We start from the raw sequence: 111,517 nt of genomic DNA, 5'->3' as shown, positions 1-111,517 counted from the left end.
GACCGCGACCCGTTCGACGGGCCCGCCGACGAGATCGGTGCGACGCGCGTGCTGCAGACCTTCGTCGAGGGTCGTCGCGTCTACGCCGCGCCCGACGCCTGACAGGGCGTCCGGCACCCGACGGGGATTGCGACAGGGCGGGGGTCGCGTCGGCCTGCGGCGACCGCGAGGATCGAAGCAGACCCCGACCGAACAGGGAGTGATACCCGTGGGCACGACCGTCTTCGAACGACAGCGGCCGGCAGCATCCGTTATCTCGCACAGCCTCGCGGGCGCGCGTCAGAGCGTGTTCTGGCTCGACGACCTTCCCGGGGCCCCCGCGCGGCCGCGGGTGTCGGCCGAGTCGACGGCAGACCTGGTGGTCGTCGGCGCGGGCTACACCGGCCTGTGGACGGCGCTGCAGGCCAAGCGCCGCGATCCCGACCGCAGGGTCGTCGTCGTCGAGGCGCGGACGGTCGGCTGGGCGGCGTCCGGTCGCAACGGCGGCTTCTGCGAGGCGAGTCTCACGCACGGCCGCGACAACGGCCTGAGCCGCTGGCCGGACGAGATCGATCGCCTCGACGAGCTCGGGCTCGAGAACCTCGACGCGATGGGCGAGGACATCGCCCGCTACGGCATCGACGCCGACTGGGAGCGCGTCGGCTCGCTGGGCGTGGCGACCGAAGCGCACCAGCTCGAGTGGCTCGACGAATGGGCAGCGGATGCCGCGGCCCGCGGTGAAGAGGGAGTGGTGCGTCTCAGCGAGGCCGAGGTGCAGGCATCCGTCGCCTCACCCACCTACCTCGGGGCCGTGTGGGAGCAGCGCTCGACCGCGATCGTGCACCCGGGCAAACTCGCGGCGGGCCTGGCCCGCGCCGCCGAGGAGGCCGGGGTCGAGATCTTCGAGGGCTCGCCCGTGCACGCGATCGACGATTCGGGCGAGGCGGTGAAGGTGGTGACGACCCACGGCCGCATCACCACGCCCCGCGTCGCACTCGCGACGAACGTCTTCCCGTCGCTGCTCAAGCGCAACCGGCTGATGACGGTCCCCGTGTACGACTACGCCCTCATGACCGAGCCGCTCTCGGACGACCAGCTCGACGACATCGGGTGGGGCGACCGGCAGGGCATCAGCGATCTGGCGAACCAGTTCCACTACTACCGCCTGAGCCGCGACAACCGGATCCTGTTCGGCGGCTACGACGCCGTCTACCACTACGGCCGCCGCGTGCGGTCGCAGTACGAGAGCCGTCCCGGGACGTTCGAGAAGCTCGCGAGCCACTTCTTCACGACCTTCCCGCAGCTCGACGGCCTGCGCTTCACGCACCGGTGGGCCGGGGCGATCGACACGTCCACGCAGTTCTGCGCCTTCTTCGGCACCGCGCGGCAGGAACGCGTGGCCTACGCCGCGGGCTTCACCGGCCTCGGCGTCGCCGCAACCCGCTTCGCCGCGGACGTGATGCTCGACCTCCTCGCGGGCGAGCGCACGGAGCGCACCGAGCTCGAGATGGTGCGCAAGCGCCCGCTGCCCTTCCCTCCGGAGCCGGCCGCGGCGATCGGCATCAACGCGACCCGGTGGTCGCTCGACCGCGCCGACCACGACCGCGGGCGCCGCAACCTGCTGCTGAAGACCCTCGACGCCCTCGGATTGGGGTTCGACTCATGACCGAACTGGACGCCGGCGTCCTCGTCACCGCGACCGAGGTCGACGTGCCGCTCACCGCCGTGCCCGCGGGGCAGGTCGTCGCAGGGTCGCCCGCGACCGGCTCGGTCGACCTCGACGAGGACATGGGCATCGGGGTGTGGGAGATGACCCCCGGCGCGATGTCCGACACCGAGATCGACGAGGTCTTCGTCGTCGTGGCCGGGCGGGCGACCGTGAAGTTCACCGACCCCTCCCTGCCCGCTATCGACCTGCAGCCCGGCTCGATCGTGCGCCTCGAGGCGGGCATGCGCACGGTCTGGACCGTGCGCGAGACCCTGCGCAAGGTCTACCTGGCGTAACCCGGCGCCGCGCCCGCGGGCGAGCTCAGCGTCCGGCGGAGCGGCGCACCAGCAGCGCAAGGTGCAGAGCGGTCTGCGTCTCGCCGTCGTCGAGATCGACGCCGAGCAGCTCCTCGATGAGCGCGATGCGCTGGTAGAACACCGAGCGCGAGAGATGCGAAGCGGATGCCGCGGCCGTGCGGTTGCCCGGATGCGCGAGCATCGCCTCGAGGACGTCCAGCAGGTCGCCGGTGCGCGTCAGGTCGTGCACGATCAGGGGGGCCAGCATCCGCTCGCCGTGCTCGATCACGCGATGGTCGTCGCGCAGCGCCGTCACCAGCTGCACGAGCGGCCGGTTCTCGGCCCGCCGCAGGTGCGGGCCCTTGCCGGGCCGCCGGCGCCGTCCGCGGGCCAGGTCCACCGCGTCGTGGAGCGAGGCGAGGGCTGGGTCCAGCCCCTCGGCCAGCCTTCCCACCGACAGTGTCATCCGGTCGACGTCGGCCGGTTCGGCGAGCGCCGCCGCGAACGCGAGCGCCGCGGCGTCGTCGAACGCGGTGGCGGCGGGCACCGAGAGCAGCAGCGCGGTCGCCGGCGCCGGGACGCCGTCGGGCGCCGACCCGGCGAGGGCCCTCCCGCGGAGGGCGCGGGCCGCGGCATCCGCTCGCTCTGCCGGAACGGCGACCCCCGAGACGACGATGCCGTAGAGGTGCGCGCCGCGCAGCGGCAGCCCGGCGGCCTCGAGGCGCGCCGCGGCGCCGCCCGCGCCGGCGAAGCGGCCCGCGAGGAGGCCGTCGATGAGCCGGCGGCGGCCGATGCGACCCCATTCGTCGGACTCGCCGTCGGCGAGGCGGCCGACCGCGAGTGCGATCGCACCCTGCTCGAGCACGGCGGTGCGCCCGGCGGGATGATCGGGTCCGGGGAGGGCGATGAGCGTACCCCAGCGGACTCCTCGCGCCTCGACGGGAACGATGAGCCAGTCCTCCGGCCCGGGCGCCGCTCCCCTCTCGCGGCGCTGCTCGGCCCGGCGATGCGCAGACCGCGAGCGGAGCTCCCACTCGGTGAAGAGCTCCTCCTCGAGCGCGAGCGGGACTTCGGCGGCGACGATCTCGTGGCCCCGGTTCTCGAGGATCACCGGCGCGCCGAGGGTCTGCGCCATCTGGTGGACGATGAAGTCGGCGGGCGAGCCCCGCAGGACGAGCGCCGTGAACCGCTCGCGCACCTCGTCCCTCGATCGCAGCGCGTCGCTCTGCCCGGTGATGATGCGGCCGTGCACGGCCTCGGTGATGGTGATGAACTTCAGCTCGCGGTGCAGGATGATGAGCGCGAGTCCCCGCTCACGCGCGGCGTCGACGATGACGGCGGGCACGTAGCGGTAGTGGGTTCCGAGTTCGAGGATGAGGCCCGCGAGACCGGCGTCGTCGAGCTCGCCGATGAACCGGCGCAGGTCGGCGGGGTCCTCCGGCCACGACGAGCCGGTCGACAGCAGCAGCTCACCGCCGTCGAGCAGCCGGGCGACCCCGGCGTTGTCGGACACGTGCAGCCACCGCACGCGGCGATCCAGCGCCTCGTCCCCGACGAGCACCTCGGGCACTCCCTGGGCGACGGCGTCCAGCGAGATCACCTCCCGCACCGTGGGGAGGGTCTCGAGGGCTGATCCGGCGACCAGACGTTCCGTATGGATCGATCGATCTTCGCGACGGTCGGGCACCGTTGCACCAACTTCTACTCTGACAAACTGGGCCCGCTCAGCCTAAACCATGTCCGGTCGATCTGTCCGGACGGCCTCTGGGAGTCTCCTCTGATGACCGAAACGCTGTCTCGCGAAGCCGCCTACGTCGACCGCGTCGGCGCGGCCCGGACCCTGCCCGATCTCGAGGCCGACGCGCGCGTGCGCGCCGACGACCGCGGGCACGTCTTCCACTCGTGGAGCGCGCAGGCGGTCATCGATCCGCTGCCCGTGGCCACCGGCGAGGGGGCGACGTTCTGGGATTACGCGGGCAATGCGTACCTAGACTTCAGCTCGCAGCTGGTGAACCTGAACCTCGGGCACGGACATCCGGATCTCGTCGATGCGATCCAGCGGCAGGCGGGCCGTCTCGCGACGATCCAGCCCTCGATGGCGAACGACGTGCGCGGCGAGCTCGCGCGGCGCATCGCCGGCGTGGCGCCCGAGGGCATGGAGAAGGTGTTCTTCACCAACGGCGGCGCGGACGCGAACGAGAATGCCGTACGCATGGCGCGGCTGGTCACGGGCCGCCGCAAGGTGCTGTCGATGTACCGCAGCTATCACGGCAACACGTCGACGGCGATCGCGCTCACCGGAGACCCGCGGCGCTGGCCCAACGAGCCCGCCGACGGGTCGGTCGCCAAGTTCTTCGGCCCGTACCCCTACCGCTCCGCTTTCCACGCGACGTCGCCGGAGGAAGAGGCGCAGCGGGCGCTCGAGCATCTCGAGCAGACGATCGTGCTCGAGGGAGCCTCGACCATCGCGGCGATCGTGATCGAGACGATCGTCGGCACGAACGGCGTGCTGGTGCCGCCTCCCGGCTACCTCGCCGGCGTCCGTGCACTGTGCGACCGCTACGGCATCGTCTACATCGCCGACGAGGTCATGGTGGGCTTCGGCCGCGTCGGAGAGTGGTTCGCCTTCCAGGCGTTCGACGTCGTGCCCGACCTCATCACGTTCGCGAAGGGCGTGAACTCGGGCTACGTGCCGCTCGGCGGTGTCGTGATCTCGGATCGCATCGCCGCCCACTTCGACACGATGGCGTTCCCCGGCGGACTCACGTACTCGGGCCACCCGCTCGCGTGTGCGGCCGGCGTCGCGACCTTCGACGTGTTCGAGCGCGACGGCATCCTCGAGCGCGTCCGCGACCTCGGCTCGCGCGTCGTCGAACCGCGCCTGCGCGACCTCGCGACGCGGCATCCGTCGGTCGGCGACGTCCGGGGCATGGGGCTGTTCTGGGCGATCGAACTGGTGCGCGACCGCGTCACGCGCGAGCCGCTCGTCCCGTTCAACGCGAGCGGAGCGGATGCCGCACCCGTCGCCGCGGTCGCCGCGGCGTGCAAGCGCGACGGCGTCTGGCCGTTCACGCACTTCAACCGGGTGCACGTGGCGCCGCCGCTCGTCATCGCGGAGGACGAGCTCGTGCGGGGCCTCGACGTCATCGACCGGGCGCTGTCGCACGCCGACCGGTTCGCCGGCTGACGTCAGCGGCGCGCGGCGCTGCTGCGTCAGCCGGGCACGACCGCGTCGCCCACGCGGATCTCCGGCGGATCCGACGCACCGGCGAGGTCGGGCACGAGCCAGATGCCGAACCACGTCTTGCCGTCCCAGCGGCGGTGCTTCGCGAGCGTGCGGATGGGCTCCTTGCCGCGCTCGAGCGTCACGGGGTCGATCGTGGTCATGACGCACCGGTCGCAGACACCGCTCACCCGGAACCGCACCTCTCCGAGCGTCACTGAGCGCCAGTCGTCTTCCGCGAACGGAGCCGCGGGGTCGCCGTCGACCACCACGTTCGGGCGGAAGCGGACGATGTCGAGCTCGGGTGCCTCATCGGACGTCCACCGGTTGAGCTGCGCCATCGATGCTTCGCTGGTGAGCAGGAGCGGACCCACATCGGCGAGGGTGACGTGGTCGCCGGGCCGGCGAAGGACTTCACGGGATGCACACGGAGCCGGGTCACCTGCATCGAAGAACGCTACCGCGGGTCAGGCGCGCTGCCGCCGGGACATCACGTGAAGCCGGCTCAGGAGCGCGAGCAGTCGGACGACGACCACAATCGCCGAAAAAGCAAGAGGGAGGTGCCGGCGGCTCTCATGCGATGGAATCCGAACAGGACGGGGTGACGAACAACCGGTGCATCCAGGGAGACGGATGCACGGGAATGAATAGTCAGGGAATGTCGTTATTCCTGTACTCAGCACTATCCGGTGCTGCAGGAGGGGACTGTGGGCAAGAACTACGTCGACATCGAGAACGACCGTGGCGAGACGCTGCGCTACCGCAAGCACGTCAACGGTCGAGGCCTCATCGCGCACGGCGCCAAGGTGCATCCGAGCGCCATCGTCGAAGCGGGGGCGTATGTCGAGCCGGGCGTGCAGATCGCCGCGGGCGCGCACGTCGGCCGCGGCGCGTGGGTCGAGTCGGATGCCGTGATCGGCCCTGACGCAGACATCGCGCCGCACGCGCACATCGGTCCTCGCGCCGCCATCGGCGCAGGCGCGAAGATCGGCGTCCGCACTCACGTCGGCAGCGAGGCACGCGTGGCCGTCGGGTCGCTCATCGGCGACGACGAGACCATCGCCGACGGCGAGCGCGTCGCGACCGACCAGCGCGGGCTGCGCCTCGCGGCGTAGACCCGCCGTCAGGCGAGGTCGCGCAGCCGCGCGGCGATGCCGCTCTCCTCGCCCGCGCGACGCTCGTATGTCACCGCGATGATGAGGAGCACGGCTCCGACCACGGCGAGCGTCACCCACCACGGCATCGACTCGATGCCGCGGCCGATCTGCACCGCGAAGGCGAGGACGTTCTCCACCGGCAGAACAACGATGCCGATGAGGAACGGCGCCGCCAGCCGGCGGCTCGCCCCGACGAGGATCGCCGCCAGCGCGAGCACGATCACCAGGATCGCCCGCCACGTGAGCGGGTCGGTGAACGTCGCGGCGATCGAGGCGCTCAGCGTCACGACGATGCCGGGCGCGAGGAGCGCCCACGACCCCGTCCACCCCGCCGACCAGTCGGAGAGCCTCCCCGGCCGGATCGCGCGGGGTGCGGCATCCGTCGCCTCCGGCTTCATGGCGAGCGCCCCGGCGACGAGCAGCGCCGCACCGAGGGGCAGCGAGAACCACTCCACCCGCAGGTCGCGCGGGCTCCAGGCGACGACGGCCGTCACGAACGCGAGTCCGAACACGAACCACACGGGCGGCAGCCCCGTGGGGCGGCGAAGACCGACGCGCGCGACCGCGACGAGGAACGCCAGCAGGCACATCATGAGGGCCCACAGCGTCCAGATCGTAGTCCAATCCCGCTCGATCGCCGGCCACGCCGCGACCGAGACGTAGGCGAGCGCGGGCGCGAGGAGCCACCTCGAATCGTGCACGCGTGAGCCGTCCACCGCACCCGAGCGGATGCCTCGCGCGGCGAGCGCCGCCGGAACGGCGCCGGCGATGCCCAGCGCGAGGCACGCGAAGACGAGGAGCACGCCCTCCGGCGCCGGATCCCGGCCGAGGCCGAGCCGCACCGCCTCGACGGCACCGGCGGCACCCGCCGCGATCGCCATCGCGAAGGTCACCGAGCGGAGCGGGCGCAGCGCGCTCGCGACGACGCCGGATCCACGGCCGAGCACCGCACCGACCAGGACGAGAACCCAGGACGCGGCCACGAACGCGACGGCGCGGACGGGCGATCCCGACACCGCGAGCAGCACCACCAGCGGCACGACCGCCGCCAGCAGACCCGCGGTATAGAGGCGCACCCCGGGCAGGCCCCGGGCCGTCAGGGCCGCCCCCACGACCGCGGCCCCGAGCGCCGGCGGCAGGAGGTAGGGCTCGACCGCGACGACGCCCGCGATTCCCCAGGCGCACCAGAGCGCGCCGGTGAACGAGGCTGCGGCCAGCCACCAGCCGTATCGGCGACCGCCGCGCAGCGCGGTCGCCACGCCACCGACCCCGAGGATCACCAGGACGGTCAGCGCCGTCGAGAGACCGGCGGCGTCGCGCACCAGCGACAGCATCACGGCGATGCCGGAGGTGACCAGCGTCGACGCCTCGATGGCGATGCGGACGAGCGCGGCATCCCGCTCGCCGATCCGCGGCGCGAGCGCGGCGCGCACGAGCGGACCGCACGGCAGCACGACGGCGACGATCAGCGCGATGAGGGGCAGCACCACGGGCGAGCCGCTCGCGACCAGCAGCTGGGCGCCCAGACACACCACCACGACCGCGAGCGACGGCACGAGGATCGCCGCCGCTGCGAGCCGCACAGGCAGAACGAGCCCGGCACGCTTCGTGTGCACGAGCGTCAGAGCGAGCAGGAAGATCAGCGCCGTCGAGAGCGCAGTCCAGCCGCTGCGCTCGAAGACGACCTGCGCGACGCCGACCACGAACGGCACCGACGTCACGACGAGGATCGCCTGCCATGCCTGCGCGGACACGCGCGGCACGAAGGTCGCGACGACCGCCGCGACGGCGCCGGCCGAGGTCGTCAGGCAGACCAGCGCCACACCCTCGACACCCTGAAGGAAGAGGAGGGCGGCGAGGACGACGAGGGCGTAGGCGTACCCGACCGCGACATGCAGGAAGCGCGCACGAGCCGGAACCGACCGCGCCAGGACGGCCACGGCGGCCACGACCGCCGGGCCGGCGAGCGCGGCGAGCTCGAGCCCCCCGTGCCACGACAGGACGGTCGAGAGCACCGCGAGAAGGTGGGCGCCGATGACGAACGGCACGCGGACCGAGATCGATGACCTACGCACGCGGGGCGTGAAGGATACAGCGAGCGCCGCGGCAGAGCCGAGCACGAGACCCAGCGCCACACGGGCCCACAGCGCGAGCCCGGGGATGCACGGCAGGGTGAGGGTCGACAGCACGCCGAACCACAGGCCCAGGTGGCCGACCCACAGAGTGCCGAGCGGTGCGGGTCGATCGGCCTCGACGCGGATCGGGTGGAGGCGCTCGCGCAGCAGCGCGAACGCCGGCAGCCCGATCGCGACGCTCGCAAGGCCCAGGGTCGTGGCGACAGCGGTGTCGGTGGACGCGAGTGCGGCGCCGGTGAGCAACGTGGCTGCGCCGATCAGCATCGCCGACGCGACCGGAGCGATCGCCGTGACTCCCACCACCGCGAGCGCCCCCGCGCACAGCAGGCCGCGGCGCACCGCGCCCGGCGCGGGGACGAGCAGCGCCCAGAAGATCGCGCCCGCCATCGCAGCGGCCGGGACGACCGCGACCGCCCCGTCGCCGAGGTCGGCATCGGGCACGAGCAGGGCCGGTACGACGGCAGCGGCCGCGGTGCCCGCCGCCCCGGCGAGGAAGCTCCACAGGCCGCCTGCCGGGTGACGAGTCGACACGAGCGACAGCGCGGCCGACACGACGAGGCAGATGCACAGCGCCATGAGGGCGTACGGGGGCGGGAACGCGCCGAAGACCCAGCCCTGGATCAGCGCGACCCCGACTGCGACGAGCTGCACCACGGTGAGCGTGGCACGCTCGGCCCGCAGCGGCTCACCCCACCACCGGTCGAGGAGTCCCGTCGTGGCGATGAGCCCGAAGGCGGCGAGGGCGACGCCGAGGTGGCCGACGACCGGGAGCCCGATCGCATACCCCGCCATCGCCGGGACGAGCGCCAGCGCCACCAGCGCACCCCACAGCCACACCCGGATGCGGCGGCGCAGCGCCCACACCCCCAGGAGCGCCGCCACGCCGAAGGTGGCCCCGGCGGCGACGGCCCACGGCTCCCGCGGGCTGATCCCGGTGAGCGCCTGGATGTCTAGCCCGAGGAAGACCAGGCCCAGTGCGCCGACGGCTTCCGCCGAGAACTGCAGCCCCCGCCGCGCAAGCGCGGCGGCACCCACCAGGAACACGGCGGTCACGGCGCCGACGAGCAGTCCGCGGATCGTCCCGTCCGTGAGGTCGGGGTTGAAGAACGTGAACACGACGGCCGCGACCGCGACCAGACCCGCGCCGGCCACCGCGAGCACCGACTGCACCGTCGCACTCGCCCGCGGGGCGGCGGCGGGCGCCGGGACCGGTCCGATCGACGCCGGCGGGACCGGCGCGGTGGGCGGCAGTGCGTCCGCCGGCGCCGGGCGCTGCGCCACCCGGTCGAGCACGCCCTGACGAGCCTCGAGCGCCTCGATGGCGGCGTGCGAGGCATCCCACAGCTCGCCGCCGATCTCGCGGTAGTCGGCCCCGCACCGCTCGCACGTCTGACCGCCGAGCGCCGCCCCGCAAAGGGGGCACGACGCCGTGTCGCGCAGTCCTGCGAGCGCCGCCCTGCTCCACGCGGGCACGCGGGTCGTCGCGAGCGCGTTCACGAGAGGCCCTCCGCGCTCGTACCGGCGACCCCGGCGCCGTCGCCGTCGCCTTCGATGCGCTCATCTCCCTCGACCCACACGAGGATGTCACCGGGCTGGCAGTCGAGCACGCGGCAGATGGCGTCGAGCGTCGTGAAGCGGATCGCCTTGGCACGGCCGTTCTTGAGCACGGACACGTTCGCCGGGGTGATGTCGATCGCCGCCGCGAAGTCGGCCACCGACATCTTCTTCTTGGCGAGCTCGACGTCGAGGTTGATGACGATCGGCATCACACCACCTCCGACAGGTCGTGCTCGAGCTGCGACGCCTTCTTCAGCAGTCCGCGGAGCACGACGATGAGGAGCGACAGGCCGGCCCCGACGACGATGCCGAGCACGCACAGGAGGAGGATCGAAGGGGTCATCACGCCCGATGCGAACAGCGTGACGAGGGTGATCGCGACGAGGAGCGTCGCGCCGGCGACCGCGCCCAGACTCACGTCGACCGACGGGTACGCGCTCTCGCTGAAGATGCCGTCCGCGCTCACGAGCGACAGCAGCCGCCATACGCACAGCAGGACGACCTGCACGCAGACCAGGAACAGGATGCCGATGACGATGCCCGGCACCTGCAGATAGGCGATCTCGTGGTAGCGCCACGCCGACTGGGCCGCGACCGCGGGAATCACGAACAGCTGGCACGCGAGGAGCAGCAGCAGAAGGAGCGCGATCAGCGCCTTGAGCACCAGGATGGTTCGACGTTGCATGGGTCACCTATCGACACTCGGCATGGATCTATCGATAAACAATAGCTTTCCATCGACTTTCGAGACAACCCTGTCGGTGCGCGGGCGTGCGCGAAGACGCCGCCGGATCGGCGGAGCTCGCGTCCGAGCCGTCAGGCGAAGAGGAACAGCACGAAGCCGATGAGCGGCAGCGTTCCCTGCGTGAGCGCGGCGCGCAGGTACTTCATGCCGGTCGTGAGCAGCACGAGTGACGCGGCGACCATCGACCCGAGGCTGAACAGCACGAGCGCGAGCCCGGCGGCTCGCAGCGCCGAGTCCTCGGCGCCCGACAGGAACAGCACGAGGCCGATGGCGGTGCCGATCGCGAGGAACAGGTTGTAGAAGCCCTGGTTGTAGGCCATCGGCTTCGTGATCTCGGCGGCCGTCTGGTCGGCGACGCCGAACCTCTTCCAGATCTTGGGCTGTGTCCACTGCACGCTCTCCATCACGAAGATGTAGACGTGCAGGAGGGCAGCCAGTGCGGCGAAGACCGTGGCGAGGATCGCGACCATGAGCGAACGATAGCGCCCGGCTACGCTGAACGACATGGCCAAGAGCGGTGGTTCGCAGCCCCGGAGGGGCAGATCGGGGCGGGATGCCTCGTCCCGCCGCACCGCCCGCGGCGGCGCCTCCGGCGGCCGGGCGCCCGCGCGGAAGCCCGCTGCGAAGCCGAGGCCGGCGTCCGCGGCTCCCGCCGAGCCCGCGTACGAGGGACCCTTCGTGCTCGGCGCGATCCCGGGCGCGACGCCGGGCAAGTGGATCGACGCGTGGCACGAGCGCATGCCGGGCATCGACCTCGACCTGGTGCCGCTGGCCGTCCCCGACCAGCGCGCGGAGCTCCTGTCCGGGGCCGTGGATGCAGCGCTCGTGCGTCTGCCGATCGACCGGGACGGCCTGCACGTCATCCCCCTCTACGACGAGGTGCCCGTGGTCGTCATGGGAGCCGACTCGCACCTCACGGCCGCCGATGAGCTGACCCTCGAAGACCTCACGGGCGAGGTCGTCATCGCGCCGGGCGACGACGTGCTCGGCCTGCGCGTGCCCGGCGCGGTCATCCCTGCCTTCGCTCCCCCGGCCGACACCGCCGCGGCGATCGCGACGGTCGCCGCGGGCGTAGGCGTGGTCATCGTGCCGATGTCGCTCGCACGCCTGCACCATCGCAAGGACGTGGAGCACCGGCCGCTGAAGGACGGGCCGATGTCGACCGTGGCCCTCGCATGGGTCGCCGAGCGCACGACCGTGGGCGTCGAGACCTTCGTCGGCGTCGTGCGTGGACGCACCGCGAACTCGTCGCGCAGCTGAGCTCGCTCCGGAGGCGAAGATCGGGGGATGTCGCCGACCTGGGTCTCTGCGACATCCCCCGACGGATCCGCTCCGTGGACCGCACGTCCCCAGACGCTCTCCCCAAGAGGCGGCCCCCCGCTCCCAGCGACGACACCCCAGATGCCATCGCGCGTGAGCAGATCCGATGACCAAGAGCGGCCGCCCCGCCCCGTGATACATCTCCGCCGAAGAATTCTCCGGATGCTGCTAGAAACCTGAGCCGTGCACCTGGAACGGCGCGACGATCCCGGTCCGCTCGGCGGCCCCGGCGAGCGCCTCCGACGGCGGTCTCCCGCCCGCGAGACCTTCGTGCATCGCCCCCAGCAGCTCGCACGCCGCGTCGTCGGCGACGATGACGGGGGCCGCGATCACACTTTGCGTGCCGGCGTGCAGCCAGATGCGCGTCATCCCGATCGCCTCCTCGCCCCACCGCACCGATGAGCGGCCGACCTCGCACGCGGACAGCACGACCGTGTCGGGAACCTCGGGCATGAGGTCGATGTCGTAGCCGAACAGGGTGCCGTCGGCGAGCTCGAGTCCGGAGAACAGGGGGTTGTCGACGGCGTGGCGCCCGTGGGCGGCGACGTGGAGCACGTCGACCTGCGACGCGAGGGCGGTGACGCGATCGACGGATGCCTCGCTCCCCCGCAGCACCGTGGCGCCGGGCCACCATGCGGCCGCCGTCTCGGCCTCCTCGTCGCCGCGCGCGACGCGCGGGCCCACGGCGAAGCCCGCGCGCACGGCGACGCGCGGCGTCTCGCGCGAGCGCAGCCAGCGCGATGCGGAGGCGGCCATCGTGAAGGCGTGGCCGCGCATGGCGGGGAGCATGCCCCACGGGACACCGCCGAGGATACCCGGCACGGTGACGACGAGCTTGCGGCGGCCCGCACGTGCGATGGGCTCGTCGAGCAGGACGTGGGACAACTCGGCGAGACGGGCATCCAGGGAGCGTCGCACGACGTCGGCCATCGGACCCGACCGCACGGACGCCGCCATGTCGAGGTCGGCGCGGAGTCCCCTGAGGGTGCGGTCGCGGTCCCAGTCGGGGAGCGGCACGACGTGGGCGCCCACGTCGGTCACCACGAGTGCGATGAGCTTCGGTCGCGCGTAGACATAGCCGATGTGCGCGGTGTCGGGGGGCAGTGCCGAGCGCAGCTCGTCCAGGCTCACCGGCTGCTCGAGTGCCGCGGCACCGGTCGCCGACCACTGGCGCTCGCGAGCGCGCTCCCGCAGCGCCGCCGCGCGCGGCTGCGCGAGCCACTCCTCACCCGGGTCGTCGGCGCGGATCATCCGCAGCTCCGCCAGCTCTTCGGCGAGGTGCGGGTCGGGAGGAGGGCGCAGCGGCACCACCTGCTGGCTCAGATGGCGCGCGCGCTCGGACCACTCGAACACGACGTCGGGGCGTCCGGAGTCCACGGCCGAAACAAGGCCCGCGAACATCAGTCCCGTGGCGTGCATGGTGACCGAGGTCTGCAGGTCGAGGCTGCCGAAGGACTGCTGCCAGTCCGTGAGCATCGCCAGCCCATCGCCCGCGTGCTGTCGCACGAGAGCGGGCCTCCCCGCCGCGCGAGCACGAGCCGCGCGAGCCTCCTGCGCGAGCAGCCTCACCTCGATCGACGCTGACGCCGGGGGACGGATGCGACGAGCCGGCGACTCTCGATCGCCCGCACGCCGGAGATCCTCCGTCAGCCGCAGCGCCGCCGCCTCGTTGCGGAACCGGTGACGGTCGAGCCGCGCCGCGACCTCGGCGATCTCCCCGGGCGACGGCTTCGCCTCGTCCGGCCCGGCGGTGAGGAGAGCCCGGAACCGGACGCCCTCCGCCCGGACGAGCCACGCGTCGTTGCCGAGTGCACGGAAACCGTCGGCCGCCTCGCCGGCGACGACAGCCGCGCGCTCGGGAGCGTGATGCAGTAGTGAGCGCGCGAGATTCAGCCGCGACTGGGCTGAATCGAGGGGCATGTCCAGTTCGCCGAACGTCGTTGCGACCCGCGCCAGGATCGTCTCGGCCTCGGTGGCGAGGCCCGCGTCCCGCAGCACCTCGGCGCGATCGAGGTCGACCACGGCGGCGCTCACGGGCCCGTCCCCGCCCACGATGGCGGCCGCACTGACCATGATCTGGAGCGCTCCGACCAGATCGCCGGACAGCATCGCGACGTACCCGAGATTGTGCCTGGCCTGGGCCTCGGCGACCGGCATGCCTGCCGCGGCGAAGGCCTCCATCGCGGCTCGCAGGTCGTCCTCCGCCGCGTCGAGGCGTCGGTGCTGCATGCGCACGAGGCTGCGGTTGACGCGCGTGTTCGCCTGAGCGACCGCATCGTCTGCGAGCGCGTCGATCGCGCGGGTGAGCCAGCGCTCGGCCTCGGAGAGCCGCCCGCCCTCGTGCGCGAGCGCGCCCAGCTGCCCGGCGAGGATCGCCACGGTGTGTTCGGTCAGTCCGTCGAGCGCGAGCGCCTCGCGGCAGGTCTGCTCGGCATCGGCGACGTGCCCGGTCCGTGCCATCACATACGCCTGCGTGCCGGCGATTCGGGCGCGCAGGTTGGCTTCCTCGGCCGCGCGGGCGGCATGCGACAGGGTCTCCGCCGCCGCGTCGAACCGGCCGCGGTTCACGAGGTCCACGGCCTCGCGATGGAGCTCCTCCGCCGTGCGGGTCATCCCCCTATCTTGGCGGCTACAGCTTCGGCGTGAACTCCAGCTTCTTCGCCGCCTCGCGCAGCGCCTTCTTGACCTGGTCGGGTGTCTTCACGCTCCCGTGCATCAGCTCGGGCGCGATCGCCTGTGCGAGCTTGCCCGCGATGTAGGGGGCGGCGAACGACGTGCCGCTCCAGATCGCGAAACCGCCGCGCCAGTCGTCGGGATCGAGGCTCTGCCGTGGAAGTGGTGCCGAGACGCCGGGAACGTCGTACAGGTCGTCGCGCGTTCCCGCCTGAACTCCCCCGAGGAAGCCGGGCGAGGTGCTGAACACCGACACCCCGGGCGCGTAGGTGCGCACCCAGTCGCCGACATTGCTGAACAGCGCGATCGACCGGTCATTGGGATTCAGCGCCCCCACCGACATGTGAGGAGCCGCGCTCTCTAGAGCCTTGAGGGCTTCGGCGTCACCGGGGTCGCTCGGATACTGCCACAGCGCAGCCGGGAAGGCTGGGCGTTCGGTCGAGTCGTTGCCGGCGGAACAGACGACGGCGCACCCCATCGTTCGCGCCTCCTCGAGGAGCGACCCGAGCGTGGCGTCGAAATACTCGTCGTCGGGCGTCTCGTGGTAGTACCCCAGCGAGATGTTCATGACGTCGATCGCGGTGCCCTGACGCATCAGCTCGACCAGCAGACGGACCGCTTCGAGGAACTCGCCCTCGAGCACCGTTCCCTGGCTGTTCGCCACGCGCACCGCGATGATCTCGGCATCCGGGCACAATTGGTGCACGACCCCGGCTACGAACGTCCCGTGGCCGGCCGCTTCGTCGAGGAATCCGTCCAGCGGTCCTGACTGATCCGGATACAGCTCCGGGTTGGTGTCGGGATCGTGATCGCCGATCGGCCCCTCCGGGGACATCGGGTCGCGCGTCACGACGTCGCTGCCCAGCCACGCGTGCTCGCCGCAGCCTGTGTCGAAGACGGCGACGATGGGCCGGCGACCCTTCACGCGGGCGTCGGGAGTGCGTGCCGGCCTCGGCCCGACGTAGGTCACGATCTCACGGCCGCCGCTGCCCGGATCGGCATAGCCGTCGGGGCCGGGAGCGTTCGTCCTGCCGAACGGGTTCGTGCGCCCGAACGGGTTGGTCCGCCCGAAGGGATTCGTCCTGCCGAACGGGTTCGTCCGTCCGAACGGTCCGAGAGCGAGAACGTGGTCGAGACCGACGCCGCGCGGGAGCTTCCCGCTCTCCGCCGGCTGATCGCCCTCGCGCGCCTCCGTGCTCCGCGCGGAAACGTCCGGGCGCGGGAACTTCTGACGGGCCGCCTTGAGCAGTCGCCACGCATCGACCGGGGGCACCGGCTGATCGTCGACGTCGACCTTGGGGTCCTGCGAGATATCGGCGCGATACAGACGGGGCATGCGGCCCTCGTCACTGTCTGCGCGGGCCTGCTCTTCGGCCCTCTCGAGATCCTGCTCTCCGTCATCGCGAAGCGGACGGACACGCACCGACCAGCCGAACGCGCGGGCGGCCGTGTTCAGATCGGTCTCGATGCGCCGGAGCTCCTCACCCGCGCTGACCAGCAGGTGGGTGGGCGCGTACTCGGTCGGGTAGGCCGGAACCCCGGGTTCCGGCTCGACCGACGGGTCGAGTCCGACGCCGAGCGGCTTGGTCGCCTCGTACCGCTTGCGCCATGTCTCGTGCGGCGGCCTGCGGGGCGGGTCGTCTTCGGCCATCGATCAGTCCTCTCCGGACGCGCGGCCCCACGCCGCAGCATCCGCTCCCTGCCTCACGCCTCGAACTGCGGCGTCTGGAACTCGCGCAACTCCCCCGTCGCATCTTTCACGACCAGACGCAGTCGCGCCACTCCCGGGGGAATTTCATCGAACGCGAACCGGCCGTGCTCGCCCGGCTCCGCCGTCCATTCGCGCTCACCCTGCGAGAGCCGGATCGCCAGGGCCGTGGCATCCACCCATCCATCGACACGGCGTCCGCCGCCGTCGGTCGCGCTCACGTGCAGCAGCACGCTCGTCGTCCCGTCGCTGAACTGCAGCGTCGCGGTGTCGGCCTCGCCGCGCACAGCGGCGAGCGAGCCCTCGACGAGGGTCAGCAGCGCGTACTCGCGCGTGAGGTCCTCGACCGCGACGGCTGCCACCATGCGGTCCACGAGGTCCGCGGGCACCGGGTCGACCTCCTGCCACACCGCGCGCAGTCGTGCGAAAAGCGCCGCGTCCGCGGCGAAGTCCTCAGTCTCCATCGTCATCTCCTCCCCATCCGGTGCCCTCGAGTTCGGCCCGGAGCTTGGCGAGACAGCGCTGGCGGGTCGGTCCGATGGATCCGATGGGCATCGCGAGGTCCTGGGCGATGCGCGCATAGTCGGGTCGATCCTCGAACGCGACGATCCGCAGCAGGCGCTGGCATCGTTCGTTGAGCGTCGAGACCGCACTCCACAGGCGACGCGCCGCGTCGTCGGTGGTGGCGGTCTGCTCGGCGGATTCGTGGACCGGCAGATGGGGTTCGAGAGATTCGGCCTCGGTCGGGTCGGCTCGCCGCTGCTGCTTGCCGACGCGCCACGCCTCGCGGCGTGCGCACATCGTCAGCCACCCCGACACGGCCTGCGCGTCGAGGATCGTCTCGTGACGTCGCACCAGCGTCATCCACGTCGTCTGCACGACGTCCTGAGCCAGTGCGTGGTCGAGTCCGTACGCGCGCACGACATGCCACAGCGGCGGCGTCATGAGCCGGACGAGCTCGTCCATCGCGCGGCTGTCGCCTTCGCGCCAGCGCACGAACAGCGCCGCGGCGCGCTCCCACCGCGGTGGCTCGGCAGAGTCCACCGCGGCCCCAGCGTCCGCGTGCGTCATGACGCCCATTGTGTCCACACCTGAGTGGAGAGCGGTAGGCCGCCCCTGATACAGGTTTCTTGCGATTTCTCCCAGATCGCGAGAGCGGATGCCTCGACCTAGAATTCACGGCATGACGTCCGCGCCGCTGCTCTATGTCTGCGTGCGGCCGCAGCAGGGCGCCGCGGCGGCCGAATACGAGTCCTTCCGCGTCGCGACGAAGCTCGATGAGAGCACGCTCGGCCACCTCGACCTCGTGCGCGAGCCGCTGCCCGACGACGTCTTCGAGCGCTACAGAGGCTTCGTCGTGGGAGGCAGCCCCTTCAACGTCGCAGACCCGGAGTCGACGAAGACCGACGTCCAGCGTCGCCTCGAGTCCGACCTCGAGCGCATAGCGGCGCGAGCGGCGCAGGCCGACGGACCGGCCGCGCTCTTCACCTGCTACGGGATCGGCGTGGTCACGCGCATGCTCGGCGGCCAGGTGAGCCGCGGGTTCCCGGAAGACACCGGCCCGGTCACGGTCGAGCTGACCGACGCCGGGCGGGGCGATGCGCTGTTCGGCGGGCTCGCGACGCGGTTCACCGCCCTCACCGCGCATAAGGAGGGCGCCGCCGAGCCGCCCCCCGGGGCGACGCTGCTCGCCGTGAACCAGGCATGCCCCGTGCAGGCCTATGTCGTGGGCGACCGCCTGTACGCGACGCAGTTCCATCCCGAGCCCACCACGAAGGCGTTCACTGAGCGCATGGCGGTCTATCGCGACGACGGCTACTTCGAGGCCGACGCGTACGAGTCGATCGCCGGACGCGTGCTCGCGGCATCCGTCACCGAGCCCGCGCGACTGCTGCGCGCCTTCGCACGGCGGTTCGGCCCGGCCTGAGCCGATGCCGGTCCGTCGCCTGTCGGGGCCGGCTCCGGGGCGTCAGACCTCGGCGTTGCGCACGTCGGCCGCACGGTGCAGCACCGTGCCGACCACCGGCACGACGATGACGATCGCCGCGACGATCAGCGCGGTGACACCGATGGCGGTGCTCTCCGGCTCGAACGCCAGGCGGCCCACGCCGATCCACGTCAGACCCCACGCCATCGCGAGTCCCGGCGCGATGCGCCAGCCGCTCGCCCACGCGATGCCGACGCCGATCACGGCGACGACCGCGAGGACCGCGATGCCCCAGACGCTCGCCATCTCGGCCGCGTCGTCGGGCACGATCGTCGTCAGCCATGCCGCCGTGTTGGCGACCGTCGCCAGCGTGACCCATCCGAGGTGCAGGCCGGTGACGCCGTCGATCAGGAGGGCGTCGATCCAGCCGCGGCCCGGCTCGACGGCCGCGCGGCGGAACGTCACGCACAGCAGCGCGAGCAGCAGCACGATCGCCAGCACCGTGAGAGGCAGCGTCAGGAACTGGGCGGTGACGAGCCACAGCCCGTTGAGCACCATCGTCCCGGCGATGAGCCACCCCAGCGCCCGTTGACGCGAACGCTCGCGCTGCCGCGGGAACGCCTGCCAGACCGTGTAGGCGAAGAGGCCGGCGTAGATGACCGTCCAGATCGAGAAGGCGGTCGTGGCGGGGGCCAGGTACGACCCGTCCGCGTCGAGCGCCCCGTCCTGAAGGTCCTGCACCGGGGTCCCCCCGAACAGCCCGGTGCCGACCATCGCGGCGATGATCATGAAGCAGAAGGCGCTGATGACGACGATCTGGCGAGTGAGATCCTTGGCGGCCATGCCTCCACGGTAGGAAAGCGCCCTCCGCAGCGCACCCGGTTGACAGGTTCCCGGTGGTCCCGTACGTGCGTCAGGCGCCCGTCGGCGGGTCGAGGAGCAGGCCCACCCGCTCGTCGAGGTACCGGCGCAGCGGCATGTACCCACCCGCGGCGCTCCACCGGATGCTCGGGACCCCGTCGACGAGAGCCAGGGGGCCGGATGCCTCGCCCCGGTCGACCGCGTCGGGATCCAGCATCCGCCACCCGATGTGCACCGTCTCGCCCTCATCGAACCCGCCGCGGCGGGCGGCCGCCGCAAGGTCTGCGCGGCGGCGCTGCGACTCGGCGGTGTATCCGCGGATCGCCTCGGCGCGCGCCCGCACGATCTCACCCGTCGCGAGCACGGCGTCGTCGGTGAGCAGCAGCGCTCCGAGGTGCCACGCGGTGCCGGTGCGGACGATCCGGGGCGCGCGGGCGATCCCGAGGATGCGCCGCGGCGCGAGGAGTTCGCCCAGCGCCTCGCGCGGAGCGCCGGCCAGGCGCTCGCGCGCCTCGTCGAACAGGTCGGCGGTGCTCACGCCAGATCGTCCTCGAGCGGCTCGGACGCCCTGACCCGGCGCTCACCGCGGACGCTCATCGCCACGAGGGGGAACAGCAGCACCGAGAGCATCCCCGCACCCACGAGGAGAGCGGATGCCGCGGGCGACAGGACACCCTCGTCGACCCCGATCGCCGTGACCGCGACGATGATCGGCAGCGCCGTCGCGCCGAGGAGTGCGACAGACAGCCGGTCGCGGCGGGTCGAGCCCTCCGGCGCGGCGAGCACCGACGGCAGGCCGCGCACGATGAGGAGCACGACGAGCACGACGGGCAGCAGCAGGAACAGGACCGGCTGGGCGAACAGCGCCTCGAGGTCGAACGTCACGCCGGTGTAGATGAAGAAGACCGGCACGAGGAACCCGAAGGCGACCGCCTCGACCTTGCTCTCGACCGCTTCACGGTCGGCTTCGTCGGCGTCGCGCATGAGGAGGCGCCACACGATGCCCGCGGCGAACGCCCCGAGGAGGATGTCGAGATCGAGCACGACGCTCAGCGCGATGAGCGCCGCGAGGATGAGCAGCACCACGCGGATCGCGAACTGCCCCGACGTGTGGAGCGTCGAGTTCACGAACTCGTGCATCGCCCCGCGCGGCACCCGCAGCGCGAGCCAGATCGCGAAGCCGGCAAGCAGCCCGAACAGCAGCAGCACGATCGTCGAGAGCAGCGTCGTACGGCTGCCGAGGAAGATCGAGATCGCGATCAGGGGGCCGAACTCTCCGACGGCTCCGATCGCACCGATGGCTTTGCCGAACGGGGTCTTGAGCTCACCGGCGTCGCGGAGGATCGGGAGGATGGTGCCGAGAGCCGTCGAGCACAGCGCGATGCCGATGATCACGGCCTCCTCGCCCGGCACGAAGATCCACGCGAGGCCGACGCCGAGGGCGAGACTCAGCAGCCACCCGAGTGACGCCCGGCGCCCGGTGCGGCCTCGGAAGGCGGCGAACTCGATCTCGGAACCCGCGACGAAGAACAGCATCGCCAGGCCGAACTCCGCCAGCACGTCGAGGAAGGCATCCGGCTGCGCCCACCCGAGCACACTCGGCCCGACCAGGATGCCGAGGAGCAGCTCGAACACGACGATGGGCACGCGCACCCAGCGCCCGAGCCCGCGGGCGACGAGCGGTGCGAGGACGGCGAGGATCGGGATGATCAGCATCGTCGGCTCGAGGTCGTCCACGGACTCACCCTAGCCAGGGGCAGCCGCGGCCGATCCATCCCCTCCGGGTGATGCTGGACCGCCGTCCGGCGTGCGCCGAGGGGCTCGGGGTGGGTCAGTGGGACAGGACGGGCTCCGGGGTGGCGGCGTCGGGCGCCTCGAGCCGCCCGGCCGATGGAGTGAGCTCGGCGGCCTCGCGGTGGTGCCCGACGAGCGCCAGGACGACGCCGCCGACGAGCCAGGTGGCGAGGACGATCCACTGGGTCGCGGTCGCGGCATCGGGGAAGTACATCACCGACCGCAGCAGAGTCGCCGACGCACCCGGCACGAAGAACTGACCCACCGCGCCCCACGGTTCAGGCAGGAACTGCATCGGCTGCGCCGCACTCGCGATGGGATTTGCGATGAACATCGTCAAGACGGCGCCGACGGCGATCCCCGGAGGTCCCATCACTGCGGCGAGACCGATGATCAGCGCCGCGGTCGCGCTCACGCCGAGGCCGATCACCGCCGCGTTCAGCAGCCAGTCGCCGGTCAGCACGCCGAACCACGTCTGCATCACGAGCGTGATCAGAGCCCCGGCCGCGATGCCGAACACGACCAGTCCGAGCAGCCGGCGCACGACGCCCTGCACCAGCAGGGTGACGAGGATCCCGCCGAGCATCCCGCCGAGGACGAGCGGGAACACCGATGCCGCCACCCCCGCTCCTGTGAGGTCGCCGTCCGCGAGCGGAACGACGTCGGTGACGGTCACCGTCGGGATCTCGGGTGTGCCCGCCGCGCCGTCGGGAAGCTGTGGGCGCTGACCGGACTTCAGCGCGCCGATGATCGTGCTCAGCTGGTCGGTGAGTGCGGACTTGGCGGCGGTGTCGATCTGCGACTGCAGCTGCGTTGCGACGCCTCTCAGCGCGGCGGCGGCCACCGGGCTCGCCGCCGTGGCGATCAGCACCTCGGGCTGGTCGCCGAGGAGGATCGCACCGTAGATCCCACGGGTCTCGATGAGGGAGACGGCTTCGTCGCGCGACCCCACCGACTGCAGTGCGAACGGTACGGGGTCCTGCTCGGCGAGCTTATCCTCGACGACGGCGACCGCCTCGACGGGGCCGGAGATGCCGACGGGGAGGTTCTGCGGCTGGGACGTCGCCGCGGGCCAGACGAACGCCATGACGATGATCGCCACGACGGCGGCGCCCGCGAGTCCGAGGAGCGAGGCGACCGTCCAGGTCGTGCGAGGCAGCGGCCCCGCGCTCGAGCTGTTCATGGCAGCTCCTTTCTAAAGAGAATGAGGATTCTGTTTGTGAGAATAACAGAACCGGTATTCTCTTTCCATGCCCAAGGTGAGCCACGAGTACCGCGAGGCCCGCCGCGACGAGATCGCCCGCGCCGCCGTGCGCTGCCTCGAGCGCAACGGAGTGCGCGACACCTCGATCGCCGACATCGTCGTGGAGTCCGGCCTGTCGATCGGCGCGATCTACTCGCACTTCACGAACAAGGCGGAACTCGCGCGGTACATCGTCGGGCGGTTCCTCATCCCCCGCATCGACGAGCTGGAGGCGGCCGGATCCCGCGGCGACGCGCTCACTCCCCGGGAGATCCTGTCGGAGATGCTCCGCGTCTTCAGCGACGGAGGGCTACCCGCGCCCCTGGTCGTCCAGTTCTGGGCGGAGGCGATGGTCGACGCCGAACTGCACGCAGAGATGACCCGCACCGCGGGGCGACTGGGCGCCTCGCTCACCACCGCCGTCACGCCGTGGGTCCGCGAGCGCGCGGGGGACGCAGCATCCGCTCCGCTCATCGCCCAGCAGTCGGCGCAGACCGCCCGGACCATCGCGTCGCTTGCGCAGGGCTACATCGCCAACAAGGCGGTCTTCGGCCCGCGCGACGTCGCGGAGTACGTCGACTCCGTCGCCGACGCCTTCGGCGCCTGAGGTCAGGCCTCGATCGCGCGCTCTGCCGAGGAACGGGGCAGGGGCGCGACCGCCCCCATAACGGCGTTTCGCGGGCCGCGGATCTCACGGTGCAGCCGCTCCATGCGCGCATCGAGCTCGGCGGCCGTGTCGGCGGCATCCTTCAAACTGTCGAGCAGCTCGGCCGGGACGTTGGTGTCGTACTTGTAGTAGATCTTGTGCTCGAGGCTCGCCCAGAAGTCCATCGCAATCGTGCGGAACTGCACCTCGACCGGCACCTCGACGCGCCCGCTCGAGAGGAATACGGGAACCTCGACGATGGCGTGCAGGCTCTTGTAGCCGTTCTCCTTGGGCTGGGCGATGTAGTCCTTCACCGTCAGGACCCGGATGTCGTCCTGCGCGGTGAGGAGGTCGAACAGGCGGTAGGCGTCCGACACGAAGCTGCACGTCACGCGCACGCCGGCGATGTCGGTCACCTGCTCGCGGATCGACGCGAAATCGGGCTCGATGCCCTTGCGCTGCACCTTCTCGACGAGGCTGTCGGGCGACTTCACCCGGCTCGAGACGTGCTCGATCGGGTTGTAGTCGTGCACCAGCTGGAACTCGTCGCGCAGGATGCCCAGCTTCGTCTCGACCTCCTGCATGCCGAAGCGGTACTCCATCAGGAAGCGCTCGAACTCGTCGCGCAGCTCCCGGAGCTCGGCCGCCGAGACGGTGATCGACGTGTCATCCGGACTCGCTGCGTGCGCCAGAGGCGCCGGGGTGGCCATGACCCCCACGCTAGGGACGGCGTCTACGAGACTCCTGTGAGATCAGCCGTGTTCGCCCAGGGCGTCGTTGGCCCGTTCGGCCTCCTTGGCTGCTGCCTTGGCGCGGGATGCCGCCGCCCCGCGCTCCTCTTCGACCTCGGCAAGCGCCGATCGGGCCTTCGAGCGCTCCTCCTCGAGCCGCTCGAGGTCGCGGCGCAGATCGTCGATCCGCTCCGAGACGTGATCGACCCGCTCCTGCAGCTTCTCGCGCTGGGCGTCGATGCGCGCGAGCTCGCGCTCGGCCTCGTTCGCGAGGCGCTCCGCTTCGCGGGCGGCTTTCTCGGCGGCCTTGCGCGCACGGCGCTCGGCGAGGTCGTCGCGCGCCGGGGCCTCAGCGACGCCGGGAAGAGAACCGCCCACCGCGTCGACGAGGTCGGCCTGTTCGAAGGAACCGGCCTCGAGCGGTGCGACGAGGCGCGCCGTCATCACGGCGGCCGCGGCTGCGGCATCCATCACTGCCGCATTGATGGTCTTCTCGACGTCTTCGCGCGCGGCCGCGCTGACTGCGACGCCGGCGTCCTTCGCCAGCCCCACCGCCTGTGTCGCGAGCGCGGTGACGAGCGCCCGGCGCTGGCGCCCGAGGCGCGAGAGCTCGGCGGCGTCGAGGTCGTCCTGCGCCTCGCGCAGCGCCGCCGACAGCTCGAGCGCCTCACCCAGCTGACCGCCGCGCGCGAGCAGGTTGACCGTCCACGCGGCGACCGTCGGCTTGCGCAGCGCCTTCACCTGCGCGGCGATGGAGCGGTCGGCCATGCCGGCGCGGGCGTTGCGGGCGGCGGTGAACTCGGCTGGCGGGAGGGCATAGAGCAGGGCAGCGATCGCGTCGAGGTCGCTGCGCTCCGCCATGGTGCCATCGTGCCCGACGAGCCGCCGAGGCGGGAGACCAACGCGACGATGCACGGAAATCGGGAGGCACGCCGCGGCGGGGCGGCGCGCGGCGTGTCTCCTTCGATTTCGACGCGGGGCGTCAAACCGCCGGGAGATTCTGGGCCGCCCGCGCAGCCGCAGGGTCAGGAGGCGCCGAGCACCGACGCGGCAGCCGGGTCAGGCGGCGCCGAGCACCGCCGCGGCCTGACGCGCGGCGCCCAGGGCGACGTACTCCCCCGGCGCCGGCACCTCGACCGGGAGGCCGAGCACCAGCGGGGCGATCGCGCGCACGGCCTCGGACTGGGCGCCGCCACCGACGAGCAGAGCCCGCTCGAGCGGAACGCCCAGCCCGCGCAGCGCCTCGAGGCCCGCGGCGAGCCCGGAGAGCATGCCCTCGACGGCAGCGCGCGCGAGGTTCTCGCGCGTGGTCGAGGCGAGGGTCATGCCGGTCAGCGACGCCGTCGCATCGGGGAGGTTCGGCGTGCGCTCCCCCTCGAAGTACGGCACGAGCGACAGCCCCGCGGCACCCGGCGACGCGGCGAGGGCGAGCCGCGAGAGCTCGGCGTGGTCGACGCCGAGCACGCTCGCGATGGCGTCGAGCACACGGGCGGCGTTCAGCGTCGCGACGAGCGGCAGGAAGCGCCCCGTGCAGTCGGCGAAACCGGCCACCGTGCCCGTCGGGTCGATGGTGCGGTCGTCGCTCACGGCGAAGACCGTGCCACTGGTGCCGATCGACACGACGACGTCGCCCGGACCAGCGCCGAGGCCGAGCGCGGCGCCGGCGTTGTCGCCCGCACCGCCGCCGACCCGGCGTCCGTCGGCGTCGGTGACCCACTCATCCGGCCCGAGCACGCGCGGCAGCACCGCATCGTGGCCCAGCGCCGCTTCGAGCAGCTCGCGGTCGTAGCCGCCGGTCTCCGGGTTCCAGTAGCCGGTGCCCGAGGCATCCGATCGATCGGTCACGAGCTCGTCGAGGACCGGACCCCGCGTGGACTCGCCGGCCGGGCCGAAGCCGCGCAGGCGCCACGTGAGCCAGTCGTGGGGCAGCGCGACGGCGGCCACGCGCGCGGCGTTGGCGGGCTCGGCGTCGCGCAGCCAGCGCAGCTTCGTGATGGTGAAGGATGCCACGGGCACGAGTCCCGTGCGCCGGGCGAGCTCGTCGGCGCCGAACTCGGCGATGAGGTCGGCGGCGGCCCGGGCCGAGCGCGTGTCGTTCCACAGCAGGGCGTTCCGGATCACCCGGCCTTCGGCGTCGAGCGCCACCATGCCGTGCTGCTGCCCGCCGATCGCCCAGGCCTCGACGGCATCGGTGCCTGCGGCGCCGGCCTGGAGCCCGCCGGCATCGGCGATCGCCGCCTGCAGCGCGGTCCACCATGCTTCCGGGTCGACCGACGTGCCGTCGGGGTGCGACGCGCGCCCCTGCCGGACGACCGCTCCGGTGGCAGCATCCGTGATCACGACCTTGCACGACTGCGTCGACGAGTCGACCCCCATGACGAGGCTCATTGCTTCCGACCTTCTCTCATGTCCCGGTTTCTGGTCCCCGTGTCCCGATTTCCGCCTCTGGAGGCGCCCCTGCCAGCGGAAAGTGGGACATGCTCCGCCGGGAACGGGAGGAAGACGGATGCGGCGGCCGACCTCGTCGGTCGGCCGCCGCCTCCTCGGATCAGGTCAGCCGCGGGCGCCGAGCAGGTGCTCGGTCGCGAGCTGCTGCAGGCGGACGAACCCGCCGCCCTTGCCGCCCAGGTACGCGTCGGCGTCGAAGTCCTCGTAGGCCGAGCGGTCGGCGAGGAAGTCGTCGTACGACTCGCCCGGGTTGAGGGTCGGGGTCGAGAGCTCGTCGACCTTGGCGGCGGCGAGCGCCTCCTGCACCTCGGGGTCGGCGCGGAAGGCCGCGGCGCGCTCCTTGAGCAGCAGGTACGTGCGCATGTTCGCGGCGGCGGACTCCCACACGCCGACCTCGTCCTCGGTGCGCGAGGGCTTGTAGTCGAAGTGGCGCGGGCCGTCGTACGCCGGAACGCCGCCGGGGCCGCCGTTCTCGAGCAGGTCGACGAGAGCGAACGCGTTGTGCAGGTCGCCGTGGCCGAACACGAGGTCCTGGTCGTACTTGATGCCGCGCTGGCCGTTGAGGTCGATGTGGAAGAGCTTGCCGTGGAACAGCGCCTGCGCGATGCCGGCGGCGAAGTTCAGGCCCGCCATCTGCTCGTGGCCGACCTCGGGGTTGAGGCCGACGAGCTCGGGGCGCTCGAGCGAGTCGATGAACGCGATCGCGTGGCCGAGGGTCGGCAGGAGGATGTCGCCGCGGGGCTCGTTGGGCTTCGGCTCGATCGCGAAGCGGATGTCGTAGCCCTTGTCGGTGACGTAGTCGCCGAGGAGGTTCACGGCCTCGCGGTAGCGCTCGAGCGCCTGGCGGATGTCCTTGGCGGAGTCGTACTCGGCGCCTTCGCGGCCGCCCCACATGACGAACGTCTTCGCGCCGAGCTCGGCGCCGAGGTCGAGCTGGCGGAACACCTTGCGCAGCGCGAAACGGCGCACGTCGCGGTCGTTGGCGGTGAAGCCGCCGTCCTTGAAGACGGGGGCCGAGAAGAGGTTCGTGGTGACCATCGGCACGATGAGGCCGGTGTCGGCGAGCGCCCCCTTGAGGCGGTCGATCTGGGTCTGGCGCTCGGCGTCGGTCGAGCCGAACGCGAACAGGTCGTCGTCGTGGAAGGTGAGGCCGTAGGCGCCGAGCTCGGCGAGCTTCTCGACGACGTGCACGACATCGAGCGCGTGACGGGTCGGTCCGCCGAAGGGGTCGGTGCCGTTGTAGCCGACGGTCCAGAGACCGAAGGAGAACTTGTCGGCGGGAGTGGGAGTGGGCATGACGCTCCTGGATTCGGCGACGAACCGGGTTCGACGGTGAACGAAATGTTGTCTAAGACAACCTATAGCATGACGGATGCCGCGTCCAGACGGGATGTCGAGAATTGCGCTTCCGCGTTCCGATACTTTCGACCGCTAGCATCGACGCATGCCCGAGACCCCGCGCGTGACGCTGGCCGAGATCGCCGCCGAGGCGGGGGTCTCGCTCGCCACGATGTCGAAGGTGCTCAACGGGCGCACCGACGTCTCTCCGGCCACGCGGGCGCGGCTCGAGGAGCATCTCGCCCGCCACGGCTACCAGCGGCGCACGTCCGCGCAGCGCAGCGAGTTCGTCGAGCTCGTCTTCCACGAGCTCGAGCCGAGCTGGTCGATGGAGGTCATCGAAGGCGTCGAGGACGTCGCGCACGCGGCCGGACTCTCGGTGGTCCTCACCGTCAGCGGCGACCGGCACGCGCCGTCCGCCGATTGGATCGACGGCGTCCTGCGCCGGCGTCCGGTGGGCGTCATCCTGGTGTTCAGCGACATCGAGGCCCGCTACCGCGAGAAGCTGCGGTCGCGCGGCATCCCGTTCGTGATCGTCGACCCTGCCGGGGACCCTTCGCCGGACGTGCCGTCGGTCGGCTCGGCGAACTGGTCGGGCGGGCTCATGGCGACGCGTCATCTCATCGAGCTCGGCCACCGGCGCATCGCCGCCATCACCGGCCCGGAGGACATGATGTGCTCCCTCGCGCGCGTGGACGGCTACCGCTCGGCGATGAACGCCGCCGGCCTGCCGATCGACCCGGAGCTCATCCGCTTCGGCGACTTCCACCCGGGCGGCGGCGAACGCCACGGCCGCGAGCTGCTCGCGCTCGCCGATCCCCCGACCGCGGTGTTCGCCGGCAGCGACCTGCAGGCGCTCGGCGTGATCGCCGCGGGATCGGCGGCGGGCCTGAGCGTTCCCGGCGACCTGTCCGTGGTGGGCTACGACGACATCGCGCTCTCGCGCTGGATGAGCCCGCAGCTCACGACCGTCCATCAGCCGCTGCGGCGCATGGGGGAAGAGGCGACGAGGCTCGCCCTGCGCCTCGCCGACGGCGCGACCGCCGACACCCTGCGCATGGACCTCGCGACGCACCTCGTGGTGCGCGGCAGCACCGCGGCGTACACGGGCTGAGCACGACCGAAGGACGCGCGGGGGAATCTCGCCGGACGGCATCCGCCGCTCCGCTGAACCCCAAGCGCGCAGCTGTCGCCCCGCTGCGCTAAGCCCACTTCCCCCTCGGCGTCAACCCCCGTGCCACGCCGTCTCCGTGCGGCCAGGATCGATCCACGACGAGAGGAGACGTGCGATGGTCCTGGAGATCCCCGCCCCGTCCGCGCGACGCGGCGCTCTTCGTTCCCGCGGCATCCGCACCCTCCGCGAGCTGCCGCCGCGCCGGCCGCAGCCGCCCGCGCCCGAGGACTCGCCCGTGCGCTGGGAGCGGATGGACCTAGACCGCTACGAGGTCATCCTCGAGGGTGCGACCGTCGGCTACATCGACGTCGTGGGCGCGGTCTTCGTGGCCCTCGAGGGAACGCGGTACGCCCGGGCGGTCGAGGTGCTCCAGACCCTCGACTTCGCCTCGGCCGTCCGCGCGATCAGCCCTCGCTCCCACTGACGAGCTCCTCCACCCGGACCCCCGCGTGCAGGCGCCGCCCGCGGCCCGGGTGGTGCGCGGGGCCGGTGATCCGCACCGTGCGCGTTGCGACGATGTCGGCGCTCGACCGCCCGAAGCCGAGCACGACGTCTCCCGGCTCGACCACGCGCCGGCCGTCCGCGCCGGTGAACGACACGAGCTCCGCCGGCACCTCGAACGACACCGCTGCCCGCGCCCCCGCGGCGAGCGGAACGCGTGCGTAGGCGATGAGTCGCTGCACCGGACGCACGACCGACGCCACGGGGTCGTGCACGTACAGCTGCACGACCTCGACGCCGTCGCGGTGACCCGCATTGCCGATGTGGAGCGACACGGTGACGGTGCCGTCGGCCGTGATCTCGGAGGCGGAGGATGCGGCATCCGACCACACGAACGGCGAGTACCCGAGGCCGTGCCCGAACGCGAACGCGGCCGTGGGATCGATGTTCGACACCTCGCTGCGGCGAGCGAGCGTCGCCGCGAGGTACGTGGAGGGCTGGGCTCCCGGGTCGCGCGGGACGCTCACCGGCAGCCGGCCACTGGGATTCACGCGTCCGCTCAGCACGCCGGCGATCGCTCCGGTGCCCTCCTCGCCGGCGAAGAACGTCTGCACGATCGCCGAGGCCCGCTCCGGCGCGGAGCCGAGGGCGTACGGGCGTCCGGCGAGCAGTGTCACGATCACGGGGGTGCCGGTGTCGAGCACGGCGTCGAGCAGCGCCTGCTGGGCACCCGGCAGCGACAGGTCGGCCGCGTCGCAGCCCTCACCGCTGGTTCCGCGGCCGAAGAGCCCCGCACGGTCACCGAGGGCGAGCACGACGACATCGGCAGCGGATGCCGCGGCCACGGCCTCGGCGAATCCGTCGGTCTCACCGCCGTCGACGGTCGTGCCGCCCGCGTGGACGAACTCCGTCTCGGGGAACTCGGCGGCGAGCGCGTCGCGCAGCGTGGGCAGGGCGATGCCGAGCGGCACTTCCGGATGCCTCACCCCGACGTGCGCCGGGAACGAGTAGCAGCCGAGCACGGCGTAGGGGTCGTCGGCGGTCGGCCCGATCACTGCGATGCGATGCGGCGCCGCGAGGGGCAGCGTGCCGTCGTTGGACAGCAGCACGACCGCCTCCTCGGCCAGGCGCCGTGCGAGGTCGCGGTTAGCGGGCGGGTCGAGGTCGACGGCCCCGCGAACCCCGCCGGCCGGCTCGCCGGCACCGCGCACCGCGCCCGCCCCGGCCGACGCGAGCGCCGAGGGCTCCGGCGACCAGCCGGCGTCGAGCATGCCGAGCTCGGCCTTCTGACGCAGCACGCGCCGCAGCGCCCGGTCGATCAGCGCCTCGTCGACCTCGCCCGCCTCGACGGCGCGCACGAGGTCGGCGCCGAACGTCTTGACCGTGGGCAGCTCGACGTCGATGCCGGCCGCGAGGGCGTCGCGCGCGGCATCCGTCCACCCCTCGCTGTAGCCGTGCAGCTCCTTCAGGAAGGCGATCGAGAAGTAGTCCGCGACGACGGTGCCCTCGAAGCCCCACTCGTCGCGGAGCAGCCCCGTCAGCAGCGACGCGTCGGCCGCCGTCGGGATGCCGTCGAGGTCGGTGTACGAGTTCATGACCGACCGCACGCCGCTCTCGCGGATCGCCATCTCGAAGGGCGGGAGCAGCACGTCGGCGAGCTCGCGCGGTCCGACCGACACCGGCGCGAGATTTCGTCCGCCCTTCGAGGCGGAGTAGCCGACGAAGTGCTTGAGCGTCGCGACGACGCCCGCCGACTCGACACCCTGGATGTACGCCGTGGCCACGGTGCCGACGAGGTACGGGTCTTCGCCGATCGTCTCCTCGACGCGGCCCCAGCGGGCGTCGCGCACGACGTCGAGCACCGGCGCGAGCCCCTGGTGCACGCCGACCGAGCGCATGTCGTCGCCGATCCGCGCGCCCATCTCGCGCACCAGGTCGGGGTCGAACGACGCGCCCCAGCTGAGCGGCACCGGGTACGCCGTCGCACCCCACGTCGCGAAGCCGGCGAGGCATTCCTCGTGCGCGAGCGCGGGAATGCCGAACCGGTTCGCCGCCATGATCTTCCGCTGCGCGCGCAGGAGCGAGAGCGCACCCGTCGCAGGGTCGACCGGTGCGGTGCCGAACGGCCGGGTGAGCTGTCCGAGCCCCGCGGGCAGGATCGCCTCGAGGTCGACGTGGTCGTCCATGTCGTGCTGGTGCGGCGCGACATCTTCGCCGTCGTCGGATGCCCCGACCCAGACCCCGTAGAGCTGGGCGACCTTCTCGGCCACGGTCATCTCCTCGACGAGGGCGTCCACACGCTGGTCGATGGGGAGCGAGGCATCCCGCCACGGCCCGGCGACGGGTGCGGCGACGGGTGGGGCGGTGCGATCCAGGGTCATCCCTTCACCGCCCCGGTGAGGCCGCCGACGATCTGCTTCTGCATCGCGAGGAAGAAGACGAGCGCCGGGATCATCGCGAGCGACGTGTACGCGAGCACGGCGCCGGTGTCTTGGGAGTACTGCGACGAGAACTGCGTCACGCCGAGGGGCAACGGCCACAGCTCCTGCGGGAGGGTGCCGGTGCTGATGACGAGGAGCGGCAGCAGGTAGCCGTTCCAGCTTCCGACGAACGCCAGGATGCCCACCGTCACGAGTCCCGGCTTGGACAGCGGGAGAAGGATCCGCCAGAAGAACCCGAGGCGTGTGGCGCCGTCGATCATCGCGGCCTCCTCGAGCTCGTCGGGGATGGCGCGCAGGAACGGGACCAGGATGATGATGGTCGTCGGCAGCGCGAAGGCGATGCCCGGAATGATCACGCCGAGGTAGGTGCCGTGCAGTCCCATCGTGCGCAGCAGCAGGGTGAGCGGCAGTGCGGCCACCGTCAGCGGGAACATGAGGCCCGCCGCGAAGAGCGTGTACAGGCCCTCGCGACCGCGGAAGCTGTACCGCGCGATGACGAACGCGGCCATGATGCCGGTCACGACGACGCCGACGGTGGTGGCGACGGCGAGCACCGTGCTCGCGAAGACGTTGCCCCAGAAGCGCGGCGCGCCGAGCACGGCGAGCCAGTTCTGCAAGGTCCATGGGTCGGGCATGCCGGCCGGGTCCGCGTTGAGGTCGGCGGTCGTGCGGAACCCGCCGATGAAGACGTAGAGCACGGGGCCGACCGCGACGGCGGCGATCACGAGGGCGACGAGGTAGACGAAGGGCTGACCCCAGTCGAACCGGCGGCCTGCGGGTTCGGCGGCGCGAGGCGCACCGGTGACGATCGTGGTGGTCGCCGCGCTCATCAGCGGATCCCCTTTCTGATGTCGCGGACGCCAGGGTTCGTGAGGGCGCCCTTGAGGTCGCGGTGCAGCGCGAAGCGCTGGTACACGAGCGCGACGACGAGCGAGATGACGAAGAGGATGACGGCGATCGCACTTCCGTAGCCGGGCTGTCCGGCGAACTGGCCCTGCTGCACCATGTACGTCGCCATGGTCTCGGTGGCCATGCCGCGCACCGTCGGTGCGACGGTGACCCACACCATGTCGAAGACCTGCAGCGAGCCGATGATCGACAGGAACGCCCAGATGCGGATCGTCGGGCCGAGCAGCGGGATCGTGATGTGCCGCTGGATCTGCCACCACGAGGCACCGTCGAGCTGCGCCGCCTCGGCGAGCTCGTCGGGCACGCCCTGGAGACCGGCGAGGAACAGCAGGATCGCGAAGCCGATGTACTTCCACGTCAGGATGAAGAAGATCGTCCACAGCGCGATCCCGGGGTCGGCGAGCCAGTTCTGCGTGAAGGCGCCGAGGCCGACCGCCTCGAGGATCGCGTTGACGGCGCCGTTGGGCTGCAGCAGCAGCTTCCATGACAGGCCCGCGATCACCTCGGCGAGCACGTACGGGACGAAGATCAGGAGGCGCAGCGCGCCCCGGCCGCGCAGCGGACGGTTGAGCAGCAGCGCGATGCCGATCGCGATGGGCCCCTGGATGAGCAGCGACATCACGAGGATGAAGAAGTTGTTGCCGATCGCCTTCAGGAACTCGGGCGTCGTGAGCGCGCGGACGTAGTTGTCGAAGCCGACGAAGCGCTCGGGGTCGGCGAGGTCGTCCCACTGGAACGCCGGCGGCAGGTTGTAGAAGCTGTAGACCGCCGCGAGGATCACGGGCAGGATCACGAAGCCGAGGAAGAGCACGAGCGCCGGCGCGACGAGGATCGCGATCTCGAGACGCTTGCGCCCTTCGCGGCGCCGCGGGCGGCGGGAGTCGGGGAGGGGGCCCGGGCCCGCGGAGACCGCGGGCCCGGGGGTGAGAAGAGCCGTCATGTCAGAGCGTCGCCGCGGCGTCTTCCATCTTGGTGACGACGTCCTGCGGGGTTCCGGCGCCTCCGAAGAGGTTGACGATGCCCTCGTTCATGGCATTGCCGACCGTCGTGCCGTAGGCGGTGTCGAGCCACAGCTGCACGAACGACGAGGCCGCGAGGCCCTCGGCGACCATCTTGAGGTTCGGGTCCTCGAGGGATTCCTGCGCCTCGGCGACCGTTGGGATGCCCGAGCCGCTCGCCGCGAACTTCGCCTGCACCTCGGAGCTCATGATGTAGGCCAGCAGCTCGGCGCACTCGGGCGGCGCCTCGGCGGAGCATCCGAATCCGTCGCCGCCGCCGAGCGAGGCGGTCGGGTCGCCGTCCGAGCCTTCGATGGCCGGGAACGGGAACCAGCCGAGGTACTCGGGCACCTGCTGGTCGGGGGTGAGGCCTCCGATGGTGCCGGCGTTCCAGTGGCCCATGAGCTCCATCGCCGCCTGGCCGTTGGCGACGAGTCCAGCCGAGCTGCCGGCGCCGGTCTGCGCGGGCGTGCCGAGGAAGCCCTCCTGGAACGGCTCGATGCCGAGGAACTCCTCGAGCTGCTCACCCGCCTCGACGAAGCACGGGTCGGAGAAGTCGAAGTCGGTCTCGGCCGCCTGCAGCGTCTCGGGCGAGCACGAGTGGAGCGCGAACTGGTACCACCAGTGCGCGGCCGGCCACTTGTCGCCCGCGCCGACGGCGATGGGCGTGAGCCCCTCATCGCGCAGGGCGCCGACCGCGTCGACGAGGTCGTCGAGGGTCGCCGGCGGCTCGTCGATGCCGGCCTGCTCGAACATCTCGGTGTTGTACCAGAAGCCCTCGATGCCGAATGTGAAGGGGATGCCGTACGTCTCGCCGTCCACCTGCCACGGGTTGACCGTCGCTCCGACGCTCGAGATGGTGTCGGCGATCGCGTCGTCCAGCGGCATGAGGTAGCCGTTCTCGACCTGGTCACGCAGCTCGCCACCGGGCCACACCTGGAAGAGGTCCGGCGGGTCGCCCGCGGCCAGCGCGTTGGGGATGAGCGTGCGCTGCAGCTCCTCGTTCTGGTAGCCGGTCTGCTCGACGGTGACGCCCGGGTGCTCGGCCTCGAACTCGGCGGCGACCTCTTCCCAGACCGCGGGGAGCGGTCCGGACGTGGCGTTGTGCCACCACGTGAGCGTGACGTCGTCGCCGCCGTCGCCGCCGTCCGCGTCGCCGCTCGAGCCGGCGCAGCCGGCGAGGGCACCCATGGCGAGTCCGGTCGCGGCGAGCCCGGCGGCCAGCCGCATCCTGCTGCGTGTGTTCATCTTCGAACCTCTCGAAAGTTTCGACTGCGGTGTCGAAAGTGTGTGTGGACGAGGTCAGCGTACGTGTCCCCGGATTTGGAGTCAAGAGCAACAAATGCGGAGCGGATGCTGCGCCGCCCCCTACAGTGAGGGGGATGAGCGATTCGACCCCGACCGCCGAGGGCGTACGGCAGCGCAACCTCGCGCGACTGCTGCGACTCGTGCATCTGGAGGGGCCGCTGTCGCGCGCGAACCTCACCGAGGCGACCGGGCTCAACCGCTCGACGATCGCCGACCTCGTCTCCGAGCTCGCCCGCGAAGGCCTCGTCGAAGAGCGCGCGCCCGATCCCTCGCGGCGCGTCGGGCGCCCGTCGCCGGTCGTCGCGGTGAGCCCGCGCATCCTCACCGTCGCCGCGAACCCCGAGGTCGACGCCCTCACGATCGCCGCCGTGGGCCTCGACCGCCGGATCGTCCTCCGCGAGCGCATCGATCTCGACCATCTCCTCAGCCCGGACGAGACGGCCGCCCTGATCGCCGCCCGTACAGCCGACTGGCGCTCCGGCGACCTCGCCGACGCGCGCATCGTCGCCGTCGGCCTCGCCGTGCCCGGCCTCGTGCGCGCCGCCGATGGGCTCGTGCGCGATGCGCCCCACCTGCACTGGACGGACGAGCCCGTGCGCGACCTCGTCGCCGACGCCACCGGGCTGCCGACGGTCGTCGGCAACGACGCGAGCCTCGGCGCGCTCGCCGAGCACCTGTACGGCGCCGCGCGGGGCATCGACCACGTGGTGTACCTCAACGGCGGCGCGAGCGGCATCGGCGGCGGCCTCATCGTGCACGGGATGCCGGTGGCCGGCGCCGGCGGCTACGCCGGCGAGTTCGGGCAGAACCGCCCGGGCATCGCCGCCGAGGCCGACCGTCGCGCCCGCGGCGGCGTGCTCGAGGACGAGGTCAGCCGGACCCTCCTGCTCGACGCCGTGGGGCTCGCCGCCGCCGACGAGCCGACTCTCGCGGCAGCGCTCGCGGCGTCGGACGACCCGGCCGTCGCCGCCGAGGTGGCGCGGCAGCGCGGCATCCTGTCAACCGCCCTCGCCAACGCCGTCAACGTGCTCAACCCCTCCGTCGTGGTGCTGGGCGGGTTCCTCGCGACGCTCGCCTCGATCGATCTCGACGGCCTCACCGACGCCGTCGGCGCGCAGGCGATGCCCGCCAACATGGAGGGGCTCGACATCCGCGTCGCCTCCCTCGCCGAGGACCGCCTGCTCATCGGGGCGGCGGAGGGCGCGTTCGAAAGACTCCTCTCGGACCCGGCCGGCGCCTTGGCCTGACGGCGTCCGCTGCGGTACACCGCTCCCGCGACCCGGTCAATGGGGGTGAACGATGCCGCGCCCCGCCGCAGGCTGGAGTCAGGAGGTCATTCCCATGAGCGATCCGAGCTTCCCCGACGAGCCGACGGTGCCGACGCCCGACGAGCCGCTGGCCCCGCACCCCCAGGAGCCGACATTCCCGGCGCCCTCCGAGCCGACGTTCCCGCCGCCGACCACGCCCGCGCCCTCGCCCGGCGAGATCCCTACGCCGCAGCCGACGGACCCGTCGACGCCCCCGCCGTCGAGCCCCGTTCCGGAGGCCGGCGCCGGCTCGTGACCGCCTCACGACGGCGGGCGGACGGTCCGCCGCATCCATCGCCTGAACCGGACGAACCGTCATAGCAGGCGCGCGGACGCGCGGGTATCGTCGGGGAAAAGCCCGACGGAAGGCACACCCATGTCCACCACCGCGCAGCCCGTGACACAACGGCCCACCCGCTCCGACGCCGAGCTCCAGCAGATGGCGAAGGACCACCTCTGGATGCACTTCGCCCGTCAGTCCGTGATGACCGACGGCCCCGGCGTGCCCATCATCGTCAAGGGCGAGGGCCACCACATCTGGGACTCGCAGGGCAAGAAGTACATCGACGGCCTCGCCGGCCTGTTCGTCGTCGCCGCCGGCCACGGCCGCAAGCGCCTCGCCGAGGTCGCGGCGAAGCAGGCCGAAGAGCTCGCGTTCTTCCCGATCTGGTCCTACGCGCACCCGGCGGCGATCGAGCTCGCCGACCGCATCGCCCACTACGCCCCCGGCGACCTCAACAAGGTCTTCTTCTCGACGGGAGGCGGCGAGGCGGTCGAGACCGCGTTCAAGCTCGCGAAGTACTACTGGAAGCTCAAGGGCCAGCCCACCAAGCACAAGGTCATCTCGCGCGCGGTCGCGTACCACGGCACACCGCAGGGAGCCCTCGCGATCACCGGGATCCCGGCGATGAAGGCGATGTTCGAGCCGCTCACCCCCGGCGGGTTCCGGGTGCCGAACACGAACTTCTATCGCGCGTCCGACATGGGCGCGCCGACGGGCAGCCTCGAGGAGTTCGGCGTGTGGGCGGCCGACCGCATCGAGGAGATGATCCAGTTCGAGGGCCCCGAGACCGTCGCGGCGGTGTTCCTCGAGCCGGTGCAGAACGCGGGCGGATGCTTCCCCCCGCCTCCCGGGTACTTCCAGCGGGTCCGCGAGATCTGCGACAAGTACGACGTGCTGCTGGTGTCCGACGAGGTCATCTGCGCCTTCGGCCGCATCGGTCACATGTTCGCGTGCGACGCGTACGGCTACAAGCCCGACATGATCACGTTCGCCAAGGCCGTCACGAGCGGCTACTCGCCCCTCGGCGGCACCGTCGTCAGCGACAGGATCTACGAGCCCTTCGCGCACGGCGACACGGCGTTCTACCACGGCTACACGTTCGGCGGGCACCCGGTGTCGTCGGCGGTCGCGCTCGAGAACCTCGACATCTTCGAGGAGGAGGGCCTGCTCGAGAACGTCCGCGAGAACTCGCCGCTCTTCCGCTCCACGCTCGAGAAGCTCACCGACCTGCCCATCGTGGGCGATGTGCGCGGCGACGGGTACTTCTTCGGCATCGAGCTCGTGAAGGACAAGGCGACGAAGGAGACCTTCGACGACGACGAGTCGGAGCGCCTGCTGCGCGGCTTCCTCTCGAAGGCCCTCTTCGCCGCCGGCCTCTACTGCCGCGCCGACGACCGCGGTGACCCCGTGATCCAGCTCGCTCCGCCGCTCACGATCGGGCCGAGCGAGTTCACCGAGATCGAGCAGATCCTCCGCTCGGTGCTGACGGAGGCCTGGACGCGCCTCTGACGCTCTCGCGACGTCGCGCGACGCCCGGTGGGAATTCCCCCCGGGCGTCCGTGCGTTGTGCCCCGGCATGACCACTGTGGGAATCATCGGAGCAGGACACATCGGATCGACCCTCGCGCGCGGCCTCGCCGACCGCGGCTACGACGTCGTGATCAGCAACTCGCGCGGGCCCGAGACCCTCACGGCGCTGGCGGACGACCTGGGCGCGAACGTGAAAGCCGGGACGGTGACGGATGCCGCGGCCGCCGGCGACATCGTGATCGTGACGGTGCCGCTCAAGGCCTATCAGGCGGTGCCGGCCGAGCCGCTCGCGGGCAAGATCGTCCTTGACACGAACAACTACTACTGGGAGCGCGACGGTCGCATCGCCGAGCTCGACGAGAAGCGCGCGACGACCACAGGACTGCTTCAGGAGCACCTGCCGGACTCGAAGGTCGCGAAGGCGTTCAACCACATCATGTCCGGGGACATCCTCACGACGGGGACGCCTGCGGGATCGGCCGACCGGCGCGCGCTGGCGACGGCGAGCGACCACCCCGAGGCCGCGGCCTTCGTGACCGCGCTGTACGACGAGTTCGGCTTCGACACCGTCGACATCGGCTCGGTCGCCGAGAGCTGGCGGGTCGAGCGCGACCAGCCCGCCTACGTCACGCGGCAGACGAAGCCCGAGCTCGAGGCGAACCTGGCGCGCGCGACCCGCTGACCCGGCGCTCGCCCGCCGCCGCTGCTGCGCGCGCGGCCGCGCACGACTCCTGCACTTCCGGGCCAGTCCGGTGCCGCGGCCGCGGGACGCCGCGACCTGGCGGCGGCGCGGCCGGCAGAGTGCAGGACTTATGCGCCGGCCGCGCCGGCCGCCGCTCAGAGCGTGGCGGCGAAGGGGTCGAAGTCGGCCGGGAGCGAGCCGACCTCGTCGACCGTGGACTCGACCGACACGAAGGAGCCCGACTCGACGGACTCCTCGATCGAGAGCAGCGTGTCGAGCACGTGGTAGCCGAAGCGGCCGGTGGCCACGTGCGGCCGGCCCGCGCGGATGGAGCGCACCATGTCCAGCAGGCCGAGGCCGCGGCCGGCGAGCACGCCGTCCTGCGGCACGTCGAGCACTTCCTGCACGATGGGCGCCGGCGGGACGACCATCTCGGCGAGGGGGCGTGTGATCGTGATCGCGCCACCGAAGGTGTTGGGGTCGGGGATGACGAGGGTGCCCTCGGTGCCCGTGATCTCGACGATTCCGTGCCGCAGGAGGGGCGAGTCGGTGCTGTAGAGGCTCTGCGCATGCCCGCCCTCTTCGAACTGGATGAGCGCCGAGACGGTCGAGGGGATTTCGACCGGGAACTCCTCGCCGGCAAGCGGCCCGACCTGCACGGCGCGCGATTCGGAGCCCTTGAGCCCCAGCGCGGCGACCGCCGCCACGGGGCCGAAGACATGGATGAGCGCCGAGACGTAGTACGGGCCCATGTCGAGCAGCGGGCCGCCGCCGACGGCGTAGAGGAACGCGGGGTTCGGGTGGAAGATCTCCGGCCCCTGCCACTGGAAGGTGGTCTGCGCGAACAGCGGGCGGCCGATGTCGCCGCGCGCGATCGCGCGCTTGGCGGTCTGCACGCCGGGGCCGAGGACCGTGTCCGGCGCGACGCCCACACGCAGGCCCGCGGCATCCGCCTTCTCGAGCATCGCCAGCGACGACGCCCGGTCGACGCCGATCGGCTTCTCGGTCCAGACGTGCTTGCCTGCCGCGAGGATCGCCTCGGACACCTCGACGTGCACGGCCGGAATCGTGAGGTTCACGACGATCTCGATGTCGGGGTCGCCGAGGACGACGTCGACGCCGCCGGCCCTCGGCACACCGTACTTCGCCGCCTGGTCGCGCGCGCGGTCCTCGAGCAGGTCGCCGATCGCGAGGACCTTCACATCGGGGAAGCGCGTGAGGCTCGTGAGGTACTGGTCGCTGATGTTCCCCGCGCCGATGATCCCGACGCCGACGGGCGCCGCCATCAGCGGGCCGCCCGCTCGTCGAGGAAGACCCGGCTCTGCTCGATGCCGTCGAAGAGATCGCCCGAGTAGGCGTCGAACTCCACGATGGCGAATTCGAGGGCGGATGCCGCGTCCAGCGCGGCGGCGAGCGGCACTGCGCCCGTGCCCGCGGGCACCTGGTCTGCCGGCGGGTAGGCCTTGATCGCCTCGGCGTCGAGCGTGCCGTCCTTGACGTGGACGGCCACCACGCGGTCGCCGAGCTTCGTCAGCAGCGCCGCCGGGTCGACCCCGGCGCGCGCGGCCCAGTAGAGGTCGACCTCCAGCACCACGCGCGGGTCGAGGAGGTCGGCGAGCAGTTCGAGGCCGCTCTGCCCGTCGATCTGCGCCTCGAGCTCGTGGGCGTGGTTGTGATAGCCGACGCGAAGCCCGCGGGCTGCGGCGATCTCGGCGGCCGCGTTCAGCAGCCGCGCCGTCTCCTCGACCTGCGCGCGGGTCTCCCAGCGTGCGGGCTCGGTGTACGGGTCGATGACCGTGCCCATGCCGAGCACCTCGGCCGCGTCGAACACCTGGTCGGGGGTGGGTACGGGAAGGGTGGTGCCGCTGCCGTCGGGGTTCACGAACGACGTCGACGCGAGGAAGGCGTGACCGGTGGGCGCCGCGAGCCCCTGAGCGGTGAGGGATGCCGCGAGCTCGGGTGCCCGGCGCACGAAGTCGTACGGCTCGACCGCGGTGAAGCCGCGACGGGCGACCTCGGCGAGGGTGCCGTCGAGGTCGGACTCGAGGGCGTCCTTCACGGTGAACAGCTGAACGGATGTGAGTGCCGTCATGGAACCTCTCCTTGCGGTCGACGTCGACGGGCGCCGGTCCAGCGCCTTCCCCAGCACGGTAGCACAAAACCTCCACATGGAGGTTTTGAATCGAATAGGCTTCCTGCATGGCATCAGAGCCCCCAGAGCACGCTGATCCCGGCGGCGACAGCGCCGCCAGGTCGCGCGGCCCCTACGCGAAGGGCCTCGCCCGGCGGCAGCAGATCCTCGACCGCGCGATCGAGGTCTTCGCGCGACGGGGTTCGGCGGGCACGAGCCTCCGGTCGATCGCGCAGGAGATCGGCGTCTCCCACGCCGCCCTCACCCACTACTTCAGCTCGCGCGAGCAGCTCCTGGTCGAGGTCTACCGCGAAGCCGAGCGACAGGCCGACGAGGTCGAGCCGCACTCGGCGGACGCCTCCCCCGTCGACATCATGACGGAGTCCGCCCGCCGCAACCACGCGGTCCCGGGCCTCGTCCAGCTGTACTCCACGCTCGTCGCCACTGCGCTCGAGCCGGGCCACCCCGATGCCGCCGGCTTCGCCACGACCCGCTTCGCCACCGTGCGGGCGGATCTGGCCGAACGCGTGCGCCGGAATCAGGCATCCGGTCGCATGCGATCCGATGTCGATCCCGACGCCGTCGCATCCCTCGTGATCGCCGCGTCCGACGGCCTGCAGACGCAGTGGATGCTCGACGAATCGGTGCCGCAGTCCGAAGCCCTCGACCTGCTCGCGCGCCTCCTCACCCCGCATCGCCCGGAATCCTCCGGCGGGGCCTAAGATCTGACCGTGGGGACCATTTACTACGGAGGATCGGCAACACCGATCCATATCGAGGACCGCGCGCTGGCGCACCTCAAAGTCGTCATCGCGACAAAGCTTCGTCGCGACGAGAGCTTCACGGTCTCCTGGCGCCACCCCGACGATCAGCCTCGCGGACGCAGCACGCTGTGGCTGCACCCCTCCATCCCGCTCCGCTTCGTCTTCGACGAGCCGGAGCCCACCGAGCTCAGCCGCGACTGGATCGAGGAGCTCGCCAACTCGGCGAACTCCTCGGGCGGGATCACCCTCGTCGCAGAGCACTTCGACACCGGTCCGGTGCCCGTGGTCGACGCCGAGGGCGTCGACGTCTCGCTCGGCAGCGTGGAGGTCGACAGCCTCGACGTCGGCTCGCTGACCGTCGCCGGCACCGAGGTGACCGGGGGCGACGTCAGGCCGGACTGACCGTTCAGCCCTGTTCGGGCGCGGACTCCTCTTCGGGTTCCGGAACGATCGAGAGGCCGGCCGGACCGCTGGCCGACTGCATGAGCTCTTCGATCCATGAACGGTTGATGCGCGGCTGCCTGCTGCCGAAGAAGTGGAACTGCAGCGGCACCGACGGGTGGATCCAGAAGCTGCGGCGCCCGCTGCCGTCGCCGACCTCGACGTCGAACATGAACGGCTCGGATCGCCGGAGCTTGTTCATCATCACGATGCGCAGATGCGCCAGGGTGCGGTCGTCGATGTCGACCGCGTTGGCCGTGGTGTCGTAGATGAACCTGCCCATGCGAGGATCTTAGGCGCGGAGTCAGCGCGGCGCGAACGCCGCCCGGAACAATGCCCGCGCGCGGTCGGCGACGGCCGGGCGCAGCGCCGGGTCGGCGCGGGCCAGCTCGGTCGCCAGCATCCCGACGGCCATGGTCACGTCTTCGGTCTCGATGTGCGCTCCGAGCCTGCCGGCGGCCCGCTCGCGCGCGACGAGTCGGGCGACGACGGCGGCGAACCGCTCGCCCAGCGGCCGGACGCGCGTGTCGTGGAGGTCGGCGGTGATCAGCTCGATGAGCGCTGTCGAGACGACGGCCTGATCGACGACGCGGTCGAGCAGGTCGTCGATCGTGCGATCGGACGAGGACATGTACTCCTCGAGATCGGCGACGTTCTCCTCGAAGACCGCCACGGCGAGCGCCGTGCGGTCGGGGAAATGTCGGTAGAGGCTGCCCTGCCCCACGCCGGCGCGTTTGGCGACGGCGCTGAAGGGCGCGGCGAGGCCGCCGTCGGCGTATACCTCGCGGGCAGCGGCGATGAGGGCTTTTCGGTTCTCGGCGGCGGCGGCGGGACCACGGTTCGCACGGGGGGATGCGGTGCTATGCACGGGTGTAGCCTAATACCGGACATTGATGTCCGGTTGAAAGGAACTCACATGGGCAACCCGAAGCCGCTCACGGGCGACTCCTCCATCGCCGACTGGCTGGCCGATCCGGCCGGGAACGCGATCCTCGCCGACATGCTCGCGCAGGGCGGGCAGACGCCGGACGTCTTCAAGCCGGTCCGCCGCCTGGCGATCAAACGGCTCGTGAAGATGAGCCGTGGCGCGTTCACGCAGGAGATGCTGGACGACCTCATCCGCCGCGCCGCCTCCGGCGAGGTGCCGGCAGGCGCCGCCGCCGCGCAGCCCGCCGCTTCCGACAGCGACGCGGAGCCCGCCGTGGCGCTGCGCGAGTGGACCGAGCGTCTCGATGCGGGTCGGTTCACGGGCCGCACTGTCATCGTGACCGGTGCCGGCTCCGGCATCGGCCGGGCGACGGCATCCCGCATCGCCCGCGAAGGCGGCCGCGTGGTTGCGGTCGACGTCAGCCAGGAGCGTCTCGACGAGTTCGTCGACGAGCACCCCGGCACCGACGTCGTGCCGCTCGTGGCCGACATCACCGACGACGCCGGGGTCTCGCGCATCGTCGAAGCCGCCGGCGACACGATCGACGGGCTCGCCAACATCGCCGGGATCATGGACGACATGACCCCCGTCGGCGACGTGACGGATGCCGTGTGGCAGCGCGTCTTCCGCGTGAACGTCGAGGGCACCATGAAACTCATGCGCGCCGTCGTCCCCACGATGCTCGCCCAGGGCGGCGGCTCGATCGTGAACACGGCGTCGGAGGCCGCCCTACGCGGCTCGGCCGCCGGTGTCGCCTACACGGCGTCCAAGCACGCCGTCGCCGGCCTGACCAAGTCGAGCGCCTTCATGTACGGACCCAGCGGCATCCGCGTGAACGCGGTCGCGCCCGGGCCGACGATCACCAACATCGAGGCGACCTTCGGCTCTCCGCTGGGGGCCTCGCGCATCGAGGTGGGCATGTCGGTCATGCCCGACCCGGTCGAGGCCGACGCGCTCGCGGCATCCATCACCTTCCTGCTGTCCGACGACGGCGTGAACATCAACGGCGTCGTGCTCGCGAGCGACGGCGGGTGGTCGGCGGCCTGACTCAGAAAGGCCAGATGAGCGGTACGTAGAGCACCGCGACGGCGACGAAGAGGAGCACGAGCGGGAGCCCGAGCTTCCAGTAGTCGCCGAAGCGGTAACCCGCCGGCTCGAGCACCATCATGTTGGCCGGGGTGGCGATGGGCGTGAGGAACGCCGCCGCCCCGGCCACCGTGAGCGCCATCATGAACGGCTGTACAGACACCTCGAGCGCGGCGGCGACCGAGATGGCGATAGGGGCGATGATGAGCACCGTCGCGGTGTTGCTGATGAGCTGGCCGAGCCCCACGGTCAGGAGGCACAGCGCGAGCAGCGCGAGGTGAGGGCCTGCGTCTCCGAGCAGCCGCAGGAGGCCGTCGGCGACCAGTTCCGCCGTACCCGTCTGCAGGAACGCGGTCGACAGCGGGATCATGCCGGCGACGAGCACGACCGTCGTCCACGAGATCGAGTGGTACGCCTGCGTGGGCGTCACCGCGCGGCTGAGCACGAGGGCGCACGCCGCGAGGAGGGCCGCGACGGCGGGCGGCACGACGCCGGTCGCCAGGAGCAGCACCATCCCAGCCAGCACGATGAGCGACCGCTTCGCCCCGGTGCCCAGCGGCACCGACCGGCGCAGACGCTCGGGATGGTCGACGACGAGGACTCCCGGCTCGTCGGAGTGACGCGACAGGTCGTCCCACGATCCCTGCAGCAGCAGCGCGTCGCCGGCCTGGACGACGAACTCCTGCCCCTTGAGCAGGTCGTCGCCGCGGCGCGCGGCGAGCACCACGAGGTCGCCGTCGGGCGTCGACATGCCGGCGCACACGCGCGTGCCGATGAGCGCCGACCGCGGCGGGATGACCACCTCCGTGACCCCGGTGCTCGGCCCGAGCAGCATGCCCGTATCGAGGGTCAGCGAGTACTGCTGCCGCAGCAGTCGCGCATGGCGAACGAGGTCGACCGGCATCATCGCGCCCCGGCGGACGGGCAGCAGGTTCCTGCCCAGAACAAGGATCACTACCGTGCCGGCGAGGATCGGCACGCCCACGAGCGCGAACTCGAAGAACCCGAAGGGCCGGCCGCCGCTCGTCGCGGCGAAGTCCGACACGATGATGTTGACCGGCGTGCCGGTCAGCAGCAGCAGCGAACCGGCCGACGCGGCGAACGCCAGCGGCATGAGCAGCTTCGAAGCGGCGAGGCCGGCGCGGGCGGCGACGACCACGACGAGCGGCAGCAGCGCGGCCGTCGCACCGTTGACGCTGATGAGAGCGGATGCAGCGGCCACGAGCAGCGTGATGACGACGAGCAGCGCGACCGGTCGTGTGCCTGCCCGGGCGATGACCTTCTGGCCCGCCCAGGCTGTCACCCCCGAGGCATCCAGTGACTCGCTCACGACGAACAGCGCCGCGATGAACAGCACCGTCGGGTCGCCGAATCCCGCGAGAGCCTCGGGCAGAGTGAGCACCCCGGTGAAGAAGAGCGCGAGCGAGACGCCGATCGCCACCACCCCGAGCGGTACGCGATTGCTCACGAAGGCGATGATGGCCAGCGCCAGGATGATCAGCGTCGCCGCGACGGGGTCCACGCCGCCCACCCTAGCCAGCGCGCACGGCGGGCATCAGGCCGGCATGGGCGCCCGGGTCTCGGCACCCGGGCTCGCGGATCTCGGAGGATCGCACGGTTTTCGGAGGATTGCCGCGGAATGCTCCGAGATTCGGCGAGTCCTCCGAGAATGCGGGCCGCCGCCCGGGCCGCCGTCGGAGGCGCGGTCTCACGGCCTGAGGACCGCCATGCCCGCGACGTCGTAGGCGAGCTCGACCGCCTCGAAGACGGCCGCGTCGATCGTGCGTGGCGCATAGGCGTCGCCGATCGTGACGACGCGGGGCGCGGCATCCGCTCCCCCGTCGAGAGCGACCGACGCGCGCGGCTCGATCGCGACGACGGCGTCGAGCCCGCCGATCGTCTCGGAGGCGCCCGTGAGCGTGTCGACGAGGTCGACGCCGTCCGCCCGCACCGCGACGACCGACTGGGCCGTGCGCCGCCGGAAGCCGCCGTGCGCGCGGAGCCGCTCGAGCAGCAGGGGGCGGTCGTAGCCCGCGCCGATGTGCGGGAAGACCGTCTCGAACGGCGTCACGAGCTCGAGCTCGTCGACGTGCGGGAGGAGGGTGAGCACGACGCCGGCCGCATAGGCGGTGCCGTCGGCATCGACGACGGCGACCCGGCGGCCGAGGCGGGAGGGATCGGATGCCGCGGCGAACGCGTCGATCGTGCCGTCGAGCGGGACTCCCCCGGCGTACGCGCCGCCGAGCGCCAGCGAGGTGCCGCGCGGCGCGACCGCCCCGGTCGCCAGCACGACGCCGTTCGCCCCTTCCGCGCGGAGGTCGGCGGCCGTCGCACGAACCCCGAGGCGCACGCGCACCCCCGCGGCGGCCAGATCCCGCACGAGGTCCTCGACGAGCAGGCCGACGCTCTCGCGTCCGCGCACCCGCCGCGCGAGGCGCAGCTGCCCGCCGAGTTCACCGTCGGCCTCGAACAGCGTCACGTCGTGCCCGTCGGTCGCGAGCTCGACGGCGGCGCGCATGCCCGCCGGACCGCCGCCGACGACCGCCCACCTCTGCGGCGCGGCCGCGCGGGGGCGTTCGCCTCGCTCGGCCTCGCGCCCGGCCAGCGGGTTGACGGTGCACGACATCGCCAGTCCGCGGCTGCCGCGGCCGAGGCATCCCTGATTCAGCCGGATGCAGTGGCGGATGCCGCGCCCCGCCGCCTCGTCGACCCGGTCGTCGCCGCGCCCCGCGCCACCGGCGCGCAGGAGCTTCAGGCCCAGGTCGGGATCGGCGATCTGGGCGCGCGTGAGGGCGACCATGTCGGCGATGCCGGACGCGAGCACCTCTTCGGCATCCTCGACCGAGTGCGCCGCGCCGACGCCGAAGACCGGCACGTCGGGGTTCGCCGCCTTGACGGCGGCGACGTCGTCGCGCAGCCACGCGTACGGCATCGGCGACGACGGGAAGACGTAGTGCACGTTGTGGTAGCCGCCGGCGGCGAGGTCGAGGAAGTCGATCCGGGCGTCCTCGCGCAGCCGCGCGATGACGTCGCGCATGGCCGCCCCGTCGAGTCCGTCAGGGTGGAACTCGTTGGCGACGATCCGCACGCCGACCGTGAAGTCGTCGCCGACCCGGGCCCGCACCGCGCGGAGCACCTCCCGCGCGAACCGCGTGCGTCCGTCGAGGTCGCCGCCGTAGCCGTCGGTGCGGGCGTTGTAGAGAGGCGACAGGAACTGGTGCAGGAGGTAGCCGTGCGCCATGTGGATCTCGACGCCGTCGAAGCCCGCGTCGCGCGCGTACGCCGCCGACGTCGCCCAGCCCCGGACCACCGACCGGATGTCGTCGTGGTCCATCGCCCGTGTGGCGTGCGAGGTGGACGGCGACAATATGCGCGAAGGCGCATACACCGTGCGCGGGCCATCCGGCCCATCGGGCTGTGCCTGCGCGCCATGGTGGTTGAGCTGCACGAACACCCGTGAGCCGGCGTCGTGGACGGCATCCGTCATCCGTCGCCCCGCGGCGACCGATTCGGGTCGGAAGGCGTCCTGAAACCCTCGGATCGAGCCCGACGGGTGCACGAAGTGATTTCCGGCGACGAAAAGCCCGCATCCGCCGCGGGCGCGACGGACGTAGTACGCCGTCTCCCGGTCGGACTCCACCCGGTCGGAGTACTGCTTCGAGTGGGCCGTCTGCATGAGCCGGTTCGGCACCGTGGCGGCGCCGATGCGCAGCGGATCCGACAGCCGGGGCGTGCTCATGCCACGAGCCTACGACCGCGCCGCTCAGAGCTTCGCGAGCGCCGCCTCGAGATCGGCGATGAGGTCGTCGGCGCTCTCGATCCCGACCGAGAGGCGCACGAGCTCCTCCGGGACGGCCAGCTCGGTGCCCCGCACCGACGCGTGGGTCATCTCGTCGGGGTAGTTCATCAGCGACTCCACGCCGCCCAGCGACTCCGCGAGCTGGAACAGCCTCGTCGACTCGGCGAAGCGGCGAGCGGATGCCGCGTCCGCGAGCTCCGCCGACACGATGCCTCCGAACCCCGTCATCTGGCGGGCGGCGAGGTCGTGGCCGGGGTGCGCCGGCAGACCCGGGTAGTACACGCGGGCGACCTTCGGGTGCGCATCGAGGAACTCGGCGACGGCCTGAGCGTTCTCGCTGTGGCGCTGCATCCGCAGCGCGAGCGTCTTGATGCCCCGCGTCGTGAGCCACGCGTCCATCGGGCCCGAGACGGCGCCGACGGCGAACTGGAGGAACTTGGCCTGCTCGTAGAGCGCGTCGTCATTGAGCACGAGCGCGCCGCCGACCACGTCGGAGTGGCCGCCGAGGTACTTCGTGGTCGAGTGCACGACCACGTCGGCGCCGAGCGCGAGCGGCTGCTGCAGCGCCGGCGAGGCGAACGTGTTGTCGACGACGACGAGCGCGCCGGCGTCGTGCCCGAGGCGCGCGAGGCCGGCGACGTCGGTGATGTGCAGCATGGGGTTGCTCGGGGTCTCTACCCACAGGATGCGCGCGGGGCGCTCCGCGAGCGCCGCGCCGACCGCGGCGAGGTCGCGCATGTCGACCACGCGCAGCTTCACACCCCACGGGCCGAGCACGCGGGCGAGCAGGCGGTAGGTGCCGCCGTACACGTCGCTGCCGAGCAGCACTTCGTCGCCCGGCTGCAGCACCGCGCGCAGGAGGGTGTCCTCGGCGGCCAGGCCCGACGCGAACGAGAGGCCGTGCGCGCCGCCCTCGAGAGCGGCCAGCTGCGCCTCGAGCGCCGTGCGCGTCGGGTTGCCGCTGCGGCCGTACTCGTACCCCTGGCGAAGACCTCCGATGCCGTCCTGGGCGAAGGTGGTCGAGAAGTGCACCGGTGGGATGACCGCACCTGTCGTGGGGTCGAACGCCTGGCCGGCGTGCACGGCGCGGGTCTCGAAGCCGCGGGGGTCGATCGAGTCGGTCATGCGTCTGTTCCTTCGGGTCGGTCGTTCGGGAGCGGCGAGCGAACCGTGGCCACATCGAAGCCGCGCGCGCTCATCCACTCGTCGTCGTAGATCTTGCTGAGGTAGCCGCGGCCGTGGTCGGGCAGCAGCACCACCACCACGTCGTCGGCCGGCAGGTCGCGCGCGACGCGGAGCGCGCCGACCACGGCCATGCCGCTCGACCCGCCGACGAGCAGCCCCTCCTCGCGGGCGAGGCGCCGGGTCATCGCGAAGGCCTCGGCGTCGCTCACCCGCTGCACCTCGTGCGGCACGGACGGGTCGTAGCTCTCCGGCCAGAAGTCCTCGCCGACGCCCTCGACGAGGTAGCCGTGGACGGGGCCGCCCGAGTACAGCGACCCCTCGGGGTCGACGCCCACCACGCGCACGGCGTCGCCGGAGACCTCGCGGAGGTAGCGGCCCGTGCCCGTGATCGTGCCTCCGGTGCCGATGCCCGCGACGAAGTGCGTCACTCGGCCGTCGGTGTCGCGCCAGACCTCGGGGCCCGTCGTCTCGTAGTGGGCGCGGGGGCCGTTCTGGTTGGCGAACTGGTTCGGCTTGAACGCGCCGGGGATCTCACGTGCGAGGCGGTCGGAGACGCTGTAGTACGACCCCGGGTCCTCGGGGGGAACGCTCGTCTCGGTGATCACCACCTCGGCGCCGTACGCCTTCAGCACGGCGACCTTCTCGCCGGCGAACTTGTCGGGCACGACGAAGATCATGCGGTAGCCGCGCTCGAGGGCCACGAGCGCCAGGCCGACGCCGGTGTTGCCGCTCGTCGGCTCGACGATCGTCCCGCCGGGCTTCAGGAGACCGTCGCGCTCCGCGGCATCGATGATGTTGCGGGCGATGCGGTCCTTGGCGGAGCTGCCTGGATTGAAGTACTCGACCTTCGCGAGCACCGTGGCGGACATGCCTTCGGTGACGCGGGTCAGCTGGACGAGAGGGGTGTTGCCGACGAGGTCGGCCACGCTCTTGGCGTAACGCACAGATGTGTCCTCGGTGTCGCCGCGCGGAGCGCGGATGGGTGTCGGGGTCGCTGAAGGGTGCCCGGGGCACTCAGCGACAACAGCGACAGGTCAACACGCGGTCAGTCTAGCCCGACGGGCCTCACCCGCGACGGATGATCTCGCGGAGAATCCCTTTCCGGCGCCGTTCCGGGGGTCTACCATCGTGGGCACATGTCTGGGGCATGCGTCTGCACACGGGAATCGCGAAGGAGCGAAGCATGGAACCCCAGCCTGACATGACGCCTGTCGTCGCACGCCGCACCCCGTCGGACCGCCGCCGCATGGTCGCCGCCATCCTCGCGGCGGGCGTCGTCCTCGGGGTCGGCTCCGCCGTGACCCTGGCGGTGTGGAACGACTCCGAGTTCGCGACGGGCACGTTCTCGTCGGGGCAGTTCGATCTGCAGGGCAGCACCGACGGCACCGCCTTCAGCAGCTCGCCGACCTCACCCGGCAAGACGCTCACGTTCGCGCTCGATGCGGGCCTGCTCTCTCCGGGCGACACCGTGTACGCCCCGTTCGCGGTGCAGCTCTCGGGCGACTCCGACTACGCCGCAGACGTCACACTCGCGAACACCGTCGGGGGCACGATCGGCCAGAACCTGACGTACGCCCTCTACGACGTCGGCACGTTCGGCGCCACGTGCTCGGAGGCGGCCCCTCCCGGCGGCGCGCCGATCGTCGCGAGCCGCGCGGCCACCGCGACCGGCACGGTTCCGGTGTTCGATCTGACAGCGGCCGCCGCCCCGGTCAATCTGTGCTTCGTCGTCACCGCTGGAGCCGGCCTGCCGCAGGGGGCGACGGGCACCGTCACGTGGGAGTTCGCGGGCGCGTCGACCGACCCGCTGCCGTAGTCGTGGGGGGTCCGGGCAGGCGCGCCGCTCGGCGTCGCCTTCGAGGTCGACGGGTGCGGGTGATCCTCGCGGCCGGGCTGGTGTTCGGCGCGGGCGCCGCCGTCACGCTCGCGGCGTGGACCGACACCGAGAACGCGACCGGCAGCTTCGGCGCAAGCGTGTTCGACACCCAGTCCGCGAGCGCCGGGTCACCGACGTACACGAGCCAGACGGCGGCTCCGGGGGCGTCGCTCACGTTCAACGCGACCGCCATGTCGCCGAGCACGTCCTTCTACGCGTGGCTGAACGTGCGCACCACGCCGACGACGAACGTCGCCGGCTCGGTCGCTCTCAGTGCGATCACGAACAACAGCGGCGGCCTCGTCGCCGCCCTGCAGTACCGCGCGGTGCGCACGACATCGGTCAACCCCACGTCGCCCTGCGACGCCACGGCATTCTCGGGGACGCCGGTGTTCATCGCGGGCGCCGCGGGCACGTACCTGCCGGTGACGCAGCTGCCGGCATCCGCCGTCTCGAGTCCGATAGGGGCCGCCGGCGCCGCGATCGGCTACTGCTTCGAGGTGCGCATCTCGCCGACGGCCGCGAGCACCTTCCAGGGCACGACCGCCACGGTCACGTGGACGTTCACGTCGACATCGGCCGGCTGAGAGGAGGGCGGATGCGGGCATCCCGGCGCCGCTCGTGGGCGTCGACCGCCGGCGACATTCCTCTGACGGTCGCCGCGGTCCTCGGCGCACTGTGCATCACGCTCGTCATCGCCGCGGTGTTCTTCGACGTGCGGATCATCCTCTTCAGCACCGGCTCGATGTCGCCGGCGATTCCTGCGGGGTCGGCGGCGATCGTGCGCAGCATTCCTGCCGCCGACGTGCGCCCCGGCGACGTGATCACGGTCGAGCGCCCCGGCCGGCTGCCGATCACCCACCGTGCGACGAGCGTCGAGCCGGTCGAGGATGCCGGCCCGGACCTGCGCCGCATCACGATGCGCGGCGACGCGAACGCGGTCGAGGACCCGTTCCCGTACGACGTGACGACGGTGCGCCTCGTCGTCCTCTCCGTCCCTGGCATCGCTCCGGCGATCGCGACGCTGGGCGAGCCGTGGGTGCTCGGCGGCCTCACCGTCGCCGCCACCCTCCTGGTGCTGTGGGTCTTCTGGCCGCGCCGTCACGAGGCGCGTGCGGCCGCGGGTGCCGGCCGCCGTAGCGGTGCGGCCCTCGGCGTGGTCGGCCTCGCTGCCGCCGCCGGCGTGGCCGGCGCCGTCGCGCCGTGGGCGCCGGCCCACGCGGCGGCCGAGGAGCGCGTGATCCAGGGCGAGGTGATCCGCCTCGTCTCGATCGAGGGACCCCGCATGAGCGATCTCGCGCCGGGCACGTCGGCCGTGTGGCAGGTGGGGGTGAGTGCGCATGCCCCGACCCCGGGCGTCATCGCCGTGCTGCTCTCGTCGACCGGCGACGCCGGACTGGGCCTGCGCTACGACGTACAGGAGTGCCCGACCCGCTGGAACGACGACGGATGCCCGCAAGCGAGGACTCTCGTCGGCGAGGAGCGCGTGCCCCTCGACGGCGTCGAGCGCGAGGTCCTCTCGCTGCCGAGCGACGACGCGGCCTGGCTGCGGATCGTCGTCACCCGGCCCGGGAACGCGGACGCCGCGGCATCCGGCGCCGTCGACATGGTCGTGCGCGCCGTGGGTGCCGGCGACGACGTCTCGACCTCTCCCGAGGGATTGCCTGCCACGGGCGCCGGGCTCCCGTGGGTGCTCGGCGGCGTCGCTCTGCTCCTGCTCGCGGCCGGCGCCGGGGTCGCGGTGCAGGCGCGGAGGTCGTCATGAGGCGCGTACGGGGAGCGGTGGCCGCGGGGGCGCTGGCTGCGCTGGTGCTCGCCGGCGTGATGGCCCCGGCGCTGCCGACCACTGCCGCCTGGACCGACCGCGAGACCGCCACCACCTCGACGCTCACCGCGGGCCGCGTGCAGCCGGCGAATCAGCTCGCGTGCACGGCGGGCATCGCCTCGCCGATCACCTTCACGTGGTCCGCGCCGAACGGCGGCCTCACCCGCACCGGCTACCGCTGGGCAGTGACTGGCGGGCTCACCGCGTCGGGCACGCTCGCCGCGAATGCGACGACCCTCCAGCTCACGAGCGGCCTCCTGGGCATCGGCTCGGGCATGTTCTCCCTCTACGCGGTCGGCCCGGGCGGGTGGGAGTCCACGGCGCGCACCGCGACCGTCTCGTTCACCACCGGTCTGCTATCGGCCTGCACCGTCACGTGACGTCGCACCGCGTTCGTCCCATCCTCAGCCTCACCAGGTCGTGACGTAGTCCGATGCCGGCACGAGGGCCGCCCGCTCGACGATCGGGAGCGATCGGTCCACCGCCTGCGCGACGCGGCGACGCACGTCGGCCGACGAGATCTCGTACGCGTCGAAGTCGGCGTCCGACGCGTAGACGCCGATCGGCAGCGTGAGCGCCTGGAAGAACCCGAACAGCGGCCGCAGCTGGTGCTCGAGGATCAGCGCGTGACGCTCGCCGCCGCCGGTCGCGGCGAGCAGCACCGGTGTGCCGACGAGCTCGTACTGCCCGACGAAATCGAACAGGTGCTTGAACAGTCCCGTGAACGATGCCCGGTACACCGGGCTCGCGACGACGAGCAGGTCCGCCGCCTCGATCCGCTGGAGCGCGCGCTCGACCTCCGGTGCGACGTCGTCGCGCCGCAGGGCGCCGGCGAACGACGGCCCGAGGGCCGCGACCTCGACGAGCGCCGTCGCTGCCCCTGTTCGTCCGGCCACCTCGTCGAGGATCGCGCGCACGAGCGCCGTCGTCCGGCTCGGCTCGTGCAGCGAACCCGAGACGCCGACGACGCGAAGCGACCGGGCCTGGTCGTCGGTCACGGAGCCGATTCCCCGGCGGGTGCGACCGCACGGCCGATGGACAGCATGAGGCGGTTCGCCCAGTTGAAGAACGCGGCGCCGTGGATGACATCGGAGATCTCGAGGTCGTCGAGGCCGGCATCGCGCAACCTGGCCACATGGGTGGTGTCGAAGGCGAGCGGTGTCGCGGTGAGCGCTGCGGCCGCGGCGACGATCGCGTTCCACCGCTCACCCAGGTCGGCCGAGATGCCCTCGTCGAGCAGTGCGTCGACGCGCTCCGGGTCCTTCGAATAGTGCGCCGCGAAGCGGGCGTGCACCGACGCGCAGAACACGCAGCCGTTGACGCGCGACGCCGCGGCCGCCGCGAGCTCGCGTTCGGCGCGGGGAAGACCCTCGGCGGTGTTGTAGAAGATGTCCTTGTCGACGAGCGTGCGAGCACGGAGGATCTCGGGGTCGCGCACGAGGAGACGGAAGTAGTCGCTCGACGCGCGCGGACGGTCGACGAGCCCGTTGTAGTGACGCTCGGTGAGCTCGTCCTCGGGGAACGGCTCGAGCCACGGCACCCAGCCGACCTCCGCGCGGGTGAAGGCGTGCGGATGCGCCGCGTCGTAGACGTAGGTTCGGGCGTCGGTCGTGGTGCCGGTCATGCGGAGACCTCCTCGGAGGCGGGGAAGGGACGGGGGTCGGATGTCGCGGTCAGCACGCGGAGCCCTGCCGCGACGCGCTGCTGGAAGGCGAGGAAGGCGACGAGCTGCGACAGCGTCACGATCGCGTCGACGCTCCAACCCGCATCGAGCAGGCGGTCGAGGTCCTCCCCGCTCGACTCGCGGGGACGGGAGGTCAGCAGGTGCGCGTGGGCCAAGGCCGCGGTGAGCCGCTCGCCCAGCACGTCGCGCGCGGCGATCGACGGCTCGTAGCGGCGCCCGTCGGTGTTCTCGTCCTGCAGTCCGTCCTCGGCGTAGCGGCCGAAGGGTCCGGCCGTGGCGGCGGCGGATGCCTCGCCCAGCACGGCCTCGGCGCGGTCGGGGTCGGCCGACCGGGCCCGAGCGGCATAGAACGCCGCCGTCCGGTCGTCCGCCGTCGACCGCGTCGCGAACGCCGCGACGAGCTCGCGCTCGGCGAGCGGGAACGCGCCGTCGTCGACAGGCAGGAACAGCGCGTCGAAGCTCGCCTGCAGCTGCTCGCGCGTCACGGGCCGGCGGCGACGCAGGGCGTCGGCGGCGTCTTCGGGCGCGATGCCCGCGAGCTCGTCGACCACGTCGATCGTGGGGGTGGTCATGGGGTCTCCTTTCCGAGAGGACTGAGGGCGAGGTCGCGCGTCGCCCACCCGAGGGCGGGCGCGACCTCGGTGGCGAACAGCTCGATGGACCGCAGCACGTGGTCATGCGGGGCGTCGACCGAGTGGACCTGGAACGCGACCTCGGTGGCGCGGCGCAGCGTGGCGTCCGCCGCGAGCGACTCCGCCACCTCCTCCGGCGTGCCGAGGTGGGTGTCCAGCGTGACGATGAGCTCATCGAGCGTCTCGCCGGGGATCGTCTGGCCCCCGCGACGGAAGCCTTCCGCGGCGCGGCGCAGGCCGACCTCCGCGAACCGGAGGGCGTCGGCGCGGTCGTCCGCGACGAAGACCGTGCGGGACGCGGTCACACGCGGCGTCGCGCCCGCGGGCAGCGCCTCGAGATACGCGTCGACGATCGGGTCCTGCAGCGCCGAGAGCGACGCATCCAGCGCGTGGGCCGGTCGCGGCTGAGTGCGCGAGAGCAGCAGACCGTGACCGTGGACGCCCGCGCGCGTGCCGCCCGGAGCCGAGAACGTCGCCTGCCACACGCGATCGGCGAGGGTCCCGGCATCCGGATACAGCCTGTTGCCGCCGCCGATCTCGCGCCCGCCCAGCGCCTCGAGCAGCACCCCGAGCTTGCGGTCGTACACCTCGGCCTTCGTCGCAACGTCCAGCCCGAAGGGGAGGAACGAAGACGGCGTGCCGCCGCTGCCGAGCCCGAGGTCGACGCGGCCGCCCGACAGCAGGTCCGCGACAACGGCGTCCTCCGCGACGCGGACGGGATCCTCCAGCGGCAGCGTGACGACCCCCGTGCCCAGGCGGATCTCGCTCGTGGCCGCTGCGGCGTGCGCGAGGAACACGAACGGCGAGGGCAAGCCCCCCTCCGCCGCGCGGAAATGGTGCTGCGCCACCCAGGCGCGCTCGACGCCGAACCGCTCGGCGTGACGGATCTGGTCGGTCGCGAGCCGGTACCGCTCAGCCGGCGGCGCCTCATCGAGCAGGCGGGTGAAGAAGGCGAGAGTCGGCGCGGTCATGCCGCGACCTCCGTTCGTCCGGGCACGGCGGCGAGCAGCTCGCGCGTGTAGTCGTGGGTGGGGGTGCGGAAGATGTTCTCGGTGCTGCCGGTCTCGACGACGCGACCGCGGCGCATCACCGACACCGAGTGGCTGATCCGTCGGACGACCGCGAGGTCGTGCGAGATGAACAGGTACGTGAGCCCGAGCTCCTGCTGCAGCGACTCGAGCAGCTCGAGGATGCGCGCCTGCACGGTGACGTCGAGCGCCGAGACCGCCTCGTCGAGCACGACCACCTCGGGATCGATCGCGAGCGCGCGGGCGATGGCGACCCGCTGCCGTTGACCACCGGAGAGCTCGCGCGGCGAGCGCTCCAGCACGTCGGCGGGCAGCGCGACGCGGTCGATGAGCTCGGCCGCGCGTTCGCGGCGCGTGACCCGGGTGCCCTCGCGGAAGTTCTGCAGCGGCTCGGCCACGATCTGCGCGACGCTCTGCCGCGGATCGAGCGACGAGAAGGGGTTCTGGTAGACGAGCTGGATCCGGCGGCGCAGCCGGCGGAGGTCGCCGCCGCGCAGTGCCCCGATATCGGTGCCGTCGAGTTCGATGCGCCCCGCGTCGGCGTGGAGGAAGCGCGTCACCAGGCGTGCCGTCGTGGTCTTGCCCGACCCGGACTCGCCGACCAGTGCGTGCGTGGTGCCGCGGCGCACCCGGAACGACACGTCGTCCACCGCGCGGAACGGCGTGCTCCCCCGCACCGCGAACTCCTTCACCAGACCTTCGGCCGTGATCGCGTACGGGTTCTCGCCGGCGGCGGCCGCGGCATCCCGCAGGAACAGGGGCGGGGCCGGCCGACGGAAGTCGTCCGAGGCGAGCGCCGGCGCGTCGGCGATCAGCTGCCGCGTGTAGCCGTCGGCCGGCGCGGACAGGATGCCCGACGTCGGGCCCTGCTCGACGACGGCGCCGTTCCTCAGCACCACGACGCGCTGCGCACGGTCCGCGGCGACGCCCAGGTCGTGCGTGACGAGCAGCACCGACGTGCCTTCCTCGCGGCGGAGGTCGTCGATGAGATCGAGGATGCGCCGCTGCACTGTCGCGTCGAGGGCGCTGGTGGGCTCGTCGGCGATGATCAGCCGCGGCCGCAGCGCGATGGCCGTCGCGATCAGCACGCGCTGCCGCATCCCGCCGGAGAGCTCGTGCGGGTACTGCCGCGCCCGCAGCTCGGGGTCGTCGAGCCCGACCCGCTCGAGCAGTTCGATCACGCGTCGCCGCACGCCGGCGCGATCGCGCTCGCCCGCCGCCGCGCCGCGGTGCAGGTGAAGGATCTCGCCCACCTGCACCCCGATCGGCCTGACCGGGTCGAGCGACGCCACCGGGTCCTGCGGGATGAGCCCCACCTGCGTGCCGCGCACGCTCTGCAGCCGCCTGGGCGACCAGCCCGAGATGTCGACACCGCCGACCGTGATGGCGCCCGCGTCGACGCGCCCGCCTTCGGCGAGCAGGCCCAGCACGGCGTGTGCGGTCGTGGACTTGCCCGACCCCGACTCGCCGACGAGTGCGACCACCTCTCCCTCTCCGACCTCGAACGAGACGTCATGGACGACCTCGCGGCGTCCGGTGCGGGCGGCGTACGAGACGCGCAGGCCCTCGATGCCGAGCACGCTCATCGCGTCCCCTTTCCGATCGATTGGCTGATGCGGTTGGCACTGAGCACGACGAGAACGACCACGAGGCCGGGCAGAGTCGTGAGCCACCACGCCGTGGCGACGTAGTTGCGGCCTTCCGCAATGAGCAGGCCCCACTCGGGCGTAGGAGGCGGTGCGCCGTACCCCAGGAAGCCGAGGGTGGAGATGGCGAGGATGGCCGCGCCGAACTGCAGCGCGGCGAGCCCGACGACCGCGGTGAGCGAATTCGGGAGAACATGTCGGCCGAGCACCGACGCGAACGTGCCGCCGCTGCCGAACGCCGCCTCGACGAAGTCGCTGCGCCGCACTCGCACGACCTCCGACCGCGAGAGACGGGCGAACGACGCGACGCTTCCGATGCCCACGGCGATCGCCGCGTTCACCGTGCCGAAGCCGAGCAGGATGATGATCGAGAGCGACAGCAGCAGTCCGGGGATCGACAGCAGAACATCGACGACGCGCATGAGGATGTCGTCGAGCAGGCCGCCCACGGAGCCGGCGACCACGCCGATGAGCGTGCCCGCGGCGAGTCCGACTGTGACGGCGATCAGTGCTCCGGAAAGCGAGTGGATCGCGCCGTAGACCACCCGGGAGTAGAGGTCCCGCCCGATCGCGTCGGTGCCGAACCAGTGCGCGGCGCTCGGCGGAAGGAGCTTGTCGGCCGGCACCCCGTCGATGGGGTTCTGTCCGGTGAACAGCCCGGGAACGAGCGCCCACAGCACGGCGACGGCGACGACTGCGATGGCGAGGACGAGCGTCCACGAGGGCCGTCGCCCGACGGCGAAGAGCCGCGCGGCGGTCGCCCTGCGAGCAGGCTGATCGAGGGTGGCTCCGGCGTCGCGCGCGAGCGGGTCGACGACGGTTCGGGATGCCTCGTCCCGCGCGGCGGCGGCCTCGGCCGCAGCATCCTGCACGGTGATCTGCGTGCTCATGCGGAGACCTCCACAGCGGTCGGCGCCGACTCGGACTTGGAGCGGCGTGCTCCGTCGCGCAGCCGTGGATCGAGTACGGGGTAGACCAGATCGACGGCGAGATTGACCACGACGAACGTGAATGCGGCGAGCACGACGATCGCCTGCAGGACCGGGATGTCCTGGTTCGCGACCGCCTGCTCGGTGACCCGGCCGATCCCGGTGCGGCCGAAGACCGTCTCGGTGACGACCGCTCCGCCGATGAGCTCGCCGAACAGCACGCCGGCGATCGTCAGTGTCGGCAGCAGAGCGTTGCGCGCGACCGACCGCCACAGCACCCACGACGGCGAAGCGCCCTTGGCCCGCACGACGGTGACGAAGGGCTGGAGCTGCACCTCGTCGATGCCGCGCACGAGGATCTGCGCGAGCGGAGCCGAGATCGGCACGGCGAGCGTGATCACCGGGAGCACGAGACCCGCGACGGGATCCGCGCCGACGATCGGCACCCAGCCGAGTCCGAACGAGAAGACCTGGATGAGCAGGATGCCGAGCCAGAACACCGGCACCGAGACGAACACCCCCGGCAGCGCTCGAAGAGCGTCCCGCAGCCACGCGAAGGGCGTGAGAGTCGAGACGAAGGCGATGACGCCGGCGATCACCGCGGCGAGGAGGAAACCGAGCGCCGCGAGCGCCGCGGTGGCCGGCAGGGCCTCGCCGATCAGCTCCAGCACGGGCGTGCCGTATTGCGTCGAGTACCCGAAGTCGCCCCGGACGTAGCCCCCGAGCGTCGCCGCGTACTGCTCCCACCATGTCGAGTCGACGCCGTAGGCGACGCGGATCTGCTCGACCTGGTCGGCCGTGAGCCCGAGCGACGGGTCGTCGTACTTGATCAGGATCGCGTCGCCGGGCAGCAGCTGCAGCAGGATGAAGGTGGCCGTGAAGGCCGCGATCAGGACGATCGCGGCCTGCCCGGCGCGTCTCAGCGCGTAGCGCATGGCATCAGCTCCAGCGCCTACTGCTTGTCGAGCCACACGTCGTAGAAGAGCGGCCGTGCGACCGACTCGAACTCGACGCCGTGGACGTATGGGGCGGTGCCGTAGACCTGCGGCTCCTCGAACAGCGGGATGAGGTACGCCTCCTCGGCGAGGTAGTCCTGCACGGCCTGCGAGGCGGCGATCCGCTCGTCGGGGTCGGGCGTCGACGCGACGGCCTCGAGCAGACGGTCGAGCTCGGCGTCGTCCGACAGCAGCGTGTTGCGGTTCTTCGTGTAGTACTGGCTCTTGATCACGTCGAGGTCCGCGCGGCCGACCATCGAGTGGTACAGCGGGGTCTTGAGCGGGTCCTTGATGTCCTCGGCGTAGGTGCCGGCATCCGCCGCTTTCACGTTCAGCTCGACGCCGACCTCGTTCAGCTGCTGCGCGACCAGCTCGAGCGTCTGCTTCGAGAGCGGCTGCGGGGCCGCCTCGTAGACCGTGAGCGATAGGCGCTCGCCGTCCTTCTCGCGGATCCCGTCCTCGCCGACCGTCCAGCCGGCCTCGTCGAGCAGCTCCGCGGACTTCTCGGGGTCGTACGCGTAGAACTCCGACTCGTCCTTGTAGCCGACGGCCTGCGAGCTCAGCGCGGAGGTGGCGACGGGGTAGTTCTCGGTGAAGATCGTGTCGACGACCTCCTGCGCGTCGACGCCGGCGACCAGCGCCTGCCGCACGCGGATGTCGCTCAGCAGGGGGTTCGTGAACCGCAGGCTCAGGGCGTTGTTCACGCCGCGGGTCTGCGGGGCGTGCACGTCGAAGCCGGCCGACGCGACGCGCTCCTCGTCGAAGGCCTGCACGTAGCGGATGTAGTCCGCTTGACCGGCGAGCAGCGACCCGATGCGCACGCTGTCCTCGGGCGTGACGATCAGGTGGATCTCGTCGAGGTACGCGCGACCCTGGTGCGCGAAGCTCGGCGGCGCCCAGTCGTAGTCCTCGCGCGCCTCGAGCGTCAGCTCGGTGCCGAGCTTCTCGTCGGTGATGACGAACGGCCCGGAGCCGACGATCTCGGTCGCGTTGCCCGCGCCGAACTCCTCGAGCGTGAGGTCGAGGGTCTCGGGCGAGAGGAGGCCCGAGTTGATCGTGGACGTGGCCTGGAGGAAGCCGGGGGCCGGCGCCGAGAAGCGGAACGTGACGGTGTCGTCGTCGACGACCTCGCTCGAGGCGTAGTTGTTGATCGCCTCGGAGACCGTGAGCCCGAGGCTCTCGTCGCCGAGGCCGTACGTGTCGAAGTTCTTGGCGACCGCGGCGGCGTCGAGCGGGGTGCCGTCCGAGAAGGTCACGCCACCGCGGAGGTCGAAGGTGTACTCCGTCGCGTCGGCGTTCACCGTCCACTCCGTGGCGATCCAGGGCTCGATCTCGAGCGTCTCGGGGTTCTGCCACGTCAGCCGCGCCGCGATGTTGTTCACGAGGCCGCCGTTCGGGTAGAAGCCGGCCTGCGGCGGATAGAGGTTGGTGTACGTCTGGTGCTCGAGGTAGGTGAGCGTTCCGCCGGTGACGGGGTCGCCGGCGGCGGCCTGGGGGTCGCCGGTCGCAGCGCCGGAGGCGCAGGCGGCGAGCGAGAAGGCCGTGGCGACAGCGAGGGCGCCGGCGAGGGAGCGTGCTGCGGGACGGGACATGGGATCTCCTGTGGTTCGGGATGCGGGTTTCGCCTGGTGCGGCGGAAGGTGATGGCCACGCTACGAACCCGCCGGGGTCGTCCGCGCGGCCCGATGTCACCGCTCGTCACCGGGTGCACCGGGGCGTCACGCCGCTTCACGCGGCGTAACACGGGATGCACAGGATCGGAGATCTTCGGCGACACGCCGGGTGACGGATGCTGCGCGGCGGCGTGTCGGCCGAGATCTCTGATTCTGTGGTCGGCCCCGCACGCGGAAGCGCCCGGCCCTGGTCGAGGGGCGGGGCGCGAGGTCGGGCTCAGCCGACGGGGGCCGCCGCACGGGCGAGACGCGGGGCGGCGAGCCCGAGCCGGTCGCGGAGGGTCTCTCCGCTGCTGCCCAGCAGCCCGCGACGTTTCAGCTCGGGCGCGGCGAGACGAGTGAACGCCTCGAACTGCGCCGGCTGGAACGCCGAGAGCACGTTGAATCCGTCGGCCGCGCCCGCGTCGCGCCACGCCTCGAAGTGGTCGGCGATCGCGGTGGGGCCGCCCACCACGAAGGCCGCGGGAACGGCGTGCGCGGCGATCAGCAGCCGCCAGGTCACAGGGTGCGGCCCGCCGAGGTCTCGACCTGTCTGCCGGCGGACCAGTTCGAGCGTGCGTGCGGCCGGCTCGTCGAACGTGCCCGCCACCGCCGCCGAGACTGGGTCGTCGACCGACGCGCGGCGCACGACGTGGTCCGCCGCGACGCCCGCGATATCGAGAAACGACGCCAGCGACCGGTTCGCCGGGAACCCCTCGCGTCCGGCATGGCCGGAACCGTCGTCGATCGGGACGAGCAGCAGCAAGTGGTCGACGATGGCGCGGGCCGCGGCATCCGTCTCCGCCACCACCGGCAGGACGGGGACGACCACCTTCACATCGCCGGGTTCGCGACCGGATGCCGCGGCCAGCGCCCGCAACTCCGCACGGGTGGCGGCGGCCGACGCCGGGTCGGCGGCGGCGATGAGCGCGAGGTCCGCCTCGGCCGCGGCGAGCGCGCGGGACCGCGCGGAGGTTCCCGCGTGGACGAGCGGCAGGTGGCTCTGGGGCGGCCGGGCGACGTTGAGCGGCCCGTCGACGCGCACGTGGGCCCCATCGAAGGCGGCGCCGCGCAGCCCGTCGGAGTCGATGAGCACGCCGGACGCGGCATCCGCTCGCCATGCGTCCTCGTCCCAGGACTCCCACAGCAGCCGCAGCGCCCGCACGAACTCCTCGGCGCGGTCGTAGCGCGCGGCGTTGTCGGCGTGGGCGTCGCGTCCGTGGTTCGCCGCAGCGCGGGGTTCGGCGCCGGTGACGAGGTTCACGCCGGCACGGCCGCCGGTGAGGACGTCGAGGGATGCCGTCGCCCGCGCGGTCGCGTAGGGGTCGGCGTACGTCGAGTTCACGGTGGCGATGAGCCCGATGCGCTCGGTCACGCCCGCGAGGTACAGCACCGCGCTCAGCGGGTCGATGCGCGCGAGCAGATATGGGTCACGGAACTCGAGATCGGGTCCGGTGGCGAGCCAGTCGCCGAAGAAGAGGTAGTCCAGACCCGCGTCCTCGCCGAGGCGGGCGATCCGGCGGAGCACCGCGGCATCGCCGAGCGGGTCGGCGTGGGCGCCCGGGTGCCTCCACCCCGACGGATACGCGCCGAGCGTGCGCACCATCGCACCGATGATGAGCGGCTCGCTCACAGCCGGCTCACTTCGGCGGAGGGCGTCTGCCCCACGGCGACGAGGCGCCCGCGCGTGTGCGACCACTGGCTCCACGAGCCGGGGTAGACCGAGACGTCGATGCCTGCGATCGCGCCCGCGAGCGCGGTGTGCGAGGCCGCGATTCCCGAACCGCAGTAGGCGGCCACGGGTACGCCGTCGACGGCTCCCGCCGCGGCGAACTCGGCCCGGATCTCGTCCGGCGATCGGAACCGCCCGGCGACGAGATGGACGGTCGTGGGCAGGTTCACCGCCCCGGGGATGTGGCCGGCCACCGGATCGAGCGGCTCGGAGTCGCCGCGGTACCTCTCGGGCGCGCGTACGTCGAGGAGCACGCCCTTCCATGGCCAGTCTTCGACCTCGTCGATGCCGGCCACACCGTGCCGGATCTCGTGCAGCACGACGTCGCCGCGACGCGGCAGAACGTCGCCCGTGTCGAGCGGCAGCCGCTCGGTGAGCCAGCCGCGCAGACCGCCGTCGAGCACCCGCACGTCGGCCAGCCCCGAACGCGTCAGCACCCACCAGGCGCGGGCGGCCGCGACGGAGTGGAGGTCGTCGTAGGCCACGATCGTGTCGCCGTCGTTGATTCCCCACCGGCGGGCGGCCTCCTGCAGCTGTTCGAGCGGAGGGAGCGGATGCCTCCCCTGGCGCGGGTCGTCGCGGCGGGCGAGCTCGCGATCGAGGTCGACGTAGACGGCGCCGGGGAGGTGCCCGTCGAGGTAGGCCGGGCGCCCCTCCGGCGCGTCGAGGCGCCAGCGCACATCCAACAGCCGGACGGTGCGGTGCTCGCGGAGCAGGTGCGCGAGCTCGAGGGGCGCGATGAGTGGGGAGGCCATGCCCTCATGCTCACGCCGCGCGCACCGATGCGGAACGCGCGCCTGACACACGGCGCGACGCCGCGTCACACGGCGGAACGCAGCGCAACACGGCGTCACGCGAACGCGTCACGCCGTGGCGGTCCCGGGCCCTGCGGATGCCTCGAGCAGCGCCTTGACCTCCGAGAGGTTCGCCTCGGATCGGGCGAGCAGCTCGCGAAGGTCGTCGAGCGTGGCGGCTGCGGCGGCGCCGGGGGCGACCGGCGCCGTCTGCGCGGGGTCGGACGGGACGGATGCCGGGGTCTCTGCCGGGGCGGCGGCATCCGTCCCCTTGTCGTCGGCCGACGACGCGTCGCCCTTCCGCGGGGCGAGGAACAGGTTCGCGAGGTAGCCCGTGAACGTGCCGAAGATGCCGACCCCGACCACGATGATGAACGTGCCGATGAAGCGTCCCGCGTTGGTCACCGGGAACCGATCGCCGTATCCGACGGTCGAGATCGTCTCGATCGTGTACCAGAGGGCGTCGGACGCGGTGGTGATGTTGGCGCCGTCGGCGTACTGCTCGACGCGCAGGATGAGGAGGCTGCCGAACTCGAGGACGAGGATGCCCATGAACAGCAGCACCAGCAGGGCGCTGCCCGCGCGATCCCGCGTGATGGAGCGCCACACCGCCCGCGGGCCCACCTCGCGCAGCAGTCGGGTCACGCGCACCAGGCGGAACACGCGCAGGATCTTCGCCTGCGGGAAGGGCAGGCTCGCGAGCAGGTCGGCCCAGCCGAAGTGCTGGAAGAAGTAGGCGATTCCCGACGGCGCCGTCTTGAGCCGGTAGAGGAAGTCGCCCAGGAAGATCGCGCTGAACAACACGTTCATGACCGTGAGGATCTGCTGCAGGGCCGGATCCTTCACGAACGCGTAGACGAGGACCAGATTGACGATCGAGACCACGGACAGCAGTCCGATGAAGATCTCGTAGCCGGTGTTCTTCAGTTCGGAGCGAGGCGAGGTCGACATGGCAGGATTTTGGCGCTCCATCGCCGTCAGCAGAACGGCGTGTTAGCGTGAGCCCCGACCGGCGGAAGGCGGTGGGCATGAGCGAGTCGATCGGGGCCGTGCTGCGCCTGCTGCTCGACGTCCTGGGCGTCGCCGCGATCCGCGAGCCGAGCGCCATCGCGCTCGCCGCGGCGGCCGTCGCCGCCGTCGCAGTCGTCGTGCTCGCGCTCTCCCAGGTCGAGCTCCCGGTATCGTCCGTCGGGTCGTCGCCGCATCCGCAGCGGGCGATCGACGTGTCGGTGCGGCTCACGCAGAGCGATCCGGATGCCGCGGGCCACCCCCGCCCGCGAGCTCCGGGGTCCGCGGCCCTGGCCGCCTGACCCCGCGCTCCTGCGCGCCCCGCCTCTCGACGGGGGCCGCCGGCGTCCGCCGGTGTCGTCGCGGCCGTACGCGCCCGACCGACACCGAACGAATGGACTCCTTGTGGACCCTTACGCCTTTCCTTTCATCGCCGCGCTCCTCGACGCGGCCTACGCCGGGCTGATGCAGCTCGCCGACGTGCTCGAGCCCCTCGCGGGCTCGGCTGCGGCCGCGGCATCCGTCCTCGTCGTCACGCTCCTCGTGCGGGCCGCGCTCGTCCCCGCCGGCATCTCGCAGGCGAAGGCCGAGCAGCTGCGCAGCCGGCTCGCCCCGAAGCTGCGCGCCCTTCAGCGCCGGTACGGGCGCGATCGCGAACGGCTGCAGCGAGAGACGATGAAGCTCTACGCCGACGAGAACGCCTCGCCGTTCGCCGGGTGCCTGCCCCTGCTCGCCCAGGCGCCCGTGCTCGCCGTGGTGTACGCGCTCTTCGCGCTGCCGACCATCGCCGGCCATGCCAACGCCCTGCTCGCCGATCAGCTGCTCGGCGTCCCGCTGGGCGCGAGCCTCGTCGGGGCCGTCGCCGGCGGCACGGCCACGGCGGCGACCTTCGCGGTCTTCGGCGCGATCGTCGCGGTCATCGCGGTCGCCGCCGAGATCACGCGGCGACGATTCCGCCCGCCCGCGATCGAGGGACCGGATGCCTCGCCCCTCGCGAGCGCGGGAGTGCGGCACGCGATGGAGACCCTGCCGTTCACCACGGCCGTCGTGGCGCTGTTCGTGCCGCTCGCCGCCGCCGTCTACCTCGCGACGACGGTCGTGTGGACGCTCGTGCAGCGGATCGTGCTCCGTCGCCGGTATCCGCTCGCGGCTGAGTCTTAGGCGTCCGGGCCTGGAGCGCCGGGCTTGGGCTCGCGCCCGTACTTCACTGCCACCGTGAGCAGGCGCACGCCCGCGCCGAGCACGATCAGGTTGAGGACCATCTGCAGCGTGACGAGCACGCGGGCAGGCTCGGTCGCGGCGCTGATGTCGCCGAAGCCGACCGTGGAGAAGACGGTGACGGTGAAGTACAGCGCGTCCATGCGCGTGAGGTCGGTGGTGAACGCCGCCGCGTCGGTGCGCTCCATGATGAAGTACGTCGCGGCGAACAGGAGCAGGTAGATCGGAGCGATGACCGCGAGCGCCTCGATGGCCCGCACGCCCGGGTCGGCGGAGCGGATGATCGCGAGCACCTGCCAGACGGTGACACCGGCGAGGACGACGGCGGCCAGGAGCAGAGCGACGCCGACGGGGAGCCGGTCGATCCACTCGAGCGGCACGACGAAGTACAGCGCGATGAGCACGGCGGCGGCGGCGAAGGCCCGGAGGAGGCCGAACGCGATGACGCGGCGGCGCTGCGACCGGGTCAGGCGCTCGAGCGGCGGTTCGACCATCGGCGTCCTCTTCCCGTCCGGGCCGACGAGCGCGCGCGATCGCCGGGCTGACTTCCACCGTGGCCACCCGCGCGCGCGGAGGCATCACCCGACCGGAATGAACTCCCGTCGGTCGCCGGCGGGTCGGGCGCTCTGCGGGCTCCCGCGGTTCTCGTCCGCTCCGCCGCAGTGGGATACTCGTGAGGTCCGCGCTCCGCTGCGGGCCACGATCATGAGCACCCCGAATCCGAGTCGCACCGCCGCGAGCATCAGCGTCGTGGGGCCCGGCCGTGTCGGGCGGGCGTCCGCCGCCGCGCTCCGCGCCGCCGGCTACGAGGTGCACGGTCCGTTCGGCCGGTCGGAGGAGGTCGGGCGCGCCGACGTGGTCCTGCTGTGCGTGCCCGATCGAGAGATCGCCGCGCTCGTACCGGCCGTTCGCGAACGCGCTCCGCTCGTCGGGCACACCTCCGGCGCGACGACGCTGAACGAGACAGGCGCCGACTTCGGCCTGCACCCCCTGCGCGCCTTCGTCGGCGACGAGAGCGCCGACGCCTTCGCGGGCATCGGGTGCGCGGTCGCCGGGGCGACGCCGGATGCGCTGAGCGCGGCGACCGAGCTCGCACGGGCGGTCGGCGGCGAGCCGTTCGAGGTGCGCGACGACCAGCGAGCCGGATACCACGCAGCGGCGTCGGTCGCATCGAACTTCCTCGTGACGCTCGAGGCCGCGGCCGAGCGCATCGCCGCCGCGACGGGCCTTCCGAGCGACTTCCGCGACCACCTGCTTCCGCTCGTGCGCGGCACCGTCGAGAATTGGGCGCACCACGGGCCGCGGGGCGCACTGACCGGACCCATCGCACGCGGCGACGAGAGCACCGTCGAGCGGCAGCGGGCGGCGGTCGAGGCATCCGCTCCCGAACTCGTGGCGCTGTTCGACGAACTCGCCGACCGCACCCGGGCGCTGGCCCGCACCGAGGAGTCCCCCGCATGAGAATCGTCCGCACCGTCGCTGGGATGCGCGCCGCCGTCGCGGACGCGCGTGCGAAGGGCGCGAGCGTCGGCCTCGTGCCGACGATGGGGGCGCTGCACGACGGGCACCTGTCGCTGATCCGCCGGGCACGGGCCGAGAACGACCTCGTCGTGATGTCGCTCTTCGTCAATCCGACGCAGTTCGGTCCGAGCGAGGACCTGGACGCCTACCCGCGCGACGAGGCCCGCGACGTGGAGCTCGCGGGCCACGCAGGCGCCGACATCGTGTTCGCGCCCTCGGTCGACGAGGTCTACCCACGCGGCTTCTCGACGACCGTGCACGTCGCCGGCATCACCGAGGTGCTCGACGGCGCCCACCGCGGCGCCTCGCACTTCGACGGCGTCGCCACCGTCGTGACCAAGCTGTTCCAGATGGTCGCCCCCGACGCCGCCTACTTCGGGCAGAAGGATGCGCAGCAGGTGCTGGTGATCCAGCGGCTCGTGCGCGACCTCGACATGCCCGTGCGCATCGTCCCGTGCCCGATCGTGCGCGAGCCCGACGGGCTGGCGATGAGCTCGCGCAACGTGTACCTCGACGCGGCGGCCCGCGCGCAGGCCACGGCGCTCAACCGTGCGCTGGACGCGGCGGAGGCCGCCGTCGCCCAGGGTCGCACCGACGCACCAGCGGTGATCGGCGCCGCACGCGACGTGCTCGCCGGGGCCGGCGTCGAGGCCGAGTACCTCGAGCTCCGCTCGCCCGACGACCTGCGCACGCTCGACCGCGTCGACGGGGCGGCTCTGCTGGCCGTCGCCGCCCGCGTCGGCCGGGCGCGACTGATCGACAACCGAATCCTGGAGGCAGCACCATGAGCGCCGGATCCCTCTCGTCGGCGGCGACGCCGGCCCGCCCCCGCATGACCTTCGCCGGACTCGCCGCCTTGAAGGAGCGCGGCGAGCCGATCGCCATGGTGACCGCGTACGACTTCCCGAGCGCGCAGATCGCCGAGGCGGCCGGCGTCGACATGGTGCTCGTCGGCGACTCCGCCGCGATGACGGTGCTCGGTCACGAGTCGACGGTGCCGGTGACCGTCGAAGAGATGCTGATGCTGACCGAGGCGGTGCGCCGAGGGCTCTCCACGCCGCTGCTCGTCGCCGATCTGCCCTTCGGCTCGTACGAGGGGTCGGACGAGCAGGCTGTCGCCACCGCCCAGCGCTTCATCAAGACCACGGGCTGCGACGCGGTGAAGATCGAACGGGGCGGGTCGTCCGTCGACCGTGCGCGCGCGATCATCGCCGCGGGCATCCCCGTCATGGGGCACGTGGGCCTCACGCCGCAGACCGCGGCCACCATCGGCGGCTATCGTGCGCAGGGCCGCACCGCCGAGGAGGCGGTCGGTCTCGCCGAAAGCGCCGTCGCGCTGCAGGAGGCGGGATGCTTCGCCATCGTCTTCGAGGCGATCCCGACCCCCGTCACCGATGCGATCATGCCGCGCCTGTCCGTGCCGGTGATCGGCATCGGCGCAGGCCCGAGCACCGACGGCCAGGTGCTCGTCTTCCACGACCTGCTCGGCATCTACGACGGGCACGCCGCGCGATTCGTCAAGCGCTACGCCGACCTGCGGGGCGAAATGGTCGCCGCCGTCTCGGCGTACGCGGAGGAGGTCCGCACGCGCGCGTACCCGCAGCCCGAGCACGGCTACGGGATGCCGGCCGAGGAGGTCGCGCGCCTGCGCGCCATCCTCGACGCCAGCGCGCCGCCGCGCGTCAAGCGCGCCTGACCTGCCGCCGCACACGGCGGTGCCCCCGGAGGTTGGGTTCCGGGGGCACGTGTACAGCGCCGATCGTCAGCGATCGTCGGTGAAGGCGTCCTTCACATCGTCGCCGGCCTGCTTGAGATTGGCAGAAGCCTGATCGGCCTTGCCTTCGGCTTCCAGTCGCTGGTTGTCGGTCGCGTCACCGACCGACTCCTTGACCTTGCCCTTCATCTCCTCGGCGCCGTGCTTGATGTCGTCTCCCATACCCATGGGTTCTCCCTTCTCCTCGTGAACAGGGTCAGTGTGGTCTCTGTCAGGCCGGCGAGCGCAGGTCGTCGGCCCCGAGGCGATCGACCTTGCGGTGGAACCGCATGCCGAGCATGCCCCCGAGGATCGCGCCGGCCAGTGTCACCACTGCGGCGACGATGGCCGAGATGATGCCGGTCGTCGTGGCGTCCATCGGGATGCGGGGCAGGGCGTCCACGGCCGCCATGAGGTTCCAGCGGCTTCCCGCGAGCATCGTGAGCAGAGCGACGACGATCGCGATGATGAGGCCCCACAGCCACACCGCGAGGCCCTGCATCGCTCCGCTGAAGCGCGCCATGCGCCCGGCGACGTAGCCGCCCGCGAGGTAGGCGACGAACAGCGCGACGGCGACGGCGATCGCACCCACGATCCCGACCGTCTGCGGGTTGTCGGATGCCGCGTTCGCGGCCTCTTCCGGACTCGTGCCGGTCTCGACGCCGACAGCGGCGCCGATCGCACCGACCACCGCGGTCAGCAGCACCACCGCGCCGACGGCCGTGAGCCAGCCGAAGAACGCCGAGCCGAACTTGACGCCGCCGAAGCGACGCTTCTCCTCGACGAGCGCGTCTCCATGCGGGATCTCCGCCGGGGTCACGGGCCGCTCGGTGACGACGGTGTCGTCGTGCGGACGGCGATCGTCGGCGACGACGGGATCGTTGTCGTACCTGCGACGGTCATCCGCGGGGCGCGGGTCGTTTGCGTACGTCATTCCGCGAGAGTAGGTCGCCCACCCCCGTCAGGGTCCCCCATTGCCCCGACGGCGAGTAAGGCATATCCTTACGCGCTCGCGAGCGGGGATCAGCGCAGCCAGGCGTAGCCGAAGGGCGGCAGGGTGAGGCCATCGTGGCGGTCGCCGGTGATGGCGTCGATGCCCGAGAGACCGGGCAGCGAGACGGTCTCGCCGCTGACGTTCACCGCGGCGATCACCGCGTCTGCGGTGCCCGCGGCCCGGCGGACCACGAGAACCCGCTCGTCGTGGTGCTCGATCTCCTGTTCGGCGAACGGCGAGAACCCGGGCATCGTCCGGCGGATCTCGAGCAGACGGCGCAGACCTTCGAGCATCCCCGACCGGCGGGGCGAGGCGTCCAGTTCCCGCTCGAGGCGGTCGGCGTCGAGGACCTCGCGGTTGATCCGCCGGGCGATGTTCGACTCGGTCATGCCGGCGCGATCCTGCCCCGAGCCGAGGAGCGAGTGGTAGTAGATCGCCGGGACTCCGACGACCGACAGCAGGATGGTGTGCGCCGCGAGCCCGCGGACGACGGCCGAGGCATCCGGGTCCGGGTCATCCGGCTCGACGAGCGCCTCGAGGAAGTTCGTGTTCAGCTCGTACACGCCCTCCGACCCGTCGGGCCGTCGCGCCATCGACACGCGCCCGCCGCGGGCGAGCGTGCGCTCGACGAGGAGCGCGCGGTCGTCGTCGGTCAGCAGGCCCTCGGTCGGGCGGATGCCGACGCCGTCGTGGCTCGCGAGGAAGTTGAACCACGTCGCCGTCGGGCTCACCGGCCCGATGCGGCCCGCCCAGTCGGCGAGGACGGTCGCGCGGCCCGTGACGAAGGAGTGGAGGACGAGCGGCGGAAGGGCGAACTGGTAGACCATGTGGGCCTCGTCGGAGCCGTCGCCGAAGTAGGTGATGTTGTCGGCGTGCGGGACGTTCGTCTCTGTGAGCAGGAGCGTGCCGGGCGCGAGGGCGTCGACCAGCACCCGCCAGATGCGGATGACATCGTGCGTCTGCGGGAGGTGGATGCAGGTCGTGCCCGACTCCTTCCACAGGAATCCGATCGCATCCAGTCGCACCGTCGTCGCGCCGCGGGCGAGGTAGCCGAGCAGCACATCGGTGAGGTCGAGCAGGACCGCAGGAGTGCTCGGGTCGACATCGAGCTGATCCGGACCGAACGTGGTCCACGCACGCGCCGTCGTGCCGTCGGGCCGCTCGAACTCGTGGAGAAGGGGGGTGACGCGCGGCCGCACCACCCGCGACGTGTCGAAGTCGGGTCCCGGCTCGAGGAAGTAGCCCGCGAAGCGCGGGTCGCGCTCGAGCCAGCCGCTGAACCACGGGCTCGACGCCGACACGTGGTTGGCGACGAAGTCGAGCGCGAGGGCGTGGTCGGCGCGCAGATCGGCGATGTCGTCCCACGTTCCGAGCTCCGGATTCACTTCGCGGTGGTCGACGACCCCGAAGCCGTCGTCCGAGGTCCACGGATAGATCGGGAGGAGGTGCACGTCGGTGACCGCATCGCGGACGTGATCTCTCAGCACCGATGCGAGCGTGTGGAGCGGGGCCTCATCCTCGCGCCGGAACGCGTCGCCGTAGGTGATGAGATACGCGGTGCCCTCGTCGGGGCGCCCCTTCTCGACCGGGCCGAGGGAGGGGGCCCAGCTCCGGGCGAGCTCGACGAGGCCCGCGAGCACCCCATCGCCTCGCTCGAATCCGAGGCGTTCCACGAGCGGCGCCAGGTCGCGGCGCAGCTGTTCCAGGTCGACGGCGGTCATGCGGCGCGCTCCTCCAAGAGTCTTCTGACGAGTTCCATGCCTCGCGCGTCCAGCTCGGCGATGCGGTCCGAGAACCCTCGCAGGCCGGGGGCGGCGAGCACGACCTCGGCCCACTCCTCTCGCAGCGCGAACTGGGGCCGGGCGACCAGGCAGTCGGGGTCGGTGGTCCACAGGCGCCCGTGCTGCCAGGCGCGCGCCTCGAGCGACATGCGTCCGCGGAGTCCCTGCGAGCCGTCCTCGCCGCCCTCGTGGAAGGTGTCGGGCGACACTCGCATCGCGTCCACGAGACCGACGCTCGGGAGGATCGGCGCACCGCAGCCGAGGAGATACGTGTCGTCGCCCATGACGTCGCGGATCAGCGCGAGCCCCGAGCGGTAGGCGGCGACCGGCGTCGCATCGCGGTCGTGACGTTCACCCGGCACCGCGCCGGAGTACAGGAAGTCGAGCTTGAGGTAGTCGACACCGAGCTCGCGGAGCCCCGTGAACACCTCGACGAGGTGCGCGCGCACGGAGGGATGGGTCAGGTCGAGGCCGACGAGGTCGTCGCCCCAGTTGTAGCCCGCCGGGCCCGTCAGCCAGTCGGGATGCCGCTGCGCCAGGTCGGAGCGCGAGCCGACCGAGAACGGCGCGAGCCAGACACCGGCACGCCGGCCGCTCGCGCGAATCTCGGCGACCGCGTCGGGCAGAGAGCCGAACCGCGGATCAGGCGCCGTCCACTCGCCGGTGCCGAGGCTCCAGCCGTCGTCGATCTGCACCACGTCGACGTCGAGGCCCGCGCGCTCGATCGCGCGGAGGTTCTCGCCGACGTCCGCCGCGGTGACCTCCTCGAAGTAGCGGTACCACGTGCACCATACGCGGGGGACGGATGCCGCGGTCCGCGCGCCGGCCGCCGAGGCGAAGCGATCGCCGAACGACGCGAGCGCGGGGTGCTGGGCGGCGGCGCCCGCCACCGGGGCGGACGCGGCATCCGCCACCCAGTGCGTGATCGGACCATCGGCATGCACGACGACCCGGTCGCCGGCCCACTCCGCACGGATGGTGGGGACGTCGGTCGACGCGTCCAGCGTGGCGAAGACGTGAGCGGGCGCGCCGTCGCCCGGATCGACCACGAGCAGGCCCTCCCCCTGGACGGCGTGGTCCGCCAGGGGTGTGCCCGGGCGGAACCGCATCAGGTGCTGCCAGGCGTGGTCGGGGCGGTGCACGGGGCTGTCACGGCGGTACCAGGTGGTGGGGCTCCAGCTCTGCCAGCCCTCCGCGTACACGCGGGCGTCAGCGCCGGCGGCGACCTCGTCGACGACGGTCATGCGAAGCGGTCCTCTCGGATCAGGGAACGGGTGAGGGTGAGACCGGCCGGGCGCTGGGGTGCCCCGGCCGACTCGGCGGAGGCGACAGCGGCGAGGCCGAGGCGCACCGAGGCGAGGACATGCGCAGCCGAGTTCTCGGGTTCGCGCCCCTCGACGACGGCGGTGAGGAGCTCGCCCATGCTCCCGGCGAAGCCGTCGGGAAACCACTGACCCTCGAGCTCGAACGACGTGCGTGTGCCGTCGCGGTCGAGTTCCAGCCGGTCGCTGCCGAGCAGCACGCTCCCGCGGATCGTCCCCTCGGTGCCGTGGATCCAGAAAGGGCAGCCGCCCGTGCTCGCCCGCGCGTCGCCGACGACCCGGATCGCGGCGCTCGCGCCGGTGGATGCCTGGATCGACACGTCGGCGTGCCAGGGGCTGCGGGCGTCGGCGGGCTGCGCCGGGACGCGCGAGTCGTGCGCGGCCACGGCGACGACATCGGCGCCCTCGAGCCAGCAGCGCGTGATGTCGATCCAGTGCACGAGGTAGTCCGCGAGGAGCATGTGCGGGATGTCGTCGAAGGGCGTGCCGGCCAGCGGCGGCAGCGGCTTGTCGTGCAGGTGCGTCACCCCGACGACCTCGCCGATGTCGCCCCGGCGCACGAGCAGCGTCGCGAGCCGCCATGCCGGCGACCAGCGCGCGTTCTGGTTCACGGCGAACCGCAGGCCGCGCTCGTGCGCTCGAAGGATCAGGGCGTGCAGACGAGGCAGCTCGCCCTCGTCCACGCTCAGCGGCTTCTGCGCGAGGACGTGCTTGCCTGCGTCGATCGCGGCTTCGATCAGGTCGGCGCGCCCGGTCGGCCCCGTGGCGATGTCGACGACCTCCACCTCGGGGTCGTCGAGGAGGTCGGCGACGGATTCGTGCACGCGCGGGATCCCGAACTCCGTCGCCAGCTGACGCGCCGACGCAGCGGTGCGCGACGCGATGGCCACGACCGGTATGCCCCACTTCGCATATGCCTGGAGGTGGCCCGTCCGCGCGATCGACCCGGCGCCGATGAGGCCGACCTTCGCCGGATGGCGCGGAATCTGCGGCGCGTAGTCCGGGGCCGCGCTCACCGTGCGCGCTCCGGCGCCGCATCGAAGCGCAGCACGGCCTGCAGGATGCCGGGGTCACCGGCATCCAGTCGCGCAAAGACGTCTGCGACCTCGGCCGCATCGACGACGTCGCTCACGAGCGCTCCCGCGTCGACCGCACCCGACAGGATCAGCCCCATCACCGTGCGCACGAGCCGCGGCTGGTCCCAGCGGCCCCCGAGCGCGACGGGGACACCGGAGATCTGGCTGGCCACGATGCGCACACGGTTGTGGTGGAACTCCTCACCGAGGCGCAGGTTCGCCGCGCCGCCCTGGTAGAACCCGGATGCCGCGACCAGCCCCTCGACCACGACCGAGCGGACCGCCTCGTGCAGGGCGCGGTCAGTGCCCGACAGCTCGATCGCGCTGTCGGCGCCGCCGCCCGTCAGCTCGCGGACGAGCTCGCCGGCACCGCCCGGGCGCAAGGCGTCGATCGTCTCGGCTGCGCCGAATGTGGTCGCGCTCGCGAGGCGCGACGCCTGGGTGTCGACGGCCAGGACACGGCCTCCCGAGAGCGTCGCGAGACGGGTCGCCAGCAGGCCGATGACCCCTTGGCCGAAGATCGCGACCTGCTCTCCCAGCCGCACGTCGGCGGCGAGGACCGCGTTGAGCGCGATCGAGGCGACGCGGGCGAACGTGCCGAGGACGGGGTCGACGTCGGCGGGCAGCTTCCTCGTGGCGACGGCGGCGGCCGGAAGCACCGCATCGCTGCGGTGACCCCAGATGCCGTGCACGATGTCGCCGACGGCGAGGCTGTCGACTCCATCGCCGACCTCGACCACCTGGCCGACCTCGGAGTAGCCCCAGCCCTGCACGGGATACGCGAAACTCGGCTCACCGGGCACGAAAAGGCGCCGCTCGGCGTCCCACGTCGACGTCAGGTAGGGGTTGGTTCCGCGGAACGCGGTGAGCTCCGTACCCGCCGAGATACCCGAGTACCAGGTGGCGACGCGTACCGAGCCGCCGGTCAGCGGAGCGGGATCGTTCTCGACGAGCTCGACGCGTCCGGGCGAGGTGAACTGGACGATGTGGGGCACGGGGACGCGCCCTCCTTCCGTGTGCAGGTCGGCAACCGGTCAGCCCTTCTCGGCGCCGGCCGTGAGGCCGCCGACGAGAAGCCGCTCCGACGCGAAGAACAGGATGATGATCGGCAGCGTCAGGATGACCGACCCCGCCATGAGGACGGTCGTGGGCACCTCGATGCTCCCCGACAGCTGCGAGAGCCCGAGCGACACCGTCCAGGAGTCGCGCTTCTCGACGAGGAACAGCAGGGCGAAGAGGAACTCGTTCCACGCGATCATGAAGATGAACAGGCCGTTGGACACGAGCGCCGGCATCGCGAGCGGCAGGCTGATCTTCCACATCGTCTGCAGCCGGTTGCAGCCGTCGATCGCGGCGGCCTCCTCGAGCGAGACGGGCACGGTCGCGAAGTAGTTCCGCAGCGTGTAGATCGACACCGCCGCCACCTGCGAGACGTAGACGATCACGAGCCCGACGAGCGATCCCCGCAGTCCGACCTGCGTGAAGAACACGAAGAGCGGGACCGCGAGCAGGATGCTGGGGAAGAAGTACACCGCCAGGAACAGTCCCGACACCTGCCGGCGGCCGAAGAACGCCAGGCGGCTCACCGCGTACGAGCCCGGGATCGCGACGAGAAGGGTGAGGGCGACGGTGCTGAGCGCGACCAGCAGGGAGTTGCGCATGAACACGACGAAGCCCTGGCCGCCGTCCGACACCGGGGCGAGCACCTCGAAGTAGGTCGACAGGTCGAGCTCGTCGACCGAGATCCACAGCGCGCCGGGGTCCTGCAGCAGCGAGTCCAGTGTCCGGAAACTGAGGAGGACCATGTAGTAGAAGGGGAACACCGCGACGATCAGCAGCACGATGATCGTCAGCGGCTTGAGGACGCGGAACAGTCCGTTCTCGAACCGGTCGCGGTTGAAGCCGCCGCGCGCGGCGGGCTTCTGCAGGGTCGCGGAGCTCATGCCTGCTCCTCCTCTCGGCCGAACAGCTTCAGGTACACGCTCACGAGCACGGCCAGGATGGCGGCCAGCACGAGCGCCTGGGCGGCGGCGGCGCCGATGTCGCCACGCGCGGTCATGTAGTCGAAGACGCGGACGGCGACGACTTCGGTGCCGGCACCACCGCCGGTCAGCAGGTAGATGTCGTCGAAGTTGTTGAAGGTCCAGATGAATCGCAGCACGCACAGTACGGCGATCGTCGGCAGGAGCTGGGGCAGCAGGATGTGCCGGAACCGCTGCGTGGGAGTGGCGCCGTCGATCCGGGCCGCCTCGTCGAGCACCTCGGGCACCGCTTGGAGCCGCGCGGTGAGGAACAGGAAGGCGAAGGGGAACGAGCGCCAGGCCTCGAAGAGGATGACGGTGATCAGCGCGATGGGGAGCTCGACCTGCCAGCCGAATATCGACACGGGCAGCGAGCGCTGCGAGAGGAAGGCGACCGGCTCCTCCCATCCCAGGACGGTCTGCCCGAACCAGTTGACGAAGCCGAACTGCGGATTGAGCAGCGTGGACCACACGAAGGTCGCGGCGACGACCGGCGCCACGTAGGGCAGAAGCAGCGAAGCGCGGATGAGGCCGCGGCCGCGGAACGGCTTGCGCAGGGCGAGAGCGGCGATGAGGCCGATGCCGATCGCCAGTGCCGTGCCGCATACGGAGTAGACGATCGTCGTCCACAGCGCGCTGAGGAAGCCCGGAGACGTGATGACGTTGATGAAGTTGTCGAGCGTGTAGGCACCGAAGAATCCGGTGTCGCGGATGTTGATCAGGCGGACCTTCTGGAACGCCAGCGCGACGGCCCACAGGATCGGGATGATCACTGCCACCGTGATGATGATCAGGGTGGGGGAGATCAGCAGCAGGCCGGTGCGGTTCTCGTCACGGCTCTGCCGTGAGGAACGGCGGAAGCCGCGCTTCTCGAGCGCCGTCTCCCGCTCCTCGACCTCTTCTTCCCCGCGGACGGGGGGCGGACCCGAAAGGTCCGACCCCCCTGCGAGCTGCGTCACTGGAGCGACTCCGCGACGGAGCGCACCGCCTCGGCTGCGGTCTCGGCGGCTGCCGCCGGATCCGTGCCCTGGGTGACCTCGCTGACCGCGGTCGCGACCGGGAGCTCACCCTGCAGTGCGCCGAGCAGGTCACCCTGCCCCTGAGGAATGCCCCAGCGTGCGATGTTCTCGGGACCTGCCGCGACGGCCTCGAGAACCTCGGGCGCGTAGAAGTCGGACAGTGGGGCCTTGGTGTCGACGCCGGCGGGAAGCGTCGCCCACAAGTCGGAGTACAGCGTGGGCTCGTCGGTCGTGCCGAACCGCACCGGGACCTTCCCCTCGGGGGCGATGGCGATCCAGTCCTCGTAGCCGTCGCTCATGAAGTACTCGATGAGCGCCTGCGCGTCCTCGGTGTTCGCACCGTCGGTGATGGTCCACGACGTGATCTCGCCGAACTGGGCGGGACCGTCTGCGTCGGGCCCGGCGATCGACGTGACGACTCCGGTGTTCTCGGCGAGGAACGCCGGGTTGTCGGTGCACTCAGGGCAGTTGGGCTTGGCGTCCTCGCGCAGACCGGCCATCTCGTCGAGAACGAAGCTCGACCAGATGAACATCGCCGCGTCTCCGGCGAAGTACGTCGCCCGCGTGGTGTCGACGTCCTGCGCGCCCGGCACCGAGTAGTTCGAGATCAAGTCACCGTAGAAGTCGAACGACTCGACGCACGCGTCGGAGCCGATCTGCACCTCGCCGTCGGAGTCGACGAGCTGGCAGTCGTTGCCGAGCGCCACCTGTTCGAAGGTCTGCTCGGTGAATGCGTCACCGGGCGCCGTCGCGCCGACGAAGCCCGCCATGTCGGCCGAGTCGAGTGCCGCGGCGGCCTCGAGGATCTTGTCGTACGAGTCGGGCGCGTCCAGGCCTGCAGCCTCGAAGAGGTCGGTGCGGTAGTAGAGCATCTGCAGCCACGACTCGCTGGGAACGGCCAGCTGCGTGTCGCCGTCGGCCGTCAGCTCGAGCGCCTTCTCGGAGAACGTCGATGCGTCGAGGTTCTCGATGACGGCGCCGACGGCGTCGGTGTCGAGCAGCTCGTTGGCCGAGAGGGTGCGCACCTGCGGGAGGGAGATGCCGCCGATCACGTCGGGCAGATCGCCCGCAGCGGCGGCCGACGTGATGAGCTGGGCGAACTGGTCCTCCGCCACGGAGACCACCTCGACCTCGACCCCGGACTCCCCCGAGAAGGCGTCGACGATGGCCTCGGTGGCCGCGACGCGGTCGGGCAGATCCTCCTGGACCCAGAAGGTGAGGGTGTCATCCCCGCTGTCGCCACCGGACGAGGTGCAGCCGGTCAGCGCGAGTGCTGCTGCGCACACCGCGGTCATGGTCACTGCTGTGGCACGGATCTTCACGTGCGCCTCCTTGCGCTTCGATACTGCAGAGTGATTCCAGCCGCCACAATGCGGCCGATGTGGGATATGTCTAGAAGTTAGATGCGTAATGTCTAATTGTCAAGCATAATGACTCTTGTCGACGATGAGGGAGGTCGGGATGCCCGGACCGGGTGACGTACTGGAGCTCATACGGGACCGCAGCACGTTGACGCGCGGCGACGTGCTCGAGCTCACCGGCCTGTCGAGGATGACCGTGTCGGCGCGCATCGACGCCCTGCTCGAGGCGGGCCTCGTCGTCGAGAAGGGGACCGAGCGCGTCACCGGCGGTCGCCCCAGTCGCCGCCTGACCTTCAACGACGCGCACGCCACGATCGTCGCGGCGAGCGTCGACACGACGCACACGAGCGTGGCCCTCACCGACCTCGGCGGCCGGATACTCGCCGAGGACAGGATCGATGTGGCCGTCGCGGACGGTCCCGCCCGCACGCTCACCGCGATCACCGAGATCGCCCGGCGCCTCATCGACCGCGCCGACGGTGTGGGCCGCCTGGGCGGGATCGGCATCAGCGTGCCGGGTCCCGTGGATCCCGACACCGGTCGCCCCAGCCAGCCGCCGATCATGCCCGGCTGGGACGCCTTCCCGATCCCCGAGCACGTGCACGATGCCCTCGGGATCCCCGTGCTCGTGTCGAACGATGCCGATGCCGCCGCCCTCGGCGAGCAGCGGCGTGCGCATCCCGAATCGCGCTCGCTCTGCTTCATCAAGGTCTCGTCCGGCATCGGATCCGGCATCGTCCTCGGCGGTCAGGTCTACCGCGGAACCGACGGCGGCGCGGGCGACATCGGGCACGTGAAGATCGCGGGCCACGACGACATGCTGTGCCAGTGCGGCGCATACGGCTGCCTCGCCGCCGTCGCATCCGGGGGCGCGATCGCCCGCGCGATGACAGAGCTCGGCAAGCCCGCGACCTCGGGAACGGATGTCGGCGCCTACCTGGCGGCGGGCGACACCGACGCGGCCCGGCTCACGCAGGAGGCGGGCCGCGTGATCGGCGAGGTCGTGGCCACCGTCGTGTCGCTGCTCAATCCGGCGGAAGTGGTGCTCGGCGGACGGCTCGCCTCGGCGCCGCTCCTCGCAGGCGTGCGCGAGACCCTCTATCCGCGCTCGCTTCCCCGTGCGACGCGGCACCTCACGATCAGCCAGTCGACGCTCGGAGAGCGCGCGGCGACGGTCGGCCTCGCCGCCCTCGTGGTCGACCGGGAGTACTCCGCGGCGGCGGTCAACGGCGCACTCGCGCGATGAGGGACCGGCCTCAGGCCAGCCGGTGCTCGTGGATCGCCGAGCTCGTGCTGGTGCCGTTCAGCTCGAGGTACAGCTGCCGCTCGGTCACCGACAGCGTCATGGTGTTGCGGCGCTCGAGGCCGGCCACCGTCTGGTCGATGAACCCGGGGTCGAAGCTGTAGAGGACGAGGTCCTCGGCCCGGTGGATGCGCTTGCCCGCCCACGGCGCCATGACCTTCGCCGGATCGCGGTGGGTGTAGACGACCGCACGCCCGGCGAGCTTGCTGCCGTAGTGCAGCCGATCGGCGTCGGGTGCGCCGACCTCGATCCACGCGGTGACGCGTCCGGTGAGGTCACGCACGAGGACCGCCGGCTCGTCGGTTGCGGAGATCCCCTCGCTGAAGACGATGCCCTCCTCGAACTCGAGGCAGTAGGCCAGCAAGCGGGTCATCATGTACGCGTCGGTCTCGGATGGATGCCGCGCGACGCGCAGCGTCAGGTCGTCGTAGACGCCGCGATCGACGTCGGCCAGCGACACGTCGAAGGTGTGGATGGTCGCGCCGAGTGCCATAGCGCTCGAGCCTACGCGGGTGTCGGGCCGGGCGTCGCGCGCTCGAAGCGCAGCCCCTCGGCGAGGAGCGCATCGCCGTCGAGCGCTGCGTGCTCGGGGTCGCCCTGCACCGGATGGAACACGATCGTCTCGCCATCGACCTCGTACGCGCCGGCGTTGTAGGGATCGTCGCGCTCCGCGGCTGCGAAGTCATACGCGGCCGGCACACCGCCGGGGACGCCCGGCAGGTCCCATCCCCGGTGGAAGCGGCCGGCGCTCAGCACATGGAAGCGCGTGGCGACCCGCCGCTCGCCGCTGCCTGGCGGACCGGTCACATCGAAGACGAAGCGGTAGGTGGTTGCGAGATAGACGCCCTCGGCCATGCCGCCACGGTACGCCCGGCGCGGGCCGCGCGTCAGGCCGTGGGCATGGCCGCCTCGCCCGGCTCGCCCGGCGGGCGCCGGTGCCGCGGGGCAGGAGCCGGCGGCACCTCCTTCGCGGCGATGATGTCGGCCACCGGAATGCGCTCGACGCCCCGCTTGCCGTCGACGACGACGGCCCTGGCATCCGCTTCGAGCAGTTCTCCGAGCGCATCGGTCGCCTGCCCTGTCGGCAGCAGATAGCGCACGACGACGCGGTGGCCGACCGGCGGCAGGTTCACCATGCGCCCGGCGCGTAGTCCTTGAGGAAGACGCCGAAGAGGTCTTCGCCGGCTTCACCGCGCACGATCGGGTCGTACACGCGCGCCGCGCCGTCGACGAGGTCGAGCGGGGCGTGGAAGCCCTCCTCGGCGAGTCGCACCTTCGTGGGGTGGGGGCGCTCGTCGGTGATCCAGCCCGTGTCGACGCTCGTCATGAGGATGCGGTCGGTCTCGAACATCTCGCGGGCGCTCGTGCGGGTGAGCATGTTGACCGCCGCCTTGGCCATGTTGGTGTGCGGATGCCCCGCCCCCTTGTAGCCGCGGTTGAACACGCCCTCCATCGCGCTGACGTTGACGATGTACGTGCGGCGCGCGCTGCTCGCCGCGAGTGAGGGACGCAGCCTCGACACCAGCAGGAACGGAGCGGTGGTGTTGGCGAGCTGCACCTCGAGCATCTCGAGCGGGTCGACCTCCTCCACACGCTGCACCCACGAGTTCGAGTGGTCGAGGTCGGGGATGAGTCCGCCGGCGTCGATGGCCGTGCCGGCGGCGAGCCGCTCGAGAGAGCTCGAACCGGCCGCCATCGCCTGCTCGGTCAGCTCGTCGGCGCGGGCAGCGGCGGCGGCCAGGATCGGGTGGGCGGTGACCGAGCGCTCGAGAGCCTGCGGATGCCGGTCGTTGGTGTGCCCGAAGGTGACCAGCTCGGGGAGGGGCCCGTCGGGAAGCGGGGCCAGCTCGGCGTCGACGAGGGGCTGGTACGCGCCCGGCGAGCGCCGCACCGTCTGGGTGGCGTTGTTGATCAGGATGTCGAGGGGACCGGCAGCTGCGACCTCGTCGGCGAGGCCGATCACCTGCGCAGGGTCGCGCAGGTCGATGCCGACCACCTTCAGCCGGTCGATCCAGTCCGCGGCATCCGGAAGGCTGCTGAAGCGGCGCACCGCATCCCGCGGGAAGCGGGTGGTGATCGTCGTGTGGGCGCCGTCGCGCAGCAGTCGCAGCGCGATGTACATGCCGATCTTCGCGCGTCCGCCGGTGAGCAGCGCGCGCTTGCCGGTGAGGTCGGTGCGCGCGTTCCGCTTGGCGTGGCTCATCGCCGCGCAGGTCGGGCAGAGCTGGTGGTAGAACGCGTCGACGATCGTGTACGGCTGCTTGCAGATGTAGCAGCCGCGCGCCTTGAGGAGCGTGCCGGCGGTCGGGGCGGTCGTGGTGGTGCTGATCGGGATGCCGCGGGTCTCGTCGTCGATGCGGTCGGGAGCCCCGGTGGCGGTGGCGGCGACGACCGCCCGGTCAGCCTGCGCGATGGCGTCGCGGATCTCGCGACGGCGCACCTTCTTGACGGCCTTGAACATGGCGGCGGTGGCGCGGCGCACGGCGACGAAGTCGGGGTGCGTCTCGTCGAGCCCAGCCATGTTGCCGAGCACCCGGAGGGTGACCTCGAGGTCCGACGGATCGATGCCGCTCGGCGGCAGGTCGGACGGGGCGGGGGTCTCGGGAGGCACACGCGATTCTACGTCGGCCCGCATGGGTGCGACCTGTTACCGTGCCACGGTGACCCCTCCCACCGACGGCCGCCCCGCCGCGCGCCGGATCCACGTCTCGGCCGCGGTGATCCTCGACGCGGCCGGGCGCCTGCTGCTGGTGCGCAAGGAGGGCACGACCGCGTTCATGCAGCCGGGAGGCAAGCCCGAGGCGGGCGAGTCGCCGAGTGAGACCCTGAGCCGCGAACTGGCCGAGGAACTCGGCATCCGGGTTCCTGCGGATGAACTGCGCGCACTCGGCTCGTTCACCGCCGCGGCCGCGAACGAGCCCGGCTTCCTGGTGGTCGCCGACGTGTTCGAGGTCGACATCGGCGCCCAGCAGCCGGCGGTGGGGGCCGAGATCGCGGAGCTGCGCTGGGTCGGCCGCGCCGACGCGCATGTCATCGAGATCGCGCCGCTGGCGCGCGAGAACTTCCTCCCGGCGGTCTGACCTCAGCCGACCGGGACCGCGTCGGCGAGGTCGCCGGAGGCGACGTGCCGGTCGGCCATCCGCTCGCCGATCGCCGCAAGAGCGTCGCGGAGCGACGGGAACTCCGTCACGCCGCCACCGCCGTGCACCCAGAGCACGTAGACGATGTGGTCCTTGCACTCGACATAGGCGATGACGCGGTGGGGATCGTCGGCGGCGACCGTCGGGTCGCACGCGACCCAGGCGCCGTCGCCCACCCACAGCAGCTCCGGCCGCGGATCGCCGGTTGTGATGACGCGCGTCGTGTGCATGGAACGCTCCCTCGCACCCCAGGGCGCCCAGTCGCGCCTGAGTCGATGATGGCGCGCCCGCGCGCCGACGAGGGGGGTCTTGACGCGGAGGCGGATCTCTGAGCCGGCCGGGCGTCACTCGTGCTCGGGTAGCAGCGGCGTCGACCAGCCCGGATCGCGACCCAGCTGCGCCGCGCGCGACACCGACGCCGCCCCGAAGCGGTCGCGCACGGCGTCGAGGACCGTATCGAGGCGTGCTCCGTCGTCCCAGTCGATCGGCAGTTCGGGTGGGATGCTGTCGGCCCGCCCCAGCTGCGACAGCGAGACGCCGATGAGCGTGATGCCGCGCTCGTCGATCTCGGGCTGTGCGGCGGCGAGCAGCCCGCGCGCGACCGCGAGCAGCAGGGCGGTGCGGTCGGTCGGCGTGCGCACCGTGTGGGAGCGGGTGGCCTTGGCGAAATCGCCGAAGCGGAGGCGCAGCACGACCGTGCGGCAGACGCGGTCGTGCTCGCGCAGCCGGCGTCCGAGCCGGTCGACGATCTGCGTGAGGAAGAGGTCGAGCTCGTCGGCGGTGCGGGGCCGGCTGCCGAGAGCGCGCTGCGAGCCGATCGAGCCGCGGCGGCGCGTGGAGTCGACCGGGCGCGGGTCGCGCAGCCGGGCCAGCGCGTGCAGGTGCGCGCCGGCGGCCCGGCCGAGCAGCCGCTCGGCGGTGGCGGCCTCGAGTTCGGCCAACTGCCCGACGGTGCGGATGCCGAGGCGGTGGAGCTTCTCGGCCGTCACGGCGCCGACGCCCCACAGCCGTTCGACGGGCAGCGGAAGAAGGAACGCCTCCTCTCGCTCGGGCTCGACGATCAGCAGCCCGTCCGGCTTGCTGACGGCGCTCGCCACCTTCGCGAGGAACTTGGTGCGGGCGACGCCGACCGAGATGGCCAGCCCGACCTCTGCGCGGACGCGGGCCCTCAGCGTCATCGCGATCTGCTCGGGCGAACCCGCGATCCGCCGGAGCCCGCCGACCTCGAGGAACGCCTCATCGATCGAGATGCCCTCGACGAGCGGCGTCGTGTCGCGGAAGATGGCGAAGACGTCGCGGCTCGCGGCAGAGTACGCCTCCATCCGCGGCGGCACGACGATCGCGTCGGGGCACAGGTCGCGCGCCTGCCGCCCGCCCATCGCCGTGCGCACACCGCAGGCCTTCGCCTCGTAGCTCGCTGCCAGTACGACGCCCCCGCCGACGATGACCGGCCGGCCCCGCAGCGCCGGCGCGTCACGCTGCTCGACCGAGGCGTAGAAGGCGTCGAGGTCGGCGTGCAGCACCGTCGCCTCGCCGCGCATGCACCCTCCGGAGATTCGGTCCTTTGTTCGAACGATGATCGCAGGAGGCGACGACATGCGGCGCGGAGACCCGGGAAAAGTGACCGGCCGCCGAGTGGCCCCTCGATCGGAGGTGAGAGGAGACTGCGATGCGCTCCCGGCTCCCGGACGGCTGATTCCGGACAGACCGATCTTCGCCCTCTCTCGGACCCTTACTGTCGTCGGTAACGGTGCGGCTCTCGGCGAGGGGAGCCGCACCGCACATGCTCACAACGGACGCGCCACCGCCACGACGTTGTCGGCGTATCGCCCGGTGCCGGGGTCGAACTCTCCTCCGCACGTGATAAGCACCAGGTCGCGCGCGCCGGAGCGGGCGAAGAGCTCGGCCACGGGAAGATCGGCCTTCGGGTAGTAGGTGACCGTCGCCAGTCCGTACCGATGCGCGCGGCCCGAGGCATCCGTCACCTCGATCAGTTCACCCGGCGAGAGTTCGCGCAGCCGGCTGAACGGCCCGATCGGGTATCGGGGCGCATCGACGTGCGCCGAGATCACGACGTTGCCGTCGGGGCTCGTCGGGTCGGCGCCGAATCGGTACCACCCGCCGACCGCGGGATCGACGGGCAGCTCCATGAAACCGCCTATCTCGACGCCGACGGGTTCCACGGGCATGTCGACGCCGATCGCCCCGATCGCCACGCGCACGGGCGGCAACGGCGTGCGCGCGGGAGCCGGGGTCGCCGCCGCCACCGGCACGTCGACCGCAGGGGTCGGCCGCACTGTCGCGGTCGCGGTGGGCGCGGGAGCCGACTCGGGGGCGGGCGGCTGCGTACCGCATCCCGCGAGCACGAGGATGACCGCGAGGGCTATCGGGACCCCCGCGGCCATCCTCCGCATGGCGCCGGTGGTCAGCGGTCTGCCCGCTGACGGACGACGGCGACGGCGGATGCCGCGGCCAGGCCCGTCGCGACGATGAGGCCGCCGATGATCCACATCGCCTGCTGCAGTGCGTCCCGCTGGGCGAGCTGGCCGCCGGTGCCGGAGTTCACGCCGTCGGGGGCGGAGTGCAGTCCGGTGATCGTCTGGACGGCGAGGTCGAGGTTCTCGTCCTCGAGGCTCCCCCACGCGTAGACGATGGTGAGCACGCCCTCCTGGATCTCGACCGGAGCAGGACCGATCACAGGGTCGGTCGTGCCTGCGGCTGCGACGGATGCCTCGACCGTGCCGGCGGGCAGATCCAGCGACGCCTCGTCGGGGTTCGCGAGTCCTTCGATGACCGGCGTGCCACCCGCGAGCACGTCGACCGCGGGGGCGGCCGCATCGTGTCGGACGGTGAGACGCCCCTCACCGGCTGCGGTCGGCGAGGTGTCGTTCACGTACGGGGTCAGCACGGGCGCGCCCGATTCGTCGAGGTGCGCGACAGCGGTGTAGTTGGTGTCCGCCTCGAGCGTGAGAGTGGCGGGACCGAGCACCGGAGCGCTGTCGTCCGTGGCGTCGGGAGCGGTCAGCGCGACCTCGTAGTCGCCCGCCGGAAGGTCGAGCGGACCCGCGAGGTCACCGGGCTGGAAGTCATCGAGCGTGAGCGCGCCGTTGACGTACACGTCCACCGGGGTGTCAGGGATGCCGTGCAGCACCGAGAGGACGGCGTTGCCGGCCGTGTCGGCGCTGGCGGGGGCGATCATTCCCAGGGCGGCAACGGCCCCGGCGGCGATGCCCGCGAGAATCTTGTTTCGCACGATGGTCTCCTTCGTCCGAGCGGCCCGTCGCCGCCCATCGGAAGGTGATTCCCCGGGACGTATTCATTTGGATGCAGATCGGGAGATGCGGCCGCCTGCGCGATGACTGCTTCGGCCATCCCGCCGGCCGCTCATGCATGCGCCAAGCGGCTCCGGCGCGGCCGATTATGGATAACGACATCTCAGAGCCCGGATGCGGGCGTACTGTCGTCGACACGGTGCGGCTCTCGGCGAGGGGAGCCGCACCGCACACGAAGGCCGACGTCGCGGAGTCCTACTGCCGGACCTCGAGCCGAGACTCGCGCGCGGTCTGCGCGCCGGACGCTCCGGTTGCCCGGGCCCATGTCCACGCCGAGCGCAGGATGAACCCGAGGATCAGCACCTCGATCCCGATGGAGATGGCGTAGAACGGGATCCACTCCACTGATGTCCCTGCCGCGTTGAACAGCGAGTACGGGATCAGGAGCGACGCGACGACGAGGTTCGTCACGCGACTCACCTGCGCGGGCAGCGTCACGGAGAGCAGCACCATCACCGCCGGGATCGACACGGACACCAGGAAGATCGTCAACAGCATCGAGCTGATGTCGAACTTCCAGATGAAGCCGTTCAGGATGCCGTCGACGACGCCCGGCTTGTAGAAGTTGAGCACGTCGACGTAGACGTACAGGAACATGAAGCTCGTCCATGCGGCGGCGAGCTTCACCCGCACAGGGAGCGGGTGGTCCATCAGATTCGCGTTCGTCGTTCGGCTGTTCACGGGTCTGTCCTTCTCGGATGAGAGGTCCGGCCACCAGGTCTGGCGGTCGGGGACGCCGGTCGTACACCGTACGTCGTACGCTGTACTATGGACGTACACTGTACGATCTGTCAAGCCGGCAACGAGCGAGGAGACGCGTGGAGCAACGACGATCGGCCGCTGAAGCGGGCCTGAGCACGCCGCGCGTGGTGGCGGAGGCGGGCCTGAGCACGCAGCGCGTGGTGGCGGAGGCGATCCGGCTCGCCGACGACGACGGCGTCGACGGCCTCAGTATGCGCCGGCTCGCGAACGCGCTCGGCGCGGGCGCGATGTCGCTGTACCACTACGTGGCGAACAAGGAAGAGCTGCTGGACGCCATGATCGACGTGGTCTTCGACGAGATCGAACTCCCCGACGAAGAGGCGGACTGGCAGGCGGCGATGCGTCGACGCTCGCTCTCGGCCCGAGAGGCCCTCGCCCGTCATCCGTGGGCGATCGGCCTGATGGACTCGCGGACCTCGCCGGGCCCCGCGCACCTCCGCCACCGCGAAGCGGTCACCGCCTGCCTGCGCAGAGCCGGCTTCCCGGTGGTGATGGCGACGCATGCCAACTGGCTGCTCGACAGCTACCTCTACGGCTTCGCCCTGCAGGAGGCGAGCGTGCCGTTCGATACCGCCGACGAGTTCGCCGGCGTGACCGAAGACGTCTATCTGCCCCAGCTTCCCCCCGACGAGTTCCCCTACCTCAACGAGTCCGCCGCCGCGCTGGTGGCCGCGGGCTACGACCCGGCGGGCGAGTTCCTCTTCGGGCTGGACCTCATCCTCACCGCGCTCGAGGGGCTCAGGACTTCCGCGTAGCCGCAGAGCATAGCGCGCGCCGAGGTGAACCCCGTCCGAGATCTCCGTCGAGCTCGGAGTGCGGAGCGGAAACACGAGTGCCGTTCTGAAGTCCCTGGAGTCGAAGGGCCTGCTGCGAAGACTCAAGGACGCGACGGACGGACGAGCGGTTCGCATCGAGCCGACGCCTACCGCGGCGGCCAACCTGGCGAAGCTGCGCGCCGAATGGGCTCGATTGCTCCAGCCGTTCGCTCCGGAGGGAGATGCCCTCGCTGTCAGGACGCGAGATGTCTGCGGAGGAAGCCCTGCCCTTGATCGCGCCCGTGGCTGGTGAAGGCGTAGTAGGCGGGGAGGAGCAGGAAGACGATCGAGGCGATCAGCGGGTGGATCAGGACTCCAGCCAGCCCAGCGGCCAGGTAGAGCACCACACCGATGAGCGCGCGCGGGCGCTCGTGCGCGAAGAAGGAGTCCTCGACCTCGTCCTTCGTGAGATCGGGATGTCTCGCCAGGTACGTGAAGAAGACCAGCCAAGCCAGGCACAGCAGCGCCCCGACGATCGCGTAGAGCCCGACCGCGACCTTCTCATCCGTGAGGTTCCCCGCCCGAGCGGTCTCGGCGATGACAGCCGTCGGCCAGGGCACGAGCGCCAGGGTGGCGAGGATCCCGAGGTTCGCCCACTGGAGGCCCACGTCCATCTCGCTGATCCGGGTGAACGCCGCCTTGTGGTTCATCCAGATCACCGCCAGGTAGAGGTACGAGGCCGCGTACGCCAAGTATGTGGGCCACTCATTCAGCAGGCCGGCCAGCAGTCCGCCCTCCTCTGTCTCGGGGGGCCGAAGATCGAGGACGAGAAGCGTGATGACGATCGCGATGATGGCATCGCTGAAAGCGATGGCCCGTCCGGGATCAGACCGGGGCGGCCCTTCCTGCCGCCGTTGCGAGCGCTGTTCGTCGTCGCTTGTCATCGCTGTTCGTCCTTCTCGGAGGTGTGCGGGCCGGCCTGCTGATGAGTCGGATGCCGCTCAGGCGGCGGACGAGAACTCCGGGTGCAGCACCACCTTGGTCCAGCCGTCATCGCGGTTGTCGAAGTGCTCGTACGCCCGAGGAGCATCCTCGAGGCCGAGCTCGTGGCTGACGACCGAAGACGGCGTTGCCGTGCCGCCGGCGATCAGGTCGCGCAATTGCCGGTTGTAGCGCTTGACCGGGCACTGACCGCTGCCGAGCTTCTGGCCTCGGAACCAGAACTCGCCGAAGTCGAAGGCGACCTTCCCCTGCTTCGCCAGCTCGTCGACGCCCCGCGGGTCCTGGGGGATGAAGACGCCGACCACGCCGATCTCGCCGGTGAAGCGCACCGACTGGACGAGACGGTTCAGGGTGAGGTTCGGGTCTTCGTTGCCGTCGGGGTCGTGCGCCTGGTAGCCGACGCATTCGCATCCGTTGTCGGCGCCCAGCCCCATCGTCATCTCGTTGACCGCTTCCACCGGGTCGACGGCCGAATCGTCGATGGGAATCGCTCCGATCTCCTCGATCTTGCGCAGACGATCGGGATGGCGGTCCACGACCATCACTTTTCCGGCGCCCTTCAGGATCGCGGAGTAGGCGGCCATGAATCCGACCGGCCCGGCTCCGTAGATGACCGTCTGGTCACCGGGCTTCACATGGGCGAGCTCGGTGGCGTGATAGCCCGTCGGGAAGATGTCGGCCAGCATCACGTAGTCGGTCTGCTTCTCCTCCGCATCCTCCCCGAGTCGCAGGCAGTTGAAGTCGCCCCACGGGACGCGCAGCAGTTCCGCCTGCCCGCCGGCCCATGGACCCATGTCGGCGAACCCATACGCCGCTCCTGCCCACTCGGGGTTCGGCTGCGCGGTGAGACAGTAATTCGTGTAGCCGCGTTCGCAGTTCTTGCAGTGGCCGCAGGAAACGTTGAACGGAAGGACGACGTAGTCGCCGACCTGCACCTTGTCGACGCCGTCGCCGACCTCGATCACCTCACCCATGTTCTCGTGGCCGAACCAGCGCCCGGTCTCGAAATCGGTCCTGCCTTCGTACATGTGCAGGTCTGACCCGCAGATGTTGGTGGTGGTGATGCGGACGAGCACATCGGTGGATCGCTCGATGCGAGCGTCCGGGACGTCTTGCACGCTGACCTTGCGAGGGCCTTCGTAAACGACAGCTTTCATTTCCTTTGCCTTCCAGCGAGGGTGATGAGCAGAGCGGTGCGGGTGTCACAGTGCTGCGATGGCCGGAATGGGACCTCGGTTCTCTTCGCGGCGGGGGCCGGCGAGACGGACGCGACGAGGTGGCGACGCGCTATGGCTGGAAGACCGCTCGCACACACCCCTCGGTCTTCTCCTTGAACATCTCGTAGCCCTTCGGCGCCTCGTCCAACGGCATCACGTGCGTAGCGAGATGCTCCGTGACGAGCTCGTCGCGGGCCATGCGCTCCAGCAGCATCGGGATGTACCGGTGGCCGTGCTGCTGCGCCGAGCGGAGGGTCAGGCCCTTGTTCATCACGGGACCGAGGGGGAACTTGTCGACGAACCCTCCGAAGACTCCGAGCACGAACACGCTCCCGCCTTTGCGGGCAGCGAAGATCGCCTCTCGCACGGCGGTCGGCCGGTCGGTCTGCAACCGCAGCTGCTGCTTGACCTGGTCGTACCCGAAGTCGATACGGTCGGAGTGGGCTTCCATCCCGACGGCCTCGATGCACACGTCAGGACCACGGCCGCCGGTCAGCTCGCGCAGCTCGGCGAGCACCTCGCTCGTCTCGTAGTTCATCGTCTCGGCGCCGATGACGTCGGCCACCTGCGCCAGGCGCTCCTGATAGCGATCGATCACGATCACGCGTTCCGCGCCGAGGAGCAGCGAGGCCCTCGCCGCCATCTGTCCGACGCCGCCGGCGCCCCAGACCGCGACCGTGTCGCCGGGCTTGACGCCGCCCAGGTCCGCTCCCATCCAGCCGGTCGGCGCGGCATCCGAGGCGAACAGCGCGCGCTGCGTGCTCACGCCGTCCGGAACCGGGAACGCGCCCTGGTCGGCGTAGGGCACACGGATGTACTCGGCATGGCTGCCCGCCCAGCCCCCGAGCGCATGCGAGTAGCCGTAGCATCCGCCCGGCGCCTGACCCCAGAGCATCTCGGGGATGCCCGCGTTCGGGTTGCCGTTATCGCACAGCGAGAACAGATCGTTCTTGCAGTACCAGCACTTGCCGCAGCTGATGAACGAGCACACCACCACCCGGTCACCCACCTTGTGCTTCGACACGGCCGACCCTGTCTCCACGACTTCGCCGATGAACTCGTGACCGAGGACGTCACCGGCGCGCATGGTGGGGACATAGCCCCCGAGCAGATGCAGGTCCGAGCCGCACGACGTGGTGAGGGCTACGCGCACGATGATGTCCTGATCGTTGAGGATGGCGGGGTCATCGACGGTCTCGACGGCGAGCTTGTTCACCCCGGTCCAGCACAGAGCCTTCACAGCACACCCTCGCCCTTCGCGTCATCCTCCGCCTTGTCGACCACGGCTCCGAGGAGAGTGGTCGGACGCTTTCCGTGAGGCCGGGGCTTCGGCCGAAGCACCTCTCCGGTCTCGATCAGCTGCTTGGCGTCGCGCAGCGCGGCGCGGAGCGCCTGGTCCGGATCGTCGTCACCCACCACTTCGCCGACGTGCGCGCCGTCGCGCACGCGCGCGTGGATCTCGAAGCCCTTATCACCCGGGGCCATGGCGAGGCGGACCTCGATGATGTCCGCCAGGCGCTGCAGCGGTTCGGGATAAGCCGCCTCGCCGATCGCCGACGAGTCCCCGAGGATCGTGACCGACTTCCAGCCTTCCGGGTGACGTCCATCGCCCTCGGATTCTCGCTTCGCGCGTACGACCGACCTCGCAACCAGTCCCGCTGCCACACCGACCGCGCCTACCGCGACCGTGGTCTTGACACCCATCTCTTCTCCTTGCGTCGATGCGTCGAACCCCTCCCAGGACGGCCCATCGTGGGGTCGCTCGGCCGGTGACCTCAGGGTCTTCACAAACCGATGGCGGGAGAGGACAATGCCCCACCGCCCGTTGCCTTGGCGTTTCCGCGCTTTCTGCGTGCCCGTGCCCACGTCGACGCGTCGACGAAGCGAACTTCGGCACGTGCGAAAGGGGGTTGCGCGGCGTACGCGAGGGAGAGAGCGTCAGGAGTCAACGTCGTGGAGAACTGTCGAGACCATGGGAAAACTGATGTACGAGAACACCGTGACGGCGGAATTCGAGGACCGCGCCCTGATGCATCTGCAGGCGGTGATCTCCACCAAGCTGCGCCGGCAGGAGGCCTTCCCTCTTACATGGAAGGACGACCCGCGCGTGAGTCACGGCCGGACGACCGTGTGGATACACCCGTCCTCGCAGTTGGTCTTCAAGTACCACGGGCGCCGCACCCCGTCGATGAACGAACGCTGGCTGGAAGCGTTGATGCGCACCGCGAGCTCCCCCGACGGGCTGCACCTCGTACCCGAGCCCGGGGCCGGCGGCGCGGCCGGCCGGTAAGGGCCTGCTCGATCCGTCGCACCGGCGAGGTCACGCCACGGTTACGAGCAAGACGGAAGCAGATCTTGGCCGTAGGCCACCCGGTCCGGCGATCTAGGGAGAGTCGCATCGCGGCCTGCTGGGGAAGCTAGGCGACTGGTTCCACTGACTTCCATGCGTTCGAACCCCCCTCGAACGCAAGTGCCCCGGGCGCTGCCGGGGGCCGGGCTGCTTTCGGCTTCGCCCACCGCATTGGGAGGCATCCCACGCCTGCTGGGGACAGACTTCGGCACTGGGGTTGCCTCGCGACGACGAGCATCCAAGCGGGCTCGAACCGAATTCGACCCTAGGCGCGGGGTAGGCATGCCCAAACCGCGGCGCTTGGGCGCGTCGCGGGACGCTCAGAGCTGCTTCATCGCCGCGGCGATCCGGCCGTCGAGGTCCTCGAGCTCGGCCATCAGGTCGACGGCCGCCCAGACGCGGTCTCGCTTGCGGCCGGTCATCTCCTGGATGATGCCCGCTTCTTCAAGGCGGTCGACCGCGCTGTAGAGCCTCGGAGACACCGGGCCTGCGATGCGCTCGATATCGGACATGCTCATCACCGGGTTGTCGAAGAACGCCCTGACCAGATCCGTCGCAGTTGATCTACGCTGCGGCTGCAGCTGTTCGAGCCACTCCAGCGGGAACTGCTTAATCCGCTGCACGGAAATGCGACCCTCTTCGGCGGCGGCCACCGCGGAGCGCAGCATCAGCTCGAGGAGCGGCCGGACGTGGCCGGCCCGATAGCTGCCGAGCGCTTCGAAGTAGTCGTCGCGCCGTGCGAGCAGGCCGCTCGCGACGGGCACGACCGTCTGCGGAGTCACGCCGCGACGTCGGAGGATCGCGCCGATGAGGGCACGGCCGGTGCGGCCGTTGCCGTCGCCGAAGGGGTGGATCGACTCGAACTGTGCGTGCGCGATGGTCGCCTGGGCCATGGTCGGGAGGTCATCGCGGTTGGCGAAGGCGATGAGGTCGTCGAGCAGCTCTTCGATACGGTCCTGCGGAGGCGGGACGTATAGGGCATTGCGCGGGCTGTAGTCGCTGCCGCCGATCCAGTTCTGGCTGTCGCGCAGCTTCCCGGCGTAGGGACCTTCGGCAGCGTCGTCGCGCATCAGCGCCTTGTGCGCTGTGAGGATGTCAGCCTTCTCGATGGTGCCGCGCGATCCCGCGGCCGCGACCATCGTCGACAGCGCAGCGCTGGCCGCGACCATGCTGACGGCCGATGGATTCGACTTCTGGCCGGCCAGCGCGCGCGCGAAGTCCTCGGTGCTCGCCGAGACGCGCTCGATCTTCGAGGAGGCCACCGACTCGCTGCGGATCATGAAGCGCGCCATCGCGGCCGGCTGGCCGGTCGCCTCGCCATCCATTGCGCCGAGTGCGACGAGTGCGCGCTCGCTCAACGCAGTGAGGTCGGCGGGGACGACGTAGTCCAGTTCTGCGATCACCGGCGGCACCGCGGTCGTAACCTCGGAGAGCGTGCGGTCCTCGCGATTGCCGCCACGCTGTGCTTGGCGCCAGGGAACCATCTCCGTGGCGTGCGGTGGCCAGTCGCGACCTCGGCGTCGATAACCACAAATAAGCCTCTCGTTATTTCTATTTAGATACTACAACCAGAAATAACGCGATAGACAGTTCGATTACTTTCGCGCGTTCTCGCTTCGGCAAATCATCAACGGCAACTGCTCGGGAACAGAAGCGGCGCGCTCCGGATCTCCGGCGCACTGGCCAGTGAAGTACGAGGGCCGTCGTGGTTTCGAAAACGAGGTCATGGAGCGTGGATCTCTCGGTCATGAAGCTAGGCGCCCGTCTACCAGCTCGAGAACCCTCGACGCTCTGGAAGCCAGCGCAGGACTGTGCGTGACGACGAGGACACCACGCCCACGGTCGGATTCGCTCTCCAGAAGTTCTGCGATCCGGTCACTACTTCCCGGGTCAAGACTGCCCGTGGGTTCGTCGCATAGAAGCACTGGAGGCTCGCGCACGATCGCTCTGGCCAGCTGCTGCAGCTCCTGTGATCTCAGCGTCATCGGCGTGATGTGAGCTGTATCCGACACGCCGCACCTACGGTGGGATACTTTCCGGCGCAGCCCGCCTCAGCAGATCACGAACATCCCTACGAAACCCTGATCAGAGAGAGAAACGCTGCCGCGGTCATCCCGCGACGGCTGTTCCCATTGTTCCCGCGGATGTTCCCGGCTGGGGCGCACCACCCCCTGCGTTGCGCCACCGCCGCTCAGACTCGCCACGAACGCCGCCGCGAACGGGAGCAGCACGATAACGAACGCCAGCGTCCCGCCGACGGCCTCAGCGGTCATGGTGTCGGTTCTTCCCGCAGGTCGGCCGTGACCCGTCGCGCACCGCGCACCGCGATCGCCACGCTCGTGAGCGTCGGGTTCATCGTGTTGGCGGTGGGGATGAGGGCGTTGCCGCCGACCACGAGGTTGTCGAAGCCCCAGACGCGCGAGTACGGGTCCGCCACCGACGTGCCGTCGTCGGACTCGCCCATGCGCAGCGTGCCCATGTAGTGCAGGCTCGAACCGTTCGGAAGCAGGCGCGGCTGGGCGACGAAGTCGCCCAGCGCCTCGCCGGCCCGCGTGAGCCGCTCGGTCGCCTCTGCGATCTCGGCATCCTCCACGTCGGTCAGGGCGTACTCGATCGTCATGTTCGGCAGGCCGCGGTAGTCCAGCTCGTCGTCCGAGAAGGTGACGCCGTCCTCCGCGCGCGGGTGCTTGCGGACGCCGTACCCCATGTTGACGTAGCCCCACCGGTTGCCGGCGTGCGGGCTCGAGGGGTCGAGCTGGAACGGCGGGTTCTCGGCGTACATGACCTGGAGCGAGAACGGGTGCCCCGGCTCCGAGAACGGGATCCGGTTGACGGCGGCGACGGGGTCCGCGGCGTGACGGGCCCGGCGGGCGAGCTCCTCGTCGAGCTGAGCATCGCTCACGAGCGCACCCATCCGATCGCCGTCCAGCGCGATCGTCGTGATCACGACGTGGTGCTCGGTGAGGTAGCGCCCGAGCGCCTGAGGCCGGATGCCGGACGCCCACAGCAGCTGCGGCGACCGGAACGCGTCGGCTGCCACGACGACGACGTCGGCCGGGACCGTCGAGATCTCCCGCGTGCGCAGATCCTCGACGACCACCCCGGTCGCGCGGGTTCCGTCGTGCTCGACCCGCCGCACGAGCGAGAGGTCGCGCAGCTCGAAGCGCGCCGCAAGCGGATCCTCCGCATCGATGAGCGGGCCCAGCACGACATCCGCGCCCGCCCATCGCATCGAGCCGTCCGGCTGAGGGTCCCCGGCGACGGGCAGCGTTCCCACGCCGTACCCCTCAGGGAGCTCCGCGGCGAACTCCTCCTCGAGCAGGGAGCGGATCGCGCCGCCGATCGCGGAATCCGCGAAGGCCGCGCTCTGGGCGTGCAGGAGCGACTCCGCCGACCCGATGAGCTCCTCCCACTCGGCGTCGGGGATGAACGGCACCTTCTCGCTGAAGGCCGGGCGCGGGATGGCGCACGTCCAGTGCGCGCCCTGTCCGCCGACGTTGGTGGCTGCCGCCGCGGCGGGGAACGTCGCCGCATGAGCCGATCCCTCGCCCCCGAAATCGAGCAGGTGGGTCCCCTGGCGAGCGGTGAACATCCCCTCGACGACGAGCCCGGCGGGGATGCCCAGGCTCTCACGCAGCGATCCGGCCTGCGGCCCCTGCGACATCTCGCGCGCGCGCTCCTTGGCCGCCGGATCCTCGATGTTGCGGACGCTCTCTCCCGGGATCTCGGTGAGTTGCGGCCCCGCCTCGAACATCGTGACGGTCGCGGTCGGGTGGGATTCGAGGATGACCCGGGCGTAGGCGGACCCGATCGGGCCGCTTCCGACGATCACGACGTGGGGAGTGGTGGACATGACGTCTCCTTCTCGGGCTCTCAGGCAGGAAGCGGTTCGGGGTCGAGGGCGACGGCCTGCTCCTCAGGCAGTCGACCGGCGGGAAGCAGGACGGCGGCGATCAGCCCGACGCCGTAGGCGACGGCGAGGCCGACGAAGATCGGCGCGAAGACGCCGGTGTAGATGCCCGCTATCTCGGCCTGCACAGCGGGCGACGCCCCGTGTACGAGCTGAGGTGTCAGCGTCGCGGCATCGACCGTCGACGGGAGCAGTGCGGCGACTCCGACGGCGATCACGCCGCCGATCACGGCCGTCGTGACGGTGGCGCCCACCTGCCGGACGAGATTCACGGATGCTGTCACCGTGCCGAGTTCGCTGCGGGGCACCGCGCTCTGCACGACGGTGATGATGAGGCTCATGAAGGCGCCGGTGCCGACGCCCACGCAGAACATCACGACCATGGGCACCCACAGCGGCAGTCCGACCGGCAGGAGCGACATGGTCAGCAGCCCGACTGCGGCCAGCCCCGTGCCGGTGATCGCGAAGACGCGGTAGCGGCCGGAGCGGCTAGCGAGCCACCCGGTCACGAGGTTGCTCACCAGCATCCCGAACACCGTCGCGATCGGCACCAGCCCCGAGACCGTCACCGATGTGCGATACGCCATCTGGAAATAGGTAGGGAGGTAGGCCGTGACGGAGAAGAGCCCGATGCCGATGATCGCCGAGAGCACCAGGCCCGCCGCGATCGTCCGGTTGGCGAACAGGCGCAGGGGCACGATGGGTTCGGGCGCGCGCAGTTCGACGAACAGGAACGCGGCGAACGCCACGAGCGCCACCACGAACGCCACCACCGCGGCGCCCGAAGCGGAGCGGTCTCCGGCCCACGACACGGCGAGCACCAGCGCCACGAGCGAGACGGTGAACCACGCCGCCCCGGCGATATCGAACCGCCGGGGCGCGGCGGTCTCGATGTGCGGCACCGCCACGAGCGCGAGCGCCAGCGCGGCGAGCCCGACGGGGACGTTGATCCAGAAGACCCACTGCCATCCCCAGTAGTCCGTGATGAGTCCGCCGATCACGGGTCCGACGAGGATCGCGATGGGGAACGCGGCCCCGATCACCGCCATGTGGCGCGGGCGCTCACGCGGTGACGTCACGTGGGCGATGATCGTCTGCGACATCAGCTGGAGTCCGGCTGAGCTCATGCCCTGGATGACGCGCGCGACCACGAGCCACGTCATGCTCTGCGCGAAGCCGCAGAGGACGGATGCTGCGAGGAAGACGACGAGCGAAGTCACGAAGACGAGCCTCGGCCCGACGGCGTCGCCGAGCTTTCCGATGACGGGAAGGAGCACGGTGCTCGCCAGCGTGTAGCCGACGACCACCCAGCTCATGTGCTCGAGTGCGCCGAGGTCGCCGGCGATGGTCGCCAGCGAGGTCGACACGACCGTGTGATCGAGGGCCCCGAGGAACGAGACGGAGAGAAGGGAGATGACGAGGAGACGGAGCCTCACCGGAGACAGCTGCATGCGCGGGTCACCCGAACGATCGGGCCATCGACGCGACGGTGTGTGCCCCGGACGCGACATCGCATCCGGGAACGGACCCTGGGGCCCCGACGTCGTGACGATCATAGCACGCTTTGGTCGAAAACCAACTAAAGTTCGCGCGTTCGGCGCCGAGATCGGGAACGTGCAGGGTGGACGGGAGGAGCATCGACCATCGGGCCCACGACGCCGACCAGCTCGCCGATCCCCTCGACCGTCATGCGCACCACGTCGCCGGTCGCCAGAGGACGCGGAGTGAGGGATCCGTTGCGTCCCCACAGTTCGCCGAGGCATCCGCCGTTGCCGACGGTCCCCGATCCGAGCACGTCGCCGGGGACCACGCGGGAGTTGCGCGACGCGTACGCGACGAACTCGGCGAACGGCCAGCCGGCGTTCGACACCAGGTCGTGCCCGATGAGCACGTCGTTGAGGTAGACCTCGGCACGGATCTCGAGGAAGCCGTCCTCGTCGTGGAACGATTCGAGCTCGTCGGCCGTCACGATCCAGGGACCGAGCGAGGTGCCGAAGTCCTTGCCCTTCGCCGGCCCCAGCCGCACCTGCATCTCGCGCGCCTGAAGATCGCGGGCCGACCAGTCGTTCATGATCGTGTATCCGAAGATGTGGCGCTCGGCCGACGCCGGGTCGAGGGTCCGGCCGTCGGAGCCGTCGACTCCCCCGATGATCACGGCCAGCTCGAGCTCGAAGTCGAGCCGTTCCGTGACCGGCGGCGCGACCGCCTCGCCGGGGCCGAGCACGGTGTGCGGGTTGGCGAAGTAGAACGTCGGCGCCTGGTACCACTCGGGCGCGACGTGGCTCTTGCCTTCGACCCCGGCGCTCACGCCCTCGACGTGCTCCTCGAACGCGACGAAGTCGCGGATCGAGGCCGGCTCCAGCGGCGCGAGCAGGCGCACGTGAGCCACCGGCGTGCCGGGCGCATCCGCGACACGGGAATGCAGCCGCTGGGCCGCGGTGAGCCCCTGGGCGAGGACTTGCGATACGCGGAGCCCGTCGGGGAAGGACACGACGCGACCGTCGATCACGAAGCCCTCTCCGAGATCGGCGCCGTCGATCCACCGGGCGATCTTCACGCGCGCACCTTGCTGCGGAGCAGGGCGTCGGCGTTCTCGCCGAGGATCATCCGTGCCAGGTCGTCGGGAAGGCCCGCCGACCGAACGGCGGTCACCGGATCGTCCAGGCCCATGTCGAAGGGGAAGTCGCTCCCCATCAGGACGCGCTTCCCGCCGGCGACCTCCACCAGATGACGGAGGGCCACGGGATCATGCACGACGGTGTCGAACCACAGCTTGCGCAGGTACGTCGACGGGGCGTGCTCGCACCGCCGCGCCTCGGGGCGCACGTTCCATGCACGATCGGAGCGCCCGATCGCGAACGGCAGGTACCCGCCGCCGTGCGCGGCGACGATCTTCAGCTCGGGGTGCCGGTCGAGCACGCCCGAGAAGATGAGGTGCGACAGCGCGACGGCGTTCTCCGCCGGCTGGCCGACCGTGTTCGACAGGTAGAAGCGATCGAGCCGTTCGTCGAGGCTGCAGCCGAAGGGGTGGAGGAACACGACGCATCCCAGTTCCGCGGCGCGGGCCCAGAAGGGCTCGAGCCGTTCGTCGGAGAGTTCGACGTCGCCCGCGAACGACGAGATCTCGACCCCGGCGAGACCGCGGCCGAGCACGGCGTCATCCAGGTACTCGACGATCCGATGCGGATGCTGCAGGGGCACGACGCCGAGACCGATGAGCCGGTCCGGCGCTTGGGCGACGTGCGCGGCGATGAGGCGATTGGTCTCCATCGCCACCCACGCCGCGAGGCCCTCGGGGGCCCACGGATAGAAGTGGTTGGGCGAGACGCTGACCCACTGCCGGTCGACGCCCTGCTCGTCCATGGCGGCCAGGCGCGCCGCGACGTCGGTGAGCTTCGGGATGCGGGCGCCGATCATCGCCCCCGACGCCTGGAGGCTCTCGACGCCGTTGCGGCGGCGCTCGAGGTCGGCGGCCTCGGCGACGAGCTCGGGCCCGCGGCGCTCGACCTCGGCGTGGAGCGCCGGAAGCAGCAGATGCGCGTGGACGTCGGTGATCATGCGGGCACGGCCATCTGCTTCGCGATGCCGAAGATCAGCCCGCCGGCGTCCGCGTCCCGGTTGCCGTCGATCTGCCACTGCGCGAGCTGAGCGGATGCTTCGACCACGGCCGTCGCACGCGGGACCCGACGTGCGTGGAACTCGTCCCACAGCCCCTGGTCGACGGCCTCCCGGCCGACGAGCAGCTCGCTGAGCACGACAGCGTCCTCGAGACCCTGCGCGGCACCCTGGGCGATGGTCGGGGGGCAGGAATGCGCTGCGTCGCCGATGATGACGACCCGACCCCGGTTCCACGGCCCTTCGACGAGATGCTTCGTGAACCAGGTGTAGTTGGCGTGCGCGCCCCGCTCGAGGTCGGCGCGGATCGAGTTCCAGGGCCCGCCGTACGCGCGCGACTCCTCGAGCATGATGCGGGTCGCGTCCTCGTCGGACGTGCCGAATCGGTCCTGCGCCTTCTCGACCAGGAACGCGTACATGGAGTTCTCGCCGGTCGGAGTGTAGCCGGCGATGTAGACGGGCCCGCCGTAGTAGAGCTCGCTGCGCTCGACCTCGGCCGGACGCGAGACGAAGGTGCGCCAGATTCCCATGCCGTTCGGCTCGGGGGCCGTCTCGATCCCGATGAGTTTGCGCACGTCGGAGTTCAGCCCATCGGCACCGATGAGGAGGTCGTACACGCCAGCCGACTCGTCGTCGACGAAGACCTCGACGCCGTCGCTCGAGCGCGCATCCAGGCCGGTCACCTTGCGTCCGAAGTGCACGCGCGCGCCGGCGCGCTCGGCGTGTTCGAGCAGGATGCGGGCAAGCTCGGGCCGGGGCATGCCCATGGCCGCGGGGTAGTCGGGTCCGCCCGTCTTGACGTCGGGCAGATTGGCGACGACGGGCGCGTCCGGTCCTGGCGCGCGCAGCGTGAGCCCCTCGAACGGGTACCCGGCGGCTTTGATGTCGTCCCAGGCGCCGAGAGCGTCGAACGCACGCAGCGCATTGCCCTGCAGAGAGATCCCCGAGCCCAGCACGCTCGGTTCGGGCTTCGACTCGAAGAGGTCCACCTCGACTCCGGCCTTGGCGAGCTGGATCGCGGCGGCCAGTCCGACGACGCCGGCGCCGGCGATCGCGGCCTTCGATACTGCGGTCATGTCAGAACCTCCCTGTTCTGTCTGAGTGGAGTGTGTCTAGAGGATGGCGACGGGGTTGATCGGCGAGCCGACCGCGCCGGTGATCGGCAGCGGAGCGGCGGAGAGCAGGAAGCCGTATCGCCCGAGTCTCGCGCACTCGGCGGCGAGGCCGTCGAGGTTCCACATCTCGCCGATGGTGAGACCCATGTTCGGGATGACGACCTGGTGCAGCGGCTGGAAGGCGGGCACGTCGAACTCGTTCGGGCGCACCTCGAATCCCCACGTGTCGGTGGCGATCGCGGCGATCTCGGTGCGATGCAGCCACCCCGCGGTCGTGAGCGAGAGACCCGGCGCAGGCCCGCCCGCGTAGTCGCCCCAGCCCTCGCGGCGTGTCCGCGCGTACTGGCCGGTCCGCACGAGCACGATGTCGCCATGCCCGACGGCGCTCGACGCGCCCTGGGCCGCGATGCAGCCCTCGAGGTCGGCGACCGTGATCGCGTATCCGTCGGGAAGCTCGCCGGTGTCGGGCTGCAGGTGCCGCCCCAGGTCGAGCAGCACGCCTCGCGACACGATGACGGATGCCGCGTGCTCGATGCCCGTCACGAGATCGCCGTCGCTCGTGACGACGTCGCCTGCTCGCCGGCCGTTCCACGCGTTCCCGTGGTCGAAGATGTGGCCGAGGCCGTCCCACTGCGTGGAGCATTGCAGCGGCATCGCGATGACGTCGTCCGCGCCGCCGATGCCGTGCGGGAAACCCTGGTTGCCGCGCTCGGCATCCGTGCCCGTGTCGGTCATCGTGTGGACGGGGTTCGTGCGACGCCGCCAGCCCTTCTGGGGGCCGTCGGTGTCGAAGGCCTGCGCCAGTGAGACGACCGTGCCCTCGCGGACGAGGGCGGCTGCTTCGACGCGCTTGGCCGGATCGATGAAGTTGAGCGTGCCGAGCACATCGTCCTCGCCCCAGCGGCCCCAGTTACGGAACGCCTCGGCGCGCGCGGCGATCTCGGCCGTGGGATCGGTGCGGTCGAGCTCGGCGGGGTTCTCGGTGGGGACGGTCATCGCGCGACCTCCGCGACGCAGCGCACGACCTGCGTGCCCAGGCCCTCGATGGACCCTGTCATGACATCTCCGTCCCGGAGGAACCTCTTCCAATGCTGGCCGTTGCCGGCAGGGCTCCCGGTGAGCAGGAGGTCGCCCGGGAGCAGGGGCATCGTCTGCGACGCTCCGGAGATGAGAGCGGGGATGTCGAACAGGAGGTCGGTGGTGGAGGCATCCTGCATCGCCTCGCCGTTGAGCTCGAGGCGCACGTTGAGGTTCGACGCATCCACGAACGGCGCCGGGACGAGGAGAGGCCCGGTCGGCAGGAAGCCGGGGGCGTTCTTCGCCCGGTACCAGTCCGTGCCGATCTCCTTCATGTCCTTGCGGAAGACGAGGTCGCGCGTGGTGACGTCGTTGACGATCGTGTAGCCGGCGACGTGGTCGAGCGCCTCCTCGCGGCTCACGCGGAACGCCTGGCGGCCGATGACGACCGCGAGCTCGAGCTCCCAGTCGTGCACCTTGCTGTAGCCGGGCAGGGTCAGCGGGACATCGTCGCCGACGACCGCGGCAGGGAGCCCGATGAAGAAGTACGGCTCGCCGCTGCGCTTGCGCTCGTCCATGATGTCCGCCGCGAACGAGCGCGCCTGGTCGGGGGTGCGCGTGCCGTCCTGGGTGAGACCTGCCACGACGAGCTCGATGACGTGCTGGCGGTAGTTGGCCCCCGTCTGCAGCACCTGACGCGGCTCGACCGGTGCCGTGAGCGTCACGTCGGCGAGAGGCATCCATTCGCCATCGCCGTCGGCGAGCGCGGCCAGACGGTCCCAGTCGGGTGCGGCGAGGAAGTCGTTGAGGCCGGAGGCCCCCAGTTCATCGGATCCGAGCGCACGGACCCGGTCTCCCGACAGCAGTCCCAGGCGCACGTCGGCGCCGGCGCGGAAGCGCACCAGCGCGAAGGGTCCGTCGAAGCGTTCGATCGTCATCGTCATCCGTTCTCGCTCATCATCGTGCGAAGTGGTGTCGCGGGCGACCCGGAGTATGGGAGCACCGGATCGCCCGCGATGCTGTCAGCCCTGCCCGTGCTTGGCGTAGGGGTTCAGCAGTGCGTCCTTGATCTCGTCAGGCACGCCTTCCTCTGTCGCGGACGGGCCGTCGGCGGGCGGGAAGGACTCCGTCATCGACATCGGCATCGCGCTGTTGCGATAGAAATTGTTCGACCCCTGCGACGGCTTCCAGGTGTTCGCCTCCCAGTCGGGGACGTAGTTGCGGTAGCCGCCCGTGTTGAGCTCGATGCGCAGGCTCGAGGGCTCGCGGTAGTAGAGGAAGTTCTGCTCGCCGATGCCGTGGATCGACGGGCCGTACTCGATCGGGTAGCCGTTCTCGCCGAGGATGTCTGCGGCGATGAGCAGCTCCTCGCGCGTGTCGACCCAGAACGCGTAGTGGTTGACGCGTCCGGCACGGGTCGAGCCGTCGAGGACGACGCCGAGGTCGTGCGACTTCTCGTTGGTCGTAAGGACCGAGAACACCGAGATCGGTGCCTCGTCGAGGACCGTGCGGGCCATGAAGCGGAAGCCGAGCACGTCGACGTACCACTTCACGAACGCGTCGACGTCGCTGGTGGCCACCGTCACGTGGTCGAGCTGGCGCGGTGCCCCGGCGACCTTGCTCCGCCGCGAGGGGCGGTCGGGGTAGATCGACGCAGCGTCGCCCTCGGTGTCGTGGTGGCGGGTCACGTCCCAGTGCAGGGTCATGCTGTGGCCGAACGGGCCGACGAAACGGTAGGCACGGCCGATGCCGTTGCCCTCGAACCACTCACCCGTGATGCCCGCGGCCTCGATCTTCTCGGCGGCGGCTTCGAGGGCCTCGGCCGACGACGTGCGCCAGGCCATCGTCTCGAGCGAGGGCTCTTCGCCCTTCACCACGACGACGGAGTACTTGTAGTAGTCCCCCCAGCAGCGCAGGTAGACGCGATCGTCCTCGCGGTCGACCTCGATGAGTCCGACCTGGTTGACGTAGAAGTCCACGGATGCCTCGAGGTCCGGCGTCGTGATCGCGACGAACGAGAGGTGGGACAGCAGCTTGATCATCTTCGATCCTTTCCGGCGGGACGGACGTTCCCGACCCTTCTTCCACTATCCGACCTAAGTCCGACATAAGGGAAGCGGATTGCATCGATGCCGGTCATCGACCTCGGTTATGCCGATGCTTCGCCCAGGATCGACGCTGCCACGGCCCGGTCGTGCCGCAGCTCGCCGAGATCGTCCGGGCTCGGTCCCGCGCTCGCATCGGTCGCGCGGCGGAGCGCGAGACGCTCGGGCGCTTCGTAGCGAGGCGGCCGCGTGAGGGCTCCGCCCTCGTCCACGACACGCACCTCGCGGATGCCGGCGATCGGATCGATCTCGACCTCGAGACGTCGATCGCCGAGACCGAGCACGCCGAGCGTCGGCGCGGCGAGCGTCGCCAGCGGCGTCGCGCTCACGGTGACGCTGCGTCCCGACGCCGTCTCCAGCGCCGCGATCACGGCCGCGTCCGAGCCTCGGGCGCAGCCCGCCACGCGCAGATCGGAGCCCGCGACCACACGCGCCCAGCCGACGGCGTCGACGACCGCCGCACGGAATCGACGCCGACCGCCGACCGCGTCGACGAGGACGTGCCGGAACGAAAGGCCATCGACGAGCCCGGCGTCATCGGGGCGGAGCAGCGATCTGTGCGCGACGACGGGGAGATCCGCCTGCGCCAGCACGTCGATCACCGTCTGGTGCGCCGCATCGGCGCGGGCCAGGACGATGGCGGCCGGACGCTCGGCGAGCACGGCGCGAAGGCGATCGATGCGCTCGCGTCCGTCGACGACGCACACGGCACCCGCGGGAGCCGTCGCCCGCTCCGCTCGATCGGGGAGCTGGGAGAGCGCGGCGTCGAACGCCGCATCGTTCAGCCACACGGGCGCGCGGCTCATGACACGCCCCCGTCCCGCACGGCCGCAGCCGCAGCATCCGCCAGAGCGATCGCGAGGCGCGCGTCGGCCTCGAGCTCCTCGAACTCCATCGGCCGCTCGCCGCGGAGGATCTCGGCGAGCGCCCGCCACTCCTCCACATAGCCGTCGGCGTCGTCGAGGGGGAAGCGGACGACGCGGCCCTCCTCGTCACGCACGGTCACGCGCGCGCTTCCAGCGTGCACGAAGGGCGGTGGGAAGTCGACGTGGATGATGTCGTGGGTCGTGACGATGCGCACTCGCCACAGCGTGTCGGCTCCGGCGGGCTGCATCACGGCGGTAAGGCGCACCACGGCTCCGCTCGCCTGGAATCCGATGTCGTATCCGATCGGGGCCAGCGCCCTGGCGAACGTCACGCCCTCGAACTCGGGAAGCAGGTCCCGCACGAGGGGGATGTCGTGGACGGCCAATCCCACGACGAGCTGGCGGACGATGGCGGCCGAGAGCTCTCGATCGTCGGGGTCCACTGGCGGCCGGGCAGGAGGCGTGCCGGCGGACACGGGATCCGAGACGAGATCGTGGTACCTCCCGTTCGGCGCCAGCGAGAGCGTCGCCGAAGCGCTGAGAACGACCGCGGAGCTCGCATTCAGGTGGTGCTTCACTCGGTTCCACGCCGGGTCGAAGAGGTGGTTCGTGCCCACGACGAGCGCGACGTCCGCCGCGGCGCACGCCTCGAGCACGGCATCCAGCTCCTCGGTCGACTCCGCGATCGGCTTCTCGCAGAAGACCGCGCGCTTTCCGGCCCGGACCGCGCGAAGGATCAGGTCGGCATGCGTCTGAGGGGGCGTGCAGATCGCGACGACCTCCACAGCGGGGTCGTCGAGGAGCGGCTGGGCCTCGTCCGACCAGCGCGAACCCGCCCGCGCCGCCAGCTTCTCGGCCCGCCCGCCGCCGGCGTCCGCGACGTGCACGACGCGAAAGTCCTCGGTGAGCGCGCCGAGAGTGGGAAGGTGGAGCGCCCACACGCCAGGTCCCGCTCCGATCACACCAACGCTGTGCATCCGCGCTCCGTTCGTTCGGAGAGAGACCCTACTCGCACTTTGGTGGATCTGAAACATAAGTCGTTGAAGACACCCGCATTTGACGCGCGAAATCTGTCACTTGGGACGAGGGTTGTGTCAATATCAACCATGGCCACCCAATCGACGCTCCGCTTCGGCGCACAGACGGACGAGGTGACGAGCCTTCTCCGAATCGTGAACATGGTGCGCACCGGTGATGCGACCACGCGTCCCGACATCGGTCGCGTGACCGGCCTCGGCCGCGGCGTCGTCGCGCAGCGCGTGGATCAGGCGATGGAGATGGGCTTCCTGAGCGACGGCGAGTACGGGCCGTCGTCGGGCGGTCGCGCGCCGCGCACGCTCCGCTTCCGTTCGGAGCAGGGCCACATCGTCATCTGCGCTCTCGGCGCGCTGCACATCCATGTCGGGCTGTCCGACCTCGACGGCGCCATCATCGACCAGGCGCATCGCGACTGGGAGATCTCCCGCGGCCCCGCGGACACCCTGGATGCGACGCTGGCGATGGTGGACGAGCTCCGCTCGCGCAATGAGAGCGCACCGATCTGGGGCGTCGCGGTCGGCCTCCCCGGCCCCGTGGACTTCGCCTCCGGTCGCCCGGTCGCCCCGCCGATCATGCCGGGCTGGAACGGCTTCGACGTGCGACGGCGGTTCGAGCAGCACTTCGATGCCCCCGTCTGGGTCGACAACGACGTGAACCTGCTGGCCTACGGCGAGCGGGCGCGCCGCCGAGAAGACGACCTCGACCTCATCTACTGCAAGATCGGGTCGGGCATCGGCGCCGGGCTCCTTTCCCGCGGACACATCCACCGGGGCGCGAACGGAGCGGCCGGCGACATCGGCCACGTGCGAGTGGCCGGGTCCGACCTGCAGTGCCGGTGCGGGAAGATCGGATGCCTCGAAGCGGTCGCGGGCGGCTGGGCGCTCACGCGCGACGCGGAGGCCGCCATCGCCGACGGCGCGACCGGCCAGCTCGCACGGCAGTCCGCCGAAGGCGTGCCGCCCACCCCCGAGAACATCTCGCGCGCCGCCGAGAACGGCGATGCCCTCGCGATCTCGCTGATTCAGGCATCCGCTCGCGTCGTCGGGGAGTCGATCGCCGCACTCGTCAACATGTTCAATCCGAGCGTCATCGTGATCGGCGGCGCCGTCGCGGCGGCCGGCGAGGTGTTCCTCGCCGAGGTTCGGCAGCGCGTCTACGAGCTGTCCCTTCCTCTCGCGACGCGAGACCTCAGCATCGTGCAGTCGATCGACGACGTGAGCGAGCCGCTGCGGGGCGGCGTCGAGATGGTCAAGGAGCAGCTGTTCGAGGCGACCTTCCCCCGGTGGTTCGCCCATCGGCAGCCACCGGCTTCGCTCACCGCCTAGCCGAGATACTTCTTCCACTTTTCGACGTAGGCGTGTACCTTCGGGGCTAAAGCCCACGGAAGGTTGTGCAATGACGCTTGCGACCCTGCGCGAGGATGCGCTCTCGGCACGCGCGGACGGATTCGTGCTGCGTCTGTCCCTCCCGTGGATCCGGTCGCTTCCGCTCGCCAGTCTTCTCGACCCCGCTGTCGAGATCGACGGTGTCGACGCCGGCCCGCTCCTCGTGGAGATCGGCGACCGCACGGTCCCCGCCGCCGCACTGGTGCACGAACGCGGCTGGTGGTTCATCCAGGACCGCGTCGCACTGCGGGGGAGGGCACACGTCCCTGCGGGTCCGCGCGCCGTGAGCGTCTCCTTCCGGCTCCTCATTCCCTACCTGCAGGCGGGCCCGGACAGGCCGCTCGCTCTCCCGTTCGCCACCACCCGGACGCTGGTGGCCGACGCGCCCGCCGTGGCCGCCACCGTCTCGCGCGATGTCGCCTGATCCGACAGGAGTGACCATGCCCACCTCTCTCCCCGCCGGCTGGACCCTGTCGGCCAGCGCCTTCAACCTGACCCCCACCGTGATCGAGGCCGAGCGTCCTGCGACCGAGATCGCGGCGTCGCTCATCGCCGACGGACTCGCCACGGACATCGAGGTGGAACTCGGTCAGCTGTGGCGCTCCTTCCCCCAGCCGACCGCCGTGGAGGCTCAGGCATTCCGCGACGACCTGACCGCGCGGGGCGGCCGGGTGAGCATCGTCGGCGGCAGCATCGACGACTGGGCGGGGCCGTCGCGCCGGCGCACCGACGACGAGCGCTTCGACTTCCTCCTCCCCCAGCTGCAGACCGTCGCCGCGCTCGGCGCGACCGGACTGCGTCTGCCGCTCGGGCAGGCCGGACCCGCGCTCCTCGAGCGACTGGTCCCCGTGCTCACGGAGCTCGACATCGTGCTCTTCGAGGAGGCGCAGGGCTCGGGCTCGCCTTCGAACCCGGCCTTCGCACCCGCGTACGACACGCTGGACCGGATCGGCGACCCCCACGTGCGCCTGCTGGTGGACATCAGCATGCTCATGCCCGCGCTGCCCGTCACCTATCTCGACCTCCTCGACCGGTCCGACCTTCCCCGCGTCCTGCTGCGGCGCCTCCGCGAGGACTGGGCCGACCCGGCGACCACGGGCGCGGTCGTCGAGGTGCTCCGATCCGGAGAGGTGCCGCCGAGCATCCACACGCTCTACATGAACCTGCTGGTGCGCTTCGGCCGCAGCCGCATCGATGAGCTCGACCCGGTGCTCCACCTGCTGTCCGCGGCGCACCTGAAGTTCTGGGACCTCGACGATGCTGACGACCGTGTCTCGCAGCCGGTCCGCGACCTGGGAGGCGCCCTGCGCCGCGTGGAGTTCACCGGCACGCTCTGCAGCGAGTGGGGCGGCCAGGAGTGGCTCGACGACGACCCGATCGACGCGACGCGCGCGCACCTCGAGCTCGCGGCATCCGCCCTGTCGGCCGAGGAACGCGTTCCGGCCTGACAGCTGGAGAATGCGCTGCGCCCGCTCGTCGACGGGGCGGCCGTTCGCCGCTGACCGGACAGACGCAGAGGGGCCGGCGCTGATGGCAGCCCCTCGTTCGTCGTTCAGCGGGGCTGCAGGCCAGCCGCGCGGTAGATGTCGTCGACGACCCGCATCGTGCCGACGGCACGCCCCGCGTCGAGGACGCTCGGAGATCCGTCGGAGAGGACCGCGGAGAGGTGCTCGAGCTGGCGGACGTAGCTGTTCTCGCCCTCGGCGGCACGCTCGTGGACGACGATCCGGTCGCCGGCGACGACCGATAGGGTCGCGCCCCACTGGGGCACGACGACGCTGGTGGCCTCGAGCGTTGCCTCCACACCGGTGGCGCGGAGGCGCATGGCGCCCTTGTCGTCGCCGAGGAACGACGACCGCATTCGCGCTGGAACACCACCGGGGAGCTCGAGTACGGCGTCGGTCTGAAGGTCGATGCGCGGGTCGGCCGGGTAGCGCTCCGCGGTCGCGCTCACCACGCGAGGCTCGCCCCAGGCTGCGCGCAGCAGGTCGGCGGCGTAGCAGCCGACGTCCATCACTGCCCCGCCGGCGAGATCGCCGTCGAGCCGAATGTTGCCGGGCTGGACGACGAAGTGAGGGATGCTGAAGTCGATCTCCACGTCGCGGATCGGTCCGAGAACACCCGAGGCGATGACCTCGAGCAGCCGCAGGGTGAAGCCGTGTAGCCGGTAGTGGAAGCCGACGAACGCCCGTCGGCCCGCCGCCGCCGCGGCGTCCGCGATCCGCCGGGCACCCGCTTCGTTTGCCGACAGCGGCTTCTCGCACAGCACGTGTTTGCCCGCCTCGAGCGCGCGCACGGCCCACTCCGCGTGCACGATCGGTGGAAGCGCTAGGTAGACCAGATCGATCTCGGGATGGGCGAGGATCGCCTCGTAGCCGCCCGAGATGGGCAGATCGAGCCGTTCCGCAAACGCGCGCGCGCGGCCGGGATCCCGGGCACCGATCGCCAGGACCTCGACGCCGTCCACCTCGCGGGCGGGGATGACCATCGCCCGTTCGGCGATTCCCCCGGCGCCGAGAATCCCCGCCTTCATACTCACCCCTCGTGGTTGTAGTACGGCCAGGGCAGGAACCGGCGCTCGCCGCGGCGGTCTGGCCCGTTCAGGGTGATCTCACCGGTCGCGGCCCACTCCACGCCCCGAGGGAACATGCGGATGAACTCGATGCGACGGAACGTGTCGATGTCGTGCCCGATCGTGATCGTGAACGACCGGCCGGCGCCGTACTCGTTTATCCACGCGATCGGCTGATCGGTGTTCATGCCCGGCAGGTCGGCGATGCCGCTCTCGGGAATGGCGACCGGGTAGTGCGACATCGGCCACATCGGCGCTTTCTCGTACGACTCGAGGTCGTCGAAGGTCGTGAGCAGCACCTGTGCTCCCTCGGCGATCTCGACCCCGGTGAGGATGTCGTCGCCCGTGACGGTCCAGCGCGCGCTGATGCCCTCGGTGATCGGATGCCGCGGCTCGACGGTGTCGAGCTGCGCCTCGCCCCACGGCCGCGGCCGCAGCCCGCCGGCGACGGTCAGTCGCGAGCCGCGCATGACGTTGTACTCCTCGGGGTAGCCCCAGTCGTCCTCCTGCGCGGCGGAGCCGTGGAACCACACGATTCCCTTGCCGTCGTCGTGAACGAACTTCAGGAGCGCGGCATCCGTCTCCGCCCCGAAACCGACCGCCTTCTCGTGATAGCCGTCGCGACCCTCGAAGACGACGATCACGACGTCGTACTTGTCGATGATCTCGGCGCCCAGGCCGCGGGGGTCTTCGATGACGCGGACCTTGAAGCGTCCGGTGTCCTCCAGCAGCGTCGTCAGCCACTGGTTGTGCTGGCGGAAGCTGCGGTGCTCGTTGTCGTGCTCACGGGTCATATGCCCGGACAGGATGAGGACGTTCAGCACGTCTGTCATGGAATGTTCCCTACTTGGTGGAGAAGGCGGCGTCGAAGGCGGCGGCGGGCGGGGTGATGGCGTTGAGCTTGCGGACGAAGGCGAGGGCTTCGGGAGCGCCGTCGAGGCGGTCCATGCCGGCGTCCTCCCACTCCACCGACGTCGGGCCGGTGTAGCCGATCGCGTTGAGCGCACGGAACAGCGGCTCCCACGGCACCGCCCCGTGCCCGGTGGACACGAACGTCCACCCGCGGCGCGGGTTGGCCCACGGCAGGTGCGAGCCGAGCACCCCGTTGCGGCCGTCGAGGTTGGTGATGGACTCCTTCACATGCACGTGGAAGATGTGGTCGGCGAAGTCCAGCACGAACGCCACCGGGTCCAGCTGCTGCCACATGAAATGCGACGGGTCGAAGTTCAGCCCGAACGACTCGCGGTGCCCGATCGCCTCGAGCGTGCGC

Annotated in this window: 111 protein-coding genes and 3 pseudogenes (1 of these 114 cut by a window edge); 34 read left to right on the top strand and 80 right to left on the bottom strand. The window is 71.2% G+C overall.

What is annotated here, in order from left to right:
- The 3 genes from OB08_RS05265 to OB08_RS05255 form a co-directional block, all read left to right on the top strand.
- Positions 1-102, top strand: the 3' portion of a protein-coding gene (locus OB08_RS05265) for an amidohydrolase (protein WP_461472855.1). It extends 1,554 nt beyond the left edge of the window; only the last 102 of its 1,656 coding nucleotides appear in the window; its start codon lies off the left edge, out of view; it ends in the stop codon at positions 100-102.
- Between the two features lie 106 nt (positions 103-208).
- A complete protein-coding gene (locus tag OB08_RS05260) occupies positions 209-1,645 on the top strand; it encodes an NAD(P)/FAD-dependent oxidoreductase (protein WP_461472853.1) in 1,437 nt (478 codons plus the stop codon).
- Positions 1,642-1,983, top strand: a complete 342-nt coding sequence (locus tag OB08_RS05255; RefSeq protein ID WP_461472851.1) for a cupin domain-containing protein — start codon at positions 1,642-1,644, stop codon at positions 1,981-1,983. Before OB08_RS05260 ends, OB08_RS05255 begins: the two co-directional genes overlap by 4 nt.
- A 25-nt stretch (positions 1,984-2,008) precedes the next feature.
- Here OB08_RS05255 and OB08_RS05250 read toward each other — a convergent pair whose 3' ends face one another.
- Complete coding sequence (locus OB08_RS05250) at positions 2,009-3,592, bottom strand: PucR family transcriptional regulator (RefSeq protein ID WP_461472849.1); 1,584 nt, start codon at positions 3,590-3,592, stop codon at positions 2,009-2,011.
- A gap of 171 nt (positions 3,593-3,763) precedes the next feature.
- On the opposite strand from OB08_RS05250, the gene OB08_RS05245 reads away from it, so the two are divergent.
- Entirely contained in the window at positions 3,764-5,170 is a 1,407-nt protein-coding gene (locus tag OB08_RS05245) for an aminotransferase class III-fold pyridoxal phosphate-dependent enzyme (protein ID WP_461472847.1), read from the top strand.
- 26 nt (positions 5,171-5,196) lie between these two features.
- On the opposite strand, the pseudogene OB08_RS05240 reads toward OB08_RS05245, so the two are convergent.
- Positions 5,197-5,583, bottom strand: a pseudogene (locus OB08_RS05240) (MOSC domain-containing protein); the annotation flags it as partial.
- Positions 5,584-5,913: 330 nt separating this feature from the next.
- On the opposite strand from OB08_RS05240, the gene OB08_RS05235 reads away from it, so the two are divergent.
- Positions 5,914-6,321 (top strand): transferase, encoded by a 408-nt coding sequence (locus OB08_RS05235; RefSeq protein ID WP_461472845.1) that lies wholly within the window; start codon positions 5,914-5,916, stop codon positions 6,319-6,321.
- An 8-nt stretch (positions 6,322-6,329) separates the two neighbouring features.
- Here the strand turns inward: OB08_RS05235 and OB08_RS05230 are convergent, their stop codons facing one another.
- The 4 genes from OB08_RS05230 to OB08_RS05215 all read right to left on the bottom strand — a co-directional run bounded on the left by OB08_RS05230 (position 6,330) and on the right by OB08_RS05215 (position 11,270).
- Positions 6,330-9,995 carry an SCO7613 C-terminal domain-containing membrane protein gene (locus OB08_RS05230; protein WP_461472843.1) on the bottom strand — a complete coding sequence of 1,222 codons (3,666 nt, stop codon included), beginning with the start codon at positions 9,993-9,995 and terminating at the stop codon, positions 6,330-6,332.
- Entirely contained in the window at positions 9,992-10,264 is a 273-nt protein-coding gene (locus tag OB08_RS05225) for a helix-turn-helix domain-containing protein (RefSeq protein ID WP_461472842.1), read from the bottom strand. Before OB08_RS05225 ends, OB08_RS05230 begins: the two co-directional genes overlap by 4 nt.
- Positions 10,264-10,740: a DUF2975 domain-containing protein gene (locus OB08_RS05220; protein WP_461472840.1), complete on the bottom strand. Its 477-nt coding sequence runs from the start codon at positions 10,738-10,740 to the stop codon at positions 10,264-10,266. The genes OB08_RS05225 and OB08_RS05220 overlap by 1 nt, the downstream gene beginning before the upstream one ends.
- A 131-nt stretch (positions 10,741-10,871) precedes the next feature.
- Positions 10,872-11,270: a DUF1304 domain-containing protein gene (locus OB08_RS05215; protein ID WP_461472838.1), complete on the bottom strand. Its 399-nt coding sequence runs from the start codon at positions 11,268-11,270 to the stop codon at positions 10,872-10,874.
- 34 nt (positions 11,271-11,304) lie between these two features.
- Here OB08_RS05215 and OB08_RS05210 point away from each other — a divergent pair, with 34 nt between their 5' ends.
- The gene (locus tag OB08_RS05210; RefSeq protein WP_461472836.1) at positions 11,305-12,060 is read left to right on the top strand and encodes a LysR family transcriptional regulator substrate-binding protein; all 756 of its coding nucleotides are present in this window, start codon (positions 11,305-11,307) and stop codon (positions 12,058-12,060) included.
- A 228-nt stretch (positions 12,061-12,288) separates the two neighbouring features.
- On the opposite strand, the gene OB08_RS05205 is transcribed toward OB08_RS05210, so the two are convergent.
- From OB08_RS05205 to OB08_RS05190, 4 genes are read right to left on the bottom strand one after another with little or no spacing between them, the layout of a single operon-like run.
- Entirely contained in the window at positions 12,289-14,733 is a 2,445-nt protein-coding gene (locus OB08_RS05205) for a CHAT domain-containing protein (RefSeq protein WP_461472834.1), read from the bottom strand.
- Between the two features lie 16 nt (positions 14,734-14,749).
- Complete coding sequence (locus tag OB08_RS05200) at positions 14,750-16,444, bottom strand: S8 family peptidase (protein WP_461472832.1); 1,695 nt, start codon at positions 16,442-16,444, stop codon at positions 14,750-14,752.
- A 53-nt stretch (positions 16,445-16,497) separates the two neighbouring features.
- A complete protein-coding gene (locus OB08_RS05195) occupies positions 16,498-16,965 on the bottom strand; it encodes a hypothetical protein (protein ID WP_461472830.1) in 468 nt (155 codons plus the stop codon).
- Positions 16,955-17,572 (bottom strand): RNA polymerase sigma factor, encoded by a 618-nt coding sequence (locus tag OB08_RS05190; protein WP_461472828.1) that lies wholly within the window; start codon positions 17,570-17,572, stop codon positions 16,955-16,957. The genes OB08_RS05195 and OB08_RS05190 overlap by 11 nt, the downstream gene beginning before the upstream one ends.
- 112 nt (positions 17,573-17,684) lie before the next feature.
- On the opposite strand from OB08_RS05190, the gene OB08_RS05185 reads away from it, so the two are divergent.
- Positions 17,685-18,428 carry a glutamine amidotransferase-related protein gene (locus tag OB08_RS05185; RefSeq protein WP_461472826.1) on the top strand — a complete coding sequence of 248 codons (744 nt, stop codon included), beginning with the start codon at positions 17,685-17,687 and terminating at the stop codon, positions 18,426-18,428.
- A gap of 42 nt (positions 18,429-18,470) precedes the next feature.
- Here OB08_RS05185 and OB08_RS05180 read toward each other — a convergent pair whose 3' ends face one another.
- From OB08_RS05180 to OB08_RS05165, 4 genes are all read right to left on the bottom strand, one after another.
- Positions 18,471-19,271 (bottom strand): tryptophan-rich sensory protein, encoded by an 801-nt coding sequence (locus tag OB08_RS05180; RefSeq protein WP_461472824.1) that lies wholly within the window; start codon positions 19,269-19,271, stop codon positions 18,471-18,473.
- A 70-nt stretch (positions 19,272-19,341) separates the two neighbouring features.
- The gene (locus OB08_RS05175) at positions 19,342-19,827 is read right to left on the bottom strand and encodes a glutaminase (RefSeq protein ID WP_461472821.1); all 486 of its coding nucleotides are present in this window, start codon (positions 19,825-19,827) and stop codon (positions 19,342-19,344) included.
- Positions 19,824-21,026, bottom strand: coding sequence for a cation:proton antiporter (locus tag OB08_RS05170; RefSeq protein ID WP_461472819.1), 1,203 nt, complete (start codon positions 21,024-21,026; stop codon positions 19,824-19,826). Before OB08_RS05170 ends, OB08_RS05175 begins: the two co-directional genes overlap by 4 nt.
- Before the next feature lie 94 nt (positions 21,027-21,120).
- The gene (locus tag OB08_RS05165) at positions 21,121-22,266 is read right to left on the bottom strand and encodes a hypothetical protein (RefSeq protein ID WP_461472817.1); all 1,146 of its coding nucleotides are present in this window, start codon (positions 22,264-22,266) and stop codon (positions 21,121-21,123) included.
- Positions 22,267-22,333: 67 nt separating this feature from the next.
- On the opposite strand from OB08_RS05165, the gene OB08_RS05160 reads away from it, so the two are divergent.
- A complete protein-coding gene (locus OB08_RS05160) occupies positions 22,334-22,933 on the top strand; it encodes a TetR/AcrR family transcriptional regulator (RefSeq protein WP_461472815.1) in 600 nt (199 codons plus the stop codon).
- Between the two features lie 2 nt (positions 22,934-22,935).
- Here the strand turns inward: OB08_RS05160 and OB08_RS05155 are convergent, their stop codons facing one another.
- The 4 genes from OB08_RS05155 to xylA all read right to left on the bottom strand — a co-directional run bounded on the left by OB08_RS05155 (position 22,936) and on the right by xylA (position 27,447).
- A complete protein-coding gene (locus OB08_RS05155; RefSeq protein ID WP_461472813.1) occupies positions 22,936-23,682 on the bottom strand; it encodes a GTP pyrophosphokinase in 747 nt (248 codons plus the stop codon).
- Positions 23,683-23,724: 42 nt separating this feature from the next.
- Positions 23,725-24,564, bottom strand: coding sequence for a transposase (locus OB08_RS05150; protein WP_461472811.1), 840 nt, complete (start codon positions 24,562-24,564; stop codon positions 23,725-23,727).
- A 198-nt stretch (positions 24,565-24,762) separates the two neighbouring features.
- A complete protein-coding gene (xylB, locus tag OB08_RS05145; RefSeq protein ID WP_461472809.1) occupies positions 24,763-26,091 on the bottom strand; it encodes a xylulokinase in 1,329 nt (442 codons plus the stop codon).
- 165 nt (positions 26,092-26,256) lie between these two features.
- A complete protein-coding gene (gene xylA / locus OB08_RS05140; protein ID WP_461472807.1) occupies positions 26,257-27,447 on the bottom strand; it encodes a xylose isomerase in 1,191 nt (396 codons plus the stop codon).
- A gap of 148 nt (positions 27,448-27,595) precedes the next feature.
- Here xylA and OB08_RS05135 point away from each other — a divergent pair, with 148 nt between their 5' ends.
- Together OB08_RS05135 and OB08_RS05130 are read left to right on the top strand one after the other, a co-directional pair.
- Positions 27,596-28,603 carry a LacI family DNA-binding transcriptional regulator gene (locus OB08_RS05135; RefSeq protein ID WP_461472805.1) on the top strand — a complete coding sequence of 336 codons (1,008 nt, stop codon included), beginning with the start codon at positions 27,596-27,598 and terminating at the stop codon, positions 28,601-28,603.
- Between the two features lie 175 nt (positions 28,604-28,778).
- Positions 28,779-29,087, top strand: a complete 309-nt coding sequence (locus tag OB08_RS05130) for a hypothetical protein (RefSeq protein ID WP_461472803.1) — start codon at positions 28,779-28,781, stop codon at positions 29,085-29,087.
- Here the strand turns inward: OB08_RS05130 and OB08_RS05125 are convergent.
- Genes OB08_RS05125 through OB08_RS05110 form a run of 4 tightly spaced genes read right to left on the bottom strand, consistent with a single transcriptional unit; the run spans position 29,068 to position 34,700 of the window.
- A complete protein-coding gene (locus OB08_RS05125; RefSeq protein ID WP_461472801.1) occupies positions 29,068-31,485 on the bottom strand; it encodes a beta-xylosidase/alpha-l-arabinosidase in 2,418 nt (805 codons plus the stop codon). The genes OB08_RS05130 and OB08_RS05125 overlap by 20 nt on opposite strands.
- Complete coding sequence (locus OB08_RS05120) at positions 31,482-32,375, bottom strand: carbohydrate ABC transporter permease (protein WP_461472799.1); 894 nt, start codon at positions 32,373-32,375, stop codon at positions 31,482-31,484. Before OB08_RS05120 ends, OB08_RS05125 begins: the two co-directional genes overlap by 4 nt.
- Positions 32,375-33,394: a carbohydrate ABC transporter permease gene (locus tag OB08_RS05115; RefSeq protein ID WP_461472797.1), complete on the bottom strand. Its 1,020-nt coding sequence runs from the start codon at positions 33,392-33,394 to the stop codon at positions 32,375-32,377. The genes OB08_RS05120 and OB08_RS05115 overlap by 1 nt, the downstream gene beginning before the upstream one ends.
- 1 nt (position 33,395) lies before the next feature.
- Positions 33,396-34,700 carry an ABC transporter substrate-binding protein gene (locus tag OB08_RS05110; protein WP_461472795.1) on the bottom strand — a complete coding sequence of 435 codons (1,305 nt, stop codon included), beginning with the start codon at positions 34,698-34,700 and terminating at the stop codon, positions 33,396-33,398.
- Between the two features lie 134 nt (positions 34,701-34,834).
- Here OB08_RS05110 and OB08_RS05105 point away from each other — a divergent pair, with 134 nt between their 5' ends.
- The 4 genes and pseudogenes from OB08_RS05105 to OB08_RS05090 form a co-directional block, all read left to right on the top strand.
- Positions 34,835-36,007 carry an ROK family transcriptional regulator gene (locus tag OB08_RS05105; protein ID WP_461472793.1) on the top strand — a complete coding sequence of 391 codons (1,173 nt, stop codon included), beginning with the start codon at positions 34,835-34,837 and terminating at the stop codon, positions 36,005-36,007.
- 94 nt (positions 36,008-36,101) lie between these two features.
- A complete protein-coding gene (locus tag OB08_RS05100) occupies positions 36,102-36,323 on the top strand; it encodes a hypothetical protein (protein WP_461472791.1) in 222 nt (73 codons plus the stop codon).
- Between the two features lie 120 nt (positions 36,324-36,443).
- A complete protein-coding gene (locus OB08_RS05095) occupies positions 36,444-37,859 on the top strand; it encodes an aspartate aminotransferase family protein (protein ID WP_461472789.1) in 1,416 nt (471 codons plus the stop codon).
- Positions 37,860-37,887: 28 nt separating this feature from the next.
- Positions 37,888-38,562, top strand: a pseudogene (locus OB08_RS05090) (NADPH-dependent F420 reductase); the annotation flags it as partial.
- 155 nt (positions 38,563-38,717) lie between these two features.
- Here the strand turns inward: OB08_RS05090 and OB08_RS05085 are convergent.
- Positions 38,718-39,848: a Gfo/Idh/MocA family protein gene (locus tag OB08_RS05085; protein WP_461472787.1), complete on the bottom strand. Its 1,131-nt coding sequence runs from the start codon at positions 39,846-39,848 to the stop codon at positions 38,718-38,720.
- Positions 39,848-40,654 (bottom strand): sugar phosphate isomerase/epimerase family protein, encoded by an 807-nt coding sequence (locus OB08_RS05080; RefSeq protein ID WP_461472785.1) that lies wholly within the window; start codon positions 40,652-40,654, stop codon positions 39,848-39,850. The genes OB08_RS05085 and OB08_RS05080 overlap by 1 nt, the downstream gene beginning before the upstream one ends.
- Before the next feature lie 107 nt (positions 40,655-40,761).
- Here OB08_RS05080 and OB08_RS05075 point away from each other — a divergent pair, with 107 nt between their 5' ends.
- Together OB08_RS05075 and OB08_RS05070 are read left to right on the top strand one after the other, a co-directional pair.
- Entirely contained in the window at positions 40,762-41,415 is a 654-nt protein-coding gene (locus tag OB08_RS05075) for a TetR/AcrR family transcriptional regulator (protein WP_461472782.1), read from the top strand.
- Between the two features lie 9 nt (positions 41,416-41,424).
- Positions 41,425-41,727, top strand: a pseudogene (locus tag OB08_RS05070) (DUF7882 family protein); the annotation flags it as partial.
- Between the two features lie 136 nt (positions 41,728-41,863).
- Here OB08_RS05070 and OB08_RS05065 read toward each other — a convergent pair.
- Together OB08_RS05065 and OB08_RS05060 are read right to left on the bottom strand one after the other, a co-directional pair.
- Positions 41,864-42,181 carry a DUF7882 family protein gene (locus tag OB08_RS05065; protein WP_461472780.1) on the bottom strand — a complete coding sequence of 106 codons (318 nt, stop codon included), beginning with the start codon at positions 42,179-42,181 and terminating at the stop codon, positions 41,864-41,866.
- A 21-nt stretch (positions 42,182-42,202) separates the two neighbouring features.
- A complete protein-coding gene (locus OB08_RS05060; RefSeq protein ID WP_461472778.1) occupies positions 42,203-42,766 on the bottom strand; it encodes a TetR family transcriptional regulator in 564 nt (187 codons plus the stop codon).
- A gap of 48 nt (positions 42,767-42,814) precedes the next feature.
- On the opposite strand from OB08_RS05060, the gene OB08_RS05055 reads away from it, so the two are divergent.
- Positions 42,815-43,873: an SDR family NAD(P)-dependent oxidoreductase gene (locus OB08_RS05055; protein WP_461472774.1), complete on the top strand. Its 1,059-nt coding sequence runs from the start codon at positions 42,815-42,817 to the stop codon at positions 43,871-43,873.
- Between the two features lies 1 nt (position 43,874).
- On the opposite strand, the gene OB08_RS05050 is transcribed toward OB08_RS05055, so the two are convergent.
- The 4 genes from OB08_RS05050 to OB08_RS05035 form a co-directional block, all read right to left on the bottom strand.
- Positions 43,875-45,434: an SLC13 family permease gene (locus OB08_RS05050; protein ID WP_461472772.1), complete on the bottom strand. Its 1,560-nt coding sequence runs from the start codon at positions 45,432-45,434 to the stop codon at positions 43,875-43,877.
- 186 nt (positions 45,435-45,620) lie between these two features.
- Positions 45,621-47,651, bottom strand: a complete 2,031-nt coding sequence (locus OB08_RS05045) for an oxidoreductase (protein ID WP_461472770.1) — start codon at positions 47,649-47,651, stop codon at positions 45,621-45,623.
- 24 nt (positions 47,652-47,675) lie between these two features.
- Positions 47,676-48,836, bottom strand: a complete 1,161-nt coding sequence (locus tag OB08_RS05040; protein WP_461472768.1) for a cystathionine gamma-synthase — start codon at positions 48,834-48,836, stop codon at positions 47,676-47,678.
- Complete coding sequence (locus OB08_RS05035; RefSeq protein WP_461472766.1) at positions 48,833-49,840, bottom strand: PLP-dependent cysteine synthase family protein; 1,008 nt, start codon at positions 49,838-49,840, stop codon at positions 48,833-48,835. The genes OB08_RS05040 and OB08_RS05035 overlap by 4 nt, the downstream gene beginning before the upstream one ends.
- 239 nt (positions 49,841-50,079) lie before the next feature.
- On the opposite strand from OB08_RS05035, the gene OB08_RS05030 reads away from it, so the two are divergent.
- Genes OB08_RS05030 through OB08_RS05015 form a run of 4 tightly spaced genes read left to right on the top strand, consistent with a single transcriptional unit; the run spans position 50,080 to position 52,977 of the window.
- A complete protein-coding gene (locus OB08_RS05030) occupies positions 50,080-50,712 on the top strand; it encodes a SipW-dependent-type signal peptide-containing protein (protein WP_461472764.1) in 633 nt (210 codons plus the stop codon).
- Between the two features lie 59 nt (positions 50,713-50,771).
- Positions 50,772-51,359 (top strand): SipW-dependent-type signal peptide-containing protein, encoded by a 588-nt coding sequence (locus OB08_RS05025; RefSeq protein WP_461472762.1) that lies wholly within the window; start codon positions 50,772-50,774, stop codon positions 51,357-51,359.
- Positions 51,360-51,370: 11 nt separating this feature from the next.
- Positions 51,371-52,537, top strand: coding sequence for a S24/S26 family peptidase (locus OB08_RS05020; protein WP_461472760.1), 1,167 nt, complete (start codon positions 51,371-51,373; stop codon positions 52,535-52,537).
- Positions 52,534-52,977 (top strand): hypothetical protein, encoded by a 444-nt coding sequence (locus OB08_RS05015; RefSeq protein WP_461472758.1) that lies wholly within the window; start codon positions 52,534-52,536, stop codon positions 52,975-52,977. The genes OB08_RS05020 and OB08_RS05015 overlap by 4 nt, the downstream gene beginning before the upstream one ends.
- Before the next feature lie 30 nt (positions 52,978-53,007).
- Here the strand turns inward: OB08_RS05015 and msuE are convergent, their stop codons facing one another.
- The 11 genes from msuE to OB08_RS04960 form a co-directional block, all read right to left on the bottom strand.
- Positions 53,008-53,595 carry an FMN reductase gene (gene msuE / locus OB08_RS05010; RefSeq protein WP_461472756.1) on the bottom strand — a complete coding sequence of 196 codons (588 nt, stop codon included), beginning with the start codon at positions 53,593-53,595 and terminating at the stop codon, positions 53,008-53,010.
- Complete coding sequence (locus OB08_RS05005) at positions 53,592-54,221, bottom strand: alkylhydroperoxidase domain protein (RefSeq protein WP_461472754.1); 630 nt, start codon at positions 54,219-54,221, stop codon at positions 53,592-53,594. Before OB08_RS05005 ends, msuE begins: the two co-directional genes overlap by 4 nt.
- Positions 54,218-54,853, bottom strand: coding sequence for a CMD domain protein (locus tag OB08_RS05000; RefSeq protein WP_461472752.1), 636 nt, complete (start codon positions 54,851-54,853; stop codon positions 54,218-54,220). The genes OB08_RS05005 and OB08_RS05000 overlap by 4 nt, the downstream gene beginning before the upstream one ends.
- Entirely contained in the window at positions 54,850-55,884 is a 1,035-nt protein-coding gene (locus OB08_RS04995) for a putative FMN-dependent luciferase-like monooxygenase (protein ID WP_461472750.1), read from the bottom strand. Before OB08_RS04995 ends, OB08_RS05000 begins: the two co-directional genes overlap by 4 nt.
- The gene (locus OB08_RS04990; RefSeq protein ID WP_461472748.1) at positions 55,881-57,527 is read right to left on the bottom strand and encodes a dipeptide ABC transporter ATP-binding protein; all 1,647 of its coding nucleotides are present in this window, start codon (positions 57,525-57,527) and stop codon (positions 55,881-55,883) included. The genes OB08_RS04995 and OB08_RS04990 overlap by 4 nt, the downstream gene beginning before the upstream one ends.
- Positions 57,524-58,477, bottom strand: coding sequence for an ABC transporter permease (locus OB08_RS04985; RefSeq protein ID WP_461472746.1), 954 nt, complete (start codon positions 58,475-58,477; stop codon positions 57,524-57,526). The genes OB08_RS04990 and OB08_RS04985 overlap by 4 nt, the downstream gene beginning before the upstream one ends.
- Entirely contained in the window at positions 58,474-59,451 is a 978-nt protein-coding gene (locus OB08_RS04980; RefSeq protein ID WP_461472744.1) for an ABC transporter permease, read from the bottom strand. The genes OB08_RS04985 and OB08_RS04980 overlap by 4 nt, the downstream gene beginning before the upstream one ends.
- 17 nt (positions 59,452-59,468) lie before the next feature.
- Positions 59,469-61,103: a TIGR04028 family ABC transporter substrate-binding protein gene (locus OB08_RS04975; protein ID WP_461472742.1), complete on the bottom strand. Its 1,635-nt coding sequence runs from the start codon at positions 61,101-61,103 to the stop codon at positions 59,469-59,471.
- A gap of 298 nt (positions 61,104-61,401) precedes the next feature.
- On the bottom strand, positions 61,402-62,796 hold the full coding sequence (locus OB08_RS04970; RefSeq protein ID WP_461472740.1) for an NtaA/DmoA family FMN-dependent monooxygenase: 1,395 nt from the start codon (positions 62,794-62,796) through the stop codon (positions 61,402-61,404).
- Positions 62,793-63,650 carry a sulfurtransferase gene (locus tag OB08_RS04965; protein WP_461472738.1) on the bottom strand — a complete coding sequence of 286 codons (858 nt, stop codon included), beginning with the start codon at positions 63,648-63,650 and terminating at the stop codon, positions 62,793-62,795. The genes OB08_RS04970 and OB08_RS04965 overlap by 4 nt, the downstream gene beginning before the upstream one ends.
- Before the next feature lie 108 nt (positions 63,651-63,758).
- A complete protein-coding gene (locus tag OB08_RS04960; RefSeq protein WP_461472736.1) occupies positions 63,759-64,640 on the bottom strand; it encodes an ion transporter in 882 nt (293 codons plus the stop codon).
- 77 nt (positions 64,641-64,717) lie between these two features.
- Between OB08_RS04960 and OB08_RS04955 the strand changes: the two genes are divergently transcribed.
- Positions 64,718-64,999: a DUF6412 domain-containing protein gene (locus tag OB08_RS04955; RefSeq protein WP_461472734.1), complete on the top strand. Its 282-nt coding sequence runs from the start codon at positions 64,718-64,720 to the stop codon at positions 64,997-64,999.
- Between the two features lie 103 nt (positions 65,000-65,102).
- A complete protein-coding gene (locus tag OB08_RS04950) occupies positions 65,103-65,858 on the top strand; it encodes a YidC/Oxa1 family membrane protein insertase (protein ID WP_461472732.1) in 756 nt (251 codons plus the stop codon).
- Here the strand turns inward: OB08_RS04950 and OB08_RS04945 are convergent.
- Positions 65,855-66,409: a potassium channel family protein gene (locus OB08_RS04945; protein WP_461472730.1), complete on the bottom strand. Its 555-nt coding sequence runs from the start codon at positions 66,407-66,409 to the stop codon at positions 65,855-65,857. The two genes, OB08_RS04950 and OB08_RS04945, sit on opposite strands and share 4 nt — an antisense overlap.
- A 211-nt stretch (positions 66,410-66,620) precedes the next feature.
- Here OB08_RS04945 and OB08_RS04940 point away from each other — a divergent pair, with 211 nt between their 5' ends.
- The 3 genes from OB08_RS04940 to panB are packed head-to-tail and all read left to right on the top strand — an operon-like array spanning position 66,621 to position 69,132.
- Entirely contained in the window at positions 66,621-67,376 is a 756-nt protein-coding gene (locus OB08_RS04940) for a DUF2520 domain-containing protein (protein WP_461472728.1), read from the top strand.
- Positions 67,373-68,224 carry a pantoate--beta-alanine ligase gene (panC, locus tag OB08_RS04935; RefSeq protein WP_461472726.1) on the top strand — a complete coding sequence of 284 codons (852 nt, stop codon included), beginning with the start codon at positions 67,373-67,375 and terminating at the stop codon, positions 68,222-68,224. The genes OB08_RS04940 and panC overlap by 4 nt, the downstream gene beginning before the upstream one ends.
- Positions 68,221-69,132 (top strand): 3-methyl-2-oxobutanoate hydroxymethyltransferase, encoded by a 912-nt coding sequence (panB, locus tag OB08_RS04930; RefSeq protein ID WP_461472724.1) that lies wholly within the window; start codon positions 68,221-68,223, stop codon positions 69,130-69,132. Before panC ends, panB begins: the two co-directional genes overlap by 4 nt.
- A 66-nt stretch (positions 69,133-69,198) precedes the next feature.
- On the opposite strand, the gene OB08_RS04925 is transcribed toward panB, so the two are convergent.
- The 9 genes from OB08_RS04925 to OB08_RS04885 form a co-directional block, all read right to left on the bottom strand.
- Positions 69,199-69,378, bottom strand: coding sequence for a CsbD family protein (locus OB08_RS04925; RefSeq protein ID WP_461472722.1), 180 nt, complete (start codon positions 69,376-69,378; stop codon positions 69,199-69,201).
- 43 nt (positions 69,379-69,421) lie between these two features.
- Positions 69,422-70,123, bottom strand: a complete 702-nt coding sequence (locus OB08_RS04920; RefSeq protein ID WP_461472720.1) for a YrzE family protein — start codon at positions 70,121-70,123, stop codon at positions 69,422-69,424.
- A gap of 89 nt (positions 70,124-70,212) precedes the next feature.
- Positions 70,213-71,904, bottom strand: coding sequence for an alpha-amylase family glycosyl hydrolase (locus OB08_RS04915; RefSeq protein WP_461472718.1), 1,692 nt, complete (start codon positions 71,902-71,904; stop codon positions 70,213-70,215).
- Complete coding sequence (locus OB08_RS04910) at positions 71,901-73,208, bottom strand: glycoside hydrolase family 36 protein (RefSeq protein WP_461472716.1); 1,308 nt, start codon at positions 73,206-73,208, stop codon at positions 71,901-71,903. The genes OB08_RS04915 and OB08_RS04910 overlap by 4 nt, the downstream gene beginning before the upstream one ends.
- Positions 73,205-74,302 (bottom strand): Gfo/Idh/MocA family protein, encoded by a 1,098-nt coding sequence (locus OB08_RS04905; protein ID WP_461472714.1) that lies wholly within the window; start codon positions 74,300-74,302, stop codon positions 73,205-73,207. The genes OB08_RS04910 and OB08_RS04905 overlap by 4 nt, the downstream gene beginning before the upstream one ends.
- Positions 74,299-75,357, bottom strand: coding sequence for a zinc-dependent alcohol dehydrogenase (locus OB08_RS04900; protein ID WP_461472712.1), 1,059 nt, complete (start codon positions 75,355-75,357; stop codon positions 74,299-74,301). The genes OB08_RS04905 and OB08_RS04900 overlap by 4 nt, the downstream gene beginning before the upstream one ends.
- 39 nt (positions 75,358-75,396) lie before the next feature.
- A complete protein-coding gene (locus OB08_RS04895; RefSeq protein ID WP_461472710.1) occupies positions 75,397-76,305 on the bottom strand; it encodes a carbohydrate ABC transporter permease in 909 nt (302 codons plus the stop codon).
- Positions 76,302-77,342 (bottom strand): carbohydrate ABC transporter permease, encoded by a 1,041-nt coding sequence (locus OB08_RS04890; protein ID WP_461472708.1) that lies wholly within the window; start codon positions 77,340-77,342, stop codon positions 76,302-76,304. Before OB08_RS04890 ends, OB08_RS04895 begins: the two co-directional genes overlap by 4 nt.
- Positions 77,339-78,724: an ABC transporter substrate-binding protein gene (locus OB08_RS04885; RefSeq protein WP_461472706.1), complete on the bottom strand. Its 1,386-nt coding sequence runs from the start codon at positions 78,722-78,724 to the stop codon at positions 77,339-77,341. Before OB08_RS04885 ends, OB08_RS04890 begins: the two co-directional genes overlap by 4 nt.
- 139 nt (positions 78,725-78,863) lie before the next feature.
- Here OB08_RS04885 and OB08_RS04880 point away from each other — a divergent pair, with 139 nt between their 5' ends.
- Positions 78,864-80,009 (top strand): ROK family transcriptional regulator, encoded by a 1,146-nt coding sequence (locus OB08_RS04880; protein WP_461472704.1) that lies wholly within the window; start codon positions 78,864-78,866, stop codon positions 80,007-80,009.
- Positions 80,010-80,019: 10 nt separating this feature from the next.
- On the opposite strand, the gene OB08_RS04875 is transcribed toward OB08_RS04880, so the two are convergent.
- The 4 genes from OB08_RS04875 to OB08_RS04860 are packed head-to-tail and all read right to left on the bottom strand — an operon-like array spanning position 80,020 to position 82,701.
- Positions 80,020-80,559: a YaeQ family protein gene (locus OB08_RS04875; protein WP_461472702.1), complete on the bottom strand. Its 540-nt coding sequence runs from the start codon at positions 80,557-80,559 to the stop codon at positions 80,020-80,022.
- An 11-nt stretch (positions 80,560-80,570) separates the two neighbouring features.
- Positions 80,571-80,921: a hypothetical protein gene (locus OB08_RS04870; RefSeq protein WP_461472700.1), complete on the bottom strand. Its 351-nt coding sequence runs from the start codon at positions 80,919-80,921 to the stop codon at positions 80,571-80,573.
- Positions 80,922-80,953: 32 nt separating this feature from the next.
- Positions 80,954-81,202, bottom strand: a complete 249-nt coding sequence (locus OB08_RS04865; protein WP_461472698.1) for a putative acetyltransferase — start codon at positions 81,200-81,202, stop codon at positions 80,954-80,956.
- On the bottom strand, positions 81,196-82,701 hold the full coding sequence (locus OB08_RS04860) for an SDR family NAD(P)-dependent oxidoreductase (RefSeq protein ID WP_461472696.1): 1,506 nt from the start codon (positions 82,699-82,701) through the stop codon (positions 81,196-81,198). The genes OB08_RS04865 and OB08_RS04860 overlap by 7 nt, the downstream gene beginning before the upstream one ends.
- Before the next feature lie 25 nt (positions 82,702-82,726).
- On the opposite strand from OB08_RS04860, the gene OB08_RS04855 reads away from it, so the two are divergent.
- Positions 82,727-83,146, top strand: coding sequence for an NUDIX hydrolase (locus OB08_RS04855; protein ID WP_461472694.1), 420 nt, complete (start codon positions 82,727-82,729; stop codon positions 83,144-83,146).
- Positions 83,147-83,148: 2 nt separating this feature from the next.
- Here the strand turns inward: OB08_RS04855 and OB08_RS04850 are convergent, their stop codons facing one another.
- The 5 genes from OB08_RS04850 to OB08_RS04830 form a co-directional block, all read right to left on the bottom strand.
- Positions 83,149-83,436 (bottom strand): hypothetical protein, encoded by a 288-nt coding sequence (locus OB08_RS04850; RefSeq protein ID WP_461472692.1) that lies wholly within the window; start codon positions 83,434-83,436, stop codon positions 83,149-83,151.
- 114 nt (positions 83,437-83,550) lie between these two features.
- On the bottom strand, positions 83,551-84,747 hold the full coding sequence (gene dinB / locus OB08_RS04845) for a DNA polymerase IV (protein ID WP_461472690.1): 1,197 nt from the start codon (positions 84,745-84,747) through the stop codon (positions 83,551-83,553).
- A 246-nt stretch (positions 84,748-84,993) separates the two neighbouring features.
- Positions 84,994-85,611: a class F sortase gene (locus OB08_RS04840; protein WP_461472688.1), complete on the bottom strand. Its 618-nt coding sequence runs from the start codon at positions 85,609-85,611 to the stop codon at positions 84,994-84,996.
- Positions 85,612-85,631: 20 nt separating this feature from the next.
- Entirely contained in the window at positions 85,632-86,459 is an 828-nt protein-coding gene (locus OB08_RS04835; protein WP_461472686.1) for a DUF4397 domain-containing protein, read from the bottom strand.
- Positions 86,460-86,733: 274 nt separating this feature from the next.
- Positions 86,734-87,219, bottom strand: a complete 486-nt coding sequence (locus OB08_RS04830; protein WP_461472684.1) for a DUF6326 family protein — start codon at positions 87,217-87,219, stop codon at positions 86,734-86,736.
- A 137-nt stretch (positions 87,220-87,356) separates the two neighbouring features.
- Here OB08_RS04830 and OB08_RS04825 point away from each other — a divergent pair, with 137 nt between their 5' ends.
- The gene (locus OB08_RS04825; protein WP_461472682.1) at positions 87,357-88,055 is read left to right on the top strand and encodes a TetR/AcrR family transcriptional regulator; all 699 of its coding nucleotides are present in this window, start codon (positions 87,357-87,359) and stop codon (positions 88,053-88,055) included.
- Between the two features lie 40 nt (positions 88,056-88,095).
- Complete coding sequence (locus OB08_RS04820; protein ID WP_461472939.1) at positions 88,096-88,368, top strand: MarR family transcriptional regulator; 273 nt, start codon at positions 88,096-88,098, stop codon at positions 88,366-88,368.
- On the opposite strand, the gene OB08_RS04815 is transcribed toward OB08_RS04820, so the two are convergent.
- From OB08_RS04815 to OB08_RS04800, 4 genes are all read right to left on the bottom strand, one after another.
- Positions 88,310-88,999 carry a TMEM175 family protein gene (locus OB08_RS04815; protein WP_461472680.1) on the bottom strand — a complete coding sequence of 230 codons (690 nt, stop codon included), beginning with the start codon at positions 88,997-88,999 and terminating at the stop codon, positions 88,310-88,312. The genes OB08_RS04820 and OB08_RS04815 overlap by 59 nt on opposite strands.
- Positions 89,000-89,056: 57 nt before the next feature.
- Entirely contained in the window at positions 89,057-90,214 is a 1,158-nt protein-coding gene (locus OB08_RS04810) for a glutathione-independent formaldehyde dehydrogenase (protein ID WP_461472678.1), read from the bottom strand.
- Positions 90,215-90,344: 130 nt separating this feature from the next.
- Complete coding sequence (locus OB08_RS04805) at positions 90,345-91,514, bottom strand: zinc-dependent alcohol dehydrogenase (protein ID WP_461472676.1); 1,170 nt, start codon at positions 91,512-91,514, stop codon at positions 90,345-90,347.
- The gene (locus OB08_RS04800) at positions 91,511-92,140 is read right to left on the bottom strand and encodes a hypothetical protein (protein WP_461472674.1); all 630 of its coding nucleotides are present in this window, start codon (positions 92,138-92,140) and stop codon (positions 91,511-91,513) included. Before OB08_RS04800 ends, OB08_RS04805 begins: the two co-directional genes overlap by 4 nt.
- Before the next feature lie 106 nt (positions 92,141-92,246).
- On the opposite strand from OB08_RS04800, the gene OB08_RS04795 reads away from it, so the two are divergent.
- Positions 92,247-92,564 (top strand): DUF7882 family protein, encoded by a 318-nt coding sequence (locus tag OB08_RS04795; protein WP_461472672.1) that lies wholly within the window; start codon positions 92,247-92,249, stop codon positions 92,562-92,564.
- A gap of 380 nt (positions 92,565-92,944) precedes the next feature.
- Here OB08_RS04795 and OB08_RS04790 read toward each other — a convergent pair whose 3' ends face one another.
- The 13 genes from OB08_RS04790 to OB08_RS04730 form a co-directional block, all read right to left on the bottom strand.
- Positions 92,945-94,027, bottom strand: a complete 1,083-nt coding sequence (locus OB08_RS04790; RefSeq protein WP_461472670.1) for a Fic family protein — start codon at positions 94,025-94,027, stop codon at positions 92,945-92,947.
- Positions 94,028-94,369: 342 nt separating this feature from the next.
- On the bottom strand, positions 94,370-94,609 hold the full coding sequence (locus OB08_RS04785) for an AAA family ATPase (RefSeq protein ID WP_461472668.1): 240 nt from the start codon (positions 94,607-94,609) through the stop codon (positions 94,370-94,372).
- A gap of 66 nt (positions 94,610-94,675) precedes the next feature.
- Entirely contained in the window at positions 94,676-94,897 is a 222-nt protein-coding gene (locus OB08_RS04780; protein WP_461472666.1) for a hypothetical protein, read from the bottom strand.
- The gene (locus OB08_RS04775) at positions 94,894-96,477 is read right to left on the bottom strand and encodes a GMC oxidoreductase (RefSeq protein ID WP_461472664.1); all 1,584 of its coding nucleotides are present in this window, start codon (positions 96,475-96,477) and stop codon (positions 94,894-94,896) included. Before OB08_RS04775 ends, OB08_RS04780 begins: the two co-directional genes overlap by 4 nt.
- 20 nt (positions 96,478-96,497) lie before the next feature.
- Positions 96,498-97,970, bottom strand: a complete 1,473-nt coding sequence (locus tag OB08_RS04770) for an MDR family MFS transporter (protein ID WP_461472662.1) — start codon at positions 97,968-97,970, stop codon at positions 96,498-96,500.
- A 143-nt stretch (positions 97,971-98,113) separates the two neighbouring features.
- Positions 98,114-99,091 (bottom strand): fumarylacetoacetate hydrolase family protein, encoded by a 978-nt coding sequence (locus tag OB08_RS04765; RefSeq protein WP_461472660.1) that lies wholly within the window; start codon positions 99,089-99,091, stop codon positions 98,114-98,116.
- Positions 99,088-100,092, bottom strand: a complete 1,005-nt coding sequence (locus OB08_RS04760) for an amidohydrolase family protein (RefSeq protein WP_461472658.1) — start codon at positions 100,090-100,092, stop codon at positions 99,088-99,090. The genes OB08_RS04765 and OB08_RS04760 overlap by 4 nt, the downstream gene beginning before the upstream one ends.
- Positions 100,089-101,225, bottom strand: a complete 1,137-nt coding sequence (locus tag OB08_RS04755; RefSeq protein WP_461472656.1) for an FAD-dependent monooxygenase — start codon at positions 101,223-101,225, stop codon at positions 100,089-100,091. The genes OB08_RS04760 and OB08_RS04755 overlap by 4 nt, the downstream gene beginning before the upstream one ends.
- Before the next feature lie 36 nt (positions 101,226-101,261).
- Complete coding sequence (locus OB08_RS04750) at positions 101,262-102,260, bottom strand: cyclase family protein (protein ID WP_461472654.1); 999 nt, start codon at positions 102,258-102,260, stop codon at positions 101,262-101,264.
- Positions 102,257-103,219: a fumarylacetoacetate hydrolase family protein gene (locus OB08_RS04745; protein WP_461472652.1), complete on the bottom strand. Its 963-nt coding sequence runs from the start codon at positions 103,217-103,219 to the stop codon at positions 102,257-102,259. The genes OB08_RS04750 and OB08_RS04745 overlap by 4 nt, the downstream gene beginning before the upstream one ends.
- Before the next feature lie 84 nt (positions 103,220-103,303).
- Positions 103,304-104,323 carry a VOC family protein gene (locus OB08_RS04740; RefSeq protein WP_461472650.1) on the bottom strand — a complete coding sequence of 340 codons (1,020 nt, stop codon included), beginning with the start codon at positions 104,321-104,323 and terminating at the stop codon, positions 103,304-103,306.
- A 107-nt stretch (positions 104,324-104,430) separates the two neighbouring features.
- Entirely contained in the window at positions 104,431-105,192 is a 762-nt protein-coding gene (locus tag OB08_RS04735) for a hypothetical protein (protein ID WP_461472648.1), read from the bottom strand.
- On the bottom strand, positions 105,189-106,229 hold the full coding sequence (locus OB08_RS04730; RefSeq protein WP_461472646.1) for a Gfo/Idh/MocA family protein: 1,041 nt from the start codon (positions 106,227-106,229) through the stop codon (positions 105,189-105,191). The genes OB08_RS04735 and OB08_RS04730 overlap by 4 nt, the downstream gene beginning before the upstream one ends.
- A gap of 129 nt (positions 106,230-106,358) precedes the next feature.
- Between OB08_RS04730 and OB08_RS04725 the strand changes: the two genes are divergently transcribed.
- The 3 genes from OB08_RS04725 to OB08_RS04715 all read left to right on the top strand — a co-directional run bounded on the left by OB08_RS04725 (position 106,359) and on the right by OB08_RS04715 (position 109,123).
- Positions 106,359-107,615, top strand: coding sequence for an ROK family protein (locus tag OB08_RS04725; protein ID WP_461472644.1), 1,257 nt, complete (start codon positions 106,359-106,361; stop codon positions 107,613-107,615).
- 70 nt (positions 107,616-107,685) lie between these two features.
- Positions 107,686-108,099 (top strand): hypothetical protein, encoded by a 414-nt coding sequence (locus OB08_RS04720; protein WP_461472642.1) that lies wholly within the window; start codon positions 107,686-107,688, stop codon positions 108,097-108,099.
- Between the two features lie 16 nt (positions 108,100-108,115).
- On the top strand, positions 108,116-109,123 hold the full coding sequence (locus OB08_RS04715; RefSeq protein ID WP_461472640.1) for a restriction endonuclease subunit R: 1,008 nt from the start codon (positions 108,116-108,118) through the stop codon (positions 109,121-109,123).
- A 104-nt stretch (positions 109,124-109,227) separates the two neighbouring features.
- On the opposite strand, the gene OB08_RS04710 is transcribed toward OB08_RS04715, so the two are convergent.
- From OB08_RS04710 to OB08_RS04700, 3 genes are all read right to left on the bottom strand, one after another.
- Entirely contained in the window at positions 109,228-110,208 is a 981-nt protein-coding gene (locus tag OB08_RS04710; RefSeq protein ID WP_461472638.1) for a Gfo/Idh/MocA family protein, read from the bottom strand.
- 2 nt (positions 110,209-110,210) lie between these two features.
- A complete protein-coding gene (locus OB08_RS04705) occupies positions 110,211-111,080 on the bottom strand; it encodes a ThuA domain-containing protein (RefSeq protein ID WP_461472636.1) in 870 nt (289 codons plus the stop codon).
- A gap of 10 nt (positions 111,081-111,090) precedes the next feature.
- Positions 111,091-111,517, bottom strand: a 427-nt coding sequence (locus tag OB08_RS04700) for a sugar phosphate isomerase/epimerase family protein (RefSeq protein WP_461472634.1), incomplete at its 5' end; no start/stop codon positions are given.

This window comes from Microbacterium sp. HJ5 (assembly GCF_054824025.1).
The sequence above is the reverse complement of the archived record's forward strand: the minus strand, read 5'-3'. Positions and strand labels throughout refer to the sequence as shown.

What these genes read in the sequence shown, in the direction of transcription:
- OB08_RS05100 (WP_461472791.1), top strand. Translation starts at nt 36,102, where the DNA reads ATGAGCGATCCGAGCTTCCCCGACGAGCCGACGGTGCCGACGCCCGAC.
- OB08_RS04955 (WP_461472734.1), top strand. Translation starts at nt 64,718, where the DNA reads ATGAGCGAGTCGATCGGGGCCGTGCTGCGCCTGCTGCTCGACGTCCTG.
- OB08_RS05165 (WP_461472817.1), bottom strand. Translation starts at nt 22,266, where the DNA reads ATGAACAGCTCGAGCGCGGGGCCGCTGCCTCGCACGACCTGGACGGTC.
- OB08_RS04730 (WP_461472646.1), bottom strand. Translation starts at nt 106,229, where the DNA reads ATGCACAGCGTTGGTGTGATCGGAGCGGGACCTGGCGTGTGGGCGCTC.
- OB08_RS05040 (WP_461472768.1), bottom strand. Translation starts at nt 48,836, where the DNA reads ATGACCGACTCGATCGACCCCCGCGGCTTCGAGACCCGCGCCGTGCAC.
- OB08_RS04925 (WP_461472722.1), bottom strand. Translation starts at nt 69,378, where the DNA reads ATGGGTATGGGAGACGACATCAAGCACGGCGCCGAGGAGATGAAGGGC.
- OB08_RS05160 (WP_461472815.1), top strand. Translation starts at nt 22,334, where the DNA reads ATGCCCAAGGTGAGCCACGAGTACCGCGAGGCCCGCCGCGACGAGATC.
- OB08_RS05150 (WP_461472811.1), bottom strand. Translation starts at nt 24,564, where the DNA reads ATGGCGGAGCGCAGCGACCTCGACGCGATCGCTGCCCTGCTCTATGCC.
- OB08_RS04750 (WP_461472654.1), bottom strand. Translation starts at nt 102,260, where the DNA reads ATGACCGTCCCCACCGAGAACCCCGCCGAGCTCGACCGCACCGATCCC.
- OB08_RS05080 (WP_461472785.1), bottom strand. Translation starts at nt 40,654, where the DNA reads ATGACGGCACTCACATCCGTTCAGCTGTTCACCGTGAAGGACGCCCTC.
- dinB (WP_461472690.1), bottom strand. Translation starts at nt 84,747, where the DNA reads ATGCGCGGCGAGGCGACGGTGCTGCACGCCGACCTCGACGCCTTCTAC.
- OB08_RS05055 (WP_461472774.1), top strand. Translation starts at nt 42,815, where the DNA reads ATGGGCAACCCGAAGCCGCTCACGGGCGACTCCTCCATCGCCGACTGG.
- OB08_RS04940 (WP_461472728.1), top strand. Translation starts at nt 66,621, where the DNA reads ATGAGCACCCCGAATCCGAGTCGCACCGCCGCGAGCATCAGCGTCGTG.
- OB08_RS04915 (WP_461472718.1), bottom strand. Translation starts at nt 71,904, where the DNA reads ATGACCGCCGTCGACCTGGAACAGCTGCGCCGCGACCTGGCGCCGCTC.
- panB (WP_461472724.1), top strand. Translation starts at nt 68,221, where the DNA reads ATGAGCGCCGGATCCCTCTCGTCGGCGGCGACGCCGGCCCGCCCCCGC.
- OB08_RS05120 (WP_461472799.1), bottom strand. Translation starts at nt 32,375, where the DNA reads ATGAGCGCGGCGACCACCACGATCGTCACCGGTGCGCCTCGCGCCGCC.
- OB08_RS04720 (WP_461472642.1), top strand. Translation starts at nt 107,686, where the DNA reads ATGACGCTTGCGACCCTGCGCGAGGATGCGCTCTCGGCACGCGCGGAC.
- OB08_RS04710 (WP_461472638.1), bottom strand. Translation starts at nt 110,208, where the DNA reads ATGAAGGCGGGGATTCTCGGCGCCGGGGGAATCGCCGAACGGGCGATG.
- OB08_RS05020 (WP_461472760.1), top strand. Translation starts at nt 51,371, where the DNA reads ATGCGGGCATCCCGGCGCCGCTCGTGGGCGTCGACCGCCGGCGACATT.
- OB08_RS04840 (WP_461472688.1), bottom strand. Translation starts at nt 85,611, where the DNA reads ATGGCCGCGGGGGTCCCGATAGCCCTCGCGGTCATCCTCGTGCTCGCG.
- OB08_RS04850 (WP_461472692.1), bottom strand. Translation starts at nt 83,436, where the DNA reads ATGCACACGACGCGCGTCATCACAACCGGCGATCCGCGGCCGGAGCTG.
- panC (WP_461472726.1), top strand. Translation starts at nt 67,373, where the DNA reads ATGAGAATCGTCCGCACCGTCGCTGGGATGCGCGCCGCCGTCGCGGAC.
- OB08_RS05225 (WP_461472842.1), bottom strand. Translation starts at nt 10,264, where the DNA reads ATGCCGATCGTCATCAACCTCGACGTCGAGCTCGCCAAGAAGAAGATG.
- OB08_RS05130 (WP_461472803.1), top strand. Translation starts at nt 28,779, where the DNA reads ATGGTCCTGGAGATCCCCGCCCCGTCCGCGCGACGCGGCGCTCTTCGT.
- OB08_RS05085 (WP_461472787.1), bottom strand. Translation starts at nt 39,848, where the DNA reads ATGGCGGCGCCCGTCGGCGTCGGGATCATCGGCGCGGGGAACATCAGC.
- OB08_RS04895 (WP_461472710.1), bottom strand. Translation starts at nt 76,305, where the DNA reads ATGAGCTCCGCGACCCTGCAGAAGCCCGCCGCGCGCGGCGGCTTCAAC.
- OB08_RS04815 (WP_461472680.1), bottom strand. Translation starts at nt 88,999, where the DNA reads ATGACAAGCGACGACGAACAGCGCTCGCAACGGCGGCAGGAAGGGCCG.
- OB08_RS04910 (WP_461472716.1), bottom strand. Translation starts at nt 73,208, where the DNA reads ATGACCGTCGTCGACGAGGTCGCCGCCGGCGCTGACGCCCGCGTGTAC.
- OB08_RS04860 (WP_461472696.1), bottom strand. Translation starts at nt 82,701, where the DNA reads ATGCGGGCCGACGTAGAATCGCGTGTGCCTCCCGAGACCCCCGCCCCG.
- OB08_RS04995 (WP_461472750.1), bottom strand. Translation starts at nt 55,884, where the DNA reads ATGACCGCGCCGACTCTCGCCTTCTTCACCCGCCTGCTCGATGAGGCG.
- OB08_RS05220 (WP_461472840.1), bottom strand. Translation starts at nt 10,740, where the DNA reads ATGCAACGTCGAACCATCCTGGTGCTCAAGGCGCTGATCGCGCTCCTT.
- OB08_RS04990 (WP_461472748.1), bottom strand. Translation starts at nt 57,527, where the DNA reads ATGAGCGTGCTCGGCATCGAGGGCCTGCGCGTCTCGTACGCCGCCCGC.
- OB08_RS04740 (WP_461472650.1), bottom strand. Translation starts at nt 104,323, where the DNA reads ATGATCAAGCTGCTGTCCCACCTCTCGTTCGTCGCGATCACGACGCCG.
- OB08_RS05065 (WP_461472780.1), bottom strand. Translation starts at nt 42,181, where the DNA reads ATGGGCAGGTTCATCTACGACACCACGGCCAACGCGGTCGACATCGAC.
- OB08_RS05015 (WP_461472758.1), top strand. Translation starts at nt 52,534, where the DNA reads ATGAGGCGCGTACGGGGAGCGGTGGCCGCGGGGGCGCTGGCTGCGCTG.
- OB08_RS05005 (WP_461472754.1), bottom strand. Translation starts at nt 54,221, where the DNA reads ATGACCGGCACCACGACCGACGCCCGAACCTACGTCTACGACGCGGCG.
- OB08_RS05255 (WP_461472851.1), top strand. Translation starts at nt 1,642, where the DNA reads ATGACCGAACTGGACGCCGGCGTCCTCGTCACCGCGACCGAGGTCGAC.
- OB08_RS05180 (WP_461472824.1), bottom strand. Translation starts at nt 19,271, where the DNA reads ATGGCCGCCAAGGATCTCACTCGCCAGATCGTCGTCATCAGCGCCTTC.
- OB08_RS04875 (WP_461472702.1), bottom strand. Translation starts at nt 80,559, where the DNA reads ATGGCACTCGGCGCGACCATCCACACCTTCGACGTGTCGCTGGCCGAC.
- OB08_RS04880 (WP_461472704.1), top strand. Translation starts at nt 78,864, where the DNA reads ATGCCCGGACCGGGTGACGTACTGGAGCTCATACGGGACCGCAGCACG.
- OB08_RS05045 (WP_461472770.1), bottom strand. Translation starts at nt 47,651, where the DNA reads ATGAGCACGCCCCGGCTGTCGGATCCGCTGCGCATCGGCGCCGCCACG.
- OB08_RS05215 (WP_461472838.1), bottom strand. Translation starts at nt 11,270, where the DNA reads ATGGTCGCGATCCTCGCCACGGTCTTCGCCGCACTGGCTGCCCTCCTG.
- OB08_RS04980 (WP_461472744.1), bottom strand. Translation starts at nt 59,451, where the DNA reads ATGCGCTACGCGCTGAGACGCGCCGGGCAGGCCGCGATCGTCCTGATC.
- OB08_RS04975 (WP_461472742.1), bottom strand. Translation starts at nt 61,103, where the DNA reads ATGTCCCGTCCCGCAGCACGCTCCCTCGCCGGCGCCCTCGCTGTCGCC.
- OB08_RS04785 (WP_461472668.1), bottom strand. Translation starts at nt 94,609, where the DNA reads ATGACGCTGAGATCACAGGAGCTGCAGCAGCTGGCCAGAGCGATCGTG.
- OB08_RS04920 (WP_461472720.1), bottom strand. Translation starts at nt 70,123, where the DNA reads ATGACGTACGCAAACGACCCGCGCCCCGCGGATGACCGTCGCAGGTAC.
- OB08_RS04775 (WP_461472664.1), bottom strand. Translation starts at nt 96,477, where the DNA reads ATGTCCACCACTCCCCACGTCGTGATCGTCGGAAGCGGCCCGATCGGG.
- OB08_RS04780 (WP_461472666.1), bottom strand. Translation starts at nt 94,897, where the DNA reads ATGACCGCTGAGGCCGTCGGCGGGACGCTGGCGTTCGTTATCGTGCTG.
- OB08_RS05105 (WP_461472793.1), top strand. Translation starts at nt 34,835, where the DNA reads ATGAGCGATTCGACCCCGACCGCCGAGGGCGTACGGCAGCGCAACCTC.
- OB08_RS04810 (WP_461472678.1), bottom strand. Translation starts at nt 90,214, where the DNA reads ATGAAAGCTGTCGTTTACGAAGGCCCTCGCAAGGTCAGCGTGCAAGAC.
- OB08_RS04725 (WP_461472644.1), top strand. Translation starts at nt 106,359, where the DNA reads ATGGCCACCCAATCGACGCTCCGCTTCGGCGCACAGACGGACGAGGTG.
- OB08_RS05095 (WP_461472789.1), top strand. Translation starts at nt 36,444, where the DNA reads ATGTCCACCACCGCGCAGCCCGTGACACAACGGCCCACCCGCTCCGAC.
- OB08_RS04755 (WP_461472656.1), bottom strand. Translation starts at nt 101,225, where the DNA reads ATGACCGCAGTATCGAAGGCCGCGATCGCCGGCGCCGGCGTCGTCGGA.
- OB08_RS04735 (WP_461472648.1), bottom strand. Translation starts at nt 105,192, where the DNA reads ATGAGCCGCGCGCCCGTGTGGCTGAACGATGCGGCGTTCGACGCCGCG.
- OB08_RS04715 (WP_461472640.1), top strand. Translation starts at nt 108,116, where the DNA reads ATGCCCACCTCTCTCCCCGCCGGCTGGACCCTGTCGGCCAGCGCCTTC.
- xylA (WP_461472807.1), bottom strand. Translation starts at nt 27,447, where the DNA reads ATGCCCACTCCCACTCCCGCCGACAAGTTCTCCTTCGGTCTCTGGACC.
- OB08_RS04965 (WP_461472738.1), bottom strand. Translation starts at nt 63,650, where the DNA reads ATGGCCTCCCCACTCATCGCGCCCCTCGAGCTCGCGCACCTGCTCCGC.
- OB08_RS04760 (WP_461472658.1), bottom strand. Translation starts at nt 100,092, where the DNA reads ATGATCACCGACGTCCACGCGCATCTGCTGCTTCCGGCGCTCCACGCC.
- OB08_RS04985 (WP_461472746.1), bottom strand. Translation starts at nt 58,477, where the DNA reads ATGAGCACGCAGATCACCGTGCAGGATGCTGCGGCCGAGGCCGCCGCC.
- OB08_RS05245 (WP_461472847.1), top strand. Translation starts at nt 3,764, where the DNA reads ATGACCGAAACGCTGTCTCGCGAAGCCGCCTACGTCGACCGCGTCGGC.
- OB08_RS04865 (WP_461472698.1), bottom strand. Translation starts at nt 81,202, where the DNA reads ATGGTGAACCTGCCGCCGGTCGGCCACCGCGTCGTCGTGCGCTATCTG.
- OB08_RS05000 (WP_461472752.1), bottom strand. Translation starts at nt 54,853, where the DNA reads ATGACCACCCCCACGATCGACGTGGTCGACGAGCTCGCGGGCATCGCG.
- OB08_RS05030 (WP_461472764.1), top strand. Translation starts at nt 50,080, where the DNA reads ATGGAACCCCAGCCTGACATGACGCCTGTCGTCGCACGCCGCACCCCG.
- xylB (WP_461472809.1), bottom strand. Translation starts at nt 26,091, where the DNA reads ATGAGCCTCGTCATGGGGGTCGACTCGTCGACGCAGTCGTGCAAGGTC.
- OB08_RS05075 (WP_461472782.1), top strand. Translation starts at nt 40,762, where the DNA reads ATGGCATCAGAGCCCCCAGAGCACGCTGATCCCGGCGGCGACAGCGCC.
- OB08_RS05190 (WP_461472828.1), bottom strand. Translation starts at nt 17,572, where the DNA reads ATGACGCACGCGGACGCTGGGGCCGCGGTGGACTCTGCCGAGCCACCG.
- OB08_RS04945 (WP_461472730.1), bottom strand. Translation starts at nt 66,409, where the DNA reads ATGGTCGAACCGCCGCTCGAGCGCCTGACCCGGTCGCAGCGCCGCCGC.
- OB08_RS04960 (WP_461472736.1), bottom strand. Translation starts at nt 64,640, where the DNA reads ATGTCGACCTCGCCTCGCTCCGAACTGAAGAACACCGGCTACGAGATC.
- OB08_RS05210 (WP_461472836.1), top strand. Translation starts at nt 11,305, where the DNA reads ATGGCCAAGAGCGGTGGTTCGCAGCCCCGGAGGGGCAGATCGGGGCGG.
- OB08_RS04745 (WP_461472652.1), bottom strand. Translation starts at nt 103,219, where the DNA reads ATGACGATCGAACGCTTCGACGGACCCTTCGCGCTGGTGCGCTTCCGC.
- OB08_RS05125 (WP_461472801.1), bottom strand. Translation starts at nt 31,485, where the DNA reads ATGACCCTGGATCGCACCGCCCCACCCGTCGCCGCACCCGTCGCCGGG.
- OB08_RS05185 (WP_461472826.1), top strand. Translation starts at nt 17,685, where the DNA reads ATGACGTCCGCGCCGCTGCTCTATGTCTGCGTGCGGCCGCAGCAGGGC.
- OB08_RS04870 (WP_461472700.1), bottom strand. Translation starts at nt 80,921, where the DNA reads ATGGCCGAGGGCGTCTATCTCGCAACCACCTACCGCTTCGTCTTCGAT.
- OB08_RS05200 (WP_461472832.1), bottom strand. Translation starts at nt 16,444, where the DNA reads ATGGCCGAAGACGACCCGCCCCGCAGGCCGCCGCACGAGACATGGCGC.
- OB08_RS04795 (WP_461472672.1), top strand. Translation starts at nt 92,247, where the DNA reads ATGGGAAAACTGATGTACGAGAACACCGTGACGGCGGAATTCGAGGAC.
- OB08_RS04705 (WP_461472636.1), bottom strand. Translation starts at nt 111,080, where the DNA reads ATGACAGACGTGCTGAACGTCCTCATCCTGTCCGGGCATATGACCCGT.
- OB08_RS05195 (WP_461472830.1), bottom strand. Translation starts at nt 16,965, where the DNA reads ATGGAGACTGAGGACTTCGCCGCGGACGCGGCGCTTTTCGCACGACTG.
- OB08_RS05135 (WP_461472805.1), top strand. Translation starts at nt 27,596, where the DNA reads ATGCCCGAGACCCCGCGCGTGACGCTGGCCGAGATCGCCGCCGAGGCG.
- OB08_RS05115 (WP_461472797.1), bottom strand. Translation starts at nt 33,394, where the DNA reads ATGACGGCTCTTCTCACCCCCGGGCCCGCGGTCTCCGCGGGCCCGGGC.
- OB08_RS05155 (WP_461472813.1), bottom strand. Translation starts at nt 23,682, where the DNA reads ATGGCCACCCCGGCGCCTCTGGCGCACGCAGCGAGTCCGGATGACACG.
- OB08_RS05110 (WP_461472795.1), bottom strand. Translation starts at nt 34,700, where the DNA reads ATGAACACACGCAGCAGGATGCGGCTGGCCGCCGGGCTCGCCGCGACC.
- OB08_RS05205 (WP_461472834.1), bottom strand. Translation starts at nt 14,733, where the DNA reads ATGACCCGCACGGCGGAGGAGCTCCATCGCGAGGCCGTGGACCTCGTG.